The organism is Pseudomonas sp. PME37.24/006 (genome assembly GCF_055556635.1).
The window spans coordinates 1-113,347 of record NZ_JBVHNL010000002.1; the positions used below are offsets into that span (position 1 = coordinate 1).

The 113,347-nt window shown below is 62.3% G+C and carries 103 protein-coding genes and 1 pseudogene (1 of these 104 cut by a window edge); 74 read left to right on the forward strand and 30 right to left on the reverse strand.

What is annotated here, in order from left to right; all coding sequences use genetic code 11:
- Positions 1 to 535 precede the first annotated feature (535 nt).
- From ACZ3GY_RS05460 to hpxX, 5 genes are all read right to left on the reverse strand, one after another.
- The gene (locus ACZ3GY_RS05460) at positions 536 to 1,276 is read right to left on the reverse strand and encodes a YciK family oxidoreductase (RefSeq protein ID WP_465909237.1); all 741 of its coding nucleotides are present in this window, start codon (positions 1,274 to 1,276) and stop codon (positions 536 to 538) included.
- A 128-nt stretch (positions 1,277 to 1,404) separates the two neighbouring features.
- Complete coding sequence (gene mupP, locus ACZ3GY_RS05465; RefSeq protein ID WP_465909238.1) at positions 1,405 to 2,076, reverse strand: N-acetylmuramic acid 6-phosphate phosphatase MupP; 672 nt, start codon at positions 2,074 to 2,076, stop codon at positions 1,405 to 1,407.
- A 151-nt stretch (positions 2,077 to 2,227) separates the two neighbouring features.
- Positions 2,228 to 2,611, reverse strand: coding sequence for an oxalurate catabolism protein HpxZ (gene hpxZ, locus ACZ3GY_RS05470; protein ID WP_465909239.1), 384 nt, complete (start codon positions 2,609 to 2,611; stop codon positions 2,228 to 2,230).
- A gap of 4 nt (positions 2,612 to 2,615) precedes the next feature.
- Positions 2,616 to 4,010: an AtzE family amidohydrolase gene (locus ACZ3GY_RS05475; RefSeq protein WP_465909240.1), complete on the reverse strand. Its 1,395-nt coding sequence runs from the start codon at positions 4,008 to 4,010 to the stop codon at positions 2,616 to 2,618.
- The gene (hpxX, locus tag ACZ3GY_RS05480) at positions 4,007 to 4,195 is read right to left on the reverse strand and encodes an oxalurate catabolism protein HpxX (RefSeq protein WP_465909241.1); all 189 of its coding nucleotides are present in this window, start codon (positions 4,193 to 4,195) and stop codon (positions 4,007 to 4,009) included. Before hpxX ends, ACZ3GY_RS05475 begins: the two co-directional genes overlap by 4 nt.
- A gap of 152 nt (positions 4,196 to 4,347) precedes the next feature.
- Here hpxX and ACZ3GY_RS05485 point away from each other — a divergent pair, with 152 nt between their 5' ends.
- From ACZ3GY_RS05485 to hpxK, 7 genes are all read left to right on the forward strand, one after another.
- Positions 4,348 to 5,187 (forward strand): MurR/RpiR family transcriptional regulator, encoded by an 840-nt coding sequence (locus tag ACZ3GY_RS05485; protein WP_465909242.1) that lies wholly within the window; start codon positions 4,348 to 4,350, stop codon positions 5,185 to 5,187.
- A gap of 262 nt (positions 5,188 to 5,449) precedes the next feature.
- Positions 5,450 to 6,244: a transporter substrate-binding domain-containing protein gene (locus ACZ3GY_RS05490; RefSeq protein WP_465909243.1), complete on the forward strand. Its 795-nt coding sequence runs from the start codon at positions 5,450 to 5,452 to the stop codon at positions 6,242 to 6,244.
- Positions 6,245 to 6,254: 10 nt separating this feature from the next.
- The gene (locus ACZ3GY_RS05495) at positions 6,255 to 6,920 is read left to right on the forward strand and encodes an amino acid ABC transporter permease (protein WP_463565204.1); all 666 of its coding nucleotides are present in this window, start codon (positions 6,255 to 6,257) and stop codon (positions 6,918 to 6,920) included.
- Positions 6,920 to 7,576 (forward strand): amino acid ABC transporter permease, encoded by a 657-nt coding sequence (locus tag ACZ3GY_RS05500; RefSeq protein WP_463566281.1) that lies wholly within the window; start codon positions 6,920 to 6,922, stop codon positions 7,574 to 7,576. The genes ACZ3GY_RS05495 and ACZ3GY_RS05500 overlap by 1 nt, the downstream gene beginning before the upstream one ends.
- Positions 7,557 to 8,294, forward strand: coding sequence for an amino acid ABC transporter ATP-binding protein (locus ACZ3GY_RS05505; RefSeq protein WP_042554058.1), 738 nt, complete (start codon positions 7,557 to 7,559; stop codon positions 8,292 to 8,294). The genes ACZ3GY_RS05500 and ACZ3GY_RS05505 overlap by 20 nt, the downstream gene beginning before the upstream one ends.
- Positions 8,295 to 8,319: 25 nt before the next feature.
- Positions 8,320 to 9,552 carry a pyridoxal-phosphate-dependent aminotransferase family protein gene (locus ACZ3GY_RS05510; protein ID WP_465909244.1) on the forward strand — a complete coding sequence of 411 codons (1,233 nt, stop codon included), beginning with the start codon at positions 8,320 to 8,322 and terminating at the stop codon, positions 9,550 to 9,552.
- Positions 9,552 to 10,829 (forward strand): allantoate amidohydrolase, encoded by a 1,278-nt coding sequence (gene hpxK, locus ACZ3GY_RS05515; RefSeq protein WP_465909245.1) that lies wholly within the window; start codon positions 9,552 to 9,554, stop codon positions 10,827 to 10,829. The genes ACZ3GY_RS05510 and hpxK overlap by 1 nt, the downstream gene beginning before the upstream one ends.
- Positions 10,830 to 10,893: 64 nt before the next feature.
- On the opposite strand, the gene ubiG is transcribed toward hpxK, so the two are convergent.
- Together ubiG and ACZ3GY_RS05525 are read right to left on the reverse strand one after the other, a co-directional pair.
- On the reverse strand, positions 10,894 to 11,592 hold the full coding sequence (ubiG, locus tag ACZ3GY_RS05520) for a bifunctional 2-polyprenyl-6-hydroxyphenol methylase/3-demethylubiquinol 3-O-methyltransferase UbiG (RefSeq protein ID WP_465909246.1): 699 nt from the start codon (positions 11,590 to 11,592) through the stop codon (positions 10,894 to 10,896).
- A 115-nt stretch (positions 11,593 to 11,707) separates the two neighbouring features.
- Entirely contained in the window at positions 11,708 to 13,036 is a 1,329-nt protein-coding gene (locus ACZ3GY_RS05525; protein WP_465909248.1) for a TRZ/ATZ family hydrolase, read from the reverse strand.
- Between the two features lie 134 nt (positions 13,037 to 13,170).
- Between ACZ3GY_RS05525 and ACZ3GY_RS05530 the strand changes: the two genes are divergently transcribed.
- The 15 genes from ACZ3GY_RS05530 (at position 13,171) to ACZ3GY_RS05600 (ending at position 33,523) form a co-directional block, all read left to right on the forward strand.
- On the forward strand, positions 13,171 to 14,241 hold the full coding sequence (locus ACZ3GY_RS05530; protein WP_465909249.1) for a s-methyl-5-thioribose-1-phosphate isomerase: 1,071 nt from the start codon (positions 13,171 to 13,173) through the stop codon (positions 14,239 to 14,241).
- Positions 14,242 to 14,464: 223 nt separating this feature from the next.
- The gene (gene gyrA, locus ACZ3GY_RS05535; protein WP_465909250.1) at positions 14,465 to 17,284 is read left to right on the forward strand and encodes a DNA gyrase subunit A; all 2,820 of its coding nucleotides are present in this window, start codon (positions 14,465 to 14,467) and stop codon (positions 17,282 to 17,284) included.
- Positions 17,285 to 17,378: 94 nt separating this feature from the next.
- Positions 17,379 to 18,464, forward strand: coding sequence for a 3-phosphoserine/phosphohydroxythreonine transaminase (serC, locus tag ACZ3GY_RS05540; protein WP_465909251.1), 1,086 nt, complete (start codon positions 17,379 to 17,381; stop codon positions 18,462 to 18,464).
- On the forward strand, positions 18,464 to 19,570 hold the full coding sequence (pheA, locus tag ACZ3GY_RS05545; protein WP_465909252.1) for a prephenate dehydratase: 1,107 nt from the start codon (positions 18,464 to 18,466) through the stop codon (positions 19,568 to 19,570). The genes serC and pheA overlap by 1 nt, the downstream gene beginning before the upstream one ends.
- An 87-nt stretch (positions 19,571 to 19,657) precedes the next feature.
- Positions 19,658 to 20,767, forward strand: coding sequence for a histidinol-phosphate transaminase (hisC, locus tag ACZ3GY_RS05550; RefSeq protein ID WP_465909254.1), 1,110 nt, complete (start codon positions 19,658 to 19,660; stop codon positions 20,765 to 20,767).
- Entirely contained in the window at positions 20,764 to 23,004 is a 2,241-nt protein-coding gene (locus ACZ3GY_RS05555) for a bifunctional prephenate dehydrogenase/3-phosphoshikimate 1-carboxyvinyltransferase (RefSeq protein ID WP_465909255.1), read from the forward strand. Before hisC ends, ACZ3GY_RS05555 begins: the two co-directional genes overlap by 4 nt.
- A complete protein-coding gene (cmk, locus tag ACZ3GY_RS05560) occupies positions 23,001 to 23,690 on the forward strand; it encodes a (d)CMP kinase (RefSeq protein ID WP_463565194.1) in 690 nt (229 codons plus the stop codon). The genes ACZ3GY_RS05555 and cmk overlap by 4 nt, the downstream gene beginning before the upstream one ends.
- 139 nt (positions 23,691 to 23,829) lie before the next feature.
- Positions 23,830 to 25,512 (forward strand): 30S ribosomal protein S1, encoded by a 1,683-nt coding sequence (gene rpsA / locus ACZ3GY_RS05565; protein ID WP_225832838.1) that lies wholly within the window; start codon positions 23,830 to 23,832, stop codon positions 25,510 to 25,512.
- A 197-nt stretch (positions 25,513 to 25,709) separates the two neighbouring features.
- Complete coding sequence (locus tag ACZ3GY_RS05570; protein ID WP_465909256.1) at positions 25,710 to 27,086, forward strand: Rieske 2Fe-2S domain-containing protein; 1,377 nt, start codon at positions 25,710 to 25,712, stop codon at positions 27,084 to 27,086.
- Complete coding sequence (gene benB / locus ACZ3GY_RS05575; RefSeq protein ID WP_465909257.1) at positions 27,083 to 27,571, forward strand: benzoate 1,2-dioxygenase small subunit; 489 nt, start codon at positions 27,083 to 27,085, stop codon at positions 27,569 to 27,571. The genes ACZ3GY_RS05570 and benB overlap by 4 nt, the downstream gene beginning before the upstream one ends.
- Positions 27,572 to 27,623: 52 nt before the next feature.
- Positions 27,624 to 28,667 carry a benzoate 1,2-dioxygenase electron transfer component BenC gene (gene benC / locus ACZ3GY_RS05580; protein WP_465909258.1) on the forward strand — a complete coding sequence of 348 codons (1,044 nt, stop codon included), beginning with the start codon at positions 27,624 to 27,626 and terminating at the stop codon, positions 28,665 to 28,667.
- A 10-nt stretch (positions 28,668 to 28,677) separates the two neighbouring features.
- Positions 28,678 to 29,454, forward strand: a complete 777-nt coding sequence (locus ACZ3GY_RS05585; RefSeq protein WP_465909259.1) for a 1,6-dihydroxycyclohexa-2,4-diene-1-carboxylate dehydrogenase — start codon at positions 28,678 to 28,680, stop codon at positions 29,452 to 29,454.
- Positions 29,455 to 29,525: 71 nt separating this feature from the next.
- Positions 29,526 to 30,860, forward strand: coding sequence for an MFS transporter (locus ACZ3GY_RS05590; RefSeq protein WP_465909260.1), 1,335 nt, complete (start codon positions 29,526 to 29,528; stop codon positions 30,858 to 30,860).
- A gap of 96 nt (positions 30,861 to 30,956) precedes the next feature.
- Positions 30,957 to 32,174: a benzoate/H(+) symporter BenE family transporter gene (locus ACZ3GY_RS05595; protein ID WP_465909261.1), complete on the forward strand. Its 1,218-nt coding sequence runs from the start codon at positions 30,957 to 30,959 to the stop codon at positions 32,172 to 32,174.
- 86 nt (positions 32,175 to 32,260) lie between these two features.
- Entirely contained in the window at positions 32,261 to 33,523 is a 1,263-nt protein-coding gene (locus tag ACZ3GY_RS05600) for an OprD family porin (RefSeq protein ID WP_465909262.1), read from the forward strand.
- A gap of 195 nt (positions 33,524 to 33,718) precedes the next feature.
- Here ACZ3GY_RS05600 and ACZ3GY_RS05605 read toward each other — a convergent pair whose 3' ends face one another.
- Positions 33,719 to 34,594: a LysR family transcriptional regulator gene (locus ACZ3GY_RS05605; RefSeq protein ID WP_463565187.1), complete on the reverse strand. Its 876-nt coding sequence runs from the start codon at positions 34,592 to 34,594 to the stop codon at positions 33,719 to 33,721.
- A 224-nt stretch (positions 34,595 to 34,818) separates the two neighbouring features.
- On the opposite strand from ACZ3GY_RS05605, the gene ACZ3GY_RS05610 reads away from it, so the two are divergent.
- The 11 genes from ACZ3GY_RS05610 to pcaC all read left to right on the forward strand — a co-directional run bounded on the left by ACZ3GY_RS05610 (position 34,819) and on the right by pcaC (position 45,809).
- On the forward strand, positions 34,819 to 35,940 hold the full coding sequence (locus ACZ3GY_RS05610; RefSeq protein ID WP_465909263.1) for a muconate cycloisomerase family protein: 1,122 nt from the start codon (positions 34,819 to 34,821) through the stop codon (positions 35,938 to 35,940).
- A gap of 24 nt (positions 35,941 to 35,964) precedes the next feature.
- Positions 35,965 to 36,255: a muconolactone Delta-isomerase gene (gene catC, locus ACZ3GY_RS05615; RefSeq protein WP_463565185.1), complete on the forward strand. Its 291-nt coding sequence runs from the start codon at positions 35,965 to 35,967 to the stop codon at positions 36,253 to 36,255.
- Between the two features lie 58 nt (positions 36,256 to 36,313).
- Positions 36,314 to 37,243: a catechol 1,2-dioxygenase gene (gene catA, locus ACZ3GY_RS05620; protein ID WP_463565184.1), complete on the forward strand. Its 930-nt coding sequence runs from the start codon at positions 36,314 to 36,316 to the stop codon at positions 37,241 to 37,243.
- A 248-nt stretch (positions 37,244 to 37,491) separates the two neighbouring features.
- Complete coding sequence (locus ACZ3GY_RS05625) at positions 37,492 to 38,448, forward strand: AraC family transcriptional regulator (RefSeq protein WP_463565183.1); 957 nt, start codon at positions 37,492 to 37,494, stop codon at positions 38,446 to 38,448.
- A 218-nt stretch (positions 38,449 to 38,666) separates the two neighbouring features.
- Entirely contained in the window at positions 38,667 to 39,518 is an 852-nt protein-coding gene (locus ACZ3GY_RS05630; protein WP_465909265.1) for a CoA transferase subunit A, read from the forward strand.
- The gene (locus tag ACZ3GY_RS05635; RefSeq protein WP_465909266.1) at positions 39,518 to 40,300 is read left to right on the forward strand and encodes a CoA-transferase subunit beta; all 783 of its coding nucleotides are present in this window, start codon (positions 39,518 to 39,520) and stop codon (positions 40,298 to 40,300) included. The genes ACZ3GY_RS05630 and ACZ3GY_RS05635 overlap by 1 nt, the downstream gene beginning before the upstream one ends.
- On the forward strand, positions 40,297 to 41,502 hold the full coding sequence (gene pcaF, locus ACZ3GY_RS05640; RefSeq protein WP_465909267.1) for a 3-oxoadipyl-CoA thiolase: 1,206 nt from the start codon (positions 40,297 to 40,299) through the stop codon (positions 41,500 to 41,502). Before ACZ3GY_RS05635 ends, pcaF begins: the two co-directional genes overlap by 4 nt.
- 322 nt (positions 41,503 to 41,824) lie before the next feature.
- On the forward strand, positions 41,825 to 43,138 hold the full coding sequence (locus ACZ3GY_RS05645; protein ID WP_465910006.1) for an MFS family transporter: 1,314 nt from the start codon (positions 41,825 to 41,827) through the stop codon (positions 43,136 to 43,138).
- An 18-nt stretch (positions 43,139 to 43,156) separates the two neighbouring features.
- Complete coding sequence (locus tag ACZ3GY_RS05650) at positions 43,157 to 44,524, forward strand: 3-carboxy-cis,cis-muconate cycloisomerase (protein ID WP_465909269.1); 1,368 nt, start codon at positions 43,157 to 43,159, stop codon at positions 44,522 to 44,524.
- Positions 44,525 to 44,533: 9 nt separating this feature from the next.
- Entirely contained in the window at positions 44,534 to 45,325 is a 792-nt protein-coding gene (gene pcaD / locus ACZ3GY_RS05655; RefSeq protein ID WP_465909270.1) for a 3-oxoadipate enol-lactonase, read from the forward strand.
- Positions 45,326 to 45,410: 85 nt separating this feature from the next.
- The gene (gene pcaC, locus ACZ3GY_RS05660) at positions 45,411 to 45,809 is read left to right on the forward strand and encodes a 4-carboxymuconolactone decarboxylase (protein WP_042554079.1); all 399 of its coding nucleotides are present in this window, start codon (positions 45,411 to 45,413) and stop codon (positions 45,807 to 45,809) included.
- 388 nt (positions 45,810 to 46,197) lie between these two features.
- On the opposite strand, the gene ACZ3GY_RS05665 is transcribed toward pcaC, so the two are convergent.
- Entirely contained in the window at positions 46,198 to 47,031 is an 834-nt protein-coding gene (locus ACZ3GY_RS05665; protein ID WP_225832829.1) for an aldo/keto reductase, read from the reverse strand.
- A 27-nt stretch (positions 47,032 to 47,058) separates the two neighbouring features.
- Positions 47,059 to 48,780 (reverse strand): FAD-dependent oxidoreductase, encoded by a 1,722-nt coding sequence (locus ACZ3GY_RS05670; RefSeq protein ID WP_465909271.1) that lies wholly within the window; start codon positions 48,778 to 48,780, stop codon positions 47,059 to 47,061.
- 162 nt (positions 48,781 to 48,942) lie between these two features.
- Here ACZ3GY_RS05670 and ACZ3GY_RS05675 point away from each other — a divergent pair, with 162 nt between their 5' ends.
- Complete coding sequence (locus tag ACZ3GY_RS05675) at positions 48,943 to 50,709, forward strand: ABC transporter transmembrane domain-containing protein (RefSeq protein WP_465909272.1); 1,767 nt, start codon at positions 48,943 to 48,945, stop codon at positions 50,707 to 50,709.
- Positions 50,710 to 50,932: 223 nt separating this feature from the next.
- On the opposite strand, the gene folE is transcribed toward ACZ3GY_RS05675, so the two are convergent.
- Entirely contained in the window at positions 50,933 to 51,496 is a 564-nt protein-coding gene (gene folE / locus ACZ3GY_RS05680; protein WP_225832825.1) for a GTP cyclohydrolase I FolE, read from the reverse strand.
- A 187-nt stretch (positions 51,497 to 51,683) separates the two neighbouring features.
- Positions 51,684 to 52,685, reverse strand: a complete 1,002-nt coding sequence (gene gap, locus ACZ3GY_RS05685) for a type I glyceraldehyde-3-phosphate dehydrogenase (protein WP_463565173.1) — start codon at positions 52,683 to 52,685, stop codon at positions 51,684 to 51,686.
- Positions 52,686 to 52,816: 131 nt separating this feature from the next.
- Here gap and edd point away from each other — a divergent pair, with 131 nt between their 5' ends.
- The 10 genes from edd (at position 52,817) to ACZ3GY_RS05735 (ending at position 65,143) form a co-directional block, all read left to right on the forward strand.
- Complete coding sequence (gene edd / locus ACZ3GY_RS05690; RefSeq protein ID WP_465909273.1) at positions 52,817 to 54,646, forward strand: phosphogluconate dehydratase; 1,830 nt, start codon at positions 52,817 to 52,819, stop codon at positions 54,644 to 54,646.
- Positions 54,643 to 55,608 carry a glucokinase gene (locus ACZ3GY_RS05695; RefSeq protein ID WP_465909274.1) on the forward strand — a complete coding sequence of 322 codons (966 nt, stop codon included), beginning with the start codon at positions 54,643 to 54,645 and terminating at the stop codon, positions 55,606 to 55,608. Before edd ends, ACZ3GY_RS05695 begins: the two co-directional genes overlap by 4 nt.
- A gap of 53 nt (positions 55,609 to 55,661) precedes the next feature.
- Complete coding sequence (locus ACZ3GY_RS05700; RefSeq protein ID WP_465909275.1) at positions 55,662 to 56,393, forward strand: response regulator; 732 nt, start codon at positions 55,662 to 55,664, stop codon at positions 56,391 to 56,393.
- A complete protein-coding gene (locus ACZ3GY_RS05705; protein WP_465909276.1) occupies positions 56,383 to 57,840 on the forward strand; it encodes an ATP-binding protein in 1,458 nt (485 codons plus the stop codon). The genes ACZ3GY_RS05700 and ACZ3GY_RS05705 overlap by 11 nt, the downstream gene beginning before the upstream one ends.
- 228 nt (positions 57,841 to 58,068) lie before the next feature.
- Entirely contained in the window at positions 58,069 to 59,301 is a 1,233-nt protein-coding gene (locus ACZ3GY_RS05710; RefSeq protein WP_465909278.1) for a D-mannose isomerase, read from the forward strand.
- Positions 59,302 to 59,414: 113 nt separating this feature from the next.
- Positions 59,415 to 60,683, forward strand: a complete 1,269-nt coding sequence (locus tag ACZ3GY_RS05715; protein WP_463565167.1) for an ABC transporter substrate-binding protein — start codon at positions 59,415 to 59,417, stop codon at positions 60,681 to 60,683.
- A 119-nt stretch (positions 60,684 to 60,802) separates the two neighbouring features.
- Positions 60,803 to 61,711: a carbohydrate ABC transporter permease gene (locus tag ACZ3GY_RS05720; RefSeq protein ID WP_225832811.1), complete on the forward strand. Its 909-nt coding sequence runs from the start codon at positions 60,803 to 60,805 to the stop codon at positions 61,709 to 61,711.
- A complete protein-coding gene (locus tag ACZ3GY_RS05725; RefSeq protein WP_042554091.1) occupies positions 61,704 to 62,534 on the forward strand; it encodes a carbohydrate ABC transporter permease in 831 nt (276 codons plus the stop codon). The genes ACZ3GY_RS05720 and ACZ3GY_RS05725 overlap by 8 nt, the downstream gene beginning before the upstream one ends.
- Positions 62,535 to 62,668: 134 nt before the next feature.
- Positions 62,669 to 63,817: an ABC transporter ATP-binding protein gene (locus ACZ3GY_RS05730; protein WP_465909279.1), complete on the forward strand. Its 1,149-nt coding sequence runs from the start codon at positions 62,669 to 62,671 to the stop codon at positions 63,815 to 63,817.
- Between the two features lie 93 nt (positions 63,818 to 63,910).
- Entirely contained in the window at positions 63,911 to 65,143 is a 1,233-nt protein-coding gene (locus tag ACZ3GY_RS05735) for a maltoporin (protein ID WP_463565164.1), read from the forward strand.
- Positions 65,144 to 65,403: 260 nt separating this feature from the next.
- Here the strand turns inward: ACZ3GY_RS05735 and ACZ3GY_RS05740 are convergent, their stop codons facing one another.
- Complete coding sequence (locus ACZ3GY_RS05740) at positions 65,404 to 66,264, reverse strand: MurR/RpiR family transcriptional regulator (protein WP_463566067.1); 861 nt, start codon at positions 66,262 to 66,264, stop codon at positions 65,404 to 65,406.
- 177 nt (positions 66,265 to 66,441) lie between these two features.
- Here ACZ3GY_RS05740 and zwf point away from each other — a divergent pair, with 177 nt between their 5' ends.
- From zwf to ACZ3GY_RS05800, 12 genes and pseudogenes are all read left to right on the forward strand, one after another.
- The gene (zwf, locus tag ACZ3GY_RS05745) at positions 66,442 to 67,911 is read left to right on the forward strand and encodes a glucose-6-phosphate dehydrogenase (RefSeq protein WP_463565163.1); all 1,470 of its coding nucleotides are present in this window, start codon (positions 66,442 to 66,444) and stop codon (positions 67,909 to 67,911) included.
- A complete protein-coding gene (gene pgl / locus ACZ3GY_RS05750; RefSeq protein ID WP_465909281.1) occupies positions 67,898 to 68,611 on the forward strand; it encodes a 6-phosphogluconolactonase in 714 nt (237 codons plus the stop codon). Before zwf ends, pgl begins: the two co-directional genes overlap by 14 nt.
- A 19-nt stretch (positions 68,612 to 68,630) precedes the next feature.
- Entirely contained in the window at positions 68,631 to 69,290 is a 660-nt protein-coding gene (locus ACZ3GY_RS05755) for a bifunctional 4-hydroxy-2-oxoglutarate aldolase/2-dehydro-3-deoxy-phosphogluconate aldolase (RefSeq protein ID WP_465909282.1), read from the forward strand.
- Positions 69,291 to 69,351: 61 nt separating this feature from the next.
- A complete protein-coding gene (locus ACZ3GY_RS05760; protein WP_465909283.1) occupies positions 69,352 to 70,977 on the forward strand; it encodes an NADP-dependent glyceraldehyde-3-phosphate dehydrogenase in 1,626 nt (541 codons plus the stop codon).
- A 76-nt stretch (positions 70,978 to 71,053) separates the two neighbouring features.
- Complete coding sequence (locus ACZ3GY_RS05765) at positions 71,054 to 71,872, forward strand: shikimate 5-dehydrogenase (protein WP_465909284.1); 819 nt, start codon at positions 71,054 to 71,056, stop codon at positions 71,870 to 71,872.
- 401 nt (positions 71,873 to 72,273) lie between these two features.
- Positions 72,274 to 72,432 (forward strand): DUF3309 family protein, encoded by a 159-nt coding sequence (locus ACZ3GY_RS05770; RefSeq protein ID WP_070883450.1) that lies wholly within the window; start codon positions 72,274 to 72,276, stop codon positions 72,430 to 72,432.
- 124 nt (positions 72,433 to 72,556) lie between these two features.
- Positions 72,557 to 73,570, forward strand: a complete 1,014-nt coding sequence (locus ACZ3GY_RS05775) for a ligase-associated DNA damage response exonuclease (protein ID WP_465909285.1) — start codon at positions 72,557 to 72,559, stop codon at positions 73,568 to 73,570.
- Entirely contained in the window at positions 73,567 to 75,306 is a 1,740-nt protein-coding gene (locus ACZ3GY_RS05780) for an ATP-dependent DNA ligase (RefSeq protein ID WP_465909286.1), read from the forward strand. The genes ACZ3GY_RS05775 and ACZ3GY_RS05780 overlap by 4 nt, the downstream gene beginning before the upstream one ends.
- Positions 75,303 to 77,882, forward strand: coding sequence for a ligase-associated DNA damage response DEXH box helicase (locus tag ACZ3GY_RS05785; protein ID WP_465909288.1), 2,580 nt, complete (start codon positions 75,303 to 75,305; stop codon positions 77,880 to 77,882). Before ACZ3GY_RS05780 ends, ACZ3GY_RS05785 begins: the two co-directional genes overlap by 4 nt.
- A complete protein-coding gene (pdeM, locus tag ACZ3GY_RS05790) occupies positions 77,879 to 78,547 on the forward strand; it encodes a ligase-associated DNA damage response endonuclease PdeM (protein ID WP_465909289.1) in 669 nt (222 codons plus the stop codon). The genes ACZ3GY_RS05785 and pdeM overlap by 4 nt, the downstream gene beginning before the upstream one ends.
- Before the next feature lie 405 nt (positions 78,548 to 78,952).
- Positions 78,953 to 79,819 (forward strand): annotated as a pseudogene (locus tag ACZ3GY_RS05795) (methyl-accepting chemotaxis protein); the annotation flags it as partial.
- Positions 79,820 to 80,017: 198 nt separating this feature from the next.
- The gene (locus tag ACZ3GY_RS05800) at positions 80,018 to 80,722 is read left to right on the forward strand and encodes a methyl-accepting chemotaxis protein (RefSeq protein WP_465910007.1); all 705 of its coding nucleotides are present in this window, start codon (positions 80,018 to 80,020) and stop codon (positions 80,720 to 80,722) included.
- Between the two features lie 101 nt (positions 80,723 to 80,823).
- Here ACZ3GY_RS05800 and ACZ3GY_RS05805 read toward each other — a convergent pair whose 3' ends face one another.
- Together ACZ3GY_RS05805 and ACZ3GY_RS05810 are read right to left on the reverse strand one after the other, a co-directional pair.
- Positions 80,824 to 81,606: a hypothetical protein gene (locus ACZ3GY_RS05805; RefSeq protein ID WP_465909290.1), complete on the reverse strand. Its 783-nt coding sequence runs from the start codon at positions 81,604 to 81,606 to the stop codon at positions 80,824 to 80,826.
- Positions 81,607 to 81,647: 41 nt separating this feature from the next.
- Positions 81,648 to 82,628 carry an alpha/beta hydrolase gene (locus ACZ3GY_RS05810; protein ID WP_465909291.1) on the reverse strand — a complete coding sequence of 327 codons (981 nt, stop codon included), beginning with the start codon at positions 82,626 to 82,628 and terminating at the stop codon, positions 81,648 to 81,650.
- Between the two features lie 164 nt (positions 82,629 to 82,792).
- Between ACZ3GY_RS05810 and aroC the strand changes: the two genes are divergently transcribed.
- The 3 genes from aroC (at position 82,793) to ACZ3GY_RS05825 (ending at position 85,721) form a co-directional block, all read left to right on the forward strand.
- Positions 82,793 to 83,884 (forward strand): chorismate synthase, encoded by a 1,092-nt coding sequence (aroC, locus tag ACZ3GY_RS05815; protein ID WP_225831943.1) that lies wholly within the window; start codon positions 82,793 to 82,795, stop codon positions 83,882 to 83,884.
- Positions 83,885 to 83,963: 79 nt separating this feature from the next.
- Complete coding sequence (locus ACZ3GY_RS05820; RefSeq protein WP_465909292.1) at positions 83,964 to 85,118, forward strand: MFS transporter; 1,155 nt, start codon at positions 83,964 to 83,966, stop codon at positions 85,116 to 85,118.
- A 57-nt stretch (positions 85,119 to 85,175) separates the two neighbouring features.
- Positions 85,176 to 85,721 (forward strand): acireductone dioxygenase, encoded by a 546-nt coding sequence (locus ACZ3GY_RS05825; protein ID WP_465909294.1) that lies wholly within the window; start codon positions 85,176 to 85,178, stop codon positions 85,719 to 85,721.
- Between the two features lie 6 nt (positions 85,722 to 85,727).
- Here the strand turns inward: ACZ3GY_RS05825 and ACZ3GY_RS05830 are convergent, their stop codons facing one another.
- Both ACZ3GY_RS05830 and ACZ3GY_RS05835 read right to left on the reverse strand, forming a co-directional pair.
- The gene (locus ACZ3GY_RS05830; protein WP_463565148.1) at positions 85,728 to 86,225 is read right to left on the reverse strand and encodes a methylated-DNA--[protein]-cysteine S-methyltransferase; all 498 of its coding nucleotides are present in this window, start codon (positions 86,223 to 86,225) and stop codon (positions 85,728 to 85,730) included.
- A 2-nt stretch (positions 86,226 to 86,227) separates the two neighbouring features.
- Complete coding sequence (locus ACZ3GY_RS05835; RefSeq protein ID WP_465910008.1) at positions 86,228 to 87,106, reverse strand: DNA-3-methyladenine glycosylase family protein; 879 nt, start codon at positions 87,104 to 87,106, stop codon at positions 86,228 to 86,230.
- Between the two features lie 184 nt (positions 87,107 to 87,290).
- On the opposite strand from ACZ3GY_RS05835, the gene ACZ3GY_RS05840 reads away from it, so the two are divergent.
- Positions 87,291 to 89,372: an LTA synthase family protein gene (locus ACZ3GY_RS05840; protein ID WP_465909295.1), complete on the forward strand. Its 2,082-nt coding sequence runs from the start codon at positions 87,291 to 87,293 to the stop codon at positions 89,370 to 89,372.
- Positions 89,373 to 89,649: 277 nt separating this feature from the next.
- Here ACZ3GY_RS05840 and ACZ3GY_RS05845 read toward each other — a convergent pair whose 3' ends face one another.
- Entirely contained in the window at positions 89,650 to 90,204 is a 555-nt protein-coding gene (locus ACZ3GY_RS05845) for a hypothetical protein (protein ID WP_465909296.1), read from the reverse strand.
- Between the two features lie 180 nt (positions 90,205 to 90,384).
- On the reverse strand, positions 90,385 to 90,663 hold the full coding sequence (locus ACZ3GY_RS05850) for a hypothetical protein (RefSeq protein ID WP_465909297.1): 279 nt from the start codon (positions 90,661 to 90,663) through the stop codon (positions 90,385 to 90,387).
- A 247-nt stretch (positions 90,664 to 90,910) separates the two neighbouring features.
- Between ACZ3GY_RS05850 and ACZ3GY_RS05855 the strand changes: the two genes are divergently transcribed.
- Entirely contained in the window at positions 90,911 to 91,258 is a 348-nt protein-coding gene (locus ACZ3GY_RS05855) for a ribonuclease E inhibitor RraB (RefSeq protein ID WP_465909298.1), read from the forward strand.
- 58 nt (positions 91,259 to 91,316) lie between these two features.
- On the opposite strand, the gene ACZ3GY_RS05860 is transcribed toward ACZ3GY_RS05855, so the two are convergent.
- The gene (locus tag ACZ3GY_RS05860) at positions 91,317 to 91,634 is read right to left on the reverse strand and encodes a protealysin inhibitor emfourin (protein WP_465909299.1); all 318 of its coding nucleotides are present in this window, start codon (positions 91,632 to 91,634) and stop codon (positions 91,317 to 91,319) included.
- On the reverse strand, positions 91,631 to 92,674 hold the full coding sequence (locus ACZ3GY_RS05865; RefSeq protein WP_463565142.1) for a M4 family metallopeptidase: 1,044 nt from the start codon (positions 92,672 to 92,674) through the stop codon (positions 91,631 to 91,633). The genes ACZ3GY_RS05860 and ACZ3GY_RS05865 overlap by 4 nt, the downstream gene beginning before the upstream one ends.
- 380 nt (positions 92,675 to 93,054) lie before the next feature.
- On the opposite strand from ACZ3GY_RS05865, the gene ACZ3GY_RS05870 reads away from it, so the two are divergent.
- The 4 genes from ACZ3GY_RS05870 to ACZ3GY_RS05885 all read left to right on the forward strand — a co-directional run bounded on the left by ACZ3GY_RS05870 (position 93,055) and on the right by ACZ3GY_RS05885 (position 97,266).
- Complete coding sequence (locus tag ACZ3GY_RS05870; RefSeq protein ID WP_463565141.1) at positions 93,055 to 94,464, forward strand: circularly permuted type 2 ATP-grasp protein; 1,410 nt, start codon at positions 93,055 to 93,057, stop codon at positions 94,462 to 94,464.
- A gap of 2 nt (positions 94,465 to 94,466) precedes the next feature.
- Positions 94,467 to 95,417, forward strand: a complete 951-nt coding sequence (locus ACZ3GY_RS05875) for an alpha-E domain-containing protein (protein ID WP_225831962.1) — start codon at positions 94,467 to 94,469, stop codon at positions 95,415 to 95,417.
- Positions 95,414 to 96,211 carry a transglutaminase family protein gene (locus ACZ3GY_RS05880; RefSeq protein ID WP_463565140.1) on the forward strand — a complete coding sequence of 266 codons (798 nt, stop codon included), beginning with the start codon at positions 95,414 to 95,416 and terminating at the stop codon, positions 96,209 to 96,211. The genes ACZ3GY_RS05875 and ACZ3GY_RS05880 overlap by 4 nt, the downstream gene beginning before the upstream one ends.
- A 167-nt stretch (positions 96,212 to 96,378) precedes the next feature.
- Positions 96,379 to 97,266: an AEC family transporter gene (locus ACZ3GY_RS05885; protein WP_465909300.1), complete on the forward strand. Its 888-nt coding sequence runs from the start codon at positions 96,379 to 96,381 to the stop codon at positions 97,264 to 97,266.
- Positions 97,267 to 97,690: 424 nt separating this feature from the next.
- On the opposite strand, the gene ACZ3GY_RS05890 is transcribed toward ACZ3GY_RS05885, so the two are convergent.
- Complete coding sequence (locus ACZ3GY_RS05890; RefSeq protein WP_463565138.1) at positions 97,691 to 97,957, reverse strand: PepSY domain-containing protein; 267 nt, start codon at positions 97,955 to 97,957, stop codon at positions 97,691 to 97,693.
- A gap of 509 nt (positions 97,958 to 98,466) precedes the next feature.
- Between ACZ3GY_RS05890 and ACZ3GY_RS05895 the strand changes: the two genes are divergently transcribed.
- Positions 98,467 to 99,195 carry an amidotransferase gene (locus ACZ3GY_RS05895; RefSeq protein ID WP_465909301.1) on the forward strand — a complete coding sequence of 243 codons (729 nt, stop codon included), beginning with the start codon at positions 98,467 to 98,469 and terminating at the stop codon, positions 99,193 to 99,195.
- Between the two features lie 117 nt (positions 99,196 to 99,312).
- On the opposite strand, the gene mqo is transcribed toward ACZ3GY_RS05895, so the two are convergent.
- Both mqo and ACZ3GY_RS05905 read right to left on the reverse strand, forming a co-directional pair.
- Positions 99,313 to 100,932 (reverse strand): malate dehydrogenase (quinone), encoded by a 1,620-nt coding sequence (gene mqo / locus ACZ3GY_RS05900; protein WP_465909302.1) that lies wholly within the window; start codon positions 100,930 to 100,932, stop codon positions 99,313 to 99,315.
- Between the two features lie 330 nt (positions 100,933 to 101,262).
- On the reverse strand, positions 101,263 to 101,715 hold the full coding sequence (locus tag ACZ3GY_RS05905) for a hypothetical protein (RefSeq protein ID WP_465909303.1): 453 nt from the start codon (positions 101,713 to 101,715) through the stop codon (positions 101,263 to 101,265).
- Between the two features lie 289 nt (positions 101,716 to 102,004).
- Between ACZ3GY_RS05905 and exaC the strand changes: the two genes are divergently transcribed.
- Entirely contained in the window at positions 102,005 to 103,525 is a 1,521-nt protein-coding gene (exaC, locus tag ACZ3GY_RS05910) for an acetaldehyde dehydrogenase ExaC (RefSeq protein WP_465909304.1), read from the forward strand.
- A 75-nt stretch (positions 103,526 to 103,600) separates the two neighbouring features.
- Here the strand turns inward: exaC and ACZ3GY_RS05915 are convergent, their stop codons facing one another.
- Complete coding sequence (locus ACZ3GY_RS05915) at positions 103,601 to 104,566, reverse strand: LysR family transcriptional regulator (protein ID WP_465909305.1); 966 nt, start codon at positions 104,564 to 104,566, stop codon at positions 103,601 to 103,603.
- A gap of 106 nt (positions 104,567 to 104,672) precedes the next feature.
- On the opposite strand from ACZ3GY_RS05915, the gene ACZ3GY_RS05920 reads away from it, so the two are divergent.
- Entirely contained in the window at positions 104,673 to 105,428 is a 756-nt protein-coding gene (locus tag ACZ3GY_RS05920) for a sulfite exporter TauE/SafE family protein (RefSeq protein WP_465909306.1), read from the forward strand.
- Here ACZ3GY_RS05920 and ACZ3GY_RS05925 read toward each other — a convergent pair.
- Complete coding sequence (locus ACZ3GY_RS05925; protein ID WP_463565131.1) at positions 105,418 to 106,272, reverse strand: LysR substrate-binding domain-containing protein; 855 nt, start codon at positions 106,270 to 106,272, stop codon at positions 105,418 to 105,420. The genes ACZ3GY_RS05920 and ACZ3GY_RS05925 overlap by 11 nt on opposite strands.
- A 96-nt stretch (positions 106,273 to 106,368) precedes the next feature.
- On the opposite strand from ACZ3GY_RS05925, the gene ACZ3GY_RS05930 reads away from it, so the two are divergent.
- The 3 genes from ACZ3GY_RS05930 (at position 106,369) to queF (ending at position 108,336) form a co-directional block, all read left to right on the forward strand.
- Positions 106,369 to 106,602: a DUF1127 domain-containing protein gene (locus tag ACZ3GY_RS05930; protein WP_225831983.1), complete on the forward strand. Its 234-nt coding sequence runs from the start codon at positions 106,369 to 106,371 to the stop codon at positions 106,600 to 106,602.
- 140 nt (positions 106,603 to 106,742) lie between these two features.
- On the forward strand, positions 106,743 to 107,441 hold the full coding sequence (gene pyrF, locus ACZ3GY_RS05935) for an orotidine-5'-phosphate decarboxylase (protein WP_225831986.1): 699 nt from the start codon (positions 106,743 to 106,745) through the stop codon (positions 107,439 to 107,441).
- A gap of 67 nt (positions 107,442 to 107,508) precedes the next feature.
- On the forward strand, positions 107,509 to 108,336 hold the full coding sequence (gene queF, locus ACZ3GY_RS05940; protein ID WP_465909307.1) for an NADPH-dependent 7-cyano-7-deazaguanine reductase QueF: 828 nt from the start codon (positions 107,509 to 107,511) through the stop codon (positions 108,334 to 108,336).
- 55 nt (positions 108,337 to 108,391) lie between these two features.
- On the opposite strand, the gene ACZ3GY_RS05945 is transcribed toward queF, so the two are convergent.
- Together ACZ3GY_RS05945 and pcrP are read right to left on the reverse strand one after the other, a co-directional pair.
- On the reverse strand, positions 108,392 to 108,658 hold the full coding sequence (locus ACZ3GY_RS05945) for a DUF4404 family protein (protein WP_225831990.1): 267 nt from the start codon (positions 108,656 to 108,658) through the stop codon (positions 108,392 to 108,394).
- A gap of 121 nt (positions 108,659 to 108,779) precedes the next feature.
- The gene (gene pcrP, locus ACZ3GY_RS05950) at positions 108,780 to 109,463 is read right to left on the reverse strand and encodes an HAD superfamily inactivated hydrolase PcrP (RefSeq protein WP_463565129.1); all 684 of its coding nucleotides are present in this window, start codon (positions 109,461 to 109,463) and stop codon (positions 108,780 to 108,782) included.
- A 224-nt stretch (positions 109,464 to 109,687) separates the two neighbouring features.
- Between pcrP and ACZ3GY_RS05955 the strand changes: the two genes are divergently transcribed.
- Complete coding sequence (locus tag ACZ3GY_RS05955) at positions 109,688 to 110,389, forward strand: MlaA family lipoprotein (protein ID WP_465909308.1); 702 nt, start codon at positions 109,688 to 109,690, stop codon at positions 110,387 to 110,389.
- A gap of 85 nt (positions 110,390 to 110,474) precedes the next feature.
- Here the strand turns inward: ACZ3GY_RS05955 and ACZ3GY_RS05960 are convergent, their stop codons facing one another.
- Positions 110,475 to 110,774 carry a PilZ domain-containing protein gene (locus tag ACZ3GY_RS05960; RefSeq protein WP_042554132.1) on the reverse strand — a complete coding sequence of 100 codons (300 nt, stop codon included), beginning with the start codon at positions 110,772 to 110,774 and terminating at the stop codon, positions 110,475 to 110,477.
- Positions 110,775 to 110,982: 208 nt separating this feature from the next.
- Between ACZ3GY_RS05960 and rssB the strand changes: the two genes are divergently transcribed.
- Together rssB and rssC are read left to right on the forward strand one after the other, a co-directional pair.
- Entirely contained in the window at positions 110,983 to 112,167 is a 1,185-nt protein-coding gene (gene rssB, locus ACZ3GY_RS05965; RefSeq protein ID WP_463565126.1) for a two-component system response regulator RssB, read from the forward strand.
- 8 nt (positions 112,168 to 112,175) lie between these two features.
- Complete coding sequence (gene rssC / locus ACZ3GY_RS05970; protein ID WP_042554198.1) at positions 112,176 to 112,661, forward strand: anti-sigma factor antagonist RssC; 486 nt, start codon at positions 112,176 to 112,178, stop codon at positions 112,659 to 112,661.
- A 61-nt stretch (positions 112,662 to 112,722) separates the two neighbouring features.
- On the opposite strand, the gene tal is transcribed toward rssC, so the two are convergent.
- Positions 112,723 to 113,347, reverse strand: the 3' portion of a protein-coding gene (tal, locus tag ACZ3GY_RS05975; protein ID WP_465909310.1) for a transaldolase. 302 nt of this gene lie beyond the right edge of the window; the window shows 625 of its 927 coding nt (coding positions 303-927); the start codon falls outside the window, past its right edge; its stop codon occupies positions 112,723 to 112,725.

Consider the following 113,347-nt stretch of genomic DNA (forward strand, 5'->3'; position numbering starts at 1 on the left):
AGAGTAGGTCATCGTCAAGCTTCTACTAGAAACCCCAGATCTCGACAGAGGTCTGGGGTTTCGTCTTTGCGGCGCAGGAAAAAGACCGCTGCAGCAGGTCGAGCGTAGGAGTCGGCGAGCCACGGGCACGAGCTTCGCCGGCAAGCCGGCTCCTACAACGATTGATTGCACAGCGAGGCTTGAGCTTTGATGGGCATCCTGGGTATCGCTTCGCTCAACTCAGGCTACGGAAGACGCAACCCTATGGCCTTGGCGTGGTGGTGGCCCGTGGTGGAAGGATGGAGCGTCTTCCACCCTACGCATGTCCTGAAGTGCTTCTGTTGCCTGGGTTAGGAAAGCGTAACCTAGGCTGCAGATTTGGGGAGCAGGGCTGTTCAAGCCCGTTCCCACAAGAGTCTCCCTGTAAACAAAGACCAGACGTAGCTGGGTTGAGCGCAGCGATATCAGGGGAGTAGGTATAACCCCTTCTACCTGAAGCGCCGTGTACCGCCTCGAAGGCTGCACACGTGTTCTTGAAGCACGGTTCGCTTTCGCGCTATTGCGCGTCGAAAGCCTGGCCATTGATGCCCTTGCTATCGGGGCCCATCAGGTACAGATAGACCGGCATGATGGCCTCGGGCAGCGGTTTGCTTTCCGGGTTCTCGCCCGGGTAAGCCTGAGCGCGCATGTCTGTGCGGGTACCGCCCGGATTGATGCTGTTGGCGCGAATCGCGGTTATGCCGTCGACCTCGTCAGCCATCACCTGCATCAGTCCTTCAGTGGCGAACTTGGATACAGCATAGGCGCCCCAGTACGCCCGACCCTTGCGGCCCACGCTGCTGGAGGTGAACACCACCGAGGCATCGGTAGACAGCTTGAGCAACGGCAACAGAGTGCTGGTCAGCATGAACATCGCGTTGACGTTGACCTGCATGACGCGCATGAAATTCTCGCCGGACAACTGCTCCAGCGGCGTACGCGGGCCGATGATCGAGGCGTTGTGCAGCAGGCCGTCGAGTTTGCCGAACTCCTTCTCGACCATGGCCGCCAGCTCGTCGTACTGATGCGGCAGGGCGCTTTCCAGATCGAATGGTATGACCACCGGTTTTGCATGGCATGCCTGCTCGATGGCATCGTAGGTGCGCGCCAGGTTGTCTTCGCTCTTGCCGAGCAGCAGTACGGTGGCGCCATGAGCCGCATAGGTACGCGCCGCCGCTGCGCCAATTCCACGTCCTGCTCCGGTGACCAAAATCACACGATCCTTGAGCAAGTCAGGGCGGGCGCTGTAATCGAACATGGCGGGAGTCCTTCAGATTTCTGGTTGTAAGTTGGCGGACAGAAGACTCGCCGACGGTGCGGCGGGCTCATCCTAAACAACGGCGGGTGATTGGCTGCTGATCGCGATCAATGAAACGCCTTGCGCTGTCAGCAGCTACACAATGCCTGATCGAGCACTTTGCGCAGTTCCAATGGGTGATCGACCACCACGTCCGCTCCCCAGTGACGTGGGTTGTCGTCTGGGTGGATATAGCCGTAGGTCACCGCTGCGGTCTTGGTGCCGGCGTCGCGGCCGGACTCGATGTCGCGCAGGTCGTCGCCGACGAACAGTACGCTGGCCGGATCCAGCTTGAGGGTCGAGCAGGCGAGAATCATCGGCTCGGGATCCGGCTTGCTGCGAGTCACGTGATCAGGGCAGATGAGTATCGAGGAGCGTTCGGCCAGCCCGAGGCGTTGCATGATCGGCTCGGCGAAGCGCAGGGGCTTGTTGGTCACCACGCCCCAGATCAGCTTGGCGCGCTCGATATCTTCGAGCAATGTCTCGATGCCGTCGTAGGGACGGGTAAACACAGCGCAGTGATCCTGATAGCGCTCGAGAAACTCCAAGCGCAGCGCTTCGAAGCCGTCACTGGCAGGGTCGATGTCGAATGCATTGAGGATCATTGCGCGGGCGCCGCCCGAAACGTGATCGCGAATCAGCTTTTCATTCACCGGCGGCAGCCCGCGCTCGGCGCGCATGGTCTGGCAGATGGCGATGAAGTCCGGCGCGCTGTCGAGCAGCGTGCCATCCATGTCGAAAAGAACCGCGCGCAAGCGCATCAGGCCTCCTTGGGGATTCGAGTTTAGCGTTGAGGTGTTGCCCGCGTGGCATGAGGCAACAGGATAAAGCCGCATGTTGCCAGTTTCCGAAGCCTGATTGGGCTGCACAGTCACTCCCACTGTATGTCACTTTGTCGCAGCGTGCAGCCGGTCAGCTCATCAGGCTGACCTGCGCGGCCACGATGCGCCAGTTGCCGTCCAGCTTCACCCAGCTCTGCTGTTGGCGCCCGATCCTGTCGCTGCCTTCACGGGTGAACTCGGTGCTGCACACCGCGAAGTTGTCGCCGTAGGTGGTGATGACCGTGCTCCTCAGTTCGCGGTACAGCCCTGCCGCTGGCCGCGCAGCGCGAAACTCGCGGATTTCGCTGATGCCGTAGAGGTTCTCACCAGCGCCGAGGCGTACCGTGCGTTCGTCGTGCCAGAACAGCTCATCCAGCACGTCGATATCGTTGCCGGTCAGGGCTTTCTCGTAGCGCTGGAAGGCATGGGTGACCTCGGCCAGAACGTCAGGCAGATCTATCTGTTCAGTATTCATCGAGTCACTCCAGGTTGGCAGGTGCGGCGTGGGCGATGCCCATGCGCTCGAGCGCGCTGGCGGCACGCAGGCAAGCTTCTTCCTTGAACGGGGCGGCGATCAGTTGCACGCCGATCGGCAGGCCACTGGCAGTACGCAGCGGTACGCTGACCACCGGCAGGCCCAGGAAGGAGATCGGTTGAGCCAGCATGCCCATGTTGGCGCGGGTCGGCAGGTCGGTACCGTTGATACGCATGGTTTCCTGGCCGATCGGTGTCGCGCTGGTCGGTGTCGCCGGTGCGATCAACACATCGACGCCATCGAACAGCGGCAGTACCTGCTGCCGGAAATGGCGGCGGAAGCGTTGCGCCTGCACATACCAGGCAGCGGGAATCATCGCGCCGGCCAGCAGGCGCTCCCGTGACAGCGGCTCGAAGGACTCCGGCGAGCTGCGCAGCGCCGGCAGGTAGCTGTTGCCACCTTCCGATGCGCTGATGATGAACGCCGAGGTACGTGCCAGTTCGGCCTCTGCGAGGATGACTTCTTCGCTGGCGTTGAGGGCCTTGGCTACCTGGGCCACGGCATCGCGAGCGCTGTCGTCGCACCACTGCTGGAAGTAACCACCCAACACGCCGAAGCGCAGGCCGTCCAGATCGCGGTTCAGCAGCGCTGATACTGGCTGGCGATCCTGCGTGGCCTGAAAGCCGTCTTGCGGGTCATGGCCTTGCAGCACGTCGTAAACCTCGGCCAGATCGCGGCTGCTGCGTGCCAGCGGGCCGATGTGGTCGAGGCTGCCCACGAACGGGTGTGAGCCGCTGCGCGACAAGCGGCCGAAGGTGGGCTTCAGCCCGAATATCCCGCACAGCGAGGCCGGTACGCGGATGGAGCCGTTGGTGTCGCTGCCCAGTGAGAAATTCACCAGTCCGGCCGCGACGGCGGCTGCCGAGCCGCCGGAAGAGCCGCCCGCGATGCGGTAGAGATCGTGGGGGTTGCGGGTTGCGCCGAAGTGGGTGTTTTCCGTGGTGAAGCCATAGGCGTAGGCATCCATGTTCAGCATGCCTGACAGCAGGCCGCCGCTGGCTGCCAACTGGCGTACCGCCCAGGCGTCGACAGTTGCTGCTGGGCGACTCTGGAACAGGCGCGCTCCGGCCAGAGTCGGGAAGCCTGCCAAGTCGAACAGGTTCTTCACCGCGTAGGGCACAGCCGCCAGGGCGGGCAGGGGCGAGCCCTGGCGACGCAGACGGTCGAGGGCGTCTGCTTCGTCTTTCATACGTTGCTGGGTGATTTGCGTCCAGGCGTTGATCGCCGGGTTGTGTCGTTCGATAGCCTGCAGGCTGTGTTCGGCAATTTCACGAGCGCTGATCTCGCCAGACGCCAGGGCAGCGCGCAACTGGGCAATCGATAAGATTGCTGGATTCATGCTTTGTAGACTCCCGCGACTTCCAGTCGGTCGTCGAGCGGGTAGTCCATCAGCGGCTTGGCCATCGCCGCGATACGGTTGAACTGGGTGAGCAATTCGTGACGGCGGGCATCGTCCAATTCGAGGGCCAGAACCTGCTCCATCTGCGCGACGTACGCTGCCCAGTCGGGCGTGATCTGTGTCATGGTGATCTCCTCTCGGAGGCGGCGGCGCAGCCTCCGGGCGCGGGTTGACGAGGGTCTGCCTTCAGCATCGGTGATAGTAAACGGCGACTTCAAGCAGGCAGGTGACTTCCTATATCATCGGCTGAATGAAACGAAAGTTACAAGGCGCCACCATGAATCAACTCGATGAACGTCTGCGCAGCCATTATTCGCAGCTCGCTCCACAGGAGCAGCGAATCGCTGACTTCGTGCTCGACCATTACGACGATCTGGTCAGCTACAACAGCGCCGAACTGGCTCGCCTGGCCGGCGTCTCCAAGGCGACCGTGAGCCGGCTGTTCAAGCGCCTGGGCTATGAAAAGTACAAGGACATGCGCGAGGAGCAGCGCACGCTGCGCCAGAGTGGCATGCCGGTCGCAGACAGCCGCGATGTGGTGCAGGGCAATACCTTGCTGGCCCGTCATTACAAGCAGGAGATGGCCAACCTCACTCAGTGGGTGAGCGCTATCGATGCCGCGCAGTTCACCGAAGTGGTGCAGGCGCTGGGCAGCAGCAGGCGGGTTTTCGTCGTCGGCATGCGTAACGCCTTTCCCGTGGCGCTGCACCTGCGTCAGCAACTGCTGCAAATCCGGAGTGGCGTTCAGGTGCTGCCCCAGCCTGGGCAGACGCTGTCTGAGGAGTTGGTGGATCTGACCGCCGAGGATATGGTGGTGGTGCTGGCCTTCCGGCGCCGTCCGCGGATAATCCGCCCGCTGCTGCAGGCCCTGCAGTTGCAGCAGGTTCCGACACTGGTCATCTGCGAGCCGCAGGCCCAAGCGATCATCGAGCTGGCCCGGTGGCAGCTGTGCACGCCGCTGGACAGCGTGTCGGCCTTCGATAGCTACGCGGGTGCCAACAGCCTGATCAACCTGCTGGTCAATGCCGTGCTGCACGAGCAATTGACCGAGGGGCGGCAGAGAATTCATCAGATTGCCGCACTTTATGGGCGACTTGATGAACTGGAACAGCGCTAGCGCCCTTTACTGGTGCGTTAAATCGATTCGGGCGCCGTTTTGGCGCCCTTTTTTGTGGCGCATCTCTGGCGAGGAAGGCATTCTGTTTGCTCGTTACTCGTCGACCTCACTACGGCTTATCTCCTCACAAAGCACGTCATGCGCGGCTTTATCTGCAGAAGTAGGGATGAGCGTAGAAAAAATCGACAGCCTGAAACGCCGTGGCACGTTGGTTGCAGAATCATGGATAACGAATCTTTCGTTTCATGGCTGACGTTAACGGGTGACGAAAATGAAGAAAGGATTGATCGCGATACTGGCTGCCGGTCTGCTGCTGACTCAGGCCACCACTGCGCTGGCGGATCAGCTGCAGGAGATCGAGAAGCGCGGTGTGATCCGCATTGCCGTACCGCAGGATTTCCCACCCTTCGGTTCCGTGGGCACCGATCTGCAGCCCCAGGGCTATGACATCGACATGGCCAAGTATCTGGCCAAGGAAATGAAACTTAAGTTGCAACTGGTGCCGGTGACTAGCGCCAACCGTGTTCCGTATCTGCAGACCAACAAGGTCGATCTGGTTATCTCGAGCCTTGGCAAGAATGCCGAGCGCGAACAGGTGATCGATTTCAGCGTCGCCTACGCGCCGTTCTTTCTCGGTGTCTTCGGCGCCAAGGACAAGGCCCTGCAGAATGCCGAGGAGCTCGCTGGCAAATCGATCGGCGTCACCCGTGGAGCCGTCGAGGACATGGTGCTGACCGAGGTGGCACCGAGCGGTGCACAGGTCAAACGCTACGAAGACAACAACACCACCTTGTCCGCGTATCTCTCCGGGCAGGTCGAGTTCGTTGCCACCGGCAACCTGGTGGTTGCCGCCATCGAGCGTCAGAACGCCGATCGGGCGCCCGTCGCCAAATTCATGCTCAAGGATTCGCCTTGCTACATCGGCCTGCGCAAAGGCGAAGCCGCGCTGAAGGCCAAGGTCGACGCGCTGATCGAGCAGGCCAAGACCGATGGCACGCTCAACGGTCTGTCCGAAGAGTGGCTGAAGGCGCCGCTGCCGGCGAACCTGGGCGCATAAGGATTTCGCGATGATGGCGCAGCTGAATTTTTCTGCCCTGTGGCCCTACTGGCCGGAGTTGCTTTCCGGCCTCTGGGTGACCATCCAGCTCACGGTGATGGCGACCGTGGGCGGCGTGGCCCTGGGCATCCTGGGCGCTGCACTGCGCAGCGGCCGTCCGAGCATTCTCAGCCGCGTGTGGGGCGTCTATGTCGAGCTGATCCGCAACACGCCGTTCGTGGTGCAGCTGTTCTTCATTGTCTTCGGCTTGCCGGCCCTGGGTTTGAAACTGACGGCGGGCGAGGCTGCGCTGCTGGCCATGTTGATCAATCTGGGGGCTTACAGCACCGAGATCATCCGCGCCGGCATCCAGGTCACGCCCCGTGGGCAGTGGGAGGCGGGGCGCGTATTGGGGCTGAGTCGTACGCAGACCTTCGTTCAGGTGGTCTTGCCGCCGTCGCTCAAGCGCATTTATCCGGCACTGGTCAGCCAGTGCATCATCGTCATGCTCGGCTCGTCGGTGGTTTCCCAGGTGTCCCATGAGGAGCTGACCTTCGCCGCCAACCTGATCCAGTCACGCACCTTCCTGAGCTTCGAGGTCTATCTGGTGACCACGTTGATGTACCTGGCGCTGTCCATCGCGATGCGTCAGCTGTTGCTGGCTGCCGGCCGCAAATGGTTTGGAGATCAGCCATGATGACCACCTTCACTGACTGGGACATCCTGCGCAATCTGCTGCTGGCCGCGCGCTGGACCGTTCTGCTGTCCCTCACTGCGTTCATCGGCGGCACACTGGTGGCCATTCCGCTGGTTATGGCGCGCTTGTCCAAGCGGGTCTGGCCGCACTGGCTGATTCGCGGCTACACCGAGCTGTTTCAGGGTACGCCGCTGCTGATGCAGCTGTTCCTGGCGTTCTTCGGCGTGGCACTGCTAGGCATCGACGTATCGCCCTGGACGGCTGCCTCGGTGGCGCTGACGCTTTATACCAGTGCATTTCTGGTGGACATCTGGCACGGCAGCATCCGCGCGCTGCCCAAGGGCCAGTGGGAAGCCTGTCGCTGCCTGGGGCTGGATTTCGGCCAGACCCTGTTTCGCGTCATCCTGCCCCAGGCGCTGCGCATCGGTATCGCGCCGACTGTGGGCTTCGCCGTGCAGGTTGTGAAGGGCACGGCACTGGCGTCGATCATCGGTTTCGTCGAGCTGACCAAGGCCGGCACCATTCTCAACAACGTCACCTACGAGCCTTTCAAGGTGTTCGGTCTGGTGGCGCTGGGCTACTTCCTCATGTGTTATCCGCTGTCGCGTTACAGCCAGTATCTGGAGAAGAAATTCAATGCCGCTCATCACCATTGATCAGGTACAGAAGTACTACGGCGACAACCACGTACTCAAAGGTGTCGATCTCGATATCGAGGTCGGTGAGGTGGTGTCGATCATTGGCCGCAGCGGCTCGGGGAAAAGCACCTTGCTGCGCTGCATCAACGGTCTCGAAGGTTATCAGGATGGCAGCATCAAGCTCGGCGGCATGACCGTCACCGACCGTGACTCCCAGGCGCGGGAGATCAGCCGCTCGGTCGGCATGGTGTTCCAGAACTTCAACCTGTTTCCGCACATGACCGCTCGTGAGAACGTCATGCTGGCGCCACGTCGGGTGCTGAAGAAGAGCGATGCCGAGTGCCGCGAACTGGCCGCGCAGATGCTGGAAAAGGTCGGCCTGGGCGATCGCATGGACTATTACCCGGCCAACCTCTCCGGCGGCCAGCAGCAGCGGGTCGCCATCGCCCGTGCGCTGGCCATGTCGCCCAAGGTGCTGCTGTGCGACGAGATCACTTCGGCCCTCGATCCCGAGCTGGTCGGCGAAGTGCTCAAGGTGCTGGAGCAACTGGCGAAGGAGGGCATGACGCTGATTCTGGTCACCCACGAAATGAACTTCGCCCAGGAAGTTGGCGACCGCGTGGTGTTCATGCACCAGGGCCGCGTGTGGGAGCAGGGCCCCAGCCGCGAGCTGTTCGCCAATCCGCAGAGCGCCGAACTCAAGCAATTCATTTCGTCCGTGCGTGGACTGAACTGAGCGTCACTAGAACGAGAAATCCCAGATGAACACGACTTTCCTGCCAGTGAATCCGCCCCAGCGTCTGTTGATGGGGCCGGGCCCGATCAATGCCGATCCCCGTGTGCTGCGCGCCATGTCCAGCCAACTGATCGGCCAGTACGACCCGGCCATGACCCACTACATGAACGAGGTGATGGCGCTGTATCGCGGCGTCTTTCGTACCGCCAACGCCGCTACTCTGCTGATCGACGGCACCTCGCGCGCAGGCATCGAGGCCATTCTGGTCTCGGCGATTCGCCCTGGCGACAAGGTGCTGGTGCCGGTGTTCGGTCGCTTCGGCCACCTGCTCTGTGAAATCGCCCGGCGTTGCCGTGCCGATGTTCACACCATCGAGGTGCCTTGGGGGGAGGTGTTCACCCCGCAGCAAATCGAGGATGCGATCAAGCAGGTGAAGCCGCGTCTGCTGCTGACCGTGCAGGGCGACACCTCGACCACCATGCTGCAGCCATTGGCCGAGCTGGGCGACATTTGCCGGCGCCACGGCGTGCTGTTCTATACCGACGCCACCGCGTCGCTGGGTGGCAACCTGCTGGAAACCGATGCCTGGGGCCTGGATGCCGTGTCCGCCGGTCTGCAGAAGTGCCTTGGCGGGCCATCCGGCACCGCGCCGATCACGCTCAGCGAGCGCATGGTGGAGGTGATTCGTCGCCGCGCCTGCGTGGAGGCCGGCATCCGTACCGCTGCCCATCAGGACGGCGACGACGAGATGATCTACTCCAACTATTTCGACCTCGGCATGATCCTCGATTACTGGGGCCCCGAGCGCCTCAACCATCACACCGAAGCCACCTCGGCGCTGTTCGGTGCCCGCGAGTGCGCACGGGTGATTGGCGAGGAAGGTCTGGGGGTGGGGATCGCCCGCCACAAGCTGCATGGCGATGCCCTGCTCAAGGGCATCCAGGGTATGGGCCTGGAGACCTTCGGCAACCTCGAATACAAGATGAACAACGTCCTTGGCGTGGTGATTCCCGAGGCGGTCAATGGCGACCAGGTGCGCAAGCTGATGCTCGAGGACTTCGGTATCGAGATCGGTACTTCGTTCGGGCCGCTGGCTGGCAAGGTCTGGCGCATCGGCACCATGGGCTACAACGCCCGCAAGGACTGCGTGATGCAGACCCTCAGCGCCCTGGAGGCGGTACTCAACCGCCTCGGCCTGCGTACGACCCAGGGCACTGCAATGCAGGCGGCCTGGGATCACTACAGCGAGCGCTGCTGATGAGCGCCCTGGAAAAGCTGGCGGCAAGCAGCGCGGGTGCTCGGGTCATGGCGCGTTGCGACGAGCTGGCGGCGGTCAGCGAGTCTGCCGATTGCCTGACCCGTGTGTACCTGTCGACAGAACACCTGCGTGCCAACGCGCTGGTGGGCGAGTGGATGCAGGCAGCCGGCATGCGCGTCTGGCAGGACGCCGTTGGCAATATCTGCGGGCGCTACGAAGGCCAGAGTGCTGGCGCGCAGGCGTTGTTGCTCGGCTCGCACCTGGATACCGTGCGCAACGCCGGTCGCTACGACGGCATGCTCGGCGTGGTCGCTGCCATCGAGACCGTGCAGCACTTTCATGACCGCGGCATACGTCTGCCGCTGGCTATCGAGATCGTCGGTTTCGCCGATGAGGAGGGCACGCGCTTCGGCATCACGCTGCTAGGTAGCCGCGGCCTGACCGGCAGCTGGCCGCAAGGCTGGGTCGACCAGACCGATGCCAATGGCGTCAGCGTCGCTCAGGCGATGACCGCTGTCGGCCTGGATGCGGCGCGGATCCACAGTGCGGCCCGGAAAGCGGATGACTTCGCCGCCTATCTGGAACTGCATATCGAGCAGGGCCCGTGCCTGGAACGTGAACAGCTGGCGCTGGGCGTGGTGACGGCCATCAATGGTGCGCGCCGCCTGAATTGCCGCTTCGTCGGTATGGCCGGGCATGCCGGTACCGTGCCGATGAGTCACCGCAAGGATGCCTTGGCCGCTGCGGCGCAGTGGATGGTCTACATCGAAGCGCAGACCATGCAGCGCGATCCGCAGTTGGTGGCCACGGTGGGCACCCTGCAATGCCAACCGGGGGCGGTCAACGTGATTCCCGGTGAGGTCGCCCTGACCCTGGACGTGCGTGGCCCGCAGGATCAGGCATTGGCAGATTTGCTCGACGACCTGTTGAAGCATGGTGAGGCGATTGCCCGGCAGCGCGGGCTGCAGTTCGATGCCAGCCAGTACTACGGCATACCGGCGACCCGTTGCGACGAGGCCATGCAGGCTTCCCTGGCGCGGGTATTGACCGAGGTTCAGGGGCGCAGCCTGTCGCTGCCCAGTGGTGCAGGCCATGACGCGATCGCCATGGCCGAGCATTGGCCGGTCGGCATGCTGTTCGTACGTTGTGCGGGAGGTGTCAGCCATCATCCGGCTGAAGCCGTCGAGGTGGGCGATGTGGCCCTGGCGATTCAGGCGTGCGTGGATTGGGTTCAGGCGTTGGCGATAGAGCCGCCGCTGGCCAAGTCGGTCGAATGAGCGCAGGGCGTTGAGGTCAGCCAGCGTACGGCCCGAGTGGGCGTGCGCTGGCGGCCCGGCAAAATCAATCTGCCTTGCTGGTGTGCACCATGTAGTTGACGTCTACATCGTTGGCCAGCTTGTAGTGCTTGGTCAGCGGGTTGTAGGTCAGGCCGATGATGTCCTTGACCTGCAGGCCGGCGTCGCGGCTCCAGGCGCCCAGTTCCGATGGGCGGATGAATTTCTTGAAGTCATGGGTGCCGCGCGGCAGCAGGCGCAGAATGTATTCGGCGCCGATCACTGCGAACAGGTAGGCCTTCGGGTTGCGGTTGATGGTGGAGAAGAACACCTGGCCGCCGGGCTTGACCAGTTTGTGGCAGGCGCGAATCACTGACGATGGGTTAGGTACGTGCTCGAGCATTTCCAGGCAGGTGACCACGTCGAACTGGCCGGGCATCTCTTCTGCCATTGCCTCGGCGGTGATCTGCCGGTAATCGACTTCCACGCCTGATTCCAGCTGATGCAAGCGGGCCACCGCCAGCGGCGCTTCGCCCATGTCGATGCCGGTCACCGTGGCGCCACGTTGAGCCATGGCTTCACTGAGAATGCCGCCACCGCAGCCAACGTCGAGTACCTTCTTGCCTGCCAGCCCGGCGCGCTCGTCAATCCAGTTGACCCGCAGCGGGTTGATCTCGTGCAAGGGCTTGAACTCGCTTTCCTTGTCCCACCAGCGATGGGCGAGGGCTTCGAATTTGGCGATTTCAGCTTGGTCGACGTTGCTCATGGTTTTCCCTGAATAAAGCGAATGCGTATGACATGACGCGCAGTGCGTGCATGTTGCCAGCTTTGCTCGGCGCGCTGCTGGCCTCTGATGTGTGACAGTTTGCCGTAGTTTGCGCTCAATGGGTCTGACGCCCGGCTATTTTCGCTCCCCACTGCCGTGTGGTGGCGATGATTCGTTCTTCGTCCAGGCGCGTCAGTCTGCGGTCTTCGAGCAGCGGCTTGCCGGCGACCCAGAGGTGCTCGACGCAGTCTCGGGAGGTGGCGTAGATCAACTGCGACACGGGATCGTAGACCGGTTGCTGGGCCAGGCCGCGCAGGTCGAAGGCGACGATATCGGCGGCTTTGCCGAGCTCCAGTGAGCCGATCTCGGCATCCAGGCCCAGGGCGCGGGCGCCATTGAGGGTCGCCATGCGCAGTGCACGGTGGGCGTCCAGGGCGCTGGCCGAGCCGGCTACCGCCTTGGCCAGCAGAGCGGCAGTTCGGGTTTCGCCGAGCAGATCGAGGTCATTGTTGCTGGCTGCACCGTCGGTGCCGATGGCGACATTGACGCCGGCCTGCCAGAGCTTCTCGACCGGGCAGAAGCCGCTGGCCAGCTTGAGGTTGGATTCCGGGCAGTGGATCACGCTGCTGTTGGTGGCGACCAGCAGGGCAATATCGTCATCGTCGATCTGGGTCATGTGTACGGCCTGGAACCGTGGGCCGAGCAGGCCCAGGCGGTGAAGCCTGGCCAGCGGGCGTTCGCCATGGTGCTCGAGGCTCTGCTGCACTTCGAAGGCGGTTTCGTGCACGTGCATATGAATGCCGGCATCCAGTTCTTCGGCGAGGATGCGCAGCTTCTCGAGGTTCGCGTCGCTGACGGTGTACGGCGCGTGAGGGCCGAAGGCAACGCTCAGGCGCGAGTGGTGCTTCATTTCATCGAACAGCGTTACGCCCTTGCGCATCGCCTCGTCGGCGTCACGGGCGCCGGGGATGGCGAAGTCCAGTACCGGGATGCTGATCTGTGCGCGCATGCCGCTGGCGTGCACTCGTTCGCAGGCCATCTCCGGGAAGAAATACATATCAGCGAAACAGCTGATACCGCTCTTTATCTGCTCGGCAATCGCCAGCTCGGTGCCATCCTGAACGAACTGCTCATCGACCCACTTGGCTTCTGCCGGCCAGATGTGTTTTTCCAGCCAAGTCATCAGTGGTAAGTCATCGGCCAGGCCGCGAAACAGCGTCATCGCTGCATGGCCGTGGGCGTTGACCAGGCCAGGGGTCAGCAGGCGCCCGGGCAGCTCGCGGATTTCCGTGGCGCCGCGCCGCAAGGCCTCGGCACGTGGCGCGATCAGCGCGATCTTGCCGTCGCGAATGCCCAGGCCATGATCATGCAGTACCACGCCCGCAGGCTCGACCGGCACCAGCCAGGTGGGCAGCAGCAAAAGGTCGAGCGGGGCGTCGGCCATGGGTGGGTTCCGTCAATGAAAACGTCGAGTCTATAGAGGAATGTCCCGGTCTTGAAGGTGCCCGGCGCTCTGCGCGGGTGCGGCTGGCCTCTGCTGCGGCGTATACTGGCCGGCTTTCGAGGATGGAGTGGGTAATGCGCGAGCGTTTGCTGGCTGCCGAGCAGGTCGTGGGCTTTGTCTGGCGCGAGGGTGCTCTGCATGTTCTCGATCAACGCCGCCTGCCTGGTGAGCAGGTCTGGCATGCCTGCCATTCGGTCTCTGCCGTGGTCGAGATGCTGGCTGGTGGCGCGGTGCAGGGTGCTTCTGCCATGGCCATTTGCAGTGCCTATGCCCTGGTGCTGGGCGCTCGCCAGCGCGCCGATGAAGGGGGCGACTGGCACGCCGGGCTGCAGGTCGATGTTCAGCGCCTCGCTGGCGCGGGCCTGAATGCCCTCGACTGCCAGCGTCTAGTGCAGCAGATGCGCGATCGGCTGGCGCGCGCGCGGCCTGCTGCGGAGCCGCTGCAGGTGCTCGAAGACGAGGCCCACGGCATCCATCAGCGTGATCGCGAGGCCAGCCTGGTGATGGCGCAGCTGGGCGTGGAGCTTATTCGCGGCTTTCAGGGCAACTCCCAGAACCTACTCAGCATTGGCTGCGCAGGGGCGATGAGCAGCGGTGGTTTCGGTACGGCGCTGGCGGTGATCCGTGGCGCTCAGCTCGAAGGTCTGCTGGAGCGCTGTTACCTGGGTGAAAGTCGGCCATTGCTGCAGGGCGCTCGGCTGGCGGCCTGGGAGCTGCGCGAAGAGGGCATCGCCGTAGTGCTCAGTGCGGATGCCGCGCTGGCCCATCTCATGAAAGAGCGCGGCATCACCTGGGCCATCGTCGGTGCCGAGCGGATTGCCGCCAACGGAGACGTCCTTGCGCTGATTGGCACCTATCAACTGGCGGTGGCTGCCATGCATCACGGCGTGCGGCTGATGGTGGTGGCACCCAGTGGCGTCATCGACCTGCAGGCCGAGAGCGGCGAAGAGTCTTTTCACGAGCTCGGCCATGCGCCGCTTGCCTATCCGCAGAGCGATCAGGTGGCCGGTGTGGACGAGGTGGAGCCGCGTTTCGACGTGACACCCGCCGATCTAGTGGATTTCCTGGTGACCGAGAAGGGCGTGATCGAGCGTCCGGACGCCGCCAAGATCGCCCAATTGATGTCTCGCAAGCGCCTGCACTGATCCCCTGGCTTCATGCGCCTTCAGGGATAGGTGCGAGGCATGCTTTGTGGTAAGCTCCGGCAGTTTTCAGGGGCACCGCCAGCGGTCGCCGTCACCGTTCGAATACATGGCATAACGTATTGATTTGCCGTGAGTCGTTGCTGGCCTGATGCCATAGCAACGCGCTCTGCCCCAATCCATATGGAGGGGTGGAATTTCACCAGAAAAAGGAACCAGGCTACTCATGGGCGAACTGGCCAAAGAAATCCTCCCGGTCAACATCGAAGACGAACTGAAGCAGTCCTACCTCGACTACGCGATGAGCGTGATCGTCGGGCGTGCCTTGCCGGATGCACGCGATGGCTTGAAGCCCGTGCACCGTCGGGTGCTGTTCGCTATGAGCGAGCTGGGTAACGACTGGAACAAGGCGTACAAGAAATCCGCCCGTGTGGTCGGTGACGTGATCGGTAAATATCACCCGCACGGTGATACCGCCGTTTACGACACCATCGTCCGTATGGCTCAGCCATTCTCGCTGCGTTACCTGCTGGTCGATGGCCAGGGTAACTTCGGTTCCGTGGACGGCGACAACGCCGCGGCCATGCGATACACCGAAGTGCGCATGACCAAGCTGGCCCACGAGCTGCTGGCCGACCTGCACAAGGAAACCGTCGACTGGGTACCCAACTACGACGGTACCGAGCAGATCCCAGCGGTCATGCCGACCAAGATCCCCAACCTGCTGGTCAACGGTTCCAGCGGTATCGCCGTGGGCATGGCGACCAACATCCCGCCGCACAACCTGAGTGAAGTCATCGACGGCTGCCTGGCGCTGATCGACAACCCGGAGCTGACGGTCGATGACCTGATGCAGTACATCCCCGGCCCAGACTTCCCGACTGCGGCAATCATCAACGGTCGCGCTGGCATCATCGAGGCGTATCGTACTGGCCGTGGGCGCATCTATATCCGTGCGCGTGCCGAGATCGAAGATATCGACAAGGTTGGCGGTCGTCAGCAGATCGTCGTCACCGAACTGCCGTATCAGTTGAACAAAGCGCGCCTGATCGAGAAGATCGCCGAGCTGGTTAAAGAGAAGAAAATCGAAGGCATCACTGAGCTGCGCGACGAGTCCGACAAGGACGGTATGCGCGTGGTCATCGAGTTGCGCCGTGGCGAAGTGCCTGAGGTGATTCTCAATAATCTCTACGCCCAGACCCAGATGCAGAGCGTGTTCGGCATCAACGTGGTGGCACTGATCGACGGCCAGCCGAAGATCCTCAACCTCAAGGACATGCTTGACGCCTTCGTCCTGCACCGTCGTGAAGTGGTGACCAGGCGCACCGTGTTCGAGCTGCGTAAAGCGCGTGAGCGTGGCCATATCCTTGAAGGTCAGGCCGTCGCGCTGTCCAACATCGATCCGGTCATCGCCTTGATCAAGGCCTCGCCGACGCCTTCCGAAGCCAAGGAAGCACTGATCTCCACTGCGTGGGAGTCAACCGCCGTGGAAGCCATGGTCGAGCGCGCTGGCGCCGACTCCTGCCGCCCGGAGACCCTCGAGCCGCAGTTCGGTCTGCGCGACGGCAAGTATTACCTGTCGCCGGAACAGGCCCAGGCCATTCTAGACCTGCGCCTGCACCGCCTGACCGGCCTGGAGCACGAGAAGCTGCTGGCCGAATACCAGGAAATTCTCACCCAGATCGGCGAGCTGATCCGCATCCTCACCAGCGCTGTACGCCTGATGGAAGTGATTCGTGAGGAGCTGGAAGCGGTCAAGGCCGAGTTCGGCGACAAGCGCCGTACCGAGATCCTCGATTCGCGTCTGGACCTGACCCTCGGCGACATGATTCCCGAAGAAGAGCGTGTAGTGACCATTTCCCGTGGTGGCTATGCCAAGACCCAGCCACTGACCTCGTACCAGGCGCAGCGCCGCGGCGGCAAGGGCAAGTCGGCGACCGGCATCAAGGATGAGGACTACATCGCTCACCTGCTGGTTGCCAACAGCCACGCCACGCTGCTGCTGTTCTCCAGCAAGGGCAAGGTGTACTGGCTCAAGACTTACGAAATTCCCGAAGCGTCCCGTGCCGCTCGCGGTCGCCCACTGGTCAACCTGCTGCCGCTGGACGAAGGTGAGTACATCACCACCATGCTGCAGATCGACCTCGAAGCTCTGCAACAGCAGAGCGGTGGCGCCGATGACGAGCTGGATGACGGCGATGATGCGGTGATCGAAGGCGAAGTGGTCGAGGCCGAAGAAGTCGCTGAAGTGGGCGAGATCGAGGAAGTCGAAGGCGAGACCGCCGAGCTGGTGGCCGAGCCGACGGGTGCCTACATCTTTATGGCCACCGCTTTCGGTACTGTGAAGAAGACCCCGCTGGTGCAGTTCAGCCGCCCACGCTCCAACGGCTTGATTGCGCTGAAGCTGAAAGAAGGTGACACCCTGATCGCAGCCGCCATTACTGACGGCGCCAAGGAAGTCATGCTGTTCTCCAGTGCCGGCAAGGTGATCCGCTTCGCCGAAGGCGTGGTGCGCGTCATGGGGCGTGGCGCCCGCGGTATTCGCGGTATGCGTATCGGCAAGGATCAGAGTCTGATCTCCATGCTGATTCCCGAGTCCGGCGCACAGATCCTCACTGCCTCCGAGCGCGGCTTCGGCAAGCGCACCGCGCTGAGCAAGTTCCCGCGTCGCGGTCGTGGCGGCCAGGGTGTGATCGGTATGATCACCAAGGAGCGTAACGGCAAGCTGATCGGCGCCATCCAGGTGCAGGACGGCGAAGAAATCATGCTGATTTCCGACCAGGGCACTCTGGTGCGAACCCGCGTCGACGAAGTCTCCAGTTCCGGCCGTAACACCCAGGGTGTGACCCTGATCAAGCTGGCCAAGGACGAGAAGCTGGTTGGCTTGGAGCGCGTGCAGGAGCCGTCCGAAGAGGATATCGAAGAGGCGCTGGACGAAGAGGGCAATCCTATCGTCGTCGCCGAAACCGATGAAGCCGATGACGCCGTTGTTGGCGAAGAGCCAGCAGCAGAGGGCGACGAGCAAGGGGAAGAGCGCGACGCGTAAGCGCGCCGCTTTGCCTGCAGCACCACGGTGCTGCAGGCAGCATTTCGCCAGATAGATGTAGTGCTGTAACCAGACAGTCAAGCGAGAGTGAATTGTGAGCAAGCGAGCCTTTAACTTCTGCGCCGGCCCGGCCGCGCTTCCCGAAGCCGTTCTGCTGCGTGCCCAGGCCGAACTTCTCGACTGGCAGGGCAAAGGCCTGTCCGTCATGGAGATGAGCCACCGCAGCGACGAATACACGGCCATCGCTGAAAAGGCCGAGCAGGATCTGCGCGATCTGCTGACCATTCCCTCCGATTACAAAGTACTGTTCCTGCAAGGTGGGGCCAGCCAGCAATTTGCGGAAATCCCGCTCAATCTGCTGCCTGAAGACGGTACCGCCGATTACATCGATACCGGCATCTGGTCGAAGAAGAGCATCGAGGAAGCCCGCCGCTACGGCAACGTCAACGTCGCTGCCAGCGCCAAGGCCTACGATTACTTCGCCATTCCCGGGCAGAACGAGTGGCAGCTGTCCAAGGACGCCGCCTACCTGCATTACGCCAGCAACGAAACCATCGGCGGCCTGCAGTTCGACTGGATTCCCGAGACCGGCGACGTGCCGCTGGTGGTCGACATGTCGTCCGATATCCTTTCGCGTGAAATCGATATCTCCAAGTTCGGCCTGATCTACGCCGGTGCCCAGAAGAACATCGGCCCCAGCGGCCTGGTGGTGGCGATCATTCGTGAAGACCTGCTCGGCCGTGCGCGCAGCGCCTGCCCGACCATGCTCAATTACAAGATCGCTGCCGACAACGGCTCGATGTACAACACGCCGGCGACCTTCTCCTGGTACCTGTCCGGCCTGGTGTTCGAGTGGCTGAAAGAGCAGGGCGGTGTGGCTGCCATGGAACAGCGCAACAAGGCCAAGAAGGAGCTGCTGTACGGCGTGATCGACGCCAGCGAGTTTTACAGCAACCCGATTGCCAGCAATGCCCGTTCGTGGATGAACGTGCCGTTCCGTCTGGCTGATGAGCGTCTGGACAAGCCATTCCTGGCCGGTGCCGACGCCCGTGGTCTGCTCAACCTCAAGGGCCACCGTTCGGTGGGTGGCATGCGTGCCTCCATCTATAACGCCGTGGGCCTGGATGCTGTCGAGGCGCTGGTCGCTTACATGGCGGAGTTCGAGAAGGAGCACGGCTGATGACGGATGTAGCCTCGGATCAGGCATTGCAGGCTCTGCGCGTACGTATCGACAACCTCGATGAGAAAATTCTCGAGCTGATCAGTGATCGCGCGCGTTGTGCCGAAGAAGTGGCGCGCGTGAAGATGGCGGCTTTGCCGGTCGGCGAAGTGCCGGTGTTCTATCGTCCCGAGCGTGAAGCGCAGGTGCTCAAACGGGTCATGGAGCGCAATCGGGGTCCGCTGGGCAACGAGGAAATGGCGCGACTGTTCCGCGAGATCATGTCCTCGTGCCTGGCTCTGGAGAATCCGCTGAAAGTCGCTTACCTGGGGCCGGAAGGCACTTTCTCTCAGGCCGCGGCGATGAAGCATTTCGGTCACGCGGTGATCAGCCAGCCGATGGCCGCCATCGATGAAGTATTCCGCGAAGTGGTGGCCGGTGCGGTCAACTTCGGTGTCGTGCCGGTGGAGAACTCCACCGAAGGTGCGGTCAACCACACCCTCGACAGCTTCCTCGAACACGACCTGGTGATCTGTGGCGAAGTGGAGCTGCGTATCCACCATCATTTGCTGGTCGGCGACGCCACCAAGACCGACCGGATTACCCGCATCTATTCCCATGCCCAATCTCTGGCGCAGTGTCGTAAGTGGTTGGATGCGCATTATCCGAACGTCGAGCGCGTGGCGGTTTCCAGCAACGCCGATGCCGCGCGCCGAGTGAAGAGTGAATGGAATTCGGCGGCCATTGCTGGTGATATGGCTGCCAATCTGTACGACCTGACCCGGCTTGCCGAGAAGATCGAGGATCGCCCGGATAACTCCACGCGCTTCCTGATCATCGGCAACCAGGAAGTCCCGCCGACGGGCGACGACAAGACTTCGGTGATCGTCTCCATGCGCAACAAGCCGGGCGCACTGCACGAGTTGTTGGTGCCATTCCATCAGAACGGTATCGACCTGACACGCATCGAAACCCGCCCGTCGCGCAGTGGCAAGTGGACCTATGCCTTTTTCATCGATTTCGTCGGCCACCACCGCGACCCGCTGATCAAGGACGTGCTGGAAAAAATCAATCAGGAAGCCGTGGCGCTCAAAGTGCTGGGCTCCTACCCGAAAGCGGTACTTTAAATGGCAGCGGCAAGCTGCAAGCCACGCGCTGCAAGTTGAGCGGCATCTGGCTTGCGACTTGTCGCCCGTAGCTTGAGGCTTGTAGCTATGTCTTGTGATTTCATCGCCCTGGCCCAGCCAGGTGTGCAGAAGCTTTCCCCTTACGTGCCAGGCAAGCCGGTCGATGAGTTGGCCCGCGAGCTGAGCATGGATCCCGCCAGCATCGTCAAGCTGGCCAGCAACGAGAACCCGCTCGGCCCAAGCCCGAAGGCGCTGGCTGCAATTCGTGCTGAACTGGACGAGCTGACTCGCTACCCCGACGGTAATGGCTTCACCCTGAAGACCCTACTGGCCGAGCGCTGTGGCGTTTCCACGGCTCAGGTCACCCTGGGTAACGGCTCCAACGACATCCTCGAACTGGTCGCCCGCGCGTACCTGGCTCCCGGTCTGAATGCCGTGTTCAGCGAGCACGCGTTCGCCGTGTACCCGATCGCCACGCAGGCCGTCGGTGCCCAGAGTAAGGTGGTGCCGGCCAAAGCGTTCGGTCATGACCTGCTGGCTATGCTGGCGGCCATCGATGCCAATACTCGTGTAGTGTTCATCGCCAACCCCAATAACCCGACCGGTACCTGGTTCAGCACTCAGGCGTTGCGCGACTTCCTCGCCGGCGTTCCAGAAAACGTGCTTGTGGTGCTGGACGAGGCTTACATCGAATATGCGGATGGCGACGAGCTTCCCAACGGCCTCGACTTCCTCGCTGGTCACCCCAATCTGCTGGTCTCGCGCACTTTCTCCAAGGCCTACGGCCTGGCGTCGCTGCGCGTTGGTTACGGCCTTAGTTCGGCCCAGGTCGCCGATGTGCTGAACCGTGTGCGTCAACCGTTCAACGTCAACAGCTTCGCGCTGGCCGCCGCCTGTGCAGCGTTCGACGATACCGACTACCTGGCGCGCAGCCGTGAAATCAACGCCGCAGGCATGCTGCAACTGCAGGAAGGTTGCCGCGAGCTGGGTTTGGGCTGGATTCCGTCCAAGGCCAATTTCCTGGCCATCGACTTTGGCCGTGATACCGCTGCGATCAATCAGGGGCTGCTGCGTGAAGGTGTGATCGTGCGGCCGGTCGCCGGCTACGGCATGCCCAACCACCTGCGCGTGTCCATCGGCCTGCCGGCTGAGAACGCCCGCTTCCTGGAAGCGCTGCGCAAGGTGCTGAACGCGTGATCGAACGCAATACGCCGGTGACCGGGTTGCTGGTCGAGCGCCTGGTTGTGGTGGGGCTTGGCCTGATCGGTGGTTCCTTCGCCAAGGGCCTGCGCGCCCGCGGTGTGTGTCGTGAGGTGGTTGGCGTCGATCTTGATCCGCAGGCTCGCCGCATGGCTGTCGAGCTGGGCGTGGTCGACCGTTGCGAGGAGCAGTTGGCTGCCGCTTGTCAGGGTGCGGACGTGATCATGCTGGCGGTCCCTATCCTGGCCATGGAGCGCTTGCTCGGCGAGTTGGCCAAGCTGGATCTGGGCGATGCCGTGCTGACCGACGCCGGTAGCGCCAAAGGCAATGTGGTGCGTGCTGCAGACGCGGTTTTCGGTGGTGTGCCGGCGCGCTTCGTGCCGGGCCATCCGATTGCCGGCTCCGAGCAGAGTGGCGTCGAGGCAGCCAACGGCGAGCTGTTCAAGCGTCACAAGGTGATCCTCACGCCGCTGGCGCAGACTGATGCGCTGGCCCTGCAACGGGTCGATCAGTTGTGGCGCGAGCTGGGGGCTGACGTCGAGCACATGCAGGTCGAACATCACGATCAGGTACTCGCCGCCACTAGCCACTTGCCGCATCTGCTGGCCTTTGGTCTGGTCGACTCGCTGGCTAAACGCAACGAGAATCTGGAAATTTTCCGCTACGCTGCCGGCGGCTTCCGCGATTTCACGAGAATCGCCGGCAGTGATCCGGTCATGTGGCATGACATCTTCCTCGCCAACCGCGAGGCGGTGCTGCGCACTCTGGATGTATTTCGCGACGACCTCGACGCCTTGCGCGACGCGGTCGACGCAGGGGACGGGCATCATCTGCTGGGCGTATTCACTCGCGCCCGTGTGGCCCGCGAACATTTCAGCAAAATACTGGCCCGTCGGGCCTATGTGGACGCTATGCACTCGAACGATCTGGTTTTCCTGGCTAATCCTGGTGGCAATGTCCGTGGGCGTATCCGCGTTCCAGGCGACAAGTCCATCTCCCACCGCTCGATCATGCTCGGCTCGCTGGCCGAAGGCACTACCGAAGTCGAAGGCTTTCTCGAGGGCGAAGACGCCCTGGCGACCCTGCAAGCGTTCCGCGACATGGGCGTGGTCATCGAAGGGCCGCACCATGGCCGCGTGACCGTCCATGGCGTTGGCCTGCACGGCCTGAAGGCGCCGCCCGGCCCGATCTACGTGGGCAACTCCGGCACCTCCATGCGTCTGCTGTCCGGCCTGCTGGCGGGTCAGCCATTCGACGTGACCATGACCGGTGATGCGTCGCTGTCCAAGCGTCCGATGAATCGCGTGGCCAATCCGCTGCGTGAAATGGGCGCCGTGGTCGAAACCGCCCCGGACGGTCGTCCGCCACTGACCATCCGTGGTGGTCAGAAGCTCAAGGCGCTGACCTACACCCTGCCGATGGCCAGTGCTCAGGTTAAATCCTGCCTGCTGCTGGCTGGCCTGTACGCCGAGGGCGTGACCACTGTCACCGAGCCGGCGCCGACCCGTGATCACACCGAGCGCATGCTGCGCGGCTTCGGTTACGCCGTCGAGTCCAACGGGCCGGTGGCTTCCCTGCAGGCCGGTGGCAAACTCACCGCCACGCGCATCGAAGTGCCTGCGGACATTTCCTCGGCAGCGTTCTTCCTGGTGGCAGCTTCCATTGCCCCGGATGCTGAACTGGTGCTCGAGCATGTCGGCATCAACCCAACCCGTACTGGCGTCATCGACATCCTGCGTCTGATGGGTGGCGACATCGCCCTGGAAAACCAGCGTGAAGTCGGCGGCGAGCCGGTTGCGGATCTGCGTGTGCGTGGTGCCAAGCTCAAGGGTATCGAGATTCCCGAAGAGCTGGTGCCATTGGCCATCGACGAATTCCCGGTGCTGTTCGTGGCTGCTGCCTGCGCCGAAGGCCGTACCATCCTGCGTGGCGCCGAAGAGCTGCGAGTCAAGGAATCCGACCGCATCCAGGTCATGGCCGACGGCCTGATCAGCCTGGGCGTGAAGTGCGAGCCGACCCCGGATGGCATCATCATCGAGGGTGGTCAGATCGGTGGCGGCGTGGTGCACAGCCATGGCGATCACCGTATCGCGATGGCCTTCAGTGTCGCTTCGCTGCGCGCCACGGCGCCAATCCATATCCACGACTGCGCCAACGTCGCCACCTCGTTTCCCAACTTCCTCGCCCTGGCCGAACAGGTTGGCATGCGCGTGGCAGTGGAGGGGCAGCAATGAGCCTCAATGCACCGATCATCACTATCGATGGGCCGAGTGGCTCGGGCAAGGGCACGGTTGCCGGCCTGTTGGCCAAGCAACTGGGCTGGAACCTGCTGGATTCCGGCGCGCTGTATCGCCTGCTGGCGTTCTCCGCGCGCAACCATGGCGTCGATCTGAGCAACGAAGAGTCGCTGAAGCTGCTGGCCGCGCACCTCGACGTGCAGTTCCTCGCGGCCGGTGATGGCAAGCCGCAGCGCATCATCCTCGAAGGCGAGGAGGTGACCGACGCCATCCGTAACGAGCAGATCGGTGCCGGTGCGTCCCAGGTCGCGGCACTGCCAGCGGTGCGCGATGCGCTGCTGCAGCGTCAGCGCGCCTTCAACGAAGCGCCGGGCCTGGTGGCCGATGGTCGTGACATGGGCACCGTGGTGTTTCCAGAGGCGCCGCTGAAGGTTTTCCTGACCGCCAGCGCCGAGGAGCGTGCCAATCGACGTTACCTGCAGTTGAAGGCGAAGGGCGATGATGTTAACCTCGCGAGTCTTCTTGATGAGATTCGGGCGCGCGATGAGCGCGATACCCAGCGTGCGGTGGCTCCGCTCAAGCCGGCAGCCGACGCGATCCAGCTGGATTCCACTGAATTGTCCATCGAGCAGGTGCTTGAAAAAATTCTGAGCGAAGTCGCCAATCGCGACCTCGCCGGTTGAAAAGAGCCATTTTCGGCTCGCAGGGGAGGCATACGGGGATACCAGTCCTAGTCCCGTAGGCCTTCTTTTATATGAATAAACCCGCATTGTCTGGAATGCGGAGCAGGGCGAATCCCCGCCCGATCCAACAGGAATCAACATGAGCGAAAGCTTTGCAGAACTTTTTGAAGAAAGCCTGAAAACCCTGGACATGCAGCCGGGTGCCATCATCACTGGCATCGTGGTCGACATCGACGGCGACTGGGTTACTGTTCACGCTGGCCTGAAATCCGAGGGCGTTATCCCTCTGGAGCAGTTCTTCAATGAACAAGGCGAGCTGACCATCAAGGTCGGTGACGAAGTTCACGTTGCGCTGGACGCGGTTGAAGATGGCTTCGGTGAAACCAAGCTGTCCCGCGAAAAAGCCAAGCGTGCCGAGTGCTGGATCGTCCTGGAAGCAGCTTTCGCCGCTGAGGAAGTGGTCAAGGGCGTTATCAACGGTAAGGTTAAAGGCGGCTTCACTGTCGACGTTAACGGCATCCGTGCGTTCCTGCCAGGTTCCTTGGTCGATGTCCGTCCGGTGCGTGATACCACTCACCTGGAAGGCAAAGAACTCGAATTCAAAGTCATCAAGCTCGACCAGAAGCGCAACAACGTTGTCGTTTCCCGTCGTAGCGTCCTGGAAGCCGAAAACAGTGCCGAGCGCGAAGCGCTGCTGGAATCGCTGCAGGAAGGCCAACAGGTCAAAGGTATCGTCAAGAACCTCACCGACTACGGCGCATTCGTGGATCTGGGTGGCGTCGATGGCCTGCTGCACATCACCGACATGGCCTGGAAGCGTATCAAGCACCCGTCCGAGATCGTCAACGTTGGCGACGAGATCGATGTCAAGGTTCTGAAGTACGATCGCGAGCGTAACCGTGTTTCCCTGGGCCTGAAGCAACTGGGCGAAGACCCATGGGTTGCTATCAAAGCTCGTTACCCGGAAAGCACCCGCGTTGTTGCGCGTGTGACCAACCTGACCGACTACGGCTGCTTCGCAGAGCTGGAAGAAGGCGTGGAAGGCCTGGTACACGTTTCCGAAATGGACTGGACCAACAAGAACATCCACCCGTCGAAAGTCGTTCAGGTTGGCGACGAAGTGGAAGTCATGGTTCTGGACATCGACGAAGAGCGTCGTCGTATCTCCCTGGGTATCAAGCAGTGCAAAACCAACCCATGGGAAGACTTCTCCGGTCAGTTCAACAAGGGTGACAAGATTTCCGGCACCATCAAGTCGATCACCGATTTCGGTATCTTCATTGGTCTGGACGGCGGCATCGACGGCCTGGTTCACCTGTCCGACATCTCCTGGAACGAAGTTGGCGAAGAAGCCGTACGTCGTTTCAAGAAGGGCGACGAGCTGGAAACCGTCATTCTGTCGGTTGACCCAGAGCGTGAGCGCATCTCCCTGGGCATCAAGCAACTGGAAGAAGATCCGTTCTCCGACTACGTTGCTGTTAACGACAAAGGCACCATCATTCGCGGTATCGTCAAAGAAGTTGACGCCAAGGGCGCTATCATCACCCTGGCCGAAGGCATCGAAGCGACACTGAAAGCCTCCGAAATCAGCCGTGACCGCGTTGAAGACGCGCGTAACGTTCTGAAAGAAGGCGAAGAAGTTGAAGCCAAGATCATCAGCGTGGATCGCAAGAGCCGCCTGATCAGCTTGTCGATCAAGTCGAAAGACGTTGAAGACGAAAAAGAAGCAATCAAGGAAATGCGTAGCAAGCAGGAAGTTGAAACTTCCGGTCCGACCACCATTGGTGATCTGATTCGTGCGCAAATGGAAAACCAGAACTAAGTTCAGGTAATCCAGAAAAAGGGCGACTTCGGTCGCCCTTTTTTGTGCCCGTAGAAAATGCTCCTTTGAGTCTGAAGCACGCTGCAAGTGGGCCTTTGCAGTATCTGGATAGCGATCTGCAGTAAACGGCTATTGCCGCCTCGTACCCACTCTTAATCTGGCTATGCCTGATACAAGAACAACGGAGGGTACGACCCATGACCGGCACATTCGAACGCCTTGCCCGGCAGCTTGCCGAATCCGTCCAGGAGGATCCTGCCAAGGGGATCTTCCGTTGCCGACGCGATGTTTTTACCGACCCCGACCTGTTCGAACTGGAGATGAAGCACGTCTTCGAGAGCGGCTGGGTCTACCTGGCCCACGAGAGCCAGATTCCCGAGATCAACGATTACTTCACCACCCATATTGGCCGTCAGCCCATCGTCATCACCCGCGACAAGCAGGGCGAGCTGCATGGCTTGATCAACGCCTGTGCGCATCGTGGTGCCGTTCTGTGCCGGCGCAAGCAGGGCAACAAGGGCTCGTTCACCTGCCCATTCCACGGTTGGACCTTCAGCAACGCCGGCAAACTGCTCAAGGTGAAAGACGCAAAGACCGGCGGCTACCCGGAGAGCTTCGACTGCGAAGGCTCCCATGACCTCACGCGCCTGGCGCGTTTCCAGAGTTACCGTGGCTTCTTGTTTGGCAGCCTCAGCGAGGCAGTTCCGGCGCTGGAAGACTACCTGGGCGAAACCCGAGTGATCATCGACCAGATCGTCGATCAGGCGCCGGACGGCATCGAAGTGCTGCGCGGCAACTCGTCGTATTTCTACGATGGCAACTGGAAGCTGCAGATCGAGAATGGCGCCGATGGTTACCACGTCAGTTCTGTGCACTGGAATTACTCGGCGACCATGCAGCGTCGCAATTATGAAGCCGAAGGCACCCGTACCGTGGATGCCAACGGCTGGTCGAAAAGCGTCGGCGGTTTCTATGCCTACGAGTATGGCCACATCCTGTTGTGGACGCGGCTGATCAACCCGGACGTGCGCCCGGTGTTCGAGCACCGTGATGCCCTGGCCGCCAAGTTCGGCGACACCCGCGCCGATATCATCGTCGGGCAGACCCGCAACCTGTGCCTGTACCCGAACGTCTATCTGATGGATCAGTTCTCCACGCAGATTCGTGTGGTGCGGCCAATCGCCGTCGATAAGACCGAAGTGACCATCTACTGCTTCGCACCCAAGGGCGAGAGCGATCAGGCCCGTGCGCTGCGTATCCGTCAGTACGAAGACTTCTTCAACGTCACCGGCATGGGTACGCCCGACGATCTGGAAGAGTTTCGCGCCTGCCAGACCGGTTACGCCGGCCAGGCTGCGCAGTGGAACGACCTCAGCCGTGGTGCCAGCCACTGGATCGAAGGGGCCGACGACAATGCCAAGGCCATGGGCATGCAGCCATTGCTCAGTGGCGTGAAGTCCGAGGACGAAGGTCTGTTCGTACGCCAGCACGCCTATTGGTCGCAAGCCATGCAGAAGGCCATCGACAGTGAGCGCGCGAACCTGATCGCCACCGACGCGGAGGACGTAGCATGAGCGCCAATCGCCAGCTGATCGTCGATTTCATCTACCGCGAAGCGCGCCTGCTCGACGACCGTCAGTGGGATGAGTGGCTGGAGTGCTATTCGAGCAAGGCGGTGTTCTGGATGCCGGCCTGGGACGATGACGACGGGTTGACCGAAGACCCGCAGCGGGAGATCTCGTTGATCTATTACCCCAGCCGCGAGGGGTTGGAGGATCGGGTGTTCCGCATCAAGACCGAGCGCTCCAGTGCCAGCACGCCCGAGCCGCGTACCGCGCACTTCATCGCCAATCTGGAGGTGCTCGAGGAGAGCGCCGAGCAGGTCGAGGTGCGCTTCAACTGGCAGACCCTGAGCCATCGCTACAAGAGCACCGATGTCTACTTCGGCACCTCGTTCTACCACCTGGATATGCGTGGCGAGCAGCCGTTGATCACCCGCAAGAAGGTGGTGCTCAAGAACGACTACGTGCACCAGGTTCTCGACATTTATCACATCTGAGTCGATGCGCTGCCGTTCAGCCTGTGCCCGGTGGCGGCGCCGAGGTATTGCCATGACGTACACCATCGCCCTGAATTTCGAAGATGGGGTTACCCGCTTCATCGACTGCAAGGCCAACGAAAAGGTACTGGATGCGGCCTATCGCAATCGCATCAACCTGCCCATGGACTGCTCCGACGGCGTGTGCGGCACCTGCAAGTGCCGCTGCGAAAACGGCGAGTATGACCAGGGCGAGGACTACATCGAGGACGCCCTCAGCGAGGACGAAGCCGAGCAGGGCCTGGTGCTGACCTGCCAGATGGTGCCGGCTTCGGATTGCGTGATCGCCGTGCCCGTGCCATCCACTGCCTGCAAGACCGGCACGGGCAGTTTCGAAGGCGAGCTAGTGTCGATCACCCCGCACGCCGATGCTGCCCTGGAGGTCGCGTTCGATATTGCCAGCGGCGCAGCGGCGCCGAGCTTTCTGCCGGGGCAGTACGTGAATATCGGCGTACCTAGCGGTACTCAGACCCGTGCGTATTCGTTCAGCACCAAGCCAGGCGAGTCGCGTTTTGGCTTTCTAATCAAGCGCGTGCCGGGTGGGCTGATGAGTGCCTATCTGGATCAGGCGCAGCCAGGCGAGCGCCTGCAGTTTACCGGGCCGCTTGGCACCTTTTACCTGCGCGAAGTACGTCGCCCGCTGCTGTTGCTGGCTGGCGGCACCGGCCTGGCGCCATTTCTGTCGATGCTCGAAGTGCTGGCCGAGCGCGGCTGCGAGCAGCCAATCAGCCTGATCTACGGGGTTACCCGGGATTTCGATCTGGTACTGGTCGAGCGCTTGCAGGCTTTGGCCGAGCGTTTGCCGACGCTGGTGTTCATCACCTGCGTGGCCGAGCCGCAGTCCCAGCACCCTCGCAAGGGCTACGTCACTCAGCATATGAGCGCGGCGATGCTCAACGACGGCGATGTCGACGTTTACCTGTGCGGGCCGCCATCGATGGTCGATGCCGTGCGCGCACATTTCAGCGAGCAGGGCGTCACGCCAGCGAGTTTCCATTACGAGAAATTCACCCCGACCCAGGTGGTCAGTACCGATCGACAAGTCCTGTCGGCCTGAGGAGAGCGCCATGCACAAGCGATTCGACAACAAGGTGGCATTGGTCACCGGGGCAGCGCAGGGGATCGGTCGGCGGGTGGTCGAGCGCCTGGCTGCCGAAGGCGCGCGCATCGTCGCGGTGGATCGTGCCGAGCTGGTTCATGAACTGCGGAGCGAGTTGGGGCAGGGCGCCGAGCTGCTGACCCTGACCGCTGACCTGGAGCGCTATGGCGACTGTCAGCAGGTGGTGAAGCAGGCCGTCGAGCGTTTTGGCCGCCTGGACATCCTGATCAACAACGTGGGCGGCACCATCTGGGCGAAGCCTTTCGAGCATTACCGCGAAGAGGAAATCGAGGCTGAGGTGCGCCGTTCGTTGTTCCCGACCTTATGGTGCTGTCACGCCGCGTTGCCGGTGATGCTGGAGCAGGGCTGTGGTGCCATCGTCAACGTCTCCTCCATCGCCACGCGCAGCCTCAATCGCGTGCCCTACGGCGCGGCCAAGGGTGGCGTCAACGCGTTGACCGCCTGCCTGGCGTTCGAGAATGCCCAGCGGGGTATTCGCGTCAACGCGACTGCCCCGGGCGGCACCGAGGCGCCGCCACGGCGCATCCCGCGTAACAGCGCCGAGCAGAGCGAGCAGGAAAAGACCTGGTATGGGCAGATAGTCGATCAGACCCTAGAGAGCAGCCTGATGAAGCGCTACGGCACGCTGGATGAGCAGGTCGGCGCGATCCTGTTTCTGGCCTCCGACGAGGCGTCTTACATCACCGGCGTGACCTTGCCGGTCGGTGGCGGTGATCTGGGCTAACGGTTTTACACGATTTCAACAGGACGGCAACGCCGGCCACGGCTTCACAACAACAATAAGAGACCCATGCCATGCGTAACATCGACGTCAACGACGTAATCGACAATGCCCGTTTCAATTCCTTTCACTGGCTGGTGATGTGCCTGTGCGGGTTGCTGCTGATCTTCGACGGCTACGACCTGTTCATCTATGGCGTGGTGCTGCCGGTGATCATGAAGGAGTGGGGGCTCACGCCTCTGCAGGCCGGCGCACTGGGCAGCTACGCGCTGTTCGGCATGATGTTCGGCGCGCTGCTGTTCGGCAGCCTGGCCGACAAGATCGGCCGCAAGAAGGGCATCGCCATCTGCTTCGCGCTATTCAGCGTGGCGACCATCGTCAACGGCTTTGCCAGCAACCCGACCGAGTTCGGCATCTGCCGCTTCATCGCCGGCCTTGGCTGTGGCGGTCTGATGCCCAACGCCGTGGCGCTGATGAACGAGTACGCGCCGAAGAAAATGCGCAGCACCCTGGTCGCGGTGATGTTCAGTGGCTATTCGCTCGGCGGCATGCTGTCGGCCGGCGTCGGTATCTTCATGCTGCCGCGTTTCGGCTGGGAGTCGATGTTCTTCGCTGCCGCGCTGCCACTGCTGCTGTTGCCGGTGATTCTCTACTACCTGCCGGAGTCGATCGGTTTTCTGGTGCGCCGGGGCGAGCATGACAAGGCCCGCGCCTTGTTAAATCGCCTCGCCCCTGCCCAGGCGCTGGGTGCCGATGTGCATCTGACCATCAATGAGCGCAAGGGCGGCGGCGTCTCCGTGCTGGAGCTGTTTCGCAACGGTTTGGCGGTGCGCACCCTGTCGATCTGGGTGGCGTTCTTCTGCTGCCTGCTGATGGTCTACGCACTGAGTTCCTGGTTGCCCAAACTGATGGCCAACGCCGGTTACAGCCTGGGTTCGAGCCTTTCGTTCCTGCTGGCCCTGAACTTTGGTGGCATGGCCGGGGCGATTCTCGGCGGCTGGCTGGGTGACCGCTTCAACCTGACCAAGGTCAAGGTCGGCTTCTTCATCGCGGCTGCCGTGTCGATCAGCCTGCTTGGCTTCAAGAGTCCGACGCTGATGCTGTACCTGTTGATCTTCATCGCCGGGGCGACCACCATCGGCACGCAGATCCTGCTGTACGCCGGCACTGCCCAGCTCTACGGCCTGTCGATCCGCTCCACCGGCCTTGGCTGGGCCTCGGGCATCGGCCGTAACGGCGCGATCGTCGGCCCGCTGCTCGGTGGCGCGCTGATGGGCATCGAGCTGCCGTTGCAACTGAACTTCATGGCCTTTGCCATCCCTGGCGCCATCGCGGCCTTGGCCATGCTGGTGTTCGCCCTGAACAGCGCCAGTGTCGACAAGCTCAGCCTGCAACCCAGCAAGGCCTGAGCGCCATATCCACCCGCACCCTGACCCTTCTCCGTCTATCTGCATCTGCAGAGCGGCGGGGAGCAGCTGCGGCTGCCCGCTTGACGGAGCGATGCAATGAAGCTGTTCAAGGACATGTCGCTGTCGGCGCTGGTCGCCGGCTTTATCGCCACGGTTATTTCCTATGCCGGGCCACTGGTGATCATCTTCCAGGCCGCTCGCACGGCAGGTTTGCCAGCCGAGGTGCTGTCGTCATGGATCTGGGCGATCAGTATCGGCAGCGGGGTGCTTGGCATCTTGCTCAGCCTACGTTACCGGGCGCCGGTGGTGATCGCCTGGTCAGCGCCGGGCTCGGCGTTGCTGGTCAGCCTGTTACCGCAGGTGAGCCTCGGCGAAGCGGTGGGCGCCTATCTGGTCGCCAACCTGATCGTGCTGGTGGTGGGCCTGAGCGGCGCCTTCGACAAATTGGTCGCGCGGCTGCCGCTGTCGGTGTGTGCAGCGATGCTGGCGGGCATTCTGTTCAGCTTCGGCAGCGCGCTGTTCACCTCGCTGCAGGAGCAGCCGTTGCTGGTGCTGGCGATGTTCGTCACCTACCTGGTGTGCAAGCGCCTGTCGCCACGCTACGCCATGCTGGCGGTGTTGCTGGTCGGCGTCGGCCTGGTGATCGGCCGTGGCGAGCTCAGTGCCGATGCCTGGGTGATCCGCCTGGCCACGCCGGTGTGGATCACCCCGGAGTTTTCCCCTATGGCGATGCTCAACATCGGCGTGCCGCTGGCCGTGGTGGCGCTGACCGGGCAATTCATACCTGGTATGGCCTTGCTGCGCAGCAGCGGTTACGGCCAGGTGCCGGCGCGGCCATTGCTGGCAGGCTGCGGTCTGGGTAGCTTGCTGCTGGCGCCATTTGCCTGCCATGGCCTGGCGCTGGGGGCAATTACCGCGGCGATCTGTACCGGACGTGAAGCCCATGAGCGGCCTGAGCGCCGCTATGTGGCTGGTGTGGTGGGTGGCCTGTTCTACCTGCTGTTCGGCCTGTTCGGTGCAACGCTGGTCAGCCTGTGCACCGCCTTTCCCCAGGCATTGGTGGCGGCACTGGCAGGGCTTGCCCTATTTGGTGCCATCGCGGCCTCCCTGGCTGGCGCCATGGCGGTGCCGCAAGAGCGCGAAGCGGCGCTGGTGGCCTTTCTGGTCACCGCCTCGGGGATGACCTTTCTCGGTCTGTCGGCGGCGTTCTGGGGGCTGATCTTCGGGCTGTTCGCCCATTGGCTGCTGCCCCATAAAACCGCGCCCGGCGCCGAGCAGGCAGTGCGCTCAAGGCCCGACCAAGCGACGCGCTGAACCCCGATTTCCCTGATCCGGCTCTCCGCGCTGTTTGGCGTGGGGCGCCGCTGTACCCATGCAATAACAACAAGAGCAGAGCAACCATGAGTAAGCATCCAACTACCTTGTGCGTATTTTCCCTGAGCGTTCTGAGCCTGCCGGTTGCCGTGCAGGCCGCCAACGATGGCTTCGTCGACGGCGCCAGCGCCACGTTGCAGGCTCGTAACTACTACTTCAGCCGGGATTTTTCCGACATCGTCGGCGCCAACCGGCAATCCAAGGCCGAGGAGTGGGCCCAGGGCTTCATCCTCGACTTCAAGTCCGGCTACACGCCCGGCGTGCTCGGCTTCGGCCTGGACGCCCAGGGGCTGCTCGGTATCAAGCTCGACAGCAGTCGCGATCGGGTCAATACCGGGCTGTTGCCGGTGCGCGACAACGGCGAGGCGGCCGATGAATACAGCCGCTTGGGGGTAGCGCTGAAGGCCCGCCTCTCGCAGACCGAACTGCGTGTCGGTGAGCTGCAACCCAACCTGCCGGTGCTGACCTTCAGCGATATTCGCCTGCTGCCGCCGAGTTACCAGGGCGCCTCGCTGGTGTCGCGTGAGATCGACGGCCTGACCCTGCAGGGCGGCCACTTACGCTCCACCAGCCTGCGCAACGAGGCTGGCGACGACAAACTGCAGGCCATGCTCGGCCACGTGCCGCAGCGCCAGGTCAGCAGTGATGCGTTCAACTATGTGGGCGCCGACTACGCCTTCAACGACAAACGCACCACCGCCAGCCTGTGGTTCGCGCAACTCGAGGACATCTACAACCAGCGCTTCGCCGGCCTCAAGCACAGCGAGCCAATGGGCTCCTGGACGTTGGGCGCCAACCTTGGTTATTTCGACAGCCAGGAAGATGGTGACCGGCTGCTCGGCGATATCGACAACCAGGCGTTCTACTCGCTGATTTCGGCCAAGCATGGCGGGCATACCTTTTATGTCGGCTACCAAGCGATGTTCGGCGACAATCCGTTCCCGCGGGTATTCGCCAACGTCACGCCGTTGGGCAACGAGGTGCCGACTTACGAGTTCGCCTACACCGACGAGCGCTCCTGGCAGGCGCGTTATGACTACGACTTTGCCGCGCTCGGCGTACCCGGCCTGACCACCACGGTGCGCTATATCCGCGGCAATAATGTCGACACCGGCCGTGGCTTCGAAGGCAAGGATCGCGAGCGCGATCTGGATATCGGCTACGTGGTGCAGAGCGGGGTGCTCAAAGGGTTTGGCGTGCGCGTGCGCAACGTCGAGGCACGCTCCAACTATCGCAGCGATATCGACGAGAACCGTTTGATCCTTTCGTACACCTGGACATTGCTCTGAGTACCTGCAACTAGCGGCCGGCAATCCCTCAAGATCAACAGGGGTACGCAAAATCGGCCTCTTTGCAGTACCTATGGGAGCGGGCCAAGCCCGCGGTTTTTCGCGCGCATGGACTAGGCGTCCCCGCGCGCTCCCACAGCGGGTTGCTTAGTGGCCATTACGGCTGTGCTGAAGGGCTCGGTGCGTCAATCGCTCTTACTCGCTGTCCAGATTCTTCACCAGCTTCAGGCAGCGTTTGAGCAGCGGTGAGTCGTCGTCCTTGCGGTAGCTGATCACGATCGGCGAGGTAGCCGTTGCGTCTAGCAGCGGCGTGTAGCCGATGTCATCGCGGTGCAGGCGCTGCACTGAGGCTGGCACCAGGCTGATGCCGATGCCTGCTGCTACCAGGCCAATGGCCGTCTGCAGCTCGTTGGTCATTTGTGCCACGCGAATCTTCAGGCCGTTACGGGCGAACAGGGCGAGTACGTGGTCGGCGTAGCTGGGTCTAGGTGACGCTGGGTAAAGCACGAAGGGTTCGCGTGCCAGTTCCTCCAGCGAAGCCGGAGCGGCCAGCAGTCGGTGGCCGGCGGGCAGGGCGGCGACCAATGGGTCCTGGCGAATCACTTCCTGGACGATGGCCGGATCCTCGATATGGATGCGCCCGAAGCCGATATCGATACGGCCGCGTTTGAGCGCTTCCACCTGGGGCAAGGTGGTCAGCTCGGACAACCCCAGTTCGATGGCCGCTTCAGCACGCAGCTGGCGGATCAGCTCTGGCAGCGCGCCATACAGGGTCGACGGCGCGAAGCCGATACCGAACCAGCGGCGCTGCCCTTCGGCGATGCGTCGGGTGTCATCGCTGACGCGTCCCAACTGCTCGAGCAACTGCACGGAATGTTCATAGAAGAACCGCCCGGCCTCGGTCAGGCGCAGCGGCCTGCCGCGCTCGATCAACGCCACGCCCAGTTCGTCCTCCAATTGCTGAATCTGTCGGCTCAGCGGCGGCTGAGCGATATGCAGGCGTTCGGCTGCGCGGGTGAAATTCAGGGTTTCCGCGAGCACGCGGAAGTAACGCAAGTGGCGCAGCTCCATGATACCTCCAAGGTATGAAACCAGACCGATTCAATATTGGACTGCCTGATTTGCTGAGGTCAATCTGTGCCCAGACAAAAATAAAACCTGAAGGATATGCTCGTGCTCACTCGCATCCTTTGTTCTTCTGCTCCTCTGCTGCCGTCCGGCCTCGTGAACGAGGCGCCCCAGCGCATCGCTTCGCTGGCGCCTGCCCGTTGCCCCTTGCACACGGATCACCGCCCATGAGCCTCCCGCTGATCGAAAGCCTCGAGACCCTGATCGTCGACCTGCCGACCATTCGCCCACACAAGCTGGCCATGCACACCATGCAGCACCAGACCCTGGTGATCCTCCGTCTGCGCTGCAGTGACGGTATCGAAGGCGTCGGTGAAGCCACCACCATCGGCGGCCTGGCCTATGCCGGAGAAAGCCCGGAAAGCATCAAGACCAACATCGATACCTATTTCGCACCGCTGCTGATCGGCCAGCCGGCCGGCAACATCAACGCGGCCATGCTGCGTATCGACCGCAGCGTGCGCGCCAACACCTTTGCCCGCTCGGCAGTGGAAACCGCGTTGCTCGACGCCCAGGGCAAGCGCCTTGACCTACCGGTTGCCGAGCTGCTCGGTGGCCGGGTGCGTGACGGCCTGGAAGTCGCCTGGACGCTGGCCAGCGGTGATACCACCAAGGACATCGATGAAGCCGAGCGCATGCTCGACCTGCGTCGCCACCGGATTTTCAAGCTGAAGATCGGCAGCCGCGATGCAGCGCTGGATATCGCCCACGTGGCGGCGATCAAGCGCGCATTGGGCGACCGTGCCAGCGTGCGGGTAGACGTCAACCAGGCGTGGAGCGAGGCAGTGGCCATTCGTGCCTGCCAGGCGCTCGGTGATGCCGGCGTCGACCTGATCGAGCAACCGATTGCCCGCCAGGATGTGCAGGCCCAGGCGCGCGTCAGTGCCCGCAGCCCGACGCCAATCATGGCCGACGAAGCCATCGAAAGCGTGGAAGACAGCTTCAACCTGGCCCGTGGCGGCGCCGCACCGGTGTTCGCCCTGAAGATCGCCAAGAATGGTGGCCCGCGTGCCGTGCTGCGCAGCGCCTATATCGCCGAAGCGGCGGGTATCGCCCTGTACGGCGGCACCATGCTCGAAGGCAGCGTCGGCACCCTGGCGTCGGCCCATGCCTTCGCCACCCTGGGCAAGCTGGAATGGCACACCGAGCTGTTCGGCCCGCTGCTGCTGACCGAGGACATTTTGGTCAACGTGCCGGTGTACCGCGATTTCGAACTGAAAATTCCGACCACGCCCGGCCTTGGCGTGGAGCTCGACGAAGAGCGCCTGCAGCGTTTCTGCCGCCGCTGAACCTGAATCCCAAAGGAGCTAGCCATGCTGTTTCACGTACGCATGACCGTAAAACTGCCGACCGACATGCCCGCCGAGCAGACCGCGTGTCTCAAGGCTGACGAGAAGGAGTTGGCCCAGCGCCTGCAGCGCGACGGCACCTGGCGTCACCTCTGGCGCATCGCCGGGCTTTACGCCAATGTCAGCATTTTCGACGTGGCCGATGCCCAGGCTTTGCATGACACGCTGATGCAATTGCCGCTGTACCCGTACATGGACATCGAGGTCATGGCGCTGTGTCGCCACCCATCCTCGATCCACGATGACGATCGCTGATCGGCGCCATTCGCTCGCCTGATCCGATCCAGACAATAACAAGATGAGGAAAAACGCCATGACCGTTCGTATCGCCCAGACCGTTGAAGTGCAGAAGTTCTTCGAGGAAGCCGCCGGCTTCACCAATGACGGCGGCAACGCCCGCATGAAAACGGTGATTCACCGTGTACTGAACGACACGGCGAAGATCATCGAAGACCTGCAGATCACCCCGGAAGAGTTCTGGAAAGCAGTGAACTACCTCAACGAGCTCGGCTCTCGCCAGGAAGCGGGTCTGGTGGTCGCGGGGCTGGGTATCGAGCATTACCTCGACATGCTGATGGACGCCGAAGACGAGCAGGCCGGCCACACCGGCGGCACACCGCGCACCATCGAAGGCCCGCTGTACGTGGCTGGCGCGCCGCTGAGCAAGGGCGAAGCCCGTCTGGACGACGGCAAGGACGCAGGCACGCCGCTGTTCATGCAGGGCCGGGTGTTCGACACCGATGGCAAGCCGCTGGCTGGCGCTATCGTCGACGTATGGCACGCCAACACCGGTGGTACCTACTCGTACTTCGACCCTACGCAATCGGAGTTCAACCTGCGCCGCCGCATCGAGACCGACGCCGAAGGCCGCTATCGTTTCCGCAGCATCGTACCTTCCGGCTATGGCTGCCCGCCCGATGGCCCGACCCAGCAACTGCTCGACCAGCTAGGTCGCCATGGCCAGCGTCCAGCGCACGTGCACTTCTTCATTTCGGCGCAGGGCCATCGTCACCTCACCACCCAGATCAACCTGGATGGCGACAAGTACCTGCACGACGACTTCGCCTACGCCACCCGTGATGAGCTGATCGCCCGAATCGACTTCTTCGATGACGCCGCGCGTGCCAAGATCCATGGTGTGGAAGGGCGCTTCGCCGAAATCGAATTTGATTTCACCCTGCAGTCCACCGCCGAGCCCAAGGCCCAGCAACGCCACGAGCGAGTGCGGGCGCTGGAGGTTTGAAGTAGCTAGTCAGGCCCAGCCTGAAGCCTGGCGAGCCAGCGTTACCCCCTGCGACAGGGGGTAATCGCGTTTGGCTGACACGCTTGGATAAGCCGTTTCACCCCGCCTGGCCTGCAAGATGTAACCCTTTGTCTCGCCGTTGTATCGCGGCACCGGGGGATGGTTAGAATCGCCGAGTGATTAGCGGATTGCCGGTCGCCGGCGGTCAGCCCCTCTAAGAAAAATAAAGAGAAACAAGAGGCCTGATGATGAGCAACTCATTGCTGAGCGAGCGCAGCAGCGTGTTTGAACGCGCCGACCCCTATTCGGTGTCGGATTACGTCAATCAGCATGTGGGTGCCCATTGCATACGCCTGCCCACCCGCGGATTTCCCGAGGCGAGCCTCAGCCATCGCAAGTTTTCCAGCCTCGACCTGTGCCGCATCAGCTATGGCGGCAGCGTGCGGGTCACCTCGCCAGCGCTGGAGACCATCTACCACCTGCAAATTCTGCTCAAGGGACACTGCCGCTCGCAATGTCGCGATCAGGAGCATTTCTATGTGCCGGGCGAACTGCTGCTGATCAACCCGGACGATCCGGTGGATCTCACCTATTCGGCGGACTGCGAAAAATTCATCGTCAAACTGCCGGTCAGCCTGTTCGAAAATACTTGTCTGGAGCAACGCTGGATGTTGCCGGAAAGTGGTATCCGCTTCAGTGCGGCACGACATGACATGCGTGAGCTGGAGGGCTTTGCCAGCCTGCTGATGCTGATCTGCGAGGAGGCCGAAGCGGCTGCCAGCATGCCTCAGGTGCAGGAGCATTACGTGCGTATCGTCGCCAGCAAGCTGCTGGCCCTGCTGGACAATAACGTGCAACGGGTTCAGCCGCAGACCCAGGCCACTTCGTTCGAACAAGTCGTGGAGTACATCGAACAGCATTTGACTCAGGACATTGGTGTCGATCAGTTGCTGGCCGTCGCTCGAGTCAGCGAGCGCTCACTGTATGCACTGTTCGAACGCCATGCCGGCATCACGCCCAAGGACTACATTCGCCAGCGAAAGCTGGAGCGCATTCACGCTAAATTGCTCGATCCAGCGTGCAAGGTGCGCAGCGTGACTGAAATCGCTCTGGATCATGGCTTCCTGCACCTGGGGCGGTTTGCCGAATCCTATCGTCGCTGCTTTGGCGAACTGCCTTCCGAGACCTACAGGCGCAACCGCTGAGGGAGTCGCGCCTGGTACGCCATGGGCGCTCACGGATAGCTGGGCGACGCATCTGCCGGTTGGATCATAGGAGCGATTAAACCCCAGGCAAGTTTCGTTCGATTATCGAACGTCTAATCGATTATCGGATTGTTAGCTCGCTATGGGCTGGGTACCTTTGTATCCACACGGCGCAATAGCCGCCCCACGGTTTCCAGAGCAATAAGACGAGAACGACCATGGCTGAAATTCTCTCCCTGCGCGAGGCGGTTGAGCGCTTCGTTCACGATGGTGACACCATCGCCCTCGAAGGCTTCACCCATCTGATTCCCACCGCGGCTTCCCACGAACTGATCCGTCAGGGCAAGAAAGACCTGACTCTGGTGCGCATGACGCCGGATCTGGTCTATGACCTGCTGATCGGTGCGGGTTGCGCCAAGCGCCTGATCTTCTCCTGGGGGGGCAATCCGGGGGTCGGCTCCCTGCACCGCCTGCGCGACGCCGTCGAGAAGCACTGGCCGCACAAACTGGAAATCAGTGAGCACAGCCACGCCGCCATGGCCAACGCCTATGTCGCCGGCGCGTCCAACCTGCCGTTCGCCGTGCTGCGCGGTTATCAAGGCTCGGATCTGGTCAAGGTCAACCCGGAAATCAAATTCATCGAATGCCCGTACACCGGCGAGAGCCTGGCCACCGTACCGAGCGTGCGTCCTGACGTAACCGTCATCCACGCGCAGAAGGCCGATCGCAAGGGTAATGTGCTGATTCAGGGCATTCTCGGCGTGCAGAAAGAGGCCGCTCTGGCTGCCAAGCGCTGCATCGTCACCGTCGAGGAAATCGTCGACGACTTGCAGGCGCCGATGAACGCCTGCGTACTGCCGACCTGGGCACTGACCGCGGTCTGCGTGGTTCCTAGCGGTGCTCATCCGTCCTATGCCCACGGCTACTACGAGCGTGACAACCGCTTCTATCAGGCCTGGGATGCCATTGCTCGCGACCGTGAAACCTTCACAGCCTGGATCGATGAATACATCCATGGCACCGAGGATTTTGCGCAGTACCAGGCGAAGGTTAACGGGGAGGCCAAGTGATGAGCGACTTCAACACCAATGAAATGATGACCGTGGCCGCCGCGCGCCGCCTCGGTAACGGCAGCGTGTGCTTCGTCGGCATCGGCCTGCCTTCCAAGGCCGCCAACCTGGCGCGTTTGACCCATGCGCCGGAAGTGGTACTGATTTACGAGTCCGGCCCGATCGGCGCCAAGCCCACCGTGCTGCCGCTGTCCATCGGTGATGGCGAGCTGGCCGAGACTGCCGATACCGTTGTGCCGACTGGCGAGATCTTTCGCTACTGGCTGCAGGGCGGCCGTATCGATGTCGGCTTCCTTGGCGCCGCCCAGGTCGACAAGTTCGGCAACATCAACACCACGGTGATCGGTGATTACCATGCGCCGAAAGTGCGTCTGCCGGGTGCCGGTGGCGCGCCGGAGATCGCTGGCAGCGCCAAGAAGGTGCTGATCATCCTCAAGCAGGGCCATCGCACCTTCGTCGACAAGCTGGCGTTCATTACCTCGGTTGGCCATGGCGAAGGCGGCGATCACCGCAAGCGTCTTGGCCTGCCAGGCGATGGTCCGGTAGCGATCATTACCGACCTTTGCATCATGGAACCGGAAGCAGGCAGCAACGAATTCATCGTCACCTCCCTGCATCCGGGCGTGACCCGTGAGCAGGTGGTCGAGAACACCGGCTGGCAGATCCGTTTCGCCGACAACGTGACCACTACCGAAGCGCCGAAAGCCGAAGAGCTGGCTGCGCTGCGTGATCTGGAAGCACGTACCGCCGCTGCTCATGGGCAGAAGGGGAGTGACGAATGAGCCGCGATGTATTCATCTGCGATGCGGTGCGCACGCCGATCGGTCGGCTCAATGGCGGACTGTCCGCCGTGCGTGCCGACGACCTGGCAGCCATTCCACTGAAGGCACTGATCGAACGTAATCCGCAGGTCGACTGGTCGGCGGTCGATGAAGTGTTCATGGGCTGCGCTAATCAGTCGGGGGAGGACAACCGCAACGTTGCCCGTATGGCGCTGCTGCTCGCTGGCCTGCCGGAGACGGTGCCTGGCGTGACCCTCAACCGCCTCTGCGCCTCAGGCATGGAAGCGGTGGGTGCTGCCTTCCGCGCTATCGCCTCCGGCGAGATGGAACTGGCCATCGCTGCCGGCGTCGAGTCGATGACCCGCGCGCCATACGTGATGGGCAAGGCCGACAGCGCCTTTGGCCGTGGTCAGAAGCTGGAAGACACCACCCTGGGCTGGCGTTTCGTCAACCCGGCGATGAAGGAGCGCTACGGCGTCGACCCGATGCCGGTGACCGGTGACAACGTGGCCGAGGATTACGGCGTCAGCCGTGCCGACCAGGACGCTTTCGGCCTGCGCAGCCAGCAGCGCGCCGCAGTGGCGCAGCAAAGTGGTTACTACGCCGAGGAAATCGTGCCGGTGGTGATCAAGACTAAAAAGGGCGAGAGCATCGTCGATACCGACGAGCACCCTCGCGCCGACACCACCGCCGAGGCATTGGCCAAGCTCAAACCGGTCAACGGCCCGGACAAGACGGTGACCGCCGGCAACGCCTCGGGCCTCAACGACGGGGCGTCGGCGATGATTCTGGCGTCTGCCGAAGCGGTACAGAAATATGGTCTCAAGGCCCGCGCCAAGGTGCTCGGGATGGCCAGCGGTGGCGTGGCGCCTCGGGTCATGGGCGTCGGCCCGGTACCAGCGGTACGCAAGCTGCTGACCCGTCTGAATCTCGATATCGATGCCTTCGACGTGATCGAGCTGAACGAGGCGTTCGCCGCTCAAGGGCTTGCGGTCACCCGTGACCTCGGCCTGGCGGACGACAGCCCCAAGGTCAACCCGAATGGCGGCGCTATCGCTCTTGGCCATCCACTGGGCATGAGCGGCAACCGCTTGGTGCTGACTGCCGTTCACCACCTGGAGAAGACCGGCGGCAAGCTCGGTCTGGCAACTATGTGCGTGGGTGTCGGCCAGGGCTTGGCGTTGGCCATCGAGCGCGTCTAGAAACGTGTAGATCGGCCAATATGGCTTTGCTTATGCGCTGATTGGTGGGCTGAAGCGGATCGCCGCCCGGCCCACCCTACGGTTACGTCGGGTGCCTGTCTTTCGTAGGGTGGGCTTTAGCCCACTAAAATCGACGGCCGCTAACAATCCGGCGATATGCCTACAGATCCCAGAGTTTGTTTGCTTCGGTATCGGACAGGGCTCCACGCCGCCGTGTCCGATACCGTGGTGAGCAATCAGCCGGGCAATAATGCTCGAATCATTTGGTTACATGTGAGTCGGAGTAGGGAACTGTCCCGTTCCTTACCAGTGAGTATTCATGATGAGTTCTGATGCCAGCACGGTGTACGAAGCCCCGAACTACAGCCCGGAAGAGCGCCGCAAGCGCATCTTCGCCATTGTTGGCGCTTCCTCCGGCAACCTGGTCGAGTGGTTCGACTTCTACGTCTATGCCTTCTGCGCGATCTATTTCGCGCCGGCCTTCTTTCCGTCCGACGACCCCACCGTCCAGTTGCTCAACACCGCGGGTGTGTTCGCCGCCGGCTTTCTGATGCGCCCTATCGGGGGCTGGGTGTTCGGCCGAGTTGCCGATAAGTACGGCCGCAAGGTCTCGATGATGATCTCCGTGCTGATGATGTGCCTGGGGTCGCTGGCCATCGCCTTCATGCCGACCTATGACAGCATCGGCGCTATGGCACCGCTGCTGCTGTTGCTGGCGCGCCTGTTCCAGGGGTTGTCGGTAGGTGGCGAATACGGCACCACGGCGACCTACATGAGCGAAGTGGCGCTCAAGGGCCAGCGCGGGTTCTTCGCGTCGTTCCAGTACGTCACCTTGATTGGTGGGCAATTGCTGGCCGTGCTGGTGGTGGTGATCCTGCAGCAACTGCTTAGCGAAGATGAGCTGCGTGCTTGGGGCTGGCGCATCCCGTTCGTGATCGGTGCCCTGGCTGCCGTGGTGGCCTTTTATCTGCGCCGTTCGCTGGATGAGACTGCGAAGAAAGACCAGATCGGCAACAAGGAATCGGGCAGCATCGCCTACCTGTTCAAGCACCACAAAGCAGCCTTCTTCACTGTGCTCGGCTACACCGCCGGCGGCTCGTTGATCTTCTACACCTTCACCACCTACATGCAGAAATACCTGGTCAACTCGGCAGGCATGAGCGCCAAGACCGCCAGTGGCATCATGACCGCTGCGCTGTTTCTGTTCATGATCATGCAGCCGTTGTTCGGCGCCTTGTCCGACCGCATCGGTCGACGCACCTCGATGCTCTGGTTCGGTGCCCTGGGGGCGATCTTCACCTGGCCGATCCTGGCGCTGCTGCAGACCGTGCACAGCCCGGTGATTGCTTTCCTGCTGATCATTGTGGCCCTGGCCATCGTCAGCCTGTATACCTCGATAAGCGGCCTGGTGAAGGCCGAGATGTTCCCGCCGGAAGTGCGCGCCTTGGGCGTTGGCCTGGCTTACGCGGTAGCCAATGCGCTGTTCGGCGGGTCTGCCGAATATGTGGCCCTGGGCCTGAAGTCCATCGGCCTGGAGCAGACCTTCTACTGGTACGTGTCGGGCATGATGGTGCTGGCCTTTCTGGTCAGCTTGCGTCTGCCGCGCCAGGCCAGTTACCTACACCATGATCATTGACCACGGAGTTTCAGCAGTATGAGTTCAAGGCCCTGCAGCCAGTTGTTCGATGCCTACTTCACCAGTGCGCCGATGCGCGAGGTGTTCAGCGACCATGGCCGCGTGCAGGGCATGCTCGACTTCGAAGCGGCGCTGGCCAGGGCCGAGGCTGCGGTCGGCGTGATTCCTGCGGCAGTGGTCGCCGATATCGAGGCTGCCTGCCGGGCCGAACTCTATGATTTCGACGCCCTGGCCATCGCCATCGGCAGCGCCGGCAACTCGGCGATTCCGCTGGTCAAGGCCCTGGGCAAACGCATCGCTGCGCAGAGTGAAGAGGCCGAGCGCTACGTGCACCTGGGCGCCACCAGTCAGGACGCCATGGACAGCGGCCTAGTGCTGCAGCTGCGCGCTGCCATCGTGCTGCTGGAAAACGACCTCGATACCTTGAGCCGACTGTTGGCCGAACAGGCCGAGCGGCATGCGGCAACGCCCATGGCTGGACGCACCTGGTTGCAGCACGCCACGCCAGTGACCTTGGGTATGAAGATCGCGGGGTGGCTGGGGGCGGTCGACCGCCATCGCCAGCGCCTCGCGGAGATCAAGCCGCGCCTGCTGTGCCTGCAATTCGGTGGCGCTTCCGGCAGCCTGGCGGCGCTGGGCGACAAGGCCTGGCCGGTGGCCGAAGCGCTGGCGGTTGAGCTGGGCCTGCAACTGCCGGAGCAGCCCTGGCACACCCAGCGCGATCGCCTGGTCGAGTTCGCCAGCCTGCTCGGCATGATCGCCGGCAGCCTGGGCAAGTTGGGCCGCGACCTCAGCCTGCTGATGCAGACCGAAGCCGGCGAGTTGTTCGAACCCTCTGCGCCGGGCAAGGGCGGCTCCTCGACCATGCCGCACAAGCGCAACCCGGTCAGCGCCGCGGTGCTGATCGGCGCCGCCACCCGCGCGCCCGGCCTAGTTGCCACCATGTTCGCGGCCATGCCCCAGGAGCACGAGCGCAGCCTCGGCCTGTGGCATGCCGAGTGGGAAACCCTGCCGGAGCTCTGCTGCCTGGTGTCCGGTGCCCTGCAGCAAGCGCTGCTCGTCGTGCCGGGGCTCGAGGTGGATGCCGAGCGTATGGCGCGCAACCTCGACCTGACCCGTGGCCTGGTACTGGCCGAAGCGGTGAGCATCGCCCTGGCGCAACGCATCGGTCGTGACGCGGCTCACCATCTGGTCGAGCAGTGCTGCAAACAGGCGGTGAAGGAGGGCGCTCATCTGCGTGAGGTGCTTGGCGCCAATGCCGAGGTCACTGCCCAGCTGTCCGCAGAAGAATTGGATCGCCTGCTCGACCCTGCGCATTACCTGGGCCAGGCGCGCCGCTGGGTCGAACGTGCCGTGGCACAAAGTCAAACAACCGCTTCCTGTTAGGAGATTGTCATGCCTGTGGTATCCCTCGCCGATGGCGACCTGAACTACAAACTCGAAGGCCCGGCGGAAGCGCCAGTGCTGGTGCTGTCCAATTCCCTGGGCACCAACCTGCATATGTGGGACGCGCAGATCCCGGCGTTCACCGAGCATTTTCGCGTGCTGCGTTACGACACCCGTGGTCATGGCCAGTCGCTGGTCAGCTCGGGCTTCTACAGCATCGAACAGAACGGTCGTGACGTCCTGGCACTGCTTGACGCGCTGAACATCGGCAAGGTGCATTTCTGCGGCCTGTCCATGGGCGGTTTGATCGGTCAGTGGTTTGGCATCAACGCCGGCGAGCGCCTGCAGCGTCTGGTGCTGTGCAACACCGCCGCCAAGATTGGTAGCGATGAGATCTGGAGCACCCGCATCGACACCGTGCTCAAGGGTGGCGAGAAGGCCATGCGCGATTTGCGCGATGCCTCCATCGAGCGCTGGTTCACGCCGCCGTTCGCTGCCGAGCATCCGGAGAAGGTCGATCCCATCGTCACCATGCTGGCGCAGACCTCGCCCCAGGGCTACGCGGCCAACTGCGCGGCGGTGCGTGATGCCGATTACCGTGAGCAGATCGCTGCGATCAAGGCGCCGACCTTGATCGTCTGCGGTACCGGCGATGCGGTGACCACGCCGGAGCACGGCCGCTTCATGCAGGAGCGTATCGCCGGTGCGGAGCTGGTCGAGTTCGACGCCGCGCACCTCTCCAACGTGCAGGCTGGCGAGTTGTTCACCCGGCGCGTGCTGGATTTTCTGCAAGTTGAATGACTGCCCGTTACTGATCCAGCCTGAGTGCTGGATCGATGGGGCGTGAGCGACGCGCCCCGATTCATTCTAGAGACCGGAGTTACCGATGGACGAGAAACAACGCTATGAAGCTGGCATGCAGGTGCGCCGTGCGGTGCTGGGTGATACCCATGTCGACCGCAGCCTGGAAAAGCTGACGCCGTTCAACGAAGAGTTCCAGGAAATGATCACCCGACATGCCTGGGGCGATATCTGGACGCGCCCGGGTTTGCCACGCCACACGCGTAGCCTGATCACCATCGCCATGCTGATCGGCATGAACCGCGAAGGTGAATTGAAACTGCACCTCAAGGCTGCCAAGAACAATGGCGTGACCCGTGAGGAGCTCAAGGAATTGATCATGCAGAGCGCGATCTACTGCGGCATTCCCGCGGCCAACGCGACCTTCCATCTCGCTGAGGAGCTGTGGGATGAAGTCGGCGTGGAGTCGCTGAACAAGGCGTAGGCAGGTTTCCGTAGGGTGGAAGACGCTGTTTTCTTCCACCAGGCGATTCGAGTATTTCTCGGGTATCGCTTTGCTCCACCCAGGCTACGAGAGAAGCCCCGCAGACGCGGGGCTTTTGTTTTGATGGCTCCCACGCTCCAGCGTGGGAGCCTGGTCAGGGCGCTCTGCGCCCGCTTTGCCTAGCCTGCACAGGACGCAGAGCGTCCCTCGATGCATTCCCACGCGGAGCGTGAGGAACGATCAGAGCAACGTTTGATGGCTCCCACGCTCCAGCGTGGGAGCCTGGTCGGGGCGCTCCGCGCCCGCTTTGCCTAGCCTGCGCAGGACGCAGAGCGTCCCTCGATGTCTTCCCACGCGGAGCGTTAGGTTCAGAGCGTGATCTCTGCTGTTACCAGGCCGGTGCGAAGTCCGGGCTGACCAGGCGACGGTCTTTGGGCAGGCTGGCGATCAGCGCGCGGTCTTCGTCGTCGAGGCGGATATCCAGAGCGGCCAGGTTGGCCCGCTGGTTTTCTACGCCGCTGGCCTTGGGGATCGCCGCCACGTTGTCCTGGGCGAGCAGCCATTGCAGCACCACCTGGCTGGGGAACACGCCGTGCTTGGCGGCAATCTGGCGGATTTCCGGCAATTGCGCGGCTTCGCCACGTGCCAGCGGGCAGTAGGCGGTGAACGCCAGGTTGTGTTCGCGGGCGTAGTCGAGCATCGGTTGCTGATCGAGCAGTACGTGGTATTCCACCTGAATGGCGGCGATTGGGGCCTTGAACTCCTCGATGCTCTGACGCAGCAGAGGCAGCGGGAAATTGGCGACGCCGATGTTCAGCGTCTTGCCTTCGTCACGCAGCGCCGCGAGGGTGTCCAGAGCGCGGTGCAGGTCATCACCTTTGAGGCTACCGGCGTTGCCTGGCCAGTGGATCAGGAACAGGTCGACGTACTCGGTGCGCAGCGCCTGCAGGCTATCGGCGAGCGAGGCGCGGATGGCATCGGGCTGCAGCTTGTCCCACCAGACCTTGGTAGTCAGGTGGATCTTCTCGCGGTCGACCTCTGTCTCAGCCAGCGCCTTGCCGACTGCCGCTTCGTTCTCGTAGGCCGTGGCGGTATCGATATGTCGGTAGCCGATCTGCAGGGCTTGATGCACCGCGCGGGTACATTCGTCGTCGCGCATGGGCCAGGTGCCCAGCCCCAGTTTCGGCATGTTCAGTTGGTAGCGATTGCGGATGGCCTGCATGTGAATACTCCTGATGACAACGAGTGACTATTCGTAGGCGCTGATGCCAGCAGCATGGCGCGCGGCGACGTAGCCGAAGGTGAGGGCGGGCCCCAGGTTGATGCCGCCCGAGGGGTAGTGGCCGCCGAACACGCTGGCCATGTCCGCGCCAGCGGCGTACAGGCCTCTGATCGGCAGGCCTTCGGCGTCGAGTACGCGGGCCGATGCGTCGGTCTTCAGGCCGGCGAACGTGCCGAAGCAGCCAGGTTGTACTTTGACTGCATAGAAAGGCCCCTGTTCGATTGGCGCGACGCAGGGGTTCGGCCCCGGATGCAGCGGGTCACCCTGCTTGCGATTGAACGCGGTGCTGCCGCGGCCGAACTCGGGATCGTCGCCAGCGCGTGCGTGCTGATTGAAGGTTGCTACCGTGGTCGCCAGGGCAACCGGGTCGATGCCGCATTGCAGCGCCAGCCGCTCTACGGTGGCAGCGCGCTGCAGGTAGCCACTGCGCAGTGCTGACCACAGCGGCACGGGAGCCGGGCGGGCGAAGCCCAGGCCATAGCGGCGTTGGAAGCGGTGGTCGCAGATCAGCCAGGAGCACACCTGCTGGCCATCCGGCACCTGCTCGACCATGGCCGAGACGTAATCGTAGTAACCGTGTGCCTCGTTGACGAAACGTTTGCCGTTGGCCAGTACACCGATGATGCCCGGCTTGCCACGCTCGATGATGTGCGGGAAGTGGCCGACGCTACCGTCGCCGCGCGGCACTCTGGAAACCGGTGCCCAGGCGACGGGCGACTTCAGCCGGGTGTCGACCTGGGCGCCCAGTGCCTCGCCGAGGCGTAGCCCATCGCCCGAGCAGGATGCGGGCGGTAGCGCCAGGTTCTCCTGGCCGCTGGCGTCGCGGGGAAACAGCTGTTGCCGACGCAGTGGATCATTGGGAAAGCCACCAGCGGCGAGAACCACTGCGCGGGCACTGATGAAATGCTCGCCATCCTTGCGCAGGATCGTGGCGCCACTGACTCGGCCGTCCTGCTGATGAAGGCGAACCACGGGCGCCGAGTCGATCAGTTGCACGCCGAGGTCGGCGGCCGAACGCGCCAGCCGTGCGACCAGTGCGGCGCCGTTGACCAGATGCATGGCGCGGCCGTAGCGGGCCAGGTGGTAGAGGTGAGCGCTGAAACGGCGGAGCACGTGCCACAGCGATTTTGGCGAGCGGGTCATGCTGAGGAAGGCCGCCAGATCGGCACCCGCCATGATCGGCATGCCCATGAACGAGGTTTCCTGCATGGTTTTGCGCAGGCGCGGCAGCAGGTCGAGCACCTCACGTGCATCGTAAGGGGCCGCAATCACCTGATGGCCGCCCGTGGCGGCACCCGGCGTATCACCGTGCATATCGGGAATCGCGTTGCCATCGGCGAACTGCAAGGCAGTGTGCCTTTCGAAGAATGCCACCATATGCGGGCAGGCTTCGAGAAAGGCCTCGACACGCTGGCCATCGAAGTGCTCGCCAAGTTCGTGGCGCAGGTAGGTGAGCGGCTGCTCGATGTCTTCTTCAATACCGGCCCGACGCGCCAGCGGATTGCGGGGTACCCAGGCCCAGCCACCGGACCAGGCGGTTGCGCCACCGAATACCGCGTCCTTCTCCACCAGCACGACCTTCTGACCGTGCCAGGCGGCGGTCACTGCGGCAGCCAGCCCGGCGGCGCCGGAGCCGACCACTAGCAGGTCGCATTCTTGAGGGAGCGGGGCGGGGGTTGCGGCGGGCATTTTTTTGGCTCCTGGCGGCTTATGATTATTTTTGGAATCGAGTTCCATATATTAATTTCAACAGCAGGCTGCCGCCAAGATCAGCCCCAGCGCTTGATGTTTGCAGCTCGCGGCCCCATCTGATGGGCTAGAGCCCTTCTGCCATCAGCCTTCGAGCCCGCCATGAACCTGTTTTTGTCTTCTCGCCACCGTGAGGCCTTGCGCATGTCGTGGGCGTTTATCGCCCCCTATCGTGGGCGCGTGGCCGGCGGGCTGCTGGCGTTGCTGTTTACCGCAGCCATTACCTTGTCCATGGGGCAGGGCATCAAACTGCTGGTGGACCAGGGGCTGGCCACGCAATCGCCGGAAGCGCTGCGCCACTCGATCCTGCTGTTCTTCGTGCTGGTGCTGGCCCTGGCGGTCGGCACCTACACGCGTTTCTATCTGGTGTCATGGCTCGGCGAGCGGGTAGTGGCGGATATCCGCAAGCGGGTATTCGATCACCTGATCGGCTTGCATCCGGGGTTCTATGCGCATAACCGCAGCTCGGAGATCCAATCGCGGCTGACGGCCGACACTACGCTGCTGCAATCGGTGATCGGTTCATCGCTGTCGATGGCGTTGCGCAACCTGATCCTGATGGTTGGCGGCATGATCCTGCTGGTCATCACCAATCCCAAATTGAGCGCCATCGTGCTCGCTGCGTTGCCGCTTGTGGTTGCGCCGATTCTGCTGTTCGGCCGCCGCGTCCGAGAATTGTCGCGGCTCAGTCAGGATCGCATCGCCGATGTCGGCAGTTACGTCAGTGAAGTGCTCGGGCAGATCAAGACGGTGCAGGCCTACAACCACCAGGCCGAAGATCGCCGCCGGTTCAGCCTGTCCGCCGAGGCCGCATTTGACACGGCGCGAAAACGCGTGGCTCAGCGTGCCTGGCTGATCACCGTGGTGATCGTGCTGGTGCTCGGCGCCGTCGGGGTGATGCTCTGGGTCGGTGGCATGGACGTGATCGCCGGGCGCATCAGCGGCGGTGAGCTGGCTGCGTTCGTGTTCTACAGCCTGATCGTCGGCTCCTCGTTCGGCACCCTCAGCGAAGTGATCGGCGAGTTGCAGCGTGCGGCCGGTGCCGCTGAGCGCATCAGCGAATTGCTGCGCGCACGCAACGAGATCCATGCGCCGCTCGACGGTGCTCTGATTCCGGTGCAGCCCGTGCAGGGGCGCATCGAGGTAGAGGATTTGTCCTTCGCCTATCCGACCCGCCCGGAAAGCCTCGCCCTGCAGGGTATCGATCTGACTGTCGTACCTGGCGAAACCCTGGCCATCGTCGGGCCTTCCGGGGCGGGCAAGTCGACGCTGTTCGATCTGCTGCTGCGCTTCTACCACCCGCAGCAGGGGCGAATCCTGATCGACGGCCTGCCGATCGATCGGCTCGATCCCCATGTGTTGCGCGAGAACTTCGCACTGGTCTCCCAGCACCCGGCACTATTCTTCGGCAGCGTGGAGGACAACATCCGCTACGGGCGTCTGGATGCCAGCAGCGCAGAAGTCGAAGCTGCCGCGCGGGCGGCCCATGCCCATGAGTTTATCGAGCGATTGCCGCAGGGCTACCAGACCCACCTGGGCGATGCCGGGCTGGGTTTGTCTGGTGGGCAGCGTCAGCGCCTGGCGATTGCCCGTGCATTGCTGGTGGATGCGCCGATTCTGCTGTTGGACGAAGCCACCAGCGCTCTGGATGCCGAGAGCGAACACCTGATCCAGCAGGCGCTGCCCGAGCTGATGCGCGGCCGTACCACGTTGGTGATCGCCCATCGCCTGGCCACGGTGAAGAGTGCGGATCGCATCGCCGTGTTCGATCAGGGGCAGTTGGTTGCCTTGGGCAGGCATGCCGAACTGGTCGCCAGCAACCCGCTGTACGCGCGGCTGGCCGAGCTGCAGTTCGTGGAGAAAACCTGAGGCGGGTTATCAGGGGCATCTAGGGGCCGCGACCCCACGGCGAATGGTGTGGGCGATGCCGATATCGCGGTGACGCCACCGTCGTTTCGCGCCGAGGTCGACGCTCCTACAGGGAAGGTGCGCTCACCCAATTGGTAGGAGCCGCGACCCCGCGGCGAATGGTGCAGGCGCCGCCGATATCGCGGTGACGCCACTAGCGTTCGAGGCACTGAATCGTTTGCTCTCAGCTATTGACCAGACTGAGGAATTCGCTGCGGGTCGCGGCGTTTTCGCGGAACTCCCCAAGCATCACCGAGGTAACCATGGAGGAGTTCTGCTTTTCCACGCCGCGCATCATCATGCACATGTGCTTCGCTTCGATAACCACCGCTACACCCAGGGCGCCGGTGACCTGCTGGACTGCCTCGGCGATCTGCCGGCTCAGGCTTTCCTGGATCTGCAGGCGGCGGGCGTACATGTCGACGATGCGCGCGACCTTGGAGAGGCCCAGCACCTTGCCATTGGGGATATAGGCGACATGGGCCTTGCCGATGAAGGGCAGCAGGTGGTGCTCGCAAAGCGAATACAGCTCGATGTTCTTCACCACCACCATCTCGCTGGCGTCGGAGCTGAACAGCGCGCCGTTGGTGACTTCTTCCAGGGTCTTCTCATAGCCGTTGCAGAGGTACTGCATGGCCTTGGCCGCGCGCTTGGGCGTGTCGAGCAGGCCTTCGCGGGAGACGTCTTCGCCGAGTTGGCCGAGGATCGCGGTGTAATGCTGTTCGAGAGTGTTACGGCTAGAGTCCATGCGGCTTCCAGTGATGTTCGGATGACAATGTACCTGCTGCCTGCCGACGCGGCTGGCGACGCCGACCAGAGCGATCTGGCGTGAGTGGCCGGCATTGAGGTTCAAGCGGGCGGCAATTGTAATCCGCTCACGGCGATTTACCGAGCGTAATCCGCTTCGATGCCTCGCCGCACTGGTGAGCGCTGCCTCATTTGGCCGCGTGGGCAGCCAGGCAGGTGTCGAGCATGCGGTTTGAAAAGCCCCACTCGTTGTCGTACCAGGCCAGTACCTTGACCAGCCGGCCGTTCACCTTGGTGTGATTGGCGTCGAAGATCGATGACAGCGGGTTGTGGTTGAAGTCGCAGGACACCAGCGGCAGTTCGTTGTAGCCCAGTACCGGAGATTGCTGGCTGGCCGCGCGCAGCAGGGCGTTTATTTCCTCGGCGCTGGTGTCGCGCTGTACCTGCACCGTCAGGTCGACCAGCGAGACGTTGATCACCGGTACCCGCACCGCCATGCCGGTCAGGCGACCCGCCAGCTCCGGCAGTACCAGGCCGACGGCTTCGGCCGCACCGGTCTTGGTGGGAATCATCGATTGCGTGGCCGAACGCGCGCGGAACGGGTCGCTGTGGTAGACGTCGGACAGGTTCTGGTCGTTGGTGTAGGCATGGATGGTGGTCATCAGTCCGCTCTCGATGCCCAGCTCGCGCTGCAGCACTTGGGCGACCGGTGCCAGGCAGTTTGTGGTGCAGGAGGCGTTGGAGATGATCTGGTGACTGGCGCGCAGGCTGTCGTGGTTGACGCCGTAGACCACCGTGGCATCAGCGCCCTTGGCGGGTGCGGAGATGATCACCTTGCGCGCGCCGGCAGTCAGGTGGGCGGCGGCCTTGTCGCGGTCGGTGAACAGGCCGGTGCACTCGAACACCACGTCGACGTCGAGATCCTTCCAGGGCAGATCCGCCGGGTTGCGGATCGCGCTGACGGCAATGCGATCGCCATTGATGATCAGGTTCTGCCCGTCGACCTCGACGGACGCATCGAAAATGCCGTGTACGCTGTCGTATTTGAGAAGGTGCGCATTGATTGCACTGTCACCCAGATCGTTGATCGCGACGACTTGCAGGTTTTCGCGGTAGCTCTGGGTATAGAGTGCACGGAGGACGTTACGGCCGATGCGACCGAAACCATTGATGGCAATTCGCAATGTCATGAGCGCTGATCCTTATATGTTGTTTTAAAAACAAGATTATTCTCATGAAAGTAGAAATCAAGCGTTTTAGCTGTCAGTATTTTGATAAAAATACAATTCGAATTGCTACCTGTTAGCCTGGAGTCGACACCATGCATCCCCGCATTCTCGAGGTAACCGACCGCCTGATCGCCCGCAGCCGCGCGACTCGCGAACGCTACCTGGCGCAAATGGCCGCCGCCGATAGTGAAGGCCCACACCGCGGTGCGCTGCAATGCGCCAACTTCGCCCACGGCGTTGCCGGCTGTGGTTCCAGTGAAGACAAGCAGCGGTTGCGGCTGATGAATGAGGCCAACGTCGGCATCGTTACTGCCTACAACGACATGCTGTCCGCCCACCAGCCCTACGAACACTATCCCGAACTGATCAAGCAGGCGCTGCGCGCAGTGGGCTCGGTCGGGCAGGTGGCGGGCGGCGTGCCAGCGATGTGCGACGGTGTGACCCAAGGCGAACCGGGTATGGAATTAAGCCTGGCGAGCCGCGAGGTGATCGCCATGTCCACCGCGGTGGCGCTGTCGCACAACATGTTCGACGCGGCGATGCTGCTGGGCATCTGCGACAAGATCATCCCGGGGCTGATGATCGGCGCCCTGCGTTTCGGCCACCTACCGATGATCTTCGTGCCGGGCGGGCCGATGCCGTCGGGCATTCCCAACAAGCAAAAGGCCGAAGTCCGCCAGCTTTACGCCGAAGGCAAGGCGACTCGCGACGAGCTGCTGGAATCGGAGATGAAGTCCTACCACAGCCCCGGCACCTGCACCTTTTACGGCACCGCCAACACCAATCAGGTGGTGATGGAAATCATGGGCCTGCACCTGCCGGGCTCATCCTTCGTCAACCCGTACACGCCGCTGCGTGATGCGCTGACCGCTGAGGCCGCGCATCAGGTGGTGCGCCTGACCCGCCAGGGCGGCGAGTACACGCCGCTGTGTCGGATCATCGACGAGAAGGCCATCGTCAACTCGGTGGTGGCGCTCAACGCCACGGGCGGCTCGACCAATCACACCCTGCACATTCCGGCCTTTGCCCGCGCCGCCGGCATTCAGTTGACCTGGCAGGACATGGCCGACCTGTCCGCCGTCACCCCGACGCTGGCCAAGGTCTACCCCAATGGGCAGGCCGACGTGAACCACTTCCATGCCTGCGGCGGCGTGCCGTTCATGGTGCGTACGCTGCTCGAAGCCGGCCTGCTGCACGAGGACGTCTATACCGTCGCCGGGCATGGCCTGTCGCGCTACACCCAGGAGCCTTTCCTCGGCGACAACGGCCTAGTCTGGCGTCAGGGCCCGGAGCAGAGTCTGGATCGCAATATCCTGCGTAGCGTGCCGGAAGCCTTCTCGCCGGAAGGCGGGCTGCGCGTGCTCAAGGGTAACCTCGGCAACGGCGTGGCCAAGGTCTCGGCGGTGGCACCGGAGCATCAGGTGGTCGAAGCCCCGGCGCGGGTATTCGAGACCCAGGTCGACCTGGCCGAAGCCTTCAAGGCCGGCGAGCTGGAGCGCGATTTCATCGCTGTGGTGCGCTTTCAGGGCCCCAAGGCCAATGGCATGCCGGAGCTGCACAAGCTCACGCCGTATCTGGGCATCCTCCAGGATCGCGGCTTCAAGGTGGCGCTGGTCACCGACGGGCGCATGTCCGGCGCCTCGGGCAAGGTGCCGGCAGCCATTCACGTTAGCCCGGAAGCCTGGGATGGCGGGCCGTTGGCTCGGGTGCGTGACGGTGACGTAATTCGCGTCGATGGCGTGGAGGGGCGCTTGCAGATTCTGGTCGACGATATCGAATGGGCGGCCCGCGATTCTGCGCCGCGCCCGCAAGGCACCGGCGTCGGCTGCGGCCGCGAGCTGTTCGCGTTCATGCGTGCCGCGTTCAGCCCGGCGGAAGAGGGCGCCAGTGCCTTCACCGCCGAACTGGATTCGCTGCGATGAGTCTGGCGCTGGTTGGCGACATTGGTGGTACCAACGCGCGCTTCGCTCTTTGGCGCGACGAGCGTCTGGAGTCGGTGCGCGTATCGGCCACCGCCGATCACGCCACCGTCGAGCAGGCCATCCAGGCCTATATGGCGGCCGAAGGCTTGGCGCTCGGCGAGGTGGAAACTATCTGCCTGGCCTGTGCTGGCCCGGTCGAGGTCGATCCGTTTCGCTTCACCAACAACCCGTGGCGCATCGACCGCGCGGCGTTCTGCGCCGAACTGCAAGTGAGCAAGCTGCTACTGATCAACGATTTCTCCGCCATGGCCCTGGGCATGACCCGCCTGCGGGACGATGAATACATCACCGTCTGCCCTGGCGTGGCGCAGCCGCAGCGCCCCGCTGTGGTGATTGGCGCCGGCACCGGCCTGGGCGTCGGTACCTTGCTGGCCTTGCCGGATGGCAGCTGGCATGCGCTGCCGGGCGAGGGCGGCCACGTCGACTTGCCGGTCGGCAGCGCCCGCGAGGCGCTGATCTGGCAGGCGTTGCATCGCCAGCTCGGTCACGTCAGCGCCGAGGCTGGTGCGCTCAGTGGTAATGGGCTGTTGGCGTTATACCGCGCTGCCTGTGCGGTGGACGACCAGCCCGCTGCGCTGCAGAGTGCGGCTCAGGTAACTCGCGCCGCGCTGGAGGGCGAGCCGCTGGCGGTCGATGTGCTGGAGCTGTTCTGCTGCCTGCTCGGTCGCGTCGCTGGTAACAATGTGCTCACTCTGGGGGCTCGCGGCGGTGTGTTCATCGCCGGCGGCATGGTGCCGCGTTTCGCCGACTTCTTCATGGCCAGCGGTTTCTCCCGCAGCCTTCGAGACAAAGGCTGCATGAGCGATTACTTCGATGGCCTGCCGGTCTGGCTGGTGACTGCCGAGTACCCTGGCCTGGTAGGCGCAGGGGTGGCTGCACAGCAACACCTCCTACGGAGTTAGCAGACAAATAGCGTGTCCAAGCATCGCTGATAACAACAATAAGGATTATCGATGTGAGAGCTGGAAAATCCATCCTGCTGGTCGACGACGACCAGGAGATTCGTGAACTGCTGCAAACCTACCTGGGGCGTGCCGGCCTGCAGGTATATGCCGTGGGGGATGGCGCCAGCTTCCGTCAGGCGCTGTGCGAAGGTGGCGCGGATCTGGTGATTCTCGACGTCATGCTGCCCGACGAAGACGGCTTCAGCCTGTGCCGCTGGACGCGTGGGCACCAGCGTTTCGCCCAAGTGCCGATCATCATGCTGACTGCCAGCTCCGACGAGACCGATCGGGTCATCGGCCTCGAGCTGGGCGCTGACGATTACCTCGGTAAACCCTTCAGCCCCCGTGAACTGCTGGCGCGTATCAAGGCGCTGCTGCGCCGCGTGCACTTTTCCCAGGAACGCGTAACGGACGTGCTGGCCTTCGACGAATGGCGCCTGGATATGGTCAGTCATCGGCTGTTCCACCTCGACGGCGAAGAGGTGCTGTTGTCCGGCGCCGACTTCGCGCTGCTCAAGCTGTTTCTCGATCACCCGCAGCAAATCCTCGACCGCGACACCATCGGCAACGCCACCCGCGGTCGCGAGATGATGCCGCTGGAGCGCATCGTCGACATGGCCGTGAGCCGTCTGCGCCAGCGCCTGCGGGACACCGACAAACCGCCGCGTCTGATCCGCACCGTGCGTGGCAGTGGTTACCAACTGGCCGCTGCCGTCACCGCCCAGGCCGGCAATGCGCACTGACTGGCGTCGGCTGCTGCCGATTCCACGTTCGTTGCTGGGGCGCATGTTGTTGCTGACCTTACTCTCGGTGCTGGTCGCCCAGGCATTGTCCAGCGCCATCTGGCTGTCCCAGTTGCGCGCGACGCAGCTCGAAGGGCTGGTGACCACGGCGCGCAGTCTGGCCCACTCGATGTCGGCCAGCGTCCGTTACTTTCGTTCGCTGCCGGTCGCCTACCGGCCGATGGTGCTCGACCAGCTGCGCAGCATGGGCGGCACGCGATTCGTCGTCAGCCTCAACGACCGGCCCTTGTCGATGCATCTGCTGCCGATCACGCCGCGCAAGCAGGCAGTGACCCAGGCGGTGAGCGAGGTGCTGCGCGAGTCGCTGGGCAACAGCGTGGACATTTCAGTGACCTTCGTCAGCCCGGATGATCTGCGCATCTTCAACGGTGGCCTGAAGCTCGACGAATTGCCGCGTTCCTGGGCGCATTACGCGTTGACCCTGGAACCGGTCAATCCGCCAGTGCTGGTCACGCAGATCCAGATGGCGCCCGGCGAGTGGCTATATATCGCCTCGCTGCTGCCGGAGCCCTATACCAGCCTCGAGGAGCCGGTGCTGCCGACTCAGCAGCTGTGGTTCATCCTCCTCAGCAGCGGCTTCCTGCTCTTGTTCATCGGCATTCTTGTGCATTGGCAGAGCCGGCCGCTCAAGCGTCTGGCGCGAGCCGCTCGGCATATGTCCCTGGGCGCCGACGTCGAGCCGGTGCTCGAAGGGGGCGGCCGTGAAGTGGTTGAAGTAGGCAGGGCGTTCAATGCGATGCGCGAGCGCATCAGCCGTTACCTGACCGAGCGCGCCCAGCTGTTCAGCGCCATATCCCATGATCTGCGCACACCGATCACGCGGCTGCGTCTGCGCGTCGAACTGCTCGACGACGAGACGTTGCAGACCAAGTTCGGCCGCGATCTCGACGAGCTGGAGCTGCTGGTCAAGGGCGCACTGCAGTGCGTCAAGGACACCGATATCCACGAAAACATCGAGCCCGTGGACCTCAACCTCCTGCTGCACTGCCTGGTCGAGCCCTGTCTGGCTCCGGCCGGCAATGGTCGAGTGACGCTGCATGGCGAAGCCAAGGCGCTCTATCCGGGCAAGCCCCTGGCCCTGCGGCGCTGCATCGGCAACCTGATCGACAACGCCCTCAAGTACGGCCACACGGCTCATCTGCACGTCGAGGATGACGAGGGTGCCTATGTGCTGCATGTCGACGATGAAGGGCCCGGTGTTCCCGAGCAGCGCCTGGAACAGGTGTTCGAGCCGCACTTCCGGCTGGCTGGGCAGCAGCAGGGCTATGGGTTGGGGCTGGGCATCGCGCGCAATATCGCCCACAGCCATGGCGGTGAGGTGAGCCTGCAGAATCTGCGAGAGGGCGGCTTGCGAGTGACGCTACAACTGCCACGTTCGCCGGATTGAATGTCACCAGGCGGTGACAAAGCGACCAGCCTTCGTTACCTGGGCAAGACGCAGCTGCCAGTAGACTCTTTAACGATTTGTGGGCGGATGCGCCACTGATGCTGGCAATTGGCTTTTGTAGCCTGGGTCAGCCGAAGGCGTAACACGGGTGGCTGCAGTTCCCGGGTATCGCTGCGCTCAACCCAGGCTACGGCTAGTTAGCCCCCTCGTTTGCATGGAATAACAACAATGAAAACACCTGCATTGCCCTCCGATAGCTGGCTGGTGCAACCGGCTCACCGGGCCTGGCTGAACGCTGAAGGCATGCGCCTGTTGCCGTTCGCCGCCGCTTCTTGTGTCGAGCAGGGCTTCGCTGCTCTGGACTCCAATGGTCGCCTGCCGGCGGGCGCCAGCGCCGAGCTGATTCACACCACCCGGATGACCCACTGTTTTGCCTTGGCGCACATCCAGGGCGTGCCCGGCTATGTCCATCTGGTCGACCACGGCATCGTTGCGTTACAGGGCGCCTTGCGTGACGAACAGACTGGCGGCTGGTTTGCCGATGCCAGTCGCAGGGGTGACAAGTCCGCCTACCTGCATGCCTTCGTGGCCCTGGCCGCCAGCTCCGCGCAGGCTGCCGGCAGGCCTGCAGCCGAGGCTCTGCTGGGCGAGGCGATCAACATCCTCGAACGGCATTTCTGGAGCGAGGAGGAGGGTGCGCTGCGTGAAAGCTTCAGCAGCGATTGGTCACAGGAAGAGGCCTATCGCGGCGCCAACAGCAACATGCACGCCACCGAGGCGTTTCTCGCCCTGGCAGATGTCACCGGGGATGCCCTCTGGCTGCAGCGCGCGCTGCGCATCGTCGAGCGCCTGATCCACGAGCATGCCGCTTCCCGTGGCTATATGGTGATCGAGCATTTCGACCGGCAGTGGCAGGCCCAACCTGAATACAACGCCGATAACCGTGCAGACCCGTTCCGGCCCTATGGCAGCACGCCAGGCCACAGTTTCGAGTGGGCGCGTTTGCTGCTGCACCTCGAGGCAGCGTTGATCCGAGCCGGACTCGACGCGCCAGACTGGCTGCTGGAGGATGCCCGTGGGCTGTTCGCCAGTGCGTGCCGCGATGCCTGGCATGCCGATGGCGCGCCTGGGCTGGTCTACAACCTCGACTGGCTGGGGCGGCCGGTGGTACGGGCGCGGCTGCACTGGGTGCAAGCCGAGGCCAGTGCTGCTGCCGCGGCGTTGCTGCGACGCACTGGTGACCCCCTCTACGAACAGTGGTATCGACGCTTCTGGGAATTCACCTGCAGCCATTTCATCGACCTGCAAAATGGCAGCTGGCATCACGAACTCGACAGCGACAACCAGCCAGCGGCCAGTATCTGGCCTGGAAAGCCCGATCTCTATCACGCTTACCAGGCCGTTTTGCTGCCGCGATTGCCGTTGGCACCGAGCCTGGCCACGGCATTGCTGGCGATGTAACGAGGTGGTGACATTCGCACGTCCCTTCGTTACCTGGCTGCCGGCAAAGCCTGATTACACTGCATCCAACGCAAGCGCCACGACTTGCTTCTAACAACAAGAAAGGTACTTCGATGAACGCGATCACTCGTCTCGCTACTGCCGTTTCTCTCGCCTCGCTATTGCCACTCACTGCCCTGGCAGCCGACTCCAAAGGTACGGTCGAAGTCGTGCACTGGTGGACGTCCGGCGGCGAGGCTGCGGCCGTGAAGGTTCTGCGTGAGCTGGTCGAGAAAGACGGTTACACCTGGAAGGATAGTGCCGTGGCCGGTGGCGCAGGTTCTGCCGCGATGACCGTGCTGAAGACCCGTGTGGTGTCCGGCAACCCGCCCGGTGCCGCGCAGATCAAGGGGCCGGATCTGCAGGAGTGGGGCGCGCTGGATCTGCTCGCGCCGCTGGATGACGTCGCCAAGGCCAACAACTGGGATGGCCTGCTGTCGAAAACCGTCTCCAACACCATGAAGTACGACGGCCATTACGTCGCCGTGCCGGTGAACATCCATCGCGTCAACTGGCTGTGGATCAACCCCGAAGTATTCAAGAAGGCCGGGATCGACAAGGCACCGACCACCCTCGACGAACTCTATGCCGCAGGCGACAAACTCAAGGCCGCCGGTTTCGTGCCCCTGGCCCATGGCGGTCAGCCGTGGCAGGACAGCACCGTATTCGAAGGCCTGGTGCTTGGCATCATGGGCGCCGAGGGCTACCACAAGGCATTCGTCGAGAACGACGAAGCGACCCTCACCAGCCCGCAGATGACCGAAGTGTTCACCGCGCTGAAAAAACTCTCCACCTACATGGACGACAACCGCGCGGGCCGTGACTGGAACCTGGCAACTGCCGAACTCATCGATGGCAAGGCCGGGATGCAGATCATGGGGGACTGGGCGAAGAGCGAGTGGACGGCCGCCGGCAAGGTCGCGGGTAAGGATTACCAGTGTGTGCCGATGCCAGGCACAGCCGGCAGCTACACCTACAACATCGACTCCATGGCCATGTTCAAGCTCAAGAAGGAAGGCGATATCGCCGCCCAGCACGCCCTGGCGCGTATCGCTCTGGAGCCCGAATTCCAGTACGTGTTCAACGAGAACAAGGGTTCGATCCCGGTACGCTCCGACCTCGACATGAGCAAGTTCGACAGCTGCGCCCAGGCTTCCATGAAGGATTTCCAGGCGGCCGACAAGAGCGGCAAGCTGGAGCCGAGCATGGCCCACAGCATGGCCACCAACCTGGCGGTGCAGGGGGCGATCTTCGATGTGGTCACCAACTTCATGAGTGACAAGAACGCCGACCCGAGCAAGGCCGGCGCGCAGATCAACGCGGCGATCAAATCCGCCCAGTAGGTTGATTCGGGCCGGTTAACCGGCCCATCTCCCAATTAGCAAAGCCTCCTTCGACCAGGCCCTGGCCTAGTCGCAGGCGGCGTTCGACCCGAATTTCATCTCTACACTGGTAATGCCCGATGAGTGTCACGACGGTAATCGGCAAGGCTTCACCCTTCGACGCGCTGCAGCGCTGGCTGCCCAAGCTGGTGCTGGCGCCGAGCATGTTGGTGGTGCTGGTCGGCTTCTACGGCTACATCCTCTGGACGCTGGTGCTGTCGTTCACCAATTCCAGCTTCATGCCCAGCTACAAGTGGGTGGGCCTGCAGCAGTACGTGCGGCTGATGGACAACGACCGCTGGTGGGTGGCAAGCAAGAACCTGATGGTGTTCGGCGGCATGTTCATTGGCATCAGCCTGCTCATCGGCGTGTTGCTCGCCGTGCTGCTGGATCAGCGCATTCGCCGCGAAGGCTTCATCCGCACCATCTACCTGTACCCGATGGCGCTGTCGATGATCGTCACCGGTACCGCCTGGAAATGGCTGCTCAACCCCGGCCTGGGGCTGGACAAGATGCTGCGCGACTGGGGCTGGGAAGGCTTTCGCCTGGACTGGCTGGTGGATCAGGATCGGGTCGTCTACTGCCTGGTGATCGCCGCCGTGTGGCAGGCCTCGGGCTTCGTCATGGCGTTGTTCCTGGCCGGGCTGCGCAGCGTCGATCAATCGATCATCCGTGCGGCCCAGGTGGACGGCGCGAGCCTGCCGACCATCTACCTGCGCATCGTGTTGCCGAGCCTGCGGCCGGTGTTCTTCAGTGCCGTGATGATCCTCGCCCACATCGCCATCAAGAGCTTCGACCTGGTGGCGGCGATGACTGCGGGAGGCCCCGGTTACTCGTCCGATCTGCCGGCGATGTTCATGTACAACTTTACCTTCAGCCGCGGCCAGATGGGCATCGGCTCGGCCAGCGCGATGATGATGCTCGGCGCGATCCTGGCGATTCTGGTGCCCTATCTCTACTCGGAACTGCGGGGCAAACGCCATGACTAGAGCCTTCAGCCCAAGCCGTGTGGCGATCTACGCCACCTTGCTGTTCGCCGCAGCGCTGTACCTGGTGCCGCTGATTGTGATGCTGCTGACCAGCTTCAAGACCCCCGAGGACGTGCGTGCTGGCAACCTGCTGTCCTGGCCTGATGCGTTCACCCTGATCGGCTGGGTCAAGGCCTGGGACGTGGTCGGCGGCTACTTCTGGAACTCGGTGAAGATCGCCGTGCCCGCGGTGCTGATTTCCACTGCGGTCGGCGCCCTGAATGGTTACGTGCTGTCGATGTGGCGCTTTCGCGGCTCACAGCTGTTCTTCGGTCTGTTGCTGTTCGGCTGCTTCCTGCCGTTCCAGACGGTGTTGCTGCCAGCCTCGTTCACCCTCGGCAAGTTCGGCCTGGCCAATACCACCACGGGCCTGGTGCTGATCCACGTGGTCTACGGCATCGCCTTCACCACGCTGTTCTTCCGCAACTTCTACGTCAGCGTGCCGGATGCGCTGGTCAAGGCGGCGCGCCTCGATGGCGCGGGCTTCTTCACCATCTTCGGACGCATCCTGCTGCCCATGTCGCTGCCGATCATCATGGTCTGCCTGATCTGGCAGTTCACCCAGATCTGGAACGACTTTCTCTTTGGTGTGGTGTTTGCCAGTGGCGACTCCCAGCCGATCACCGTGGCCCTCAACAACCTGGTGAATACCAGCACAGGGGCCAAGGAATACAACGTGGACATGGCCGCGGCGATGATCGCCGGGCTACCGACCCTGCTGGTGTACATCGTGGCGGGCAAGTACTTCCTGCGTGGCCTTACGGCCGGCGCGGTAAAGGGTTGAAAGCTACTGCGCTCGGTCATGCGGCGTTGGATTCAGGTTCGGAATGCTCATTTAGCGGCCTAAACTCCGCTTCCTCACCTGACTCCGCCTTGCCTGACCTTCGCTCGCGACGCTTTCAAAATGGAGAGAAGTAAATGGCAACGCTCGAATTGCGCAACGTCAACAAGTCCTACGGCAGTGGCCTGACGGACACGCTCAAGAGCATCGACCTGAAGATCGATGCCGGGGAGTTCCTGATTCTGGTCGGCCCCTCGGGTTGCGGGAAGTCCACCCTGATGAACTGCATCGCCGGGCTGGAGAGCATCAGCAACGGCGCGATTCTGGTCGATGACGCCGACATCAGCGGCATGAGCCCCAAGGATCGTGACATCGCCATGGTGTTCCAGTCCTACGCGCTGTACCCGACCATGAGCGTGCGCGACAACATCGCCTTCGGCCTGAAGATGCGCAAGATGGCCCCGGCGGCCATCGACGAGGAAGTGGCGCGGGTCGCCAAACTGCTGCAGATCGAGCATCTGCTCAAACGCAAGCCGGGGCAGCTTTCCGGTGGCCAGCAGCAACGTGTGGCCATGGGCCGTGCGCTGGCGCGACGGCCGAAGATTTATCTGTTCGACGAGCCGCTGTCCAACCTCGACGCCAAGTTGCGGGTGGAGATGCGCACCGAAATCAAGCTGATGCACCAGCGCCTGAAAACCACCACGGTCTACGTCACCCACGACCAGATCGAGGCCATGACCCTCGGCGACAAGGTGGCGGTAATGAAGGAGGGCGTGATCCAGCAATTCGGCACGCCGCAACAGATCTACAACGATCCGTCCAACCTGTTCGTGGCCAGTTTCATCGGCTCGCCGCCCATGAACTTCGTGCCCGTGCAATTGCAGCGCCGCGCCGGCCAGGTGTGGGCGACGCTGACTTCGTCGTCCGGTAGCTGCGAATTGCAGCTCGGCCATCTGCCCGAGGGTGTCGAGCAACGCAAATTGCTGCTCGGTATCCGCCCCGAACAGATTAAGCCGGCCAGCGAGCAAGGGCAGGAGGCTTCATTGCCTGCCGTGGTCGAGGTCACCGAACCCACCGGGCCGGACACTCTGGTCTTCGTCAGCGTCAATGACGCCAAGCTGTGCTGCCGCCTGGCGCCGGATCAGGCGCCGGAGATCGGCCAAAGCATCGAGTTGCAGATCGACGCCTCGCGGGTACTGCTGTTCGACGCCGACAGCGGCGAGCGCGTACGCCCGCAAGCCCATATCGCTCCACAGAGCAATGTCACCCAGTTAAAGAATCGTTGAAAAGGAGTCGGTCTCGCGAGTGCCGTCATGGCCTCGGTTGTCCTGATGCCGGCAAATGAAGCGGTAACAACAATAAAAACAGCAGGAGAGGGTATGAAACGATCGACGGGTTTCGGTCTGGCCATGGCGTTGGGTTCCCTGACGCTACCGGCCACGGGAATGGCGCTGGAGTTCACCGGCTACGTGCGCAGCGGTGCCGGTACTGCCGACGGCAATGGCCGACAGTCATGCTTCCAATTGCCGGGGGCGCGCTCCAAGTATCGCCTGGGCAACGAGTGCGAACACTATGCCGAGCTGGATCTGCGCCAGGATCTGTTCAGCCTGGACGATGGCTCGGTGCTGAGCATCGAGGGCATGGCGCAGCTCTTCAACGAGTATGGCCACACGCCGAAATTCACTGGTGATCGTGGTACCGCGCGGATGAACCAGATGTACGCCGAATGGAGCAACATGCCGGCGCTCAATGGCGGTTCGTTGTGGGCCGGGCGCCGTTTCTACAAGCGAAACGACATTCATATCTCCGACTTCTACTACTGGAACCAGAGCGCCACCGGTTTCGGTATCGACGAAATGAAGATCGGTGATTACAAGTACAGCTACGTGTTCTCGCGCAAGGACAGCTACGACCAGAAGGAATACATCAACCGCCACGACTTCAACGTCGGCGGCTTCGTGACCAACCCAGGCGGCGAGATCGAGGTGGGGGTCAGCTACATCGACAAGGCATCTTCGGTTGAAGATGCGAACAGCGGCTGGTCGGTGACCGGGCAGCACGTGCAGAAGAACTTCCTCGGCCTCGGAGGCGACAACAAGCTGGCGCTGCAATATGGCGAGGGGCCAGGAACCGGCCTGGGCTACACCGGCGATCCGACCCTCGATGGTGGCGCCAAGAGCTGGCGTGTCGTCGAGTTTTTCGACTTCCAGGTGACGCCGCGTCTGGGTGGGCAGGTTCAGGCCGTTTACCAGAAGGACAAGCGTGATGACGGAGAGGATCAGGACTGGTGGTCGGTGGGTGGGCGTACCAGCTATGCCTTCACGCAGCAGTTCAAACTGGTCGGCGAGATCGGCCATGACCAGGTGGACGCCTCCGGCGGCACCCGCAAGCTGACCAAGTTCACCGTCGCACCGACTTGGTCGCCGGCTGGCCCTGGTTTCTTCGAGCGCCCGGAAGTCCGCCTCTACTACACCTACGCCAGCTGGAACCGCGCCGCGCAGGAAGCGGCGAATTTGTTGGCGGAAGGCTCGGCACTGTCCGACACCGGCGCTTTCGGCAGCGCACGCAATGGCTCCAATTTCGGGGTTCAGGTGGAGTACTGGTGGAAGTAAAGCTTCGAGTTGCAAGCGACAAGCCGCAAGTAAAAGCTGACTACGATTTCGCAGTCGCGCAACGCTAGCTTGCAGGCTCGTAGGGTGGGTGGAGGCGCTGGTCGTTATCATTGGGAGCGACCAGATTCTTGGGCGCCGTAGCCCACCATTCGGTATCAGGGTCGACCGCGTGGTGGGTTACGCGGCGCTCTGGACTTGATGTGGGTCGGCGGTCGCGGTTTAGCGCCGCTCCATTCACCCTACGAATGGCGCCATGTCGCTCACCCTTGATCTTCGCTGGCCGGATAACGGCTGGCGTTGAGACTTTCCTTGATCTTGCGCAGGTGCGGCTGGAAATCCGCACCACGGCGCAGGGTCATGCCGGTTGCCAGCACGTCGAGCACGGTGAGCTGAATGATCCGCGAGGTCATCGGCATGTAGATGTCGGTGTCTTCGGGCAGCGGGATATGCACGCTCAGGCTGCAGGCTTGTGCCAGCGGCGAGCCTGCGGCGGTGAGACCGAGCACCGAGGCGCCATTTTCCCGCGCCAGGCGCGCCACCTCGACCAGTTCGCGGGTGCGGCCGGTGTAGGAAATGATCACAAACAGATCGCCGGTATGGGCCACCGAAGCCAGCATTCGTTGCATCAGTACATCGGCGTGGGCGGACACCGCGAGGTTGAAGCGGAAGAACTTGTGCTGGGCATCGAGGGCCACCGGCGCCGATGCGCCAAGGCCGAAGAAATGGATCTGCCTGGCCTGGATCAACAGGTCGACGGCGCGGCTGATCAGGTTCGGGTCGAGGCTCTGGCAGGCGCTGTCCAGCGAGGCGATAGCGCTGCCGAATATCTTGCGGGTGTAGGCCTCGGGGCCGTCGTCGGCTTCTACGGCACGGCTGACGTATGCCGCGCCGCTGGCCAGGCTCTGTGCAAGCTGCATTTTCAGTTCGGGGTAGCCGTTGACGCCGAACGAGCGACAGAAGCGGTTCACCGTGGGTTCGCTGACCTGGGCGGCCTGGGCGAGGGCGGCGATGCTTAATCGGGTGGCCTGCTGTGGGTTGTGCAGTATCACTTCGGCTACCTTGCGCTCGGCCTTGTTGAGGCTGTCGAGGCGGCCCTGGATCTGTTCGAGAAGATTGCGCACGCGATCCATTATTATCCTTGTCCGATGAAATATCGGGTTAATCCTATGCCTGCTCTTGTCTACTGGCTATCAGCAAGCCGCAGTCTATAAAAATGTTGTTTTTATTACTACATTTCCAGTTGCGAAATTGGCGGTTAACCGCTATCAATAGGGTAACTTGATAGAAGAAAAAAGATCATGTCCGTGATTCCCGTTGAGCCTTGTACCTTCGCTCTGTTCGGCGCCCTGGGCGACCTGGCACTGCGTAAACTATTTCCTGCCCTCTATCAGCTCGATCGCGCCGGGCTGTTGCACGAGGATACCCAGCTGCTTGCCCTGGCGCGCGAGGGCGGTGATCCCGCCACGCACCTGAGCGCCATCGACAGCCACCTGCGCCGCTACCTGCCCGCCAAGGAACTGGACGAGGCAGTGATGCAGCGTTTCCAGGCACGCCTGCGCTACCTGAGCATGGAATTCCTGCCACCTGATGCTTACCCGCAGCTGGCCGAAGCGGTCGGTAGCGGGCGTCAGCTGATCGCCTATTTCGCCACGCCCGCTTCCGTGTATGGCGGCATCTGCGCCAACCTCGCCGCGGTCGGTCTGGCCGAAGGCACCCGCGTGGTGCTGGAGAAGCCCATCGGCCACGATCTGGAATCGTCCCGTGCGGTCAATGATGCGGTGGCGGCCTACTTTCCGGAAACCCAGGTTTATCGGATCGACCATTACCTGGGCAAGGAGACGGTGCAGAACCTGATCGCCCTGCGCTTCGCCAACAGCCTGTTCGAGACCCAGTGGAACCAGAACCACATCACCCACGTGGAAATCACCGTGGCGGAGAAGGTCGGTATCGAAGGCCGTTGGGGCTATTTCGACAAGGCCGGCCAGCTGCGCGACATGATCCAGAACCACCTGTTGCAGCTGCTCTGCCTGATCGCCATGGATCCACCTGGCGATCTCTCGGCGGATGCCATCCGTGACGAGAAGGTCAAGGTGCTCAAGGCGCTCGAACCGATGAACGCCGAGCAGCTTTCCCGTCATGTGGTGCGTGGCCAGTACGTGGGCGGAACCAGCGATGGCAAGCCGGTGCCGGGCTATCTGGAGGAAGAAAACTCCAACGCCCATAGCGACACCGAAACCTTCGTCGCCCTGCGTGCCGACATACGCAATTGGCGCTGGGCCGGGGTGCCGTTCTACCTGCGCACCGGCAAGCGCATGGCGCAGAAGCTGTCGCAGATCGTCATTCATTTCAAGGAACCGCCGCACTACATCTTCGCTCCCGAGCAGCGGCAGTTGATAGGCAACAAGCTGATCATCCGCCTGCAGCCGGACGAGAGTATTTCTCTGCAGGTGATGACCAAGGATCAGGGACTGGACAAGGGTATGCAGCTACGCAGCGGCCCGTTGCAACTGAATTTCTCGGCAACCTATGGCAGCTCACGCATTCCCGATGCCTATGAACGGCTGCTGCTGGAGGTCATGCGTGGCAATCAGAACCTGTTCGTGCGCAAAGATGAAATCGAACACGCCTGGCAGTGGTGCGATCAGTTGATCGCCGGCTGGAAAAAACTTGGCGACCCACCCAAGCCGTACGTCGCCGGTAGCTGGGGGCCGATGAGCTCCATCGCCCTGATCACTCGCGACGGGAGGGCCTGGTATGGCGATCTCTGACCTCGAATTCCCCGCGGGCGTGGTTGCCCGCAGCCACGACAATTCGCAGCACTTGGCCCAAGCTCTGGCCGACCGAGTGGCCGGCGCGCTGCGCGATGCCATCGACAGCCATGGCAGCGCTACGCTGGTGGTGTCGGGCGGGCGTAGCCCGATCGTCTTCTTAAAGGCGCTGGCGCAGCAGTCCTTGCCCTGGAACAAGGTGCTGGTAAGCCTGGCCGACGAACGCTGGGTGCCGGTTGCCCACGAAGACAGCAACGAGGCACTGGTGCGTCGGCACTTGCTTCAGGGGCCAGCCGCCGAAGCGCGACTGCTCGGCCTGTACCACAGCGCGGGCAGCCTCGAAGAGGCGGCGACGCTCACCGAACAGGCGTTGAACGACCTGCCGCCCATCGACGTGCTGGTACTGGGCATGGGCACCGACGGGCATACCGCTTCGCTGTTCCCTAACAGCCCCAATCTCGATCAAGCGCTGCAGGCAGATGGCTCGCGCCGCTGCTTGCCGATGCTCGCTCCAGCGGTGCCACACCAGCGCCTGACCCTCACGCTGCCGCTGCTCAAGGCCGCTCGACTGCAATTGTTGTCGATCGAAGGAGAGGGAAAGTTGCGCGTGCTGGAGCAGGCGCTAGAACAACGTGAACACAAAAAAATGCCGATCAGCGCGTTTCTTGGCGCGCCTTTAGAAATTTACTGGTGCCCGTAGGCCAAAAGGATCAAAAGACATGACACACGCCATCAATCGCCCAGCCCCCACCATGGCTGAAAAGATTGCCAGCATCGATGCACTCTGCGCACGGGCGCGGATCATGCCGGTGATCACCATCGCCCGCGAGGAAGACATTCTGCCGTTGGCCGATGCCCTGGATGCCGGCGGCCTGCAGGTGCTGGAAATCACTCTGCGCTCGGTGCACGGCCTGACCGCCATCCGCCGCCTGCGCGATGAGCGCCCCCATCTGTGCGTTGGCGCCGGTACGGTGCTGGATCGCCGCATGCTGGAGTCGGTGGAGGAGGCCGGTGCCCAGTTCATCGTCAGCCCAGGCTCTACCGACGAACTGCTGCGTGCGGCACTGGACAGTCCGATACCGCTACTGCCCGGCGTAGCCAGTGCCTCGGAGATCATGGTCGGTTACGCCCTGGGCTATCGCCGCTTCAAGCTGTTCCCTGCGGAAATTTGTGGCGGAACCGCTGCGCTCAAGGCGCTCAGTGGCCCATTCGGAGACATCCGCTTCTGCCCGACTGGCGGCGTCAGCCCCGACAACATGCAGCGTTACATGGCCCTGCCCAATGTGATGTGCGTCGGCGGCAGCTGGATGCTGGACAGCTCCGCGGGCTGGGACAAGGTACGTCAGGCGAGCGCCGACGCCCTGGCGCTGCTGAACTGAGCCAACTCATCCCGTCATAGCCCGCGCCGTGGGGCCGGGCTCCCTCCGTCCTGGAGTTCTCATGTCCCGTCCCTTCGATCTCGCTGCGCTGTTTCCCCGTCTGCACGATATCCCTGAAGCCTACCGCCCCGATGCCCCGGTCGAGCAGCGTGAATACCTGGTCGGTGGCGAGTTGCGCCACTGGCAGGGGCCACTGGCGCAAGTGCGCAGCCCGATCCATCTCGCCGAGGGCGATGCCGAGCGCCAGGTGGTGCTCGGCAGTACGCCGCTGCTCGACGCCGATGCCGCCCTGGCCGCGCTGGATGCCGCCGTCGCGGCCTACGATCATGGCCAGGGGCAGTGGCCCAACCTGCGCGTCGCCGAGCGCATCGCCCATGTCGAAGCCTTTCTGGCCCGTATGCGCGAGCAGCGTACGGCGGTGGTCAAGCTGCTGATGTGGGAGATCGGCAAGAACCTCAAGGACTCCGAAAAAGAGTTCGACCGTACTTGCGATTACATCGTCGACACCATCGGTGCGCTCAAAGAGCTGGATCGTCGCTCCAGCCGTTTCGAACTGGAGCAGGGCACCCTGGGGCAGATTCGCCGCGTGCCCCTGGGTGTAGCGCTGTGCATGGGGCCGTACAATTACCCGCTGAACGAAACCTTCACCACGCTGATTCCGGCGCTGATCATGGGCAACACTGTGGTGTTCAAACCGGCCAAGTTCGGCGTGTTGCTGATGCGCCCGTTGCTGGAAGCGTTCCGCGACAGCTTCCCGCCGGGCGTGATCAACATTATCTATGGCCGCGGGCGCGAAACGGTCAGCGCCCTGATGGAGAGTGGCAAGGTCGACGTGTTCGCCTTCATCGGTACCCACAAGGGCGCCAGTGATCTGAAGAAATTGCACCCCAAGCCCCATCGCCTGCGCGCGGCACTGGGCCTGGACGCCAAGAATCCGGGCATCGTGCTGGCCGATGTCGATCTGGACAATGCGGTGAGCGAGGCGCTGACGGGGGCCCTGTCGTTCAACGGTCAGCGCTGTACGGCACTGAAGATTCTCTTCGTTCACGAAGATGTGCTGCAGCCATTCCTCGATAAATTCAGCGCCGGCCTGGCCAAACTCAAGCCCGGCATGCCCTGGGAGGCGGGGGTCGCGCTGACGCCGTTGCCTGAGCCGGGCAAGGTCGAGTACCTGAAAACGGTGATGGCCGATGCCGTCGCCAAGGGCGCGAAGATCATCAATCCGGGTGGTGGTGAGAGCCGCAAGAGTTTCTTCTTTCCGGCGCTGCTGTGCCCAGTGACGCCAGAGATGCGCCTGTACGGCGAAGAGCAGTTCGGCCCGCTGGTGCCGGTGGTGCCTTATCGCGATGTCGAGCAGGTGATCGACTACGTGCTGCAGTCCGATTTCGGTCAGCAACTGAGCCTGTTCGGCAACGATGCGCAGCAGATTGGTCGCCTGGTCGATGCCTTCGCCAACCAGGTCGGGCGCATCAACATCAACGCCCAGTGCCAGCGCGGCCCGGATACCTTCCCGTTCAACGGTCGCAAGGATTCCGCGGAGGGCACGCTGTCGGTGCATGACGCCCTGCGTACCTTCTCGATCCGCACCCTGGTGGCGACCCGCTTCACGGACGACAACAAGGCGCTGGTCAGTGAGGTGATCCGTCAGCGTTCATCGAACTTCCTGACCACCGATTACATTTTCTAAGTGCCAGGCCAACGTCTCTCGTGTTGGAGCCATGCAAGCGCGTAGCAGACTTTGAGCCGGCTCTGAGGTTGTTTGCATGACACTCAGCATCAGCAAGGACACCCGCCTGTGCATGTCGCTTTCCGGACGGCCGGGGAGTTTCGGTACGCGCTTCCAGAACTATCTGTATCAGGAACTGCAACTGGATTATCTGTACAAGGCGTTCACCACCACCGACCTGCCGGCTGCCATCGGCGGTATCCGCGCGCTGGGCGTACGCGGCTGCGCGGTGTCGATGCCGTTCAAGGAAGCTTGCATCGAACACCTCGATGCCCTGCACGAGTCGGCAGCGACGCTGCAGTCGGTCAACACCATCGTCGCGGATGACGGCCACCTGACGGGCTACAACACCGATTACAGCGCCGTGGTGCATCTGCTCGCGCAACACGGCGTACCCAAGAGCAGCCACTACGCCTTGCGCGGCAGTGGCGGAATGGCCAAGGCAGTGGCTTGCGCATTACGCGACAGTGGCTTCGGCAATGGCCATATCGTTGCCCGTAACGAAGCGGCGGGCAGGGCACTTGCAGAGCAGTGCGGGGTGAGTTGGTGCGAGACGCTGGGCGATAAGCCGGCAGACCTGCTGGTCAACGTCACGCCGCTGGGCATGCGTGGCGCGGAGGCCGAGCAACTGGCCTTCGACGAGCGCGCCGTTGCCGCTGCCAAGTGGGTATTCGATGTGGTCGCCGTGCCGGTGGAAACCCCATTGATTCGCCTGGCCCGTTCGCTCGGCAAGCCAGTCATTACCGGTGGTGAAGTGATCGTCTTGCAGGCCGTCGAGCAGTTCGCCCTGTACACCGGCGTGCGTCCTGATGCCGAGCTGATCGAACGCGCTGCACGCTTCGCTCTGTCCGAATAGTCAACCTGCGCCGCAATCTCGTAGGAGCGTCGACCTCGGCGCGAACGATAGTGGCCGTACCGCGGTTTTGGCGTTGCCCTGACGATTCGTCGCGGGGGGCGCAGCTCCTACAGTATTGCGGTGCCTGCAAGATGATTGTCTGGCGCAATCTCGCAGGAGCATCGACCTCGGCGCTAACGGTTGTTGCCGCGCCGCAGTCATGGCGCCGATTTAAAGTTTGCACTTTCCGTTTCCGTGCCAAGTCGTAAAAGGTGTAGGGCATGGCGCTGCGACGAGCGCTCTGCCAGACGCTGGCTTCGCCGCAGCGCCATGCCCTGCATCCGAACGGATGCCTGCACAGGCTTCTGATGCCAGGCGGATCACTTCGAGTGGTTCGCCGACAGATACGCAAGGAGATAGCCATGGGCTTGGGAACCATACTGCTGATCATTCTGATCCTGATGCTGGTTGGCGCCATTCCGGCATGGCCGCACAGCCGCAGCTGGGGCTACGGTCCCACGGGTGGGCTTGGGCTGGTGCTGGTCATCGTGCTGGTGCTGCTGCTACTCGGCTACATATGAGCCAGCGCCTGCGTCACTGAACTGACGCAGGCATCGCCGTCGGCGGCGACTGCCGCTGATGGCTCTGGCCACTTCCCGTTGCACACCCTTTACTCCCGTCTTTCCATTTCCGGAGGTCGCCTGCTTGGATCTGGTGATTGCACGGCCAGAAGGCCTGTATTGTCCTCCCGGAGACTTCTACATCGACCCTTGGCGTCCGGTAGAGCGCGCTGTCATCACCCACGGCCACGGTGACCATGCCCGCGGAGGCAGCGCCCATTATCTGGCGGCCGCTCCGGGTGAAGGTATTCTGCGCACCCGCCTGGGGCGCGATATCAACCTGCAGACCCTGGCCTATGGCGAGACCATCGACCATCACGGCGTCACCCTCAGTTTTCATCCTGCCGGCCACGTGCTGGGCTCGGCCCAGGTGCGCCTCGAATACCGTGGCGAAGTCTGGGTCGCCTCTGGCGATTACAAGGTCGAGCCAGACGGTACCTGCGATCCATTCGAGCCGGTGCGTTGCCACACCTTTATCACCGAATCCACGTTCGGCCTGCCGATCTACCGCTGGCAGCCTCAGGCGCAGATATTCGCCGGCATCAATGACTGGTGGCGGCAGAATCGCGAAGCCGGCCGGGCCAGCGTGCTGTTCTGCTATGCGTTCGGCAAGGCGCAACGCATCCTCCACGGTATCGACGCGAGCATCGGGCCGATCCTGGGCCATGGCTCCATGGAGCCGTTGCATCAGGTCTATCGCGATGCCGGGGTTTACCTACCGGAAACGCGCTATGCCGGCGAGGTGCCCAAGGGCGATCCGCTACTGCGCCAGGCGTTGATCCTGGCGCCACCTTCGGCGGGTGGCAGCACCTGGATACGGCGTTTCGGTGACTACAGCGATGCCTTCGCCAGCGGCTGGATGCTGTTGCGTGGCACCCGTCGGCGGCGCGGTGTCGATCGCGGTTTCGTGCTCTCCGATCATGCCGACTGGCCTGGCCTGCTGTGGGCCATCGAGCAGACCGGTGCCGAGCGGGTCATGGTCACTCACGGTTCGGTGAGCATTCTGGTTCGGCACTTGCGCGAGCAGGGCCTGGATGCCCAGGCGTTCGACACCGAATACGGTGAAGAAGACGACGCAGCAGCGGAGCCTGCCCCGTGATCGCCTTCGCGCAGCTTTACGCGCGCCTCGACGCCACCACCTCGAGCAACGCCAAACTGGCGGCACTGCAGGATTACCTGCGTGACGCCGAAGCTGCAGACGCCGCCTGGGCGGTGTACTTTTTGGCTGGTGGCAGGCCACGGCAGCTGGTGCCCTCACGGCAGTTGCGCGAGCTGGCCATGCAGCGGGCCGGCCTGTCGGCATGGATATTCGAGGAAAGCTATTCGGCGGTAGGCGATCTGGCGGAAACCATCGCGCTGTTGCTGCCTGCGGCGACCTCGACCTCCCAGGACGGGCTGGCCGTCTGTGTGGAAGAAAAACTGCTGCCGTTACGCGGCCTTCCACCGGACGAATTGGCGATGCGCCTCGACGCATTGTGGGCTCAGCTCGATGCGCCATCGCTGATGGTCAGCATCAAACTCATCACCGGCGCCTTTCGTGTCGGTGTCTCCAAGCTTCTGGTCACCCGCGCATTGGCTGCCATTGCCGATGTCGATGCCAAGCGCGTGGCTCAGCGTCTGGTCGGCTATACCGACTTGTCGCACCGGCCCACGGCCGCCTCCTACGAGCGGCTGATCGCTGCCGAGTCGGATGACGAACACGCTCAGCGCGGTGGCCAGCCGTACCCTTTCTTTCTCGCCCATCCGCTGCAGCGCCCGCTGGAGGAGTTCGACGCCAGCCTGGGTTCGCCCGCCGACTGGCTGATCGAATGGAAGTGGGACGGCATTCGGGCGCAACTGGTCAAGCGTGACGGCCAATTATGGGTGTGGTCACGGGGTGAAGAGCTGATCAGTGAGCGCTTCCCCGAACTTCAGGAACTAGCGACATCGCTGCCGGACGGCACCGTGGTCGATGGCGAACTGGTGGTCTGGCGCCACGCCCCGGAGGCCACGGCCCGGCAGGGCGAGTTGATGGCCCAGGCTGCCGAGCAATCTGCCGAGCGGCTCAACGATCAGGTCGAGGAACAGCTCGAGCAATACGGCATTCAGCCCTTCGCCCTGTTGCAGCAGCGCATCGGTCGTAAAACCCTGAGCCGCAAGCTGCTCGAAGAGGTGCCGGTGGCTGTGCTGGCCTATGACCTGCTGGAGTGGCAGGGCGATGACTGGCGCAACCGCCCGCAACACCAACGCCGTGCCCAACTGGAGCAGGTGGTCGCCAGTTGCGCGAGCCCGCGGCTGATGCCGTCGCCACTGCTGCATGACGATAGCTGGCAGGCCCTGGCCGAACAGCGCGAGGCCTCACGGGCGCTGGGCGTGGAAGGGATGATGCTCAAGGCGCGGGAATCGGCTTACGGGGTAGGGCGCAGCAAGGACGTTGGTGTCTGGTGGAAGTGGAAGATCGACCCCCTGAGCGTCGATGCCGTGCTGATCTACGCCCAGCGTGGTCACGGCCGGCGTGCCAGCCTGTACAGCGATTACACCTTCGCGGTATGGGACGGCGCGCCAGGCGATCCCGAACGCCGACTGGTGCCGTTCGCAAAGGCCTACTCCGGGTTGACCGACGAGGAAATGCGCAAGGTCGACGCCATCGTGCGCAAGACCACCGTGGAGAAGTTCGGCCCCGTGCGCAGTGTCACGCCGAGCCTGGTGTTCGAACTGGGTTTCGAAGGCATCGCCCGTTCCCCCCGCCACAAGAGCGGCATCGCCGTGCGTTTTCCGCGCATGTTGCGCTGGCGTCATGACAAGACGGTGGAGGAGGCCGATACCCTGGCGCTGCTGCAGGAATTGCTGCAATGAGCCTGGCCAGTAGCTGGCTGCGGCGCAATGGCTGGAAGGCATTCGACTTTCAGAAGGAAGTTTGGCAGGCAGTGACCGATGGGCAGAGCGGCCTGCTGCATGCGTCGACTGGTGCGGGTAAAACCTATGCCGTGTGGTTGGCTGCTATCAATCGATTCGCGGGCAAGAATGCTGCCAAGAAGCCTGCCAGTGGCAAGCGCGCGCCACCGGCTGCGCCTCTTACCGTGTTGTGGATCACGCCAATGCGTGCGCTGGCCGCTGACACGCAACGTGCCCTGCAAGCGCCGCTCGATGGCCTGGAAATACCCTGGACGCTGGGCATGCGCACCGGCGATACCGGCAGCGCCGAGCGACAGCGCCAGGCTCGCCGCCTACCGACCGCGCTGGTGACCACGCCCGAAAGCCTGACGCTGTTACTTACCGGTGCTGACGCCAAGGCGCAGTTCGCCAATGTCGGCATGCTGGTGGTGGACGAGTGGCACGAGTTGCTTGGCAACAAGCGCGGTGTGCAACTGCAGCTGGCCCTGGCGCGGTTGCGCCAGTGGAACCCGCAACTGATCGTCTGGGGACTGTCGGCTACCCTTGGCAACCAGCCCCATGCCATGGAGGTGCTGCTGCCTGACGGCGGCGGTCGTCTGGTGCGCGGCGAGCAGGGCGCCAGGCCGCAGATCGATACGCTGCTGCCGGCGGTGATGGAGCGCTTTCCCTGGGCCGGGCACTTGGGCCTGCGGCTGTTGCCTCAAGTCGTCGAGGAGCTGGAAAGCAGCAGCGTTACCCTGGTGTTTACCAACACCCGTTCGCAGTCCGAACTCTGGTATCAGGCATTGCTTGACGCGCGACCGGACTGGGCCGGATTGATCGCCCTGCACCACGGCTCGCTGGCCCGGGAAGTCCGTGATTGGGTCGAGTCAGGGCTCAAGCAGGGCAAGCTGAAAGCGGTGGTCTGTACCTCCAGCCTGGATCTGGGAGTCGATTTCCTGCCTGTCGAGCGGGTTCTGCAGATCGGATCGGCCAAGGGTGTCGCCCGTCTGCTGCAACGCGCTGGGCGTTCCGGTCATGCGCCGGGGCGTACCTCTCGGATTACTCTTGTTCCCACTCACGGCCTTGAATTGATCGAAGCCATTGCCGTGCAAGACGCCGTCGCAGCCGGGCGTATCGAAGCACGTGAATCCCCCCATCAGCCGCTGGATGTACTGGTTCAGCATCTGGTCAGCGTGGCCCTGGGCGGCGGTTTTCGTCCGGATGATTTGCTGCAAGAGATACGCAGCACGTGGGCGTATCGCGACCTGGACGATGCCCAGTGGCGCTGGACCCTGGCATTCGTGCGTCAGGGTGGGGAATCGCTCAGCGCCTACCCCGATTATCAGCGCGTGGAGCCGGACGAAGAAAGCATCTGGCGAGTGCCTAGCCCACGTCTGGCGCGACGCCATCGGATGAGCGTGGGCACCATCGTCAGCGACGCCAGCGTTACCGTTAAATGGTGGAGCAAAGGCGGCGGCGGTGGTTCGCTCGGTAGCGTCGAGGAAGGCTTCATAGCCCGTTTGCATCCGGGCGACGTGTTTCTGTTCGGCGGGCGGCCCCTGGAGTTGGTACGGGTGGAGAACATGACGGCCTACGTACGCCGTAGCAATTCCAGCAAAGCCAGCGTGCCGCGCTGGAATGGTGGGCGCATGCCGCTCTCCAGTGCTTTGGCCGAAGCCGTGGTGGCGCGTTTTGGTGCGGCGGCGCAGGGCCACTTCGATGGCCCGGAAATGCACAGGCTGCAACCGCTGCTGGAGGTGCAGGCGCACTGGTCCGCGTTACCGGCACCTGGCACGCTGCTGGCTGAAATCCTGCATTCGCGCGAAGGCTGGCACCTGTTTCTATATCCCTTCGCCGGGCGCAACGTGCATCTGGGGTTGGCCAGTCTGCTGGCCTGGCGCCTGGGCCAGCGGCAGCCGCTGAGTTTCTCGATTGCCGTCAACGATTATGGCCTGGAGCTGCTGTGTGCCAGTGAAGTGGACTGGGCGGGGCTGCTCGGCGGCGATCTGTTCGACGACCACGACCTGCTGCACGACGTGCTCGCCAGCCTCAACGCCAGCGAGCTGGCCCAACGGCGTTTTCGCGAGATCGCCCGTATCGCCGGACTGGTGTTCGGCGGCTACCCTGGCGCGGGTAAAAGTCTGCGCCAGGTGCAGGCCTCCAGCGGGCTGTTTTTCGACGTGTTCCGCCAGTACGACCCGAACAACTTGCTGCTGACCCAGGCTCACGATGAAGTACTCAGCCAGGAGCTGGATGTCAGGCAACTGCAGCGCACCCTGGCCGACATGCGTGCGGCGCGCCTGGATCTGCATGAGCTGCGCCGTGTAACACCGCTGGCCTTTCCGCTGATGGTCGAGCGTTTTCGCGAGCGACACAGCTCTGAAAAGCTCGCCGACCGCATCGCCCGCATGCTCGGCGAACTGGAGCGTGCCGCCGGACCAGGCGGGCAGGTTGTCGCTAAACCGCTGATCGAGGTCGAGCCAGCCATACGTCGTGGCGAACGCCAGCGCAAGGATGGCCGTCCGCGCCGCAAGTCCAAGGGCAGTGAGGCATGAGCGGGACGCCTCACCTTGCCATAGATATCGCCGGTGAAACGCTGTGGTTGCTGGCCGATAAGGCGCTGTACTGGCCCGCCCAGCAGACTCTGCTGGTCGCCGACGCACACCTCGGCAAAGCCGCCACCTATCGCACCCTGGGCCAGCCGGTTCCCCAGGGCACCACGGCCCGTAATCTGCAGCGGCTGGATGAGCTACTGGCCAGCTATCCGACTCGACGCCTGGTTTTCCTGGGCGATCTTCTCCACGCCCGCCCGGCGCGAACCGGCAGCACCCTGGCGGCCTTGCAGAAGTGGCGCAAACGGCATGCCGAGCTGCAGATCGTGCTGATACGCGGCAACCATGACCGCAGTGCCGGCGACCCACCAGCCGATCTGGCCATTGAGGTGGTCAGCGAGCCCTGGCGCATGGGGCCTTTCGCGCTCTGCCATGAACCCCTGGATTGTCCTGGCCTGCATGTGCTGGCCGGGCACCTGCACCCGGTATTCGTGCTACGCGGCCGGGGGCGTGATCGCGTGCGCATGCCGTGCTTCAGCGTCGAGCAGAACATCACGCTGCTGCCGGCCTTTGGTGAATTCACCGGCGGCATGGCCATCGACGCAGCGCCTGGGCGAACGATCTACGGTGCGCTGGACGGTGCTGTTTGGCGCCTGAATCAGGGCTGATCTGCGGCCTGATGTCACGGATAAAAAACTGACTCACCGCCAGATATTCAATCTATCTATCTGATAAATAAAAAATTCATGCTCAATAACCTAGCGTGTGACTAGGTTTTTATCTTTTTGGCTTCACCATCTGCATCGTGCCGCTCTAGTTATTTATTTTCCCGCCGATAGAATGCGTGCCGCTTAAAATTTCAGACTGGTCCAAGAATAAATCTCCAGCTGCTTAACCCCCTTAAAAGGTCGGAGAACATTATGAACAGCTGGTTCGCGAACATCAGCGTAACCTTGAAACTTGCCTTGGGTTTTGGCCTCGTGCTTGCCCTTACCTGTGTACTTGCTCTTGCTGGATGGACCAGTCTGGGCAGCCTGATTCAACGCAGTGACTGGACCTCGGACATTGCGCGCTTGAACGACACGCTGACTGAACTGCGCGTAACCCGCCTGCAATATATGCTGGCCAACGGTGACGAAACGGTCGCCGAAACCGTGCAGAAGTCTCTCGATGGCTTCAAGGCTCAGCATGCCGAGGTACTGTCGAGCTTCAAAAGCCCCGACAACGTCCGCTTGCTGCAAGCGCAGGGCACGCAGATCGACGCCTATCAGCTGTCGCTGAACAAGATGCGCAGCGGCTACCGTGCGAGCAATGACGCGCGTCAGGAAATGACCCGCAATGCCGTCACTGCAGGTCAGGCGATCGATGAGATCAACACCGCCGTACTGAACCTGCCGCCCTACGATGAAACCCGCGCTGCCGAGTTCCAGGCGATCACCAAGGCTAAGGAAGACTGGCAACTGGTGCGTTACCAGGTGCGTGGTTACACCGGTAGCCCGAATGCCGACGCCGAGCGTACGGCCATCGCCCAGATCGAGACGACCATCAAGGATCTCGAGCAATTCCGTCAGGCGTTCTCTGCCGAGCACTCCCAGCGCGTCAGCCTGGTCGCTACCGCACTGGACAACTACCGTGCAGCGGTCATGGCGTTCAAGTCGGCGACCGAATCCATTGCCGTGGCGCGCAAGGAGCTGACCGAACAAGGCTACGAAATCGTCAAGATCAGCAAGGAGCTCACCGCGATCCAAATGGAGCGTCGTGACAGTGAAACGGCGTCTGCCCGTACCCTGCAATTGAGCACCACTGTGCTGGCTCTGCTGGTCGGTATTCTCGCCGCCTGGTTGATCACCCGGCAGATCACCCGTCCGCTGCAGGAAACCCTGGTCGCGGTCGAGCGTATCGCCGGTGGCGATCTGAGCCAGACCCTGCATGTAACCCGCCGTGACGAGATCGGCGTGCTGCAGCAGGGCATTCAGCGTATGGGCACAACCCTGCGTGATCTGATTGGCGGTATCCGTGACGGCGTCACCCAGATCGCCAGCGCTGCCGAGGAATTGTCGGCAGTCACCGAGCAGACCAGCGCCGGGGTCAACAGTCAGAAGGTCGAGACCGACCAGGTCGCCACCGCGATGCACGAGATGTCCGCCACCGTGCAGGAAGTCGCGCGCAACGCCGCTGACGCATCTCGTGCGGCTTCGGACGCCGACCGTGAAGCTACCCAGGGCGACCGCGTGGTAGCCGAAGCCATCGCCCAGATCGAGCGTCTGGCTGCCGAAGTGACGCGCTCCACCGAAGCGATGAGCCATCTGCAGCAGGAAAGCAACAAGATCGGTAGCGTGATGGATGTAATCAAGGCGGTGGCCGAGCAAACCAACCTGCTGGCCCTCAACGCTGCCATCGAGGCAGCGCGTGCGGGTGAAGCCGGTCGTGGTTTCGCCGTGGTTGCCGACGAAGTACGTGGTCTGGCGCAACGTACCCAGAAGTCCACCGAAGAGATCGAGGGCCTGGTTGCCGGGCTGCAGCAGGGCACTCAGCAGGTGGCCAACATCATGCAGAGCAGCCGCGACCTGACCGACAGCACCGTGGAACTGACTCGCAAGGCGGGTGGCTCGCTGGAAAGCATCACTCGCACGGTGTCCAACATTCAGTCGATGAACCAGCAGATCGCTGCCGCTGCCGAGCAGCAGAGTGCGGTGGCCGAAGAGATCAGCCGCAGCGTGATCAACGTGCGCGATATCTCCGAGCAGACTGCCGCAGCCAGCGAAGAAACCGCTGCGTCCAGTGTCGAGCTGGCGCGCCTGGGCAGTCAGCTGCAGCAGATGGTCAGCCACTTTCGGGTTTGATCATTGCGCTTCAGCTGCAATGAGAAAGGCCGTTACCTTTGGGGTAACGGCCTTTTTCTTGGTCTGCGGTTAATGCCGCTGCACGTCGGCTACAGCGGTTTTTAGTGGGTGGCGATCCAGATCAGCAGGCCCGCCTGGAACAGGGCGAAGGCTACCAGGCAGGCGATGGTGAAGCGCAGGCCGCCGTCCTCGCGCTTGAGCTGCTCCAGGCGCTCATGCTGTTTGCGCAGTTGCACATCCTGCTCGTGCAGATTCTGATCCGCCTGCTGGAGCATCTGTGCGGCGTCCAACTGTTCGATGAACCTGACCTTTTCGCCATTCCAGTCGCTGTGCAGGTCGCTGAGGCGCGATGCGCTGTAATGCGCCTTGAGCTGACCGTCCTGATAGTCGACGGCGAAACCCTGGGCCTTGAGGCAATGGTCACGGCGCGCACGGGCCTCTTCGCTCAGCGCGTCGCGGCTCGGCAGCGGGCCGCTTTCGAGGGTGTAATGGGCACAGTGCTGTTTGGCCCAGGCGGCTGCCTGAGCCAGCAGAAAACGACCAAGGCCGCGGTTCTGCGGCTCCAGGCTCAAGTCGCTGTCCGGGCCGAAACGGCCTTCCTTGGCGCGATGGTCGAGCCACAGTTCCAGTACGTTTTGTTCCTTGCGTACCTTCTGCCCCGGCAATTGCAAGGTAAGGCGCAGCAAGCTCTGTTCCTTACTGTGCCGCTCGACCCGGCCAAGCTGGACGAAACGCAGCGGCCGCGCCCCGGTGTGGCGGTCGATGGGTAGAGGCGCCAGGCGCAGCAGGCGAAAGTGCTCCGGGCCGAGTTTGGCCCACGGATGGGACGACTCGGCCTGCTCCTCTTCAGGTGCGGCGACGGCTGGCGTTTCGCTGTCGGTCATGGGGCATTCCTCAAAAAGCCGTCGCGAAGTTGAGCGTCGGCTTAATGGTTATCGGCAGCGACGCTGGTTTCTGCAGGCGGCAAGCCCTGAATGAAACTGGCGATACGGGCGGTGAGGGCACGCGCCAGGGGCAGATCCGGGTTGTCGTAGGAGGCCAGTTGCGCCTCGAAGTCCATCGGCACGATGCGCAGCACATGGTTCATGCCGGTGATGATCTGCAGCTCGGCGTCCGGGTTGGCGGCATGCAACGCTTCGGCGTCCTGCACACTGACCTGAATGTCGTGACTCCCCTGAATGATCAGTGCCGGCACGCGCACCTTGGCAAAGGCTGCAGCCGGATCCTGGCGGAACAGCGAAATCAGGTAGGGCTGTACGCTGGTGCGAAACAGAACTGTCAATTCGTCCGATACCTCGGCAACTGGGTGACCGTTCCGCAGCGAGTCGAGCAACCCATCGGCCTCGCTGCGCAGTCGCGGCGGCAGGCGGTTGCGCAATTGCTCACGTAGCAACTGGTCGATGGGGCGCGCGCTGCCGGCGATGGACACCAGGGCATCGGCACCGGATTCGGGTGCTGCCAGGCTGGCGATCAGCGCGCCTTCGCTGTGGCCGACCAGAATCACCTGACTGAAGCGCTTGTCGGCATGCAGTTTGTGGCTCCAGGCAACCACGTCGGCGACGTAGCGCTCCACGCTCAGGTCGCGTTCGTGCGGCGTCGCAGCAAAGCTGGCGGCGATGCCGCGCTTGTCGTAACGGACGCTGGCGATGCCTTGTTGAGCCAGCGCCTGGGCCAGTTTGCGATGCGCATCGTTATGTCCGCCGCCCGGGTTGTTGCCATTGCGGTCGGTCGGCCCTGAGCCGGCCACCAGCAGTACCACCGGTACGGCCTCGGTGCGTTGCGGCAGCACCAGAGAGCCATGCAGCACGCCCTGGCCGGTATCCAGGCTAACCTGTTCACGCAGGATGGGGGCAGCCTGAACCAGGCCGGTTAAAAGGGAGAGGGTCAAAAGCAGGGCTCGCAGCATGATGGGAACGTGTCTGTAATGGGATCTGTTGGACGCTGGCAAATGGCCAAAGGTTCGCTCGCGGGTGATCTCCGCAGGTGCGACGGAGTATACTCAGCGGCTTTCCTCTTGGGCCTGCCTTTTCGCCGCAGGCTGCTGATCGAACTGATGTGGAGCCTCGCGCAATGTCCGGCAATACCTTCGGCAAGCTGTTCACCGTCACCACGGCAGGCGAGAGCCACGGCCCTGCGCTGGTCGCCATCGTCGACGGCTGCCCGCCCGGGCTGGACATTTCCCTGGACGACCTGCAGCGCGACCTCGACCGCCGCAAGCCGGGTACCAGCCGCCACACCACCCAGCGCCAGGAAGCCGACGAGGTGGAAATCCTCTCCGGCGTATTCGAAGGCAAGACCACGGGTTGCTCCATCGGCCTGCTGATCCGCAACACCGACCAGAAGTCCAAGGACTACTCGGCTATCAAGGATCTGTTCCGCCCGGCACATGCCGACTATACCTACCACCACAAGTACGGCGTTCGCGACTACCGCGGCGGCGGTCGCAGCTCGGCCCGGGAAACCGCCATGCGCGTGGCTGCAGGTGCCATCGCCAAGAAGTACCTGGCCAGCCAAGGCATCGTCATTCGTGGCTACATGAGCCAGCTGGGGCCCATCGAGATTCCGTTCAAGACCTGGGACTCGGTCGAGGAAAACGCCTTCTTCAGCCCAGACCCGGACAAGGTACCTGAGCTCGAGGCCTACATGGATCAGCTGCGTCGCGATCAGGATTCGGTTGGCGCAAAGATCACCGTGGTCGCAGAGGGCGTCATGCCGGGGCTCGGCGAGCCGATCTTTGATCGCCTGGATGCCGAATTGGCCCACGCGCTGATGAGCATCAACGCGGTCAAGGGTGTCGAGATCGGCGCAGGGTTCGCCTCGGTGGCACAGCGCGGTACCGAGCACCGTGATGAGCTGACTCCTGAAGGCTTCCTGTCCAACAATGCTGGCGGCATTCTGGGTGGTATTTCCAGTGGCCAGCCGATCGTCGCTCATCTGGCGCTCAAGCCGACGTCCAGCATCACCACACCGGGCCGCTCCATCGACATCGACGGCAACCCGGCAGACGTGATCACCAAGGGGCGTCATGATCCGTGCGTAGGCATCCGCGCCACGCCGATCGCCGAGGCGATGATGGCCATCGTGCTGATGGATCACCTGCTGCGCCATCGCGGTCAGAACGCCGATGTGCGCGTGAATACGCCGGTGCTGCCGCAACTGTGATCGACTGCGCAGGCTGGAACGAGCATGGCGATACCTTGAAGCTGCCCCGGGTATCGCTGCGCTCGACCCAGACTACGTCATGAACGCGGCCTTGCCCTATTGGCGCCTGTCCGGCTTCTACCTGTTCTATTTCGCGCTGCTGGGCGCCACCGCGCCTTTCCTTGGCCTGTACTTCGCCCATCTGGGCTTCTCGCCAGCGCGGATCGGCGAGCTGGTGGCCATCCCCATGCTGATGCGTTGCATCGCGCCGAACCTGTGGGGCTGGCTGGGCGATTACAGCGGCAGGCGCTTGTTGATCGTTCGCCTCGGTGCGTTGTGTACGCTGCTCAGCCTGAGCCTGATCTTCGTCAGCCAGAGCTACGCCTGGCTGGCCATGGTGATGGCCTTGCATGCGTTCTTCTGGCATGCGGTGCTGCCGCAGTTCGAGGTCATCACCCTGGCCCATCTGCGCGAACAGTCGGCCCGTTATGCGCAGATCCGTCTGTGGGGCTCGATCGGTTTCATTCTCAGCGTGGTGGGGCTGGGCAAGGCCTTCGACTGGTTCAGCCTGGACGTCTATCCCTGGGCGTTGCTGCTGATCATCACCGGCATCGGCCTGAGCAGCTTCTGGGTGCCCGATGCCCAACCATTGGTATCTTCGCAGTCGCCGAGCCGCGGCGGCTTCCTTCAACAACTCAAGCAGCCCGGTGTGTTGGCCTTCTATCTGTGTGTAGCGCTGATGCAGCTGTCCCACGGGCCGTATTACACCTTTCTTAGCATCCATCTGGAGCAGCTCGGCTACAGCCGTGGGCTGATCGGCATGCTCTGGGCGTTGGGGGTGGTCGCCGAGGTGCTGGTGTTCATGGCCATGGCGCGCCTGCTCAAGCATTTCAGCCTGCGCCAGGTACTGGTCGCCAGCTTCGCCATCGCCGCGCTGCGCTGGGTATTGATGGGCTTTTTCGCTGATCACCTGCTGGTGCTGCTGTTCGCGCAAGTGCTGCACGCCGCCACCTTCGGCAGCTTCCACGCGGCTTCCATCGCCTTCGTGCAGCGCAGTTTCGGCGCTCGTCAGCAAGGGCAGGGCCAGGCGCTATACGCCTCGCTGGCCGGAATTGGCGGTGCCCTGGGTGCTTTGTATGCCGGTTACAGCTGGAACGGCCTGGGCCCGCACTGGACATTCGCCCTGGCGGGGCTGGCCGCACTGGCTGCAGCCGTTATCATGGCCAGACGCACGGCCGATCCGGCGCGTCCCTGATTGCTGGTCAAATCACGCTGCCCGCAGGGTAGCGAGCACTTACTAAAGGATTCCTCCATGAGCCGCCTGAGCGTCCACCATCAGTCCAGCCCCAATATTCCCAACAAGATCCTGGGTCATGCTGAGGACATCGCCAGCACGCTGACAGCAGCCGGTATCGATTACAGGGTTGTCGATCTTGACGCCAAACTGCAGGCCGGCGCGGCGCCCGAGGACATCCTCGCTGCGCTTGCCGGGCCGCTGGAGCAGCTCAAACGTGATCACGATCTGGGTCACGTGGAGGTGATCAGTGTCGACCAGCGTCGCTGGCCGAAGGAGGGCGAAAAGCCCGCCGAGCCACCCCTGGAAATCGTGGTGGATGGCGCGCAGCTCTATCTATTCCTAGCCGGGCAGGGTTTGTTGAATCTGCATGTCGGCGATTACGTCTATGCGCTGGTGGGTGAGCGCAATGCGCTGGTTTCGGTGCCCGCTGGTACGCCCCACTGGTTCGATCTGGGCGAGTTTCCCCATTGCGCGCTTGTGCGCCTGTCGTCCGGTAGCGGCGCTGCTGACAAGCCCAGTGGCGATCCCATCGCCGCCTCTTTTCCGCGCCTGGAAGACTGAGTCGTTCTAGTCGAACAGCGAGGCCTGTGGTCGCGGCACTGCGCCCTCCAGCTCCAGCAGCAGTTGTTTACGTGGCAGGCCGCCGGCAAAGCCGGTCAGGCTACCATCGCGGCCGATGACGCGGTGGCAGGGGATGATGATGCAGATCGGGTTGGCGCCGTTGGCGGTACCGACGGCGCGTACTGCCCTGGGTCTGTCAATGCGTTGGGCCAGTGCGCTGTAGCTGTCGATGCGGCCGTAGGGGATTTGCTGCAAGGCGCGCCACACCAACTGCTGAAACGGCGTGCCCTGAGGGTTGAGCAGTAACTCGAAGCGCTGCCGACGGCCACTGAAGTATTCGTCGAGCTGGCGGCTGGCTTCATCCAGCTCCGAGCCAGCCTCGCGCCAGTCATCGCCGATCTGCCAGGGCGTGCGTTCCACGTCCATGAGCAATTGCTGCAGGCCGGCGCCGTCACCAACCATGAACAGGCGGCCGATGGGGCTTTCCTGGTAGCGATAGAACATCTTCAGCCTCCTGAATAGTCTTGCCAGAGATGGGCTGCGGCATAAGCCCTCCAGGGGCGCCAGGCCTCTGCATGGGCCTGCAACTGGCGAGCGGTGATACCTCCTGCTCCCCAGATCGGCGCCTTCAGCAGGCCCAGGTCACTGGCGGGAAAGGCATCCGCGTCGCCGAACGCGCGCAAGGCGATGTATTCGGCGGTCCAGGGGCCGATGCCGGGTAGAGCACAAAGCCGCGCGATCAGCTCGCTCGCGCCCTGGCTGATGTCCAGGCGCAACTCGCCGCTGGCGACCTGGGCGGCGAAGTGCTGCAGGGTCTGTACGCGCTTGCCGGGCATGCCGATGGCGTCGAGGTTGGCAGCAGCGATGGCGGCGGGTGTCGGGAACAGGCGGTCGATACCGGCTGGTGCGTCTGCCAGCGATTCGCCGAGTCGGCTGACCAGACGCCCGGTGATTGTTACCGCCGCCTTGACCGTGACCTGCTGACCGACGATGGCCCGCACGGCCTGTTCGAAGGCATCGAAAGCGGTGGGCAAGCGCAGGCCTGGATTGCGCGCGAGCATCGGTGCAAGGTGCTGATCTGCCGCGAAGTGGGCGGCGATGATGGCCGGGTCAGCATCCAGATCGAACATGCGTCGCACGCGCTGGGTCAGTTGCGGCAGGCAGGCTTCGACCGAGGTGCTGTAAGCCAGCTCAAGCGCGTTCTGGTCGGGCAGGGCGCTGACCCGGAACCAGCCGGTAACGTCAGCCAGGCGAAAACTGCGGCAGTAGTCGCGATCGCCCAGAAGCTCCTGTCCAGGTATCGCCCGTAACTTGAAGTGCTCATGGAACTGCTGCCAGCTCCAGGGCGCCAGGTAAGGCAGGTTGATGGTTTCGCTCGGTGTCATGGCGCTGACGATAACCCCGGGGCGGTATCTTGTCAGCGTGGAAATGACTTTCAAACAGAGCTGCAGGTTCGCTGAGAATCCTTATCGACAAAATTTTCACATCCACACGAACACACTCGTGCGGCACCAGTCGCCGTTATCTGCGGCGAGCTGGGCGGAATAAGTCTTTTGTGGATGATTGAACATGACCCCTACAGCAGTTCAGGGCACCCCTCCTAGCGCCTCGCATTCCTTTCAGCCATTACGCAGCCAGTTGCTTTTCACCCTGTTCAGCGCCTTGGCGTTGCTGGTGATGTACACCGGTCTGCGCGCCGCGTTGCTGGCCTACAACCGCGACCTGATCGGCGATACGCCGGTTGCAGATTTTGCCGAGGCCTTCTACAACGGCCTGCGTTTCGACCTGCGTGTGGTGGTTTATGCCTGCGCGCCGTTGCTGATCGCCTTGCTGAGCACCCGCGCCATGCTTGCGCGCGTCTGGCAGCGCGTCTGGCTGACATTGTTCGCCAGCATCACGCTGTTTCTCGGCCTGGCCGAGCTGGACTTCTATAAGGAGTTTCACCAGCGCCTGAACAGCCTGGTGTTCCAGTACCTTCAGGAAGACCAGGCCACCGTGATGAGCATGCTCTGGAACGGTTTCCCGGTTGCCCGTTACCTGATCGCCTGGTTCGTCATCACCGGCCTGCTGTGGTGGATGTTCACCTTGTTCGACCGTGCCAGCCGCACGAAAACGCTACAAGGCGCTGCCGTCGCACGTCCGAAGGTCGCCTGGTACTGGCGCGTTTCGGTGTTCTTCCTGTGCCTGCTGATCGCGGTGATCGCGGCCCGTGGCCACTTGCGCCAGGGCCCGCCGCTGCGTTGGGGCGATGCCTATACCACCGAATCGATGTTCGCCAACCAGTTGGGGCTCAACGGCACCCTGACCCTGTTCACCGCTGCCCAGGCTACCTTCGGCCCGCACCGCGACAACACCTGGCAACCGACCATGGAAGACGACCAGGCCCGGCAGGTCACCCGCGACATGTTGCTGACCCCGGACGACAAGTTGGTCGACGCCGATAGCGCCGCCATGCGCCGCGTCTATACGCCGCCGGCCGACGGCACGCTGCCGATCCGCAATGTGGTGGTCATCCTGATGGAGAGCTTCGCCGGGCACTCTGTCGGTGCACTCGGCGCGCCGGGCAACATCACCCCTTATTTCGACAAGCTGAGCCAGGAAGGGCTGTTGTTCGACCGCTTCTTCTCCAATGGCACCCATACCCATCAGGGCATGTTCGCCACCATGGCGTGCTTCCCCAATTTGCCGGGCTTCGAGTATCTGATGCGCACGCCGGAAGGCGCCCATAAGTTCTCCGGGTTGCCGCAGCTTTTGGGTGGCCGCGGTTTCGACAACCTGTATGTCTATAACGGCAATTTCCAGTGGGACAACCAGTCCGGTTTCTTCAGCAATCAAGGTATGACTGATTTCATTGGCCGCGAGGATTTCGTCGATCCGGTGTTCATGGATCCGACCTGGGGCGTATCCGATCAGGACATGTTCGATCGCGGCGCTCTGGAGCTGAAGACCAACTACGGCGACAAGCCGTTCTATGCGCTGCTGCAAACCCTGTCCAACCACACGCCTTACGCCTTGCCCAAGGATCTGCCGGTTGAGCCGGTGCTTATCGATGGCAAGGAGAACCTGCACCGCACGGCGATGCGTTATTCGGATTGGGCCCTGGGGCAGTTCTTCGAGAAGGCGCGCAAGGAGCCGTACTTCAAGGACACCCTGTTCGTGGTGGTGGGCGACCATGGCTTCGGCGGTTTCGATCAGGTCACCGAAATGGATCTGCAGCGCTTCAACGTGCCGTTGCTGCTGATCGCACCGGGTATCCAGGAGAAGTTTGGCAAGGTCAGCCATACCGTGGGCACCCAGGTCGACATCGTGCCGACCATCATGGGCCGCCTGGGTGGTGAGGTGCGGCACCAGTGTTGGGGGCGTGACTTGCTCAACCTGCCGGAGGGCGACGGTGGCATCGGCGTGATCAAACCATCGGGCGGCGACCAGACAGTGGCTATCGTTACCCCTGATCAGGTTTTGGTTCAGCCCAAGGGCTTTGAGCCGCGGCTTTATCGCTACACCTTGGGTGCCAAGCCGACTGCCGAGCGCATCGAAGGCCCGGTCGATGGGTTGCTGAAGAAGCGCCTCGAGGGCTTCCTGCAGACCGCCACCAAGAGCCTGTTGGATAACACCGCTGGCGTAGAAGATGGCATGCCCGACAAGCCGTAGCCTGCTGACGCCAACCCTATGAGCGCGTCGCCCCCGGCGCGAACGTGATGGTGGCCATACTGAAGATCTGCGGTGTGGCCGTTATTCGCCGCGGGGTCGCGGCTCCTATAAGATCGAAAATACATGCGGTTCTGTAGGAGCCGGCTTGCCGGCGAATGGTAGCTACGCCATCGATCTAGGGGACTGTCTGCCATCCAAACGCTCGGGCTCCCGGAGCGTTTGTTTTCATCGGTGCTGCGAGGGCAGGGCGAGATTAGCGTCTCGCCCGATCGTCACTTCAACTGCAGCCTTCCACATAGAAGACAGCCGGCGGCATGCCAATGCGCCAGCGGGTTACCAGACCATTGGGGTCGGTCTCGAAAACCAGTCGCGCTTCACTGTCGATGAACGGCTTGACGATAAACTCGCTGGCACCCTTCACGTACTTGTGCGGCTGTTCTTCGAAGTGACCAGGGAAGGTGGCACGGATCTGCTGGGCACTGCTACCGACCTGGAGGCCGCGTGGTGCCTTGCGTTCGCGCGTGTCGATGTCATAACGCACGAAAAGTCCGTTATCCAACATGAACGAGGTTCCAAAACCATTGGCAGGGCGTGGATCCTGGAACAGCTGACGACACGTGTCGGAGGTACCGCCCCCGTCACGCAGAGAACCTTTCCAGGCCGCACGTACCGCTGCCTCATCACTACCGAAGCGAGCGCTGGCGAAACCGGCGAATGGGCTGAGATCTACCTTTTCCTGCAGCTTTGGTGGGCTGCTCTGTGTGGCGGAGGCGGTCTTGGCGGGTATCTTGTCGGCGTCGCTGCAGGCAGCCAGCGCCAGGATGCTGGTCATCAAAACTGTAGAAATGAAAAGCGTGTGTTTCGCCATGAAATCCAACCTTCGTCTCGAATGGGAACTACCGCAGGGGCGGCCAGGATCTATCTGGGCATGAGACCGGCTGGAATGGGCGCTTGCGCGCTTTAGCTAGGAAATGGAATGGCCCGCTGCGTATGCGGGCCATTCGATACGGCCTCATGCTGCGTGATGTTTGGCCGCGCTATCGGGAAAAAGATCCCGTTCTTTATCGAGATACTGATCGACCAGCCATTTGCCGTGTGCGATCGAGGCGTGCTGGGCCTTGTTCAGGTCCTCAAGGAAGGCTCCGTTCAGCGGCAGCGCCATGCGCCGGGTGGTACGTCCGTCCGGTGCGGTGATCCGGCAGCCGCCTGCCCATGGGGTTGGAATGCCTGGGTGTTCCATGACCTCGGCACTGATGTAGTGATCGCGGTGGGTGCACTGTAGCGTACTCATGAGTGATACCTCGTGTGTCTGGCCCGCAGAGGCAGCACGACGATCCCTGTTCGAAACACACCTGCAAAACGGGCGTGGGTGTCATAAATGGGTATAGCATGGTGCTGCGACAGAACGACGCGAGCTGCTGAGCGGTCTATCCTCAGTAACAGGATCAATCGCTACGGTTCGCGCCGACCAATCAGACCAGGCACATGGGAGCCGTTGGTTCGGCGATCCAACCTTTCACCTGATGGAGATCAACGTTATGAGCACAGTCTTGCACGATGATGTCAGTGGTGGCGTTCTAGGTCGGATGAAGCAAGGGGGGTTCGATTTTGCCAGTGTCCATCCCATCGAGTTTTACGCAATTTTCCCCGATGAAAACAATGCACTGAAGGCGACACGAAATTTTCGTGGCGAGTCGCTGCACGCTCTGGTGACCGAGCGTGACGAGGGCGGTTGGCACCTGCAGGTGAGCAAGGTGATGCATGTCACCTATGCAGGTATCGATGATTTCGAGCAGGACATGCAGGCGGTGGTAGCACCCCTGGGTGGCAAGCTGGACGGTTGGGGCGTCACCCAGGAGCTCAAGGCCGACACTCTCAGGGGCTGAAGCACGCGTCTATCGATTCGTTCGGTAACCTCCTGGCAGCGTCCCGCTGCCAGGTCTCTCAAGCACCTTTCTCCCACAGTCTTACCAGACCCCGAGGAGCCTGCTCTTCGGGGATCTGCAGCACCAGTTCGCCTGGCTCTTGCTGACGTGCCACCTGCAGCTCTATGCGATAGAAACGCTGGTCGCCCTTGCCAACCTCGGCTCTCGCCACCGATAGGCAGTTCTCCAGCACGGAGCAGACCTGCCCGCGCTGGGCGGGGTCGCATTGGGCGAAATCGATTTCCCGCGGGCGGCTCAGTGCATTGATCGCCGCGAAGCCCCCCTGACGGGAAATGCGCACGACGGCGCTGTTACCCAGTTCCGGCAGTTTTTTCATGATGCGGCCTCGACGCCAACGTCGCTCCAGGCCTTGATCACGGCGATCGCTTCCTGGGAACCCTGACCATAGCGCTGCTTAGCTCGATCCACGCAGAGGCTGGCGAAGTCCACGAACGAAGCGTCGTTGCTCAAGCGCCTGTCGCACAGCGTGTCGTACCAGATGAGGCCTGCCTTTTCCCAGGCGAAGCCGCCGAGGGCGACAGCTGCCAAGTGAAAGGCCCGGTTGGGAATCCCGGAGTTGATGTGCACGCCGCCGTTGTCTTCACGTGTTTCGACGAAATCACGCATGTGCGCTGGCTGTGGATCCTTGCCGAGCAGCGGGTCATCGTAAGCGCTGCCTGGCGCCGACATGGAGCGCAGGCCCTGGCCGTTCACCGCGTCGGTCAGCAGACCCGCGCCGATGATCCAGTCCGACTGTTCAGCGGTCTGCTGCAGGCTGTACTGCTTGGTGAGAATGCCGAACACGTCGGACAGCGATTCGTTCAACGCACCGGACTGGTTGACGTAGGCGAGGGCGGCTTCGCTGTCGATGACGCCGTGGGTCAGCTCATGTGCGACCACGTCCATCGCGATGGTGAAGCGGTTGAAGATCTCGCCGTCGCCGTCACCGAAGACCATCTGCTCGCCGTTCCAGAAGGCGTTCTCGTAAGCCTGTCCATAATGCACGGTACCTACCAGCGGGAAGCCCTTGCCATCGATGGAGTGGCGTCCCAGTGCCGCCCAGAAGAAAGTATAGGTCGCGCCCAGTGCCTCGTAAGCTTCGTCTACCGCCACGTCGCCGGTTGCGGCCTGACCTTCGCTGCGGCTCAGCTCACCGGGCAGGCGCATGTCTTGCCCGGCATCGTGAATGCTGCGTTGCGGCTGTCCTGCTTGCGCGGCGCTGCTTTCGGCTTGCCGGGTGGCGAGCTGCGGCGCTCCGTTGTTATGCCGCAATGAATTGACATGATTGAGCGTGCTGCGCGCACAGTCGCGTTGACGTTCGGTGCCGTGACCGATGATACGGTCGAGGATGTAGGGAGGTACGAGGCTGCTGTTCATCGGGCGCTCCTTGTTCAAGGACGTTAATTGTCAGCCGCATCAAAACACGGCACCTGATTCTGGGATCGTCTGGCGACGCCGATGTTTCTCTCGCGATGGTTTTTCAGGACGGAAGGGCATGAGATAAAAGTGCAATGCTTTGCCGTCTCGCCTGTCTACGTTTTCATGAGGCGCGGCTGCCGAAGGCGGATGCTCGAGTACCGCTTGCGCCCAGGCCGTGCAACGCTATGGAGCACACCCGCCAGCCAGTGAGCATCAATGTGCGTCAAAGTGGTGCAGTAGGGTTTGGTTTTAAATTTATGTCATTGATTTTAAAGGAATAAACGCGCTGGCTCGACGTTTGCAGCGTATAGGTTGACACGGGTGGCAAGGAGTACGGCATGGCCCGCACCTTTTATGATGAGATGCACCTGGCGGATGGCGCATGTCGTCCGCATTACCAAGCTTTTGCCCGCTGGCTGGCGGATACGCCGAAAGAGTTGCTGGCTCAACGGCGCCGCGAGGCGGATCTTCTTTTTCACCGCGCCGGTATCACCTTCACGCTTTACGGTGACGATCAGGGCACCGAGCGACTGATTCCTTTCGACATCATTCCGCGTAGCATTCCCGCCAGCGAGTGGCGGATCGTCGAGCGTGGCTGCATCCAGCGCGTGCAGGCGCTGAACATGTTTCTCGCTGATCTCTATCATGATCAGCGCATCATCAAGGCGGGGCTGATTCCTGCTGAACAGGTGCTGGCCAACGAGGGCTATCAGATGGCGATGCAGGGGCTGAACCTGCACCGCGACCTGTATGCGCACATCGCTGGTGTCGACCTGGTGCGTGATGGCGATGGCACTTACTACGTGCTTGAGGACAACCTGCGCACGCCCAGCGGTGTCAGCTACATGCTCGAAGACCGCAAGATGATGATGCGCCTGTTCCCCGAGCTATTCGCCAACCAACGCATCGCCCCCATCGACCATTACCCGAGCCTGCTGCTCGACACCCTGAAGACCTCCAGCCCGCTGGATAACCCGACGGTGGTGGTGCTGACGCCGGGGCGTTTCAACAGCGCCTATTTCGAACACGCTTTTCTGGCCCGTGAAATGGGCGTTGAACTGGTGGAGGGCGCTGATCTATTCGTGCGTGACGACAAACTGTTCATGCGCACTACCTCGGGCGCCAGACAGGTCGACGTGGTGTATCGCCGCCTCGACGATGCGTACCTCGATCCGCTGGCCTTCAACCCCGACTCGATGCTCGGCGTGCCCGGCCTGTTGTCTACCTACCGTTCCGGCAACGTGGTGCTGGCCAACGCCATTGGTACGGGCGTGGCCGACGACAAGTCGATTTACCCCTACGTCGGCGAGATGATCCGCTTCTACCTCGATGAAGAACCGATCCTCAAGAACGTACCGACCTGGCAATGCCGCAAGCCCAGCGAGCTGTCCCACGTGCTGGCCAACCTCAAGGATCTGGTTGTCAAGGAAACGCAGGGTTCCGGTGGTTACGGCATGCTCGTCGGGCCGGCTGCCAGCAAGGCGGAGATCGAAGCGTTCCGCCTGCGCCTGATTGCTCGGCCGGAGGCGTATATCGCGCAGCCGACCCTGTGCCTGTCGACCTGCCCAACCTTCGTCGAGAACGGCATTGCGCCGCGACACATCGATTTGCGCCCTTTTGTCCTATCCGGCAAGGAAACCCGCCTGGTGCCCGGTGGGCTGACCCGTGTGGCCCTGCGTGAGGGGTCGCTGGTGGTGAACTCGTCGCAAGGCGGCGGTACCAAGGACACCTGGATAGTGGAGGACTGAGCATGCTATCGAGAACTGCCTCCGATCTGTATTGGATGTCCCGCTACCTGGAGCGTGCCGAAAACCTCGCGCGGATGCTCGATGGCAGCTATTCGCTGTCGCTGATGCCCCAGGACGGCCGCCGCGACGGGCTGGACGAGCTGGCGATGCCGCTGCTGATCACCGGCACGCTGGAAGAGTATCAGGAGCGCCACGGTGCCCTGCATGCCGAGCGCATGCTGCATTTCTTTGCGCTGGATGCGCAGAACCCGGCCAGTATCTACAGCTGCCTGGGTGCAGCGCGCAGCAATGCTCATGCTGTACGTGGGCGCATCACCGCGGACATGTGGGAGAACATCAACGCAACCTGGCTGGAGATCCGCGGCATCGCCGATCAGGGCCTCGGGCGTTACGGCATCAACCGCTTCTGCGAGTGGGTCAAGGAGCGTTCGCACCTGTTCCGCGGCGCTACTTTCGGCACCATCGTACGCGGCGAAGCCTATCGCTTTATCCGCCTCGGCACCTTCATCGAGCGCGCCGACAACACCTTGCGCTTGCTCGATTCGCGCTACGAGCTGCTCGGCGAGGACATCGACGAGGTGGACGGCCGACCCGCGCATAGCTACTACCAGTGGAGCGCGCTGCTGCGCGCCCTGTCATCGTTCGAGGCATTCGCCGAGGTTTACCGGGGCTCTCCGAGCGCCCGCAAAGTGTCCGAACTGCTGTTGTTGCGTCCCGAGGTGCCACGTTCACTGCGCGCCTGCATGGACGAGCTGTACCTGATGCTCGCCAACCTGCCTGGAGAGAACGGCCGACCGGCACAGCGCCTGGCCGCCGAACTCGACGCACGGTTGCGCTACACCAGCATCGACGAGGTACTCGAAGAGGGCCTGCACGCCTGGCTGACCGATTTCATCGGGCAGGTCCACGATCTCGGTCGCGTCATTCACACGTCCTATCTGGAGGTCGCATGAGACTGTCCATTCGTCATAACACCACCTATCACTACGAAGATCAGGTCCGTGCCAGCATTCAGTACCTGCGCCTCACGCCCCACGACAGCGAACGCCAGCAGGTACTCAGCTGGCAGCTGGATCTGCCCCGCCCGGTACGGGCGCAACGAGACCCGTATGGCAACATTCTGCACGTGCTGACGCTGGACGAACCTCACGAATCGATCGTCATCGGCGCCCGCGGCCAAGTCGAAATTGACGAGTCCAGCGACGCCGAACACGAAAGCCAGTCTGCCTTTCCATTCCTGCGTTTCACACGGCTGACTGAAGCCGACGAGGCGTTGCGTAATTTTGCCGCCGTGCAGTGCGCGCGTCGGCGTGACCGCAGTGCGCTGATCGATCTGATGCATGGCCTCAATGGCCATATCAGCTACCTGCCGGGCGTCACTGAGGTGGAAACCAGCGCTGCGCAGGCCTTCGCTGGCCGCCAAGGTGTCTGCCAGGATCATGCCCACGCCTTCATCGCTTGTGCGCGCAGCCTGGGTATCCCGGCGCGCTATGTGTCCGGTTACCTGTTCACCGATAGTCGCGATCACCTGGCCAGCCATGCCTGGGCCGAAGCCTGGCTGGACGGCGCCTGGTACAGCTTCGATGTGACCAACTGCCTGGCACGGCCAGAGCGCCACCTGAAACTGGCGGTGGGGCTGGATTACCTCGATGCCTGCCCGGTACGCGGCATGCGCCGTGGCGGCGGTGGTGAGCGGATGATGGCGCGGGTCGACGTGGAACCGCTGATCCTCGCTCAGGAGCAGTGATGGCGTGAGGGCAGGGGGCTGATTGCCGGCCTGCTCCTTCGATCCGTGGTCGTGCTTCGCAGCATCGCGGCCTACTAGCGCGATGCTGATGTCGATCAGCACTTGTACGACTTGCGATGAGTCGCTCATCGCTTCTAGGATGCACCCTTTGCCCAAGGGGAATGGCCATGTTGGCCGAGCTGTTCGCTGTATTGGCACCCGTGGTCATCGTCTCCGGCATTGGCTACGCCTGGGCCCGTAGTGGCCAGAGCTACCCCACGGAATTCATCGCTCGGCTGGTGCTGACCATCGGCACGCCGAGCCTGGTGCTGGCGACGCTGAGCCGTGCCGACCTTGACCCCACCGCGTTCACCAGCATGGCCCTGGGCTGCGTGCTGGTGACCGGCTGCATGGGGCTGTTTGGCTGGCTGTGCAGCAGGTTGTTCAGGCAGGAGTGGAAGGTGCTGGTACCTGCCTTCCTGTTTCCCAATACCGGCAACATGGGGCTGCCGATTAGCCTCTACGCCTTCGGCGAGCACGGTTTGGCGTTGGCCGTGGCCTTCTTTCTGACCCTGTCGATCTTTCAGTTCAGCGTGGGCATCGCGTTGTCGGGCAATGCGGCGTCGGTTCGCGATCTGCTGCGTAACCCGATCATGATCAGCCTGCTGCTGGCGCTGCCGATGATCTTCTTCGATCTGCAACTGCCACTCTGGCTGGACAATACCGTCAGCCTGCTGGGCGGTATGTCGATTCCATTGATGCTGCTGACCCTTGGCGTTTCGCTGGCGAGCATTCGCCTGCATCACCTAGGTTCCGGGCTGATGCTGGGTGGGTTGCGCATTCTGTTGGGGGCAGGGGTTGGCTGGGGGATCGGCGCCGCGCTGGCGCTGGAGCCGCTGACTCACGCCGTTCTAGTAGTGCAATCGGCGATGCCGGTCGCGGTATTCAACTATCTGTTCGCGGTACGTGCCAATCGCTCGCCCGAACAGGTCGCCAGTCTGGTGATGTGCTCGACCGTACTGGCAGTCGGCTTGCTGCCGCTGATTCTGGCCTGGTGGATGCCGCTGATTAACTGACCGCGTATCAACCGATCATTCTGCTCATGTTGGGCAGGATCAACAGCACCGCAGTCGCAAAGAGGATAAGTCCGGCTTGACGGAATTTGGGCGTCTTGAACATGGCCGTTACCTTTTTTGATTGTTGTCGTGTGGGCCGGTGAGTGCCGCGTCCCCAGTAATCACCCCGGCAAGACCCGGCGGTGCATGTCTTCACTGTAGAGCGGATGTTCTGTTTTTTTATATCAGTTGGTTCCTAACATAGTGCCGGAGAGTGCCGCACAGTTATGGAACCCTTTGCTTCTTTCGCATACCCCTGCGCCAGAGGGCGCGCGGCTCGATGTTTCTCTGAAAATCGATATTTACCGTTCGTCAGGATGCTTGGAATCGAACGGCTGACCTACAAAAAACCGGCCATCAGGCCGGTTTTCCATGCTGCGACAGCTTAATTGTCCAACTGCTCGCGGATGACCTTGCCCGACTTGCCGTCGATACGGAATTCGTACAGTTTGTTGTCCTGCTTGATGCCTTCGCCTTCCCAGTAACCGGCGTCGTCAGCTTCGATCTTGTGAACCTGGGTGAAGCCAGCCTGCTTGGCACTGCTCAGGGCTTGCTCGATGCTGATCCAGTCAGCGCCAGGACGATCGGCCATGGCGAAACCGGCACTCAGGGCAGCGGCAGCGGTGAGGGCAGTCAGGGTCTTTTTCAGCATCGTGAAACTCCTTTTTTCTTTGAGAAATAGCGCCTTTGTTCAGGCGTTGAATTTGGAGTGTGCCGCTGTGCTTGTGGTTCAGGAAAACTGTGTGCGCTCAGCGACTCGTCTGCATTGCCGTCGAGGTGGCTGACAGGGTACTGATAACGGCACTCGGCGAGCCGCCTGCAGTCAGGCCACCGTGCATGCTTAAGCTGAGCAGTGGGATGGCTACCACCAGGTAGAGACCGATGGCGCCAAGGGCTCCGTTGCGTGCATATCTGACAGTTTGTCTGTGCATGGTGCAGCACTCCGTGAGTGGGTGATGCGCGAATAATCTTCTGCATGGGCAATCGGCAGAAGTAAATGATCTTCATGACCACTATCGAAACGACTGATCGTGCCTTTGGCGCTAGGCCTCTTGCCTTGATCGGCGAGCGCAGGCACGCTTTAGGGCACCTCTAAAAACTACCTACGTTGTCATCACAGGCACGCTTTAGTGGCGTCATCATTCTTTTCAGGTATCGCCCATGTCGTTGCAGATCTGTATTCTGGAAACCGACATCCTGCGCCCCGAGCTGGTCGATCAGTATCAGGGCTACGGCAGGATGTTCGAACGTCTTTTCGCCGGCCAGGCCATCGCCGCCAGCTTCCACGTATTCAACGTGATGAACGGCGACTATCCGCCGGCTGGCTCGCGTTTCGATGCCTATCTGGTCACCGGTAGCAAGGCCGATTCATTCGCCACCGATCCGTGGATCGAGACCCTCAAGGCATATTTGCTCGAGCGCTATCAGGCGGGTGACAAACTCCTCGGTATCTGTTTCGGTCACCAGTTGCTGGCGCTGCTGCTTGGCGGTAAGGCCGAGCGTGCGAGTGGTGGCTGGGGTGTGGGTATCCATCGTTATCAACTGGCCGAGCAACCGGAGTGGATGACGCCATTGCTGGATGAGGTGACCTTGCTGATCAGCCATCAGGATCAGGTAACCCGCCTGCCGGAAAACGCAACTTTGCTGGCATCCAGCCCTTTCTGTGCACACGCTGCCTACCGCATCGGCGATCAGGTACTGTGCTTCCAGGGACATCCGGAGTTCGTGCCCGAGTACTCGCGCGCATTGCTCGATATCCGCCAGCAACACATTGGCGAGTTGGTGTACCGCGTGGCCGTGGACAGCCTGCACGAAGACCACCACGGGCGTACGGTCGGTGAATGGATGCTGCGCTTCATCGCCAACGGGCGTAGCGCCGAACCGGCGTGAGCCTGAAGCTCAAGCCGGCGCGCTGAGCTTGAGTGAATCGCAGAAACGACAACGGCCCTTGATGGGCCGTTGTCGTTTCTGCAGGGCGCCTTGCGTGGAGGCGCCCGTTCAGGGGGATTACTGGGCTTCGGCTGGCGCCTCGACCTCGGCTGGCTCTTCAGCCTGTTGCTGCTCCGGCTTGACCTCGACGTAGGTCAGTTGCAGACGCTCGCTGCTCCAGGCACGGGTCTTGTTGGTCAGTTCCAGGTTGTTGTTCAGGGTCTGGCCGTAGGAGGGGATGATCTCCTTCAGCTTGGCCTGCCATTCCGGAGTCTTGATCTTGTCCTTGAAGGTTTTTTCCATCAAGTGAAGCATGATCGGCGCAGCGGTGGACGCGCCTGGCGAAGCGCCGAGCAGGGCTGCGATGGAGCCGTCTTCGGAGCTGACCACTTCGGTACCGAACTGCAGAATACCGCCTAGTTCAGGGTCTTTCTTGATGATCTGTACGCGTTGACCAGCCTGTACCAGTTCCCAGTCCTTGTCCTGAGCTTCTGGGAAGTACTCACGCAGCGAGTGCATGCGGTCTTCCTGGCTGAGCATCAGCTGACCGACTAGATAGGTGCTGAGCGAGAAGTTGTCGATGCCCGCATTGACCATCGGCGAGATATTGTGGGTGGTGATGGTGCCGAACATGTCCAGCAGCGAACCGTTTTTCAGGTACTTGGTGGAGAAGGTCGCGAATGGCCCGAACAGGATGACTTTCTCGCCATCGATGACGCGGGTATCCAGATGCGGAACCGACATGGGCGGAGAACCGACCGAAGCCAGGCCATAGACCTTGGCCTGGTGACGAGCTGCTACTTCTGGATTGCGGGTCACCAGGAAGGAGCCACCAACCGGAAAGCCGGCATAGCCGTCAGCTTCCGGAATACCAGACTTCTGCAGCAGCTTGAGGGCGCCACCACCGGCACCGATGAACACGAACTTGGCGTTGACAGTGCTCAGCTTCTCGTCGTTGGCCAGGTCGGCCATGGTGACGTTCCAAGTACCGTCGTCGGCGCGAGTGATGTCGCGGACTTCTTGCTGTACATGGACGTTGAACACGTCGTTCTTCTGCGACAGCGAATCGAGCAGCTGATTGGTGATCTCGCCGAAGTTCACGTCGGTGCCGGTCTGCACACGGGTGGCGGCGAGTTTTTCGCCCGGCTGACGGCCTTCCATCACCAGCGGAATCCACTGCTCGATCTGCGCAGGATCGTTGGAGAACTCCATGTTGCGGAACAGCGAGCTGTGCTGCAGTGCGTCATAACGCTTCTTCAGGAACTCGGTGTTCTTGTCGCCCCACACGAAGCTCATATGCGACACGTTGTTGATGAACGACTTCGGATTGTTCAGAACGCCCTGATCAACCTGATAGGCCCAGAACTGCTTGGAAATCTCGAACGACTCGTTGATCGCCACGGCTTTGCTGATGTCGATGCTGCCGTCGGCCTTTTCCGGGGTGTAGTTCAGCTCGGCGAGGGCCGAGTGACCAGTACCGGCGTTGTTCCATGGATTGGAGCTTTCGCTGGCGACTTGAGGCAGACGCTCGTAAAGGTCGATCTTCCAGGTTGGCTCCAGCTCGTTGAGGTAGGTGCCGAGGCTTGCGCTCATGATGCCCCCGCCGATCAGCAGGACGTCCACGGATTTTTCCGGTTCGGGCTGCTTGGCGCAACCGAGCGCGCTCAAGCACAGTAGGGACAGCAGGAGTTTTTTCATTAGACAGACCATTTCATTAATGTGATTGCATGACGGCACGACCGACTCTGTACAGCCTTGGGTAGCGAAGCTGCATCACCTGTTGCGTGCTGCCAGGTTCCGTTCTGCGAAACCGGTCAGTCCCGGTGATTTTTTGAAACGCCGGGTGATTTACCTTGAAGTGCGCGCTTTCGTCGCAGGCGGCCGGCAGTAAGCAAAACCGATGCCGGAAAGGGTGCAGGTCAATGAACTAGTGATCTGTATCAATATGTTTGTCACATTTCTGTGAGTCAGGTGGCGAGTTTCCGCCCCTGATTCGCCAGAAATGCTCTCGGTTTGGCGGGTTTTCGCCTAATTGGCGGAGCTGCCTGTGGCTGATCCACTGGAGCTGCCAGCGGCTCCTGGTGCACTTGGCGTGGCTGGAGTGTTTACCGAGCCACCTTGAATCGGCGGCGAGTTCTGCCCATCACTTGCCCGCACACCGGGTGTCTGGTTCGACGGCTGTCGCTCATTGGTCGTGTTGCCCGCTGGTTCTGCAGAGCGATTCTGTCTGGCCGGTGAGTTGACCGTACTACGCGGTGCCTGCTGGTCGGGTACCTGATTGGGCTGTTGCTGCTGATTCTGATCGGTGGCTGGCTGGTTGATGCTGTCTGCGCTGGTCGGAGGTGCACCGGTGCGGTTACGAACCATGTCATCGCCGATCTGCTGGCGCTGCTCCTGCAGCGACGGGCCACTGTCGTCAGCCTGCACGCCGGTGACGAACAAGGCAGCGAGCAAAAGTGCCGATCCCGTGAGCGTTTTCATTGCCGTCTCCTAGACTTCTTACTGTGAACAGGTGACTGGCTGGATTGGCGCAATGTTCACTAAATCTTCCCAAAGGTACGCTGCGGCGAGGCCGGCGGCGAAAGCCGTAGCGAGCGTCTACCCTGATAGCGCCAGGCAACTGCGTGCTCTGCCGCGCTTCTCTGCGGAACTGCCCCATTACCGGCGATCTGCTGAAGTCCGTTCGGCGTGCCAGGCGCCATTCGAATCGAACCAAGATCTGTCTCTCTCCTCAGAGAACAGGCACCCATAAAAAGTAGAGGTCACCCACATGATTTATGCCAAACCAGGTGCCGCAGGCGCCGTCGTCACCCTCAAGCCGCGCTACGGCAACTACATCGGTGGCGAATTCGTCGCGCCGGCCGGTGGCCAGTACTTCACCAACACCAGCCCGGTGGATGCCTCGGTGATCGGTGAATTCCCCCGTTCCGACGCCAAGGACATCGACAAGGCCCTGGACGCCGCCCATGCCGCCGCCGATGCCTGGGGCAAGACCTCGGTGCAGGATCGCGCACTGATTCTGCTGAAGATCGCCGACCGCATCGAAGCCAACCTCGAACTGCTCGCCGTGGCGGAAACCTGGGACAACGGCAAGGCCGTGCGCGAGACCCTCAACGCCGACGTGCCGCTGGCCGCCGATCACTTCCGCTACTTCGCCGGCTGCATCCGCGCCCAGGAAGGTACCGCGGCAGAGATCAACGAACACACCGCCTCTTATCACTTCCACGAACCGCTGGGCGTGGTCGGACAGATCATTCCGTGGAACTTCCCGCTGCTGATGGCCGCCTGGAAGCTGGCCCCGGCCCTGGCGGCCGGCAACTGCGTGGTGCTCAAGCCCGCCGAGCAGACGCCGCTGTCGATCACTATATTTGCCGAACTGGTCGGCGACCTGCTGCCGCCGGGCGTGCTCAACATCGTTCAGGGGTATGGCCGTGAAGCCGGCGAGGCGCTGGCCACCAGCACGCGCATCGCCAAGATCGCCTTCACCGGCTCCACCCCGGTCGGCTCGCACATCATGAAGTGCGCTGCCGCCAACATCATCCCGAGCACCGTGGAGCTGGGCGGCAAGTCGCCGAACGTGTTCTTCGAAGACATCATGCAGGCCGAGCCGGCGTTCATCGAGAAGGCCGCCGAAGGCCTGGTGCTGGCCTTCTTCAATCAGGGCGAGGTGTGTACTTGCCCGTCCCGTGCGCTGGTGCAGGAGTCGATTTTCGAGCCGTTCATGGTTGAGGTGATGAAGAAGATCAAGGCCATCAAGCGCGGTAACCCGCTGGATACCGAGACCATGGTCGGCGCCCAGGCCTCCCAGCAGCAGTACGACAAGATCCTTAGCTACCTGGAGATCGCCCAGCAGGAAGGTGCCGAGCTGCTCACCGGCGGCGCTACCGAGAAGCTCGAGGGCGACCTGGCGGGTGGTTATTACATCCAGCCGACCCTGCTCAAGGGCACCAACAAGATGCGCGTGTTCCAGGAGGAAATCTTCGGCCCAGTGGTCGGCGTGACCACTTTCAAGGACGAAGCCGAAGCCCTGGCCATCGCCAACGACACCGAGTTCGGCCTGGGCGCTGGCGTGTGGACGCGCGACATCAACCGCGCCTACCGCATGGGTCGCGGCATCAAGGCCGGCCGCGTATGGACCAACTGTTACCACCTGTACCCGGCGCACGCTGCCTTTGGCGGCTATAAAAAGTCCGGGGTCGGGCGTGAAACCCACAAGATGATGCTCGACCACTATCAGCAGACCAAGAACCTGCTGATCAGCTACGACATCAATCCGCTGGGCTTCTTCTGATCTGATCGTCCAGCGCTAGGCGCTGGACGTAACACCAGCAATCGTGAAAACGCGGCTTCGGCCGCGTTTTTTGCGTCAGTTGCCAGCGCCGCGCTGCAAGCTGCTTTGCAGGGGAATATCCCAGGGTGGAATCGGCCCGAAGCGGTTCTTCAGAAACTCCAGTAGTAGACGGCTGCGAGAGTCGGTATCGCGCTCCAGCCGCAAGGCATAGATGCCGCTGGGTTCCGGGGGCGGTAGGCCGTTCTCGCAAAACAGCGCGACCAGTTCGCCGCGGGCCAGGTATTCACTGACCAGCCAGGTTGGAAGGTGAGCCACACCGAGGCCGGCGAGCAGACTGAACACCAGGGTTTCGGCATTGTTGGCGGTCATGCGCAGGCGTCTGGGGCGGAACATCGCCAGCTTGCCCTGGTGCTCGAAGCGCCAGGCATACGCGGGTGCCAGGCCATCCCAGTCCAGGCCGTCGTGCTCCAGCAGCTCGGCAGGTGTACGCGGCACGCCATGGCGTTCCAGGTAGGCCGGGCTTGCACAGACCACGCGTACCATCGGTGCCAGTGGCGTGGCGACCAGGCGTGTGTCGGCCAGCGGCCCGATGCGTAACACCAGATCCACTTCGCCCAGGTGAGCGCCGTGCAGGTCGATGAAGCTGTCGATCAGCCGCAGTTGCACGTCGAGTCCCGGGTAGGCGGTCAGGAAGTCGGCAATAGCCGGGGCCAGGTGGCGGCGGCCGAACGGGGCAGGGGCGTCGATACGAATCAGGCCCTCAGGGGCGCTGCTCAGCGATACCGCTTCGGCACGCGCCAGGTGCAGCTCGGCGAGAATCCTTCTGGCCCGTTCAGCAAAGGCCAGGCCCGCAGGCGTTGCGCGCACCACATGGGTGCTGCGACTAAACAGACTGCAGTCGAGCGAGCGTTCCAGTGCATCGATGCGTCGTGACACTGCCGAGGGCGTGAGGGGATGCAGCCTGGCCGCGGCGGAGAAGCTGCCGCTCTCCAGCACGTCGAGGAACAGGCTGAGTTGGTCGGTCAGGGCATCTGGATTCATCGGTTTTTCCGCTTTGCGTGACTCGCACAGCCATTATGCCGGGCTATGCGTTACCCCGCCAATTGGCAGAAGGTACGATGCGCGCACCTCGCACAAGGACTGCCCTATGGATCTGCTCGCATTCGCTCTCAATATCGTACTTGGCTTGCTGCTGGGCACCATAGGCGGGCTGTTCGGTATCGGTGGGGGCTTGATCGCGATTCCGGTGCTCGGGGTGCTGTTTGGGTTGGATCAGCAGCTGGCCCAGGGCACGGCGCTGGTGATGGTGGTGCCCAACGTGCTGCTGGCGCTGTGGCGCTACCACCAGCGCAATCGTATCGACGTGCGCCACGCATTGGCGCTGGCCTTGAGCAGTTTCGTGTTCGCTCTGTTCGGCGCGGGCTGGGCGGTCAATCTCGATCCGGAGTCGATGCGCATCGCGTTCGTCGCGTTTCTGGTGGCCCTGGCGTTCTACAATCTGCTGCGCATGTTCCTGCGGCCGCCAGCGGCCTCCGGCCAGTTGCGCCACCCGTGGCCGTGGCTGGCGGTGCTGGGCAGCGGTTCCGGCCTGCTTGGCGGATTGTTCGGTGTGGGCGGGGCGGTTATCGCCACGCCGATTCTCACCAGTGTATTCGGTACCTCCCAGGTGGTGGCGCAAGGTTTGTCGCTGGCCCTGGCAGCGCCCAGTACCGGCGTGACGCTGGCGACCTACGCCCTGCATGGTCATGTCGACTGGGTACTGGCCGTCCCGCTGGCCATCGGTGGGCTGCTCAGCATCAGTTGGGGCGTGCGGCTGGCCCATGCCTTGCCGGAGCGCCAGTTACGCATGCTGTTCACCGCGTTCCTGTTGGTCTGCGCGTTGATGCTCGGCATCAAAGCCTGAAACCCTCTACCACCTGCTCAGCCAGGGCCTCGCTAGCAGGGGAGCGGGTTTTCTCGTTGCGCAGCAGCATCACGCTGGCCATTGGCAGCTCTGGCATGCCTTCAGCGCTACCGATAATGCGTAGATCCGGGGTTACCAAGCTGTGCAGTTGTGCGGTGATCGCCAGTCCGGCGCTTACTGCGGCCATGATTGCCGAAAGGCTGGGGCTGCTGTAGGCGATACGATAATTGCGTGACTGCGCATCCAGTGCATTGCACGCCCATGATCGGCAGAAACACTGGCTGTTGAACATTGCCAGAGGCAGCGAGTCGAGTTCGTGCAAATGCGCGTCAGCCGCCTGAGCCCAGACCAGATGTTCCTGGCGCAGCAGTTGGCCGACTTCCATCCCGGGCTCACGGGTGACAATAGTCAGATCAAGATCCTGGCGTTGCAGCAGTGCGAACGAGGGCTCGCAATGCATCTCGACCTGCACCAGTGGGTAGGTTTGTGCGAAGCGCTTCAGGATGCCCTGCATGAACCGCATAACATAGTCATCCGGTGTGCCGATGCGCAGGCTGCCAACCATATGCGGCTCGCGCAGCGTACTGAGCACTTCGGTGTGCAGTTGCAGAATGCGTCGCGCGTAGCCCAGCAGGACTTCGCCTTCTGCTGTCAGGGTTACCTGGCGTCCCTCGCGTAGGAACAGTGCTCGACCAATCACGTCCTCTTCCAGGCGTTTCATCTGCATGCTGACTGCCGATTGCGTGCGATTAACCACTTCGGCTGCTCGTGTGAAACCACCGTGATCGGCAATGGCGACCAGGGTGCGCAGCAATTCACTGTCAATCGTGGGGTAGTGCGCCATCCATCAATCTCCGAGATGTAATGCATAAGAAACATTCGTTGGATTGATCGTAACGCCAGTTGGAGACTGACGCCAATTCAACCGGAGTGCGATCAGATGAACAGTCACAAGGCATGTGCAGATTGTGGTGTTACAAAACGGCTGGAATGGCAATTAGCGCCTCGGCTGGTTCGCCTGATGGCCCGTATTCTGCGTTGGCGGCAGCTGGCGCGTGAGCGGCGGCAACTGGCTATGTTGAGTGATGCCGCACTGAAAGACCTGGGCTTGAATCGTGGCGAAATACTGCGCGAAGTCGGCCAGCCGTTCTGGCATGACCCGCTTGGAAAGTAGGGCTTTCGTCGTCTATGTTGGCGATTGTCGCGCGTGATGGGTGGCAAGGGCGCTGTGCTGTTGCAATGGCAGTACAGCGCCAATTGGCGGCAGCTTGCGCTACAATACGCGCCGAATTTGGCTCGCTCGAGAATTGCCCCATGTCCGTTTGTCAGACCCCGATCATCGTCGCCCTGGATTTCCCGACCCGAGAGGCTGCGCTAGCGCTTGCCGATCAGCTCGATCCCAAGCTGTGCCGGGTCAAGGTGGGCAAGGAGCTGTTTACCAGTTGTGCGTCGGATATCGTCGCCACGCTGCGCGAGCGCGGCTTTGATGTGTTCCTCGATCTGAAATTCCATGACATCCCCAACACGACTGCCATGGCCGTCAAGGCTGCCGCAGAAATGGGCGTGTGGATGGTCAATGTGCATTGCTCCGGTGGCCTGCGCATGATGAGCGCCTGCCGCGAGACGCTGGATGCGTTCAACGGCCCGGTACCGCTGCTGATCGGCGTGACCGTGCTGACCAGTATGGAACGTGAGGATCTGGCCGGTATCGGCCTGGATATCGAGCCTCAGGAACAGGTGCTGCGCCTGGCTGCGCTGGCACAGAAAGCAGGTATGGATGGCCTGGTGTGCTCGGCCCTCGAAGCGCCTGCGCTCAAGGCAGCGCAACCGGCGCTGCAACTGGTCACGCCGGGTATCCGTCCAGCCGGCAGCGCGCAGGACGATCAGCGCCGCATTCTCACGCCGCGTCAGGCACTGGACGCCGGCTCGGATTATCTGGTGATCGGTCGCCCGATCAGCCAGGCCGCCGATCCGGCTGCCGCGTTGGCCAAGCTGGTTGCCGAGCTGGGCTGATCGGCCCATCCATTCCTGTACGGCGGCGATCAAGCCGCCGCACCCATTGCCTTGCAGGTAAACCGTCATGCATTCCGTGGAACATTCGCCGCTAGGCAAGAGCAGCGAGTACATCGCCACCTATTCGCCCGAACTGCTGTTTCCCATCCCGCGAGCGGCCAAGTGGGCCGAACTCGGTTTGAGCGCAGACACCCTGCCGTATCGTGGCGTGGATTACTGGAACTGCTTCGAGCTGTCCTGGCTGCTGCCGTCCGGCAAGCCGGTGGTGGCGATCGGTGAATTCAGCATTGCTGCCGACTCGCCGAACATCATCGAGTCGAAATCCTTCAAGCTCTACCTCAACTCGCTGAATCAGTCGGTGTTCGCCAGTGAGGCCGAGTTGGTGAGCGTGCTGGAGAGTGATCTGTCGTCCACGGCCGGCAAGCCCGTGGGTGTGCGGGTGCGCAGCCTGAACGAGGTGGCGCAGGAAGGTCTGGCGGTTCTGCCGGGAACCTGCATCGACGACCTGGACATCAGTATCAGCGATTACCAGGCTCCCCGTCCCGAGCTGTTGGCTTGCGATACGTCACGTATCGTCGAAGAGAGCCTGCACAGCCATCTGCTCAAGTCCAATTGCCCGGTAACTGGTCAGCCTGATTGGGGCAGCGTGGTGGTCGAGTACCGCGGCGCCGCGCTGGAGCCGGCGAGCCTGCTGGCGTATCTGGTCAGTTTCCGTCAGCACGCCGATTTCCACGAGCAGTGTGTGGAACGCATCTTTCTGGATTTGCAGCGCTTGCTGCAGCCCGAGTACCTGACCGTCTATGCACGGTATGTGCGCCGCGGTGGGTTGGATATCAATCCCTACCGAACCACGTTGGCGCAGTTGCCGGATAATCGGCGCCTGGTCAGGCAGTAAGCAATTAATAAAAAACCAGCCTGAAGAGGCTGGTTTTTTATTTGCGGCGTTGGCATCAGATACCCATGTTGGCGAGGCTCTGCATGATATTGCGCAGGCTTCCAGCAAGGGTCGGATGGCTCACTTCAAAGCGCTCCACGGCCAGATTGACGCTATCGACCAGCGAGGCATCAGGTGTGGTCACTGGCTGAGCCGCCAGCTGAAGTTCGATGTCACGAGCCAGCAGCGAAAGCGACTCGCGGTCTTCCTCGTTTACCGGCGGATTCTGCGCCAGTTGCTTGTGCAGCTCTTCCAGTTGCTGCTGCAGATGGTTCGCAGGCATGGAGATTCTCCCTTTCTTGATAGGCAAGACAATTGACCGTGCGTCATGACGAAAGGTCATTACTTCGTCTTCAGGATAATCCCGCCTGCGCCATTGCGCCTGATCTGACGCAATGCCATCGCTAGGGTTTTTCGCCCTTGCTGCGGCGAATCTGCAGATCGTCCAGGCACGCGGGCAGGTCGGTCAGCTGGTCGATCACCGAATGGGCGCCGAGCCGGTACAGCGCCAGGGTCGCATCGGCGCGCAGGCGATCACGTTGCATTGCGTCGAGTATTTCCCAGTCGCAGAGGGCATGGCCGCCCAGGGATCCGCAGGCGGCCAGGCCGACCGTCCACAAGCCCGCATTCAGGCCCGCCTGCAGCAGGCGAGGTTCACCGCTGACCAGTACGCAACCATCCAGACGATCGATCTGCAGCGTGCTCAACGCCTGCCAGCAGGCATCAGGGGCAGGCCAGCTGCGCTGCGAGCAGGCTGGAGAGGCGACCAGCCATTCGGGTAGCTGGCTCGTCAGTTTCATGGCGAGGGTTTCGGGAAGTTCGTCCAGCCAGGCGCAGGGCACGCGTTGTTCACGCAGGCTGCGCAGGGTTGCCAGAGCGCCAGGCGTCGGCTCGGCGCAACTCTCCAGCTCCCGAGGGCTGGCGGCTTCGAATGCACGCGTCGGGCCGCCAGCTTCACGGATCAGCGTCAGGTGGCGAGTGCCGACCAACGACGCACTGCGGGCTCCGAAATCAACCAGGCAGCCGGACAGGCCGAACAGGACGGCGGTGAAGGAGGGGGTAACTGCGGAGAGCGCTGGCTGCGGCATGCGATGTCGTTCCCTGGCTATTATCGCGCTTACCATGACAAGCCAATATGACGATGGCATGACGGCAGTGAGCGGCCCGACGCCCGGCAAACGTCAGTGATGTGAAGTGGCTCAGGGTCGGGTAGGGTGGCCGGGCATCGGTGCTCTGCCTATTGCCCGCTCGCGGCTTTATACTACGCCGCTGCTGCCGGAGAGACCGTGCTCATTAGCCTAGGAGAACAGTAATGCGTGTGATTGGATCGGATTTGATCGGGAGCTTTGGGCGAATGCTGGCCTGTGCCGGCCTGATGGTGCTGCCGCTCGCAAGTCAGGCGGCGACGGAAGACCCTTGGGAGTCGTTCAACCGCCCCGTCTTCCGCTTCAACGATACCGTCGATACCTACGCCCTCAAACCCCTGGCTCAAGGCTATCAGGCCGTCACGCCGCAATTCCTCGAGACCGGTGTGCACAACGTGTTCCGCAACGTGGGCGATGTCGGCAACCTGGCCAACAACCTGCTGCAGGGCAAGGCTCACGACGCTGGCGTGGATACCAGCCGTTTGCTGCTGAACACCACCATCGGCGCTCTCGGCTTCTTCGACGTGGCCAGCCGCATGGGGTTGCAGCGCAGCGATGAAGACTTCGGCCAGACGCTCGGCGCCTGGGGCGTTGGCAGCGGCCCGTATCTGGTACTGCCGCTGCTCGGGCCGAGCTCGCTGCGCGATGCGCCGAGCAAGATCCCGGACAGCTTCCTGACCCCTTATCCCTATATGGATCACGTGCCGAGCCGTAACGTCACCCGTGGCATCAACGTGGTCGACACCCGTGCCAGCCTGCTGGATGCCGAGCGCATGATCAGTGGCGACAAGTACATCTTCATCCGTAACGCCTATCTGCAGAACCGTGAGTTCCGCGTGCGTGACGGTGAGGTGGAAGACGATTTCTGATTGAGGCCGAGCCAGGGCAGCAAGGCTCGAAGGCAGGAGGCGTAACGACGCGATGGAGGCGGGCTCCATCGCGTTACAGCGTGTTTCAGTTCATCGATATCACGGCCAGGCCGAGAATCTGTCGGCCGCCTTCCTGGTCGGTTACCCGCACCACTTCCGCTTCGGTTTCCAGCCCCTTCAGTTCGTCGTGCCCGGAAGGGATCAACACGCGCACCTTATCTCCAACCTGCACGTGGCACTGCGCCTCGAGCTGCATGCCAGTGCTCGACAGATCGCGGCACAATGCCGGGATTGCCTGACCGCCATGGTGGAGCGTCACCTGGGTTTCCAGGCGCATGCGAATGTAATCGCGCTTTTCCTCGTAATCACGATCACTTTGGCTCATCAAGCTATCCTCATTGTGGTAGGGCTCTGCTGCGGTTCTTATAACCCTCACTGATTTCAGGTGTAAAGTCGCTCGGTCGCGAACGGCGCCTGTTGAATCGTGTTGAGGATGGGAGTACCGTCTGCGCCTTGACGCGAACCGTGTACCCGCGCAGGTTGTTGGCTGCGTTTACGCTAACCATCCCCGGCGCAGTTTGCCTGGACACCCCATGCACAAAACCAGTGCCACGTTGCTGCTGATCGATGACGACGAAGTCGTCCGCGCCAGTATTGCAGCCTACTTGGAAGACAGCGGCTTCAACATCCTGCTCGCCGGCAACGGCTCGCAAGGTCTCGAAGTGTTCGAGCGCGAACGGCCGGATCTGGTCATTTGCGACCTGCGCATGCCCCAGGTCGATGGTCTCGAGCTTATCCGTCGGATCAATGCCCTGGAAATCTCCGCGCCGATCATCGTGGTTTCCGGTGCCGGGGTGATGACCGACGTGGTCGAAGCCTTGCGCCTCGGTGCCGCCGATTACCTGATCAAGCCTCTCGAAGACCTCGCCGTGCTCGAGCACTCGGTACGCCGTGCGCTGGATCGCGTGCATCTGCGCCAGGAGAACGAGCGCTACCGGGAAAAGCTGGAAACCGCCAACCGCGAGCTGCAGGCCAGCCTGCACCTGCTGCAGGAAGACCAGAACGCCGGGCGCCAGGTGCAGATGAACATGCTGCCCGTCACGCCCTGGGAAAACGAAGGGCTGTCGTTCGCCCATCAGATCATTCCCTCGCTCTACCTCTCGGGCGATTTCGTCGATTACTTCCGTGTTGACGAGCGGCGTGTTGCGTTCTATCTGGCGGACGTTTCCGGTCACGGCGCCTCTTCGGCATTCGTCACCGTGCTGCTCAAGTTTATGACCACGCGCCTGCTCTACGAGTCGCGGCGCAATGGCCTGTTGCCGGAGTTCAAGCCGTCGGACGTACTCGGCCACATCAACCGTGGTCTGATCAACTGCAAACTGGGCAAGCACGTGACCATGTTGGGCGGGGTGATCGACGAAGAGCACAATCGCCTGACCTACAGCATCGGCGGCCATCTGCCGCTGCCCGTGATGTACAGCGGCGGCGAAGCCCATTATCTGGAAGGCCGTGGTTTGCCCGTCGGCCTGTTCAAGGAAGCCGATTACACCGATCTGGTGATCGACCTTCCGGAATCGTTCAGCCTGACTCTGTTGTCGGACGGCATTCTCGATTTGCTGGACGGCGACACCCTGCAGGAAAAAGAAGCCTTGCTGCCGAAACTGGTGAGCGAAGCAGGTGGAACCCTGGACGGGTTGCGCAGCGTGTTTGGACTGGCCAATCTGGCGGAGATGCCGGATGATATCGCCTTGCTGGTGTTAAGCAGGAACCTTGCATGAATCCTGGGATAAGCCCCGGTAGAATCCAGTTTGCCGAGCAGGACGGAACCTTCGTCCTGAAGTTCATCGGTGAAGTGCGCCTGACCTTGTGTTCGGCGCTGGACTCCACGATCGAAAAGATTTTCACCGCGCTGAATTTCTCCGCCATCGTCATCGACCTGACGGAAACGCGCAGTATCGACAGCACCACACTAGGGCTGTTGGCCAAGCTATCGATTCTGTCGCGGCAGAAGGTTGGGCTGCTGCCAACGGTGGTGACCACCCACGCCGACATCACCCGTCTGTTGCAGTCGATGGGCTTCGATCAGGTGTTCAACATCATCAACCAGCCCTACGAGTGCCCGGACTGTCTGGCCGATCTGCCGTCGCAGGATCAGTCGGAGGACGTGGTGCGTGCTCGCGTGCTGGAAGCGCACCGGATTCTGATGGGCTTGAACGAATCGAACCGCGCGGCCTTCCATGACCTGGTCAGCGCCCTCGAACAGCATCCCTGACCGCTGATTGCTGCCGATAGCGGGGCGCCGATAGAGTCGGCGCCCCGTTTTCATTTCAGGCTCAGATGTTGGCTGTCAGCAGCTTTTCCAGTTTTTCCTGATCACGGGCGAACTGGCGGATGCCTTCCGCGAGTTTCTCGGTGGCCATGGCGTCTTCGTTCATTTCCCAGCGGAACTGGCTCTCGCCGATGTGCGCTTCGCTTTGCCCGGAAATCTCCGCGCTGAGCTTGCGCTGCAGCGGGCCATTGTCGTCGGCCAGTTGCTGCAGCAGCTCCGGGCTGATGGTCAGGCGATCGCAGCCGGCCAGCTGTTCGATCTGGCTGATGTTGCGGAAGCTGGCACCCATGACCACGGTCTTGTGGCCGTTGGCCTTGTAGTAGTCGTAGATGCGCGCCACGGACTGCACGCCCGGATCTTCGGCACCGACGTAATCGCGGCCTTCGGCCTTCTTGTACCAGTCGTAGATACGGCCCACGAACGGCGAGATCAGGAAGGCGCCGGCATCGGCGCAGGCGCGCGCTTGCGCGAAGGAGAAGAGGAGGGTGAGGTTGGTCTGCACGCCAGCCTTTTCAAGCTGCTCGGCAGCGCGGATGCCTTCCCAGGTGGAGGCGATCTTGATCAGGATGCGCTCGCGGGTAACGCCGGCTTCTTCATACAGCTCGACCAGGCGCCGGGCACGGGCCAGG

Coding starts and splice junctions, on each gene's coding strand:
- pcaF (WP_465909267.1), top strand. CDS start 40,297: ATGAGCCGCGATGTATTCATCTGCGATGCGGTGCGCACGCCGATCGGT.
- ACZ3GY_RS05730 (WP_465909279.1), top strand. CDS start 62,669: ATGGCAACGCTCGAATTGCGCAACGTCAACAAGTCCTACGGCAGTGGC.
- ACZ3GY_RS05805 (WP_465909290.1), bottom strand. CDS start 81,606: ATGACCGACAGCGAAACGCCAGCCGTCGCCGCACCTGAAGAGGAGCAG.
- ACZ3GY_RS05850 (WP_465909297.1), bottom strand. CDS start 90,663: ATGAGTACGCTACAGTGCACCCACCGCGATCACTACATCAGTGCCGAG.
- ACZ3GY_RS05890 (WP_463565138.1), bottom strand. CDS start 97,957: ATGCTGAAAAAGACCCTGACTGCCCTCACCGCTGCCGCTGCCCTGAGT.
- ACZ3GY_RS05630 (WP_465909265.1), top strand. CDS start 38,667: ATGGCTGAAATTCTCTCCCTGCGCGAGGCGGTTGAGCGCTTCGTTCAC.
- ACZ3GY_RS05925 (WP_463565131.1), bottom strand. CDS start 106,272: ATGGCGCACTACCCCACGATTGACAGTGAATTGCTGCGCACCCTGGTC.
- ACZ3GY_RS05665 (WP_225832829.1), bottom strand. CDS start 47,031: ATGCAGGCCATCCGCAATCGCTACCAACTGAACATGCCGAAACTGGGG.
- ACZ3GY_RS05945 (WP_225831990.1), bottom strand. CDS start 108,658: ATGCCTGCGAACCATCTGCAGCAGCAACTGGAAGAGCTGCACAAGCAA.
- rssB (WP_463565126.1), top strand. CDS start 110,983: ATGCACAAAACCAGTGCCACGTTGCTGCTGATCGATGACGACGAAGTC.
- ACZ3GY_RS05930 (WP_225831983.1), top strand. CDS start 106,369: ATGAACAGTCACAAGGCATGTGCAGATTGTGGTGTTACAAAACGGCTG.
- exaC (WP_465909304.1), top strand. CDS start 102,005: ATGATTTATGCCAAACCAGGTGCCGCAGGCGCCGTCGTCACCCTCAAG.
- pheA (WP_465909252.1), top strand. CDS start 18,464: ATGACGGATGTAGCCTCGGATCAGGCATTGCAGGCTCTGCGCGTACGT.
- ACZ3GY_RS05800 (WP_465910007.1), top strand. CDS start 80,018: ATGTCCGCCACCGTGCAGGAAGTCGCGCGCAACGCCGCTGACGCATCT.
- ACZ3GY_RS05595 (WP_465909261.1), top strand. CDS start 30,957: ATGAAGCTGTTCAAGGACATGTCGCTGTCGGCGCTGGTCGCCGGCTTT.
- ACZ3GY_RS05695 (WP_465909274.1), top strand. CDS start 54,643: ATGAGTCTGGCGCTGGTTGGCGACATTGGTGGTACCAACGCGCGCTTC.
- zwf (WP_463565163.1), top strand. CDS start 66,442: ATGTCCGTGATTCCCGTTGAGCCTTGTACCTTCGCTCTGTTCGGCGCC.
- pyrF (WP_225831986.1), top strand. CDS start 106,743: ATGTCCGTTTGTCAGACCCCGATCATCGTCGCCCTGGATTTCCCGACC.
- ACZ3GY_RS05710 (WP_465909278.1), top strand. CDS start 58,069: ATGAAAACACCTGCATTGCCCTCCGATAGCTGGCTGGTGCAACCGGCT.
- ACZ3GY_RS05870 (WP_463565141.1), top strand. CDS start 93,055: ATGGCCCGCACCTTTTATGATGAGATGCACCTGGCGGATGGCGCATGT.
- gyrA (WP_465909250.1), top strand. CDS start 14,465: ATGGGCGAACTGGCCAAAGAAATCCTCCCGGTCAACATCGAAGACGAA.
- ubiG (WP_465909246.1), bottom strand. CDS start 11,592: ATGAGCAACGTCGACCAAGCTGAAATCGCCAAATTCGAAGCCCTCGCC.
- ACZ3GY_RS05845 (WP_465909296.1), bottom strand. CDS start 90,204: ATGACCAGCATCCTGGCGCTGGCTGCCTGCAGCGACGCCGACAAGATA.
- ACZ3GY_RS05960 (WP_042554132.1), bottom strand. CDS start 110,774: ATGAGCCAAAGTGATCGTGATTACGAGGAAAAGCGCGATTACATTCGC.
- ACZ3GY_RS05625 (WP_463565183.1), top strand. CDS start 37,492: ATGAGCAACTCATTGCTGAGCGAGCGCAGCAGCGTGTTTGAACGCGCC.
- edd (WP_465909273.1), top strand. CDS start 52,817: ATGCATCCCCGCATTCTCGAGGTAACCGACCGCCTGATCGCCCGCAGC.
- ACZ3GY_RS05875 (WP_225831962.1), top strand. CDS start 94,467: ATGCTATCGAGAACTGCCTCCGATCTGTATTGGATGTCCCGCTACCTG.
- ACZ3GY_RS05825 (WP_465909294.1), top strand. CDS start 85,176: ATGAGCCGCCTGAGCGTCCACCATCAGTCCAGCCCCAATATTCCCAAC.
- ACZ3GY_RS05605 (WP_463565187.1), bottom strand. CDS start 34,594: ATGGAGCTGCGCCACTTGCGTTACTTCCGCGTGCTCGCGGAAACCCTG.
- ACZ3GY_RS05770 (WP_070883450.1), top strand. CDS start 72,274: ATGGGCTTGGGAACCATACTGCTGATCATTCTGATCCTGATGCTGGTT.
- ACZ3GY_RS05460 (WP_465909237.1), bottom strand. CDS start 1,276: ATGTTCGATTACAGCGCCCGCCCTGACTTGCTCAAGGATCGTGTGATT.
- gap (WP_463565173.1), bottom strand. CDS start 52,685: ATGACATTGCGAATTGCCATCAATGGTTTCGGTCGCATCGGCCGTAAC.
- ACZ3GY_RS05485 (WP_465909242.1), top strand. CDS start 4,348: ATGAATCAACTCGATGAACGTCTGCGCAGCCATTATTCGCAGCTCGCT.
- ACZ3GY_RS05765 (WP_465909284.1), top strand. CDS start 71,054: ATGACACTCAGCATCAGCAAGGACACCCGCCTGTGCATGTCGCTTTCC.
- ACZ3GY_RS05705 (WP_465909276.1), top strand. CDS start 56,383: ATGCGCACTGACTGGCGTCGGCTGCTGCCGATTCCACGTTCGTTGCTG.
- ACZ3GY_RS05585 (WP_465909259.1), top strand. CDS start 28,678: ATGCACAAGCGATTCGACAACAAGGTGGCATTGGTCACCGGGGCAGCG.
- ACZ3GY_RS05610 (WP_465909263.1), top strand. CDS start 34,819: ATGAGCCTCCCGCTGATCGAAAGCCTCGAGACCCTGATCGTCGACCTG.
- ACZ3GY_RS05725 (WP_042554091.1), top strand. CDS start 61,704: ATGACTAGAGCCTTCAGCCCAAGCCGTGTGGCGATCTACGCCACCTTG.
- ACZ3GY_RS05510 (WP_465909244.1), top strand. CDS start 8,320: ATGAACACGACTTTCCTGCCAGTGAATCCGCCCCAGCGTCTGTTGATG.
- ACZ3GY_RS05915 (WP_465909305.1), bottom strand. CDS start 104,566: ATGAATCCAGATGCCCTGACCGACCAACTCAGCCTGTTCCTCGACGTG.
- ACZ3GY_RS05590 (WP_465909260.1), top strand. CDS start 29,526: ATGCGTAACATCGACGTCAACGACGTAATCGACAATGCCCGTTTCAAT.
- ACZ3GY_RS05500 (WP_463566281.1), top strand. CDS start 6,920: ATGACCACCTTCACTGACTGGGACATCCTGCGCAATCTGCTGCTGGCC.
- mupP (WP_465909238.1), bottom strand. CDS start 2,076: ATGCGCTTGCGCGCGGTTCTTTTCGACATGGATGGCACGCTGCTCGAC.
- ACZ3GY_RS05720 (WP_225832811.1), top strand. CDS start 60,803: ATGAGTGTCACGACGGTAATCGGCAAGGCTTCACCCTTCGACGCGCTG.
- ACZ3GY_RS05600 (WP_465909262.1), top strand. CDS start 32,261: ATGAGTAAGCATCCAACTACCTTGTGCGTATTTTCCCTGAGCGTTCTG.
- ACZ3GY_RS05760 (WP_465909283.1), top strand. CDS start 69,352: ATGTCCCGTCCCTTCGATCTCGCTGCGCTGTTTCCCCGTCTGCACGAT.
- ACZ3GY_RS05860 (WP_465909299.1), bottom strand. CDS start 91,634: ATGAAAAAACTGCCGGAACTGGGTAACAGCGCCGTCGTGCGCATTTCC.
- hpxK (WP_465909245.1), top strand. CDS start 9,552: ATGAGCGCCCTGGAAAAGCTGGCGGCAAGCAGCGCGGGTGCTCGGGTC.
- pdeM (WP_465909289.1), top strand. CDS start 77,879: ATGAGCGGGACGCCTCACCTTGCCATAGATATCGCCGGTGAAACGCTG.
- ACZ3GY_RS05735 (WP_463565164.1), top strand. CDS start 63,911: ATGAAACGATCGACGGGTTTCGGTCTGGCCATGGCGTTGGGTTCCCTG.
- queF (WP_465909307.1), top strand. CDS start 107,509: ATGCATTCCGTGGAACATTCGCCGCTAGGCAAGAGCAGCGAGTACATC.
- ACZ3GY_RS05885 (WP_465909300.1), top strand. CDS start 96,379: ATGTTGGCCGAGCTGTTCGCTGTATTGGCACCCGTGGTCATCGTCTCC.
- ACZ3GY_RS05955 (WP_465909308.1), top strand. CDS start 109,688: ATGCGTGTGATTGGATCGGATTTGATCGGGAGCTTTGGGCGAATGCTG.
- ACZ3GY_RS05855 (WP_465909298.1), top strand. CDS start 90,911: ATGAGCACAGTCTTGCACGATGATGTCAGTGGTGGCGTTCTAGGTCGG.
- ACZ3GY_RS05715 (WP_463565167.1), top strand. CDS start 59,415: ATGAACGCGATCACTCGTCTCGCTACTGCCGTTTCTCTCGCCTCGCTA.
- ACZ3GY_RS05495 (WP_463565204.1), top strand. CDS start 6,255: ATGATGGCGCAGCTGAATTTTTCTGCCCTGTGGCCCTACTGGCCGGAG.
- hisC (WP_465909254.1), top strand. CDS start 19,658: ATGTCTTGTGATTTCATCGCCCTGGCCCAGCCAGGTGTGCAGAAGCTT.
- folE (WP_225832825.1), bottom strand. CDS start 51,496: ATGGACTCTAGCCGTAACACTCTCGAACAGCATTACACCGCGATCCTC.
- ACZ3GY_RS05880 (WP_463565140.1), top strand. CDS start 95,414: ATGAGACTGTCCATTCGTCATAACACCACCTATCACTACGAAGATCAG.
- ACZ3GY_RS05895 (WP_465909301.1), top strand. CDS start 98,467: ATGTCGTTGCAGATCTGTATTCTGGAAACCGACATCCTGCGCCCCGAG.
- pcaD (WP_465909270.1), top strand. CDS start 44,534: ATGCCTGTGGTATCCCTCGCCGATGGCGACCTGAACTACAAACTCGAA.
- cmk (WP_463565194.1), top strand. CDS start 23,001: ATGAGCCTCAATGCACCGATCATCACTATCGATGGGCCGAGTGGCTCG.
- ACZ3GY_RS05840 (WP_465909295.1), top strand. CDS start 87,291: ATGACCCCTACAGCAGTTCAGGGCACCCCTCCTAGCGCCTCGCATTCC.
- ACZ3GY_RS05785 (WP_465909288.1), top strand. CDS start 75,303: ATGAGCCTGGCCAGTAGCTGGCTGCGGCGCAATGGCTGGAAGGCATTC.
- ACZ3GY_RS05505 (WP_042554058.1), top strand. CDS start 7,557: ATGCCGCTCATCACCATTGATCAGGTACAGAAGTACTACGGCGACAAC.
- mqo (WP_465909302.1), bottom strand. CDS start 100,932: ATGAAAAAACTCCTGCTGTCCCTACTGTGCTTGAGCGCGCTCGGTTGC.
- pcrP (WP_463565129.1), bottom strand. CDS start 109,463: ATGCCGCAGCCAGCGCTCTCCGCAGTTACCCCCTCCTTCACCGCCGTC.
- ACZ3GY_RS05810 (WP_465909291.1), bottom strand. CDS start 82,628: ATGCTGCGAGCCCTGCTTTTGACCCTCTCCCTTTTAACCGGCCTGGTT.
- ACZ3GY_RS05650 (WP_465909269.1), top strand. CDS start 43,157: ATGAGTTCAAGGCCCTGCAGCCAGTTGTTCGATGCCTACTTCACCAGT.
- hpxZ (WP_465909239.1), bottom strand. CDS start 2,611: ATGAATACTGAACAGATAGATCTGCCTGACGTTCTGGCCGAGGTCACC.
- catC (WP_463565185.1), top strand. CDS start 35,965: ATGCTGTTTCACGTACGCATGACCGTAAAACTGCCGACCGACATGCCC.
- ACZ3GY_RS05525 (WP_465909248.1), bottom strand. CDS start 13,036: ATGGCCGACGCCCCGCTCGACCTTTTGCTGCTGCCCACCTGGCTGGTG.
- ACZ3GY_RS05670 (WP_465909271.1), bottom strand. CDS start 48,780: ATGCCCGCCGCAACCCCCGCCCCGCTCCCTCAAGAATGCGACCTGCTA.
- ACZ3GY_RS05635 (WP_465909266.1), top strand. CDS start 39,518: ATGAGCGACTTCAACACCAATGAAATGATGACCGTGGCCGCCGCGCGC.
- ACZ3GY_RS05835 (WP_465910008.1), bottom strand. CDS start 87,106: ATGACACCGAGCGAAACCATCAACCTGCCTTACCTGGCGCCCTGGAGC.
- hpxX (WP_465909241.1), bottom strand. CDS start 4,195: ATGACACAGATCACGCCCGACTGGGCAGCGTACGTCGCGCAGATGGAG.
- catA (WP_463565184.1), top strand. CDS start 36,314: ATGACCGTTCGTATCGCCCAGACCGTTGAAGTGCAGAAGTTCTTCGAG.
- ACZ3GY_RS05645 (WP_465910006.1), top strand. CDS start 41,825: ATGAGTTCTGATGCCAGCACGGTGTACGAAGCCCCGAACTACAGCCCG.
- pgl (WP_465909281.1), top strand. CDS start 67,898: ATGGCGATCTCTGACCTCGAATTCCCCGCGGGCGTGGTTGCCCGCAGC.
- ACZ3GY_RS05755 (WP_465909282.1), top strand. CDS start 68,631: ATGACACACGCCATCAATCGCCCAGCCCCCACCATGGCTGAAAAGATT.
- ACZ3GY_RS05905 (WP_465909303.1), bottom strand. CDS start 101,715: ATGAAAACGCTCACGGGATCGGCACTTTTGCTCGCTGCCTTGTTCGTC.
- rpsA (WP_225832838.1), top strand. CDS start 23,830: ATGAGCGAAAGCTTTGCAGAACTTTTTGAAGAAAGCCTGAAAACCCTG.
- ACZ3GY_RS05820 (WP_465909292.1), top strand. CDS start 83,964: ATGAACGCGGCCTTGCCCTATTGGCGCCTGTCCGGCTTCTACCTGTTC.
- ACZ3GY_RS05530 (WP_465909249.1), top strand. CDS start 13,171: ATGCGCGAGCGTTTGCTGGCTGCCGAGCAGGTCGTGGGCTTTGTCTGG.
- ACZ3GY_RS05920 (WP_465909306.1), top strand. CDS start 104,673: ATGGATCTGCTCGCATTCGCTCTCAATATCGTACTTGGCTTGCTGCTG.
- pcaC (WP_042554079.1), top strand. CDS start 45,411: ATGGACGAGAAACAACGCTATGAAGCTGGCATGCAGGTGCGCCGTGCG.
- aroC (WP_225831943.1), top strand. CDS start 82,793: ATGTCCGGCAATACCTTCGGCAAGCTGTTCACCGTCACCACGGCAGGC.
- ACZ3GY_RS05475 (WP_465909240.1), bottom strand. CDS start 4,010: ATGAATCCAGCAATCTTATCGATTGCCCAGTTGCGCGCTGCCCTGGCG.
- benB (WP_465909257.1), top strand. CDS start 27,083: ATGAGCGCCAATCGCCAGCTGATCGTCGATTTCATCTACCGCGAAGCG.
- ACZ3GY_RS05570 (WP_465909256.1), top strand. CDS start 25,710: ATGACCGGCACATTCGAACGCCTTGCCCGGCAGCTTGCCGAATCCGTC.
- ACZ3GY_RS05675 (WP_465909272.1), top strand. CDS start 48,943: ATGAACCTGTTTTTGTCTTCTCGCCACCGTGAGGCCTTGCGCATGTCG.
- ACZ3GY_RS05865 (WP_463565142.1), bottom strand. CDS start 92,674: ATGAACAGCAGCCTCGTACCTCCCTACATCCTCGACCGTATCATCGGT.
- ACZ3GY_RS05830 (WP_463565148.1), bottom strand. CDS start 86,225: ATGTTCTATCGCTACCAGGAAAGCCCCATCGGCCGCCTGTTCATGGTT.
- benC (WP_465909258.1), top strand. CDS start 27,624: ATGACGTACACCATCGCCCTGAATTTCGAAGATGGGGTTACCCGCTTC.